The 114215-nt window shown below is 60.5% G+C and carries 109 protein-coding genes and 1 pseudogene (2 of these 110 running past the window's edge); 22 read left to right on the forward strand and 88 right to left on the reverse strand.

Features of this window, described 5'->3' with window-relative positions; all coding sequences use genetic code 11:
• The 17 genes from ACKJSM_RS08150 to mtnA form a co-directional block, all read right to left on the reverse strand.
• On the reverse strand, positions 1-555 hold the 5' portion of the coding sequence (locus ACKJSM_RS08150; RefSeq protein WP_410237190.1) for a glycosyltransferase family 2 protein. It extends 453 nt beyond the left edge of the window; the window shows 555 of its 1008 coding nt (coding positions 1-555); it begins with the start codon at positions 553-555; the stop codon falls past the left edge of the window.
• 366 nt (positions 556-921) lie between these two features.
• Positions 922-1884 (reverse strand): UDP-glucose 4-epimerase family protein, encoded by a 963-nt coding sequence (locus tag ACKJSM_RS08155; protein ID WP_236178018.1) that lies wholly within the window; start codon positions 1882-1884, stop codon positions 922-924.
• Complete coding sequence (locus ACKJSM_RS08160; RefSeq protein ID WP_236178017.1) at positions 1881-2804, reverse strand: glycosyltransferase; 924 nt, start codon at positions 2802-2804, stop codon at positions 1881-1883. Before ACKJSM_RS08160 ends, ACKJSM_RS08155 begins: the two co-directional genes overlap by 4 nt.
• 58 nt (positions 2805-2862) lie before the next feature.
• Complete coding sequence (rfbA, locus tag ACKJSM_RS08165; RefSeq protein ID WP_410237191.1) at positions 2863-3753, reverse strand: glucose-1-phosphate thymidylyltransferase RfbA; 891 nt, start codon at positions 3751-3753, stop codon at positions 2863-2865.
• Positions 3750-4643, reverse strand: coding sequence for a dTDP-4-dehydrorhamnose reductase (gene rfbD, locus ACKJSM_RS08170; RefSeq protein ID WP_410237192.1), 894 nt, complete (start codon positions 4641-4643; stop codon positions 3750-3752). Before rfbD ends, rfbA begins: the two co-directional genes overlap by 4 nt.
• Positions 4640-5716, reverse strand: coding sequence for a dTDP-glucose 4,6-dehydratase (gene rfbB / locus ACKJSM_RS08175; protein ID WP_236178014.1), 1077 nt, complete (start codon positions 5714-5716; stop codon positions 4640-4642). The genes rfbD and rfbB overlap by 4 nt, the downstream gene beginning before the upstream one ends.
• Positions 5717-5945: 229 nt before the next feature.
• A complete protein-coding gene (locus tag ACKJSM_RS08180) occupies positions 5946-6185 on the reverse strand; it encodes a LapA family protein (protein ID WP_236178013.1) in 240 nt (79 codons plus the stop codon).
• Positions 6186-6212: 27 nt separating this feature from the next.
• Positions 6213-6509 carry an integration host factor subunit beta gene (gene ihfB, locus ACKJSM_RS08185; RefSeq protein WP_236178012.1) on the reverse strand — a complete coding sequence of 99 codons (297 nt, stop codon included), beginning with the start codon at positions 6507-6509 and terminating at the stop codon, positions 6213-6215.
• A gap of 151 nt (positions 6510-6660) precedes the next feature.
• Complete coding sequence (locus tag ACKJSM_RS08190; RefSeq protein WP_410237193.1) at positions 6661-6939, reverse strand: hypothetical protein; 279 nt, start codon at positions 6937-6939, stop codon at positions 6661-6663.
• A gap of 203 nt (positions 6940-7142) precedes the next feature.
• Positions 7143-8828, reverse strand: coding sequence for a 30S ribosomal protein S1 (gene rpsA / locus ACKJSM_RS08195; protein WP_236178011.1), 1686 nt, complete (start codon positions 8826-8828; stop codon positions 7143-7145).
• A gap of 120 nt (positions 8829-8948) precedes the next feature.
• Positions 8949-9638, reverse strand: a complete 690-nt coding sequence (gene cmk / locus ACKJSM_RS08200; protein ID WP_236178010.1) for a (d)CMP kinase — start codon at positions 9636-9638, stop codon at positions 8949-8951.
• Complete coding sequence (locus tag ACKJSM_RS08205; protein WP_410237239.1) at positions 9635-11842, reverse strand: bifunctional prephenate dehydrogenase/3-phosphoshikimate 1-carboxyvinyltransferase; 2208 nt, start codon at positions 11840-11842, stop codon at positions 9635-9637. Before ACKJSM_RS08205 ends, cmk begins: the two co-directional genes overlap by 4 nt.
• 28 nt (positions 11843-11870) lie before the next feature.
• On the reverse strand, positions 11871-12983 hold the full coding sequence (gene hisC, locus ACKJSM_RS08210; RefSeq protein ID WP_410237194.1) for a histidinol-phosphate transaminase: 1113 nt from the start codon (positions 12981-12983) through the stop codon (positions 11871-11873).
• 13 nt (positions 12984-12996) lie between these two features.
• Positions 12997-14091: a prephenate dehydratase gene (gene pheA / locus ACKJSM_RS08215; protein WP_007950913.1), complete on the reverse strand. Its 1095-nt coding sequence runs from the start codon at positions 14089-14091 to the stop codon at positions 12997-12999.
• Positions 14091-15176 carry a 3-phosphoserine/phosphohydroxythreonine transaminase gene (serC, locus tag ACKJSM_RS08220; protein WP_236178008.1) on the reverse strand — a complete coding sequence of 362 codons (1086 nt, stop codon included), beginning with the start codon at positions 15174-15176 and terminating at the stop codon, positions 14091-14093. The genes pheA and serC overlap by 1 nt, the downstream gene beginning before the upstream one ends.
• Positions 15177-15240: 64 nt before the next feature.
• Positions 15241-17904, reverse strand: a complete 2664-nt coding sequence (gyrA, locus tag ACKJSM_RS08225) for a DNA gyrase subunit A (protein ID WP_074688032.1) — start codon at positions 17902-17904, stop codon at positions 15241-15243.
• 423 nt (positions 17905-18327) lie between these two features.
• Positions 18328-19404: an S-methyl-5-thioribose-1-phosphate isomerase gene (mtnA, locus tag ACKJSM_RS08230; protein ID WP_011335374.1), complete on the reverse strand. Its 1077-nt coding sequence runs from the start codon at positions 19402-19404 to the stop codon at positions 18328-18330.
• 108 nt (positions 19405-19512) lie between these two features.
• Between mtnA and ACKJSM_RS08235 the strand changes: the two genes are divergently transcribed.
• From ACKJSM_RS08235 to ACKJSM_RS08255, 5 genes are all read left to right on the forward strand, one after another.
• Positions 19513-20847: a TRZ/ATZ family hydrolase gene (locus tag ACKJSM_RS08235; RefSeq protein WP_410237195.1), complete on the forward strand. Its 1335-nt coding sequence runs from the start codon at positions 19513-19515 to the stop codon at positions 20845-20847.
• A 57-nt stretch (positions 20848-20904) separates the two neighbouring features.
• On the forward strand, positions 20905-21603 hold the full coding sequence (gene ubiG / locus ACKJSM_RS08240) for a bifunctional 2-polyprenyl-6-hydroxyphenol methylase/3-demethylubiquinol 3-O-methyltransferase UbiG (protein WP_007950906.1): 699 nt from the start codon (positions 20905-20907) through the stop codon (positions 21601-21603).
• 4 nt (positions 21604-21607) lie between these two features.
• A complete protein-coding gene (gene mupP, locus ACKJSM_RS08245; protein ID WP_236178006.1) occupies positions 21608-22279 on the forward strand; it encodes an N-acetylmuramic acid 6-phosphate phosphatase MupP in 672 nt (223 codons plus the stop codon).
• A 90-nt stretch (positions 22280-22369) separates the two neighbouring features.
• Positions 22370-23110, forward strand: a complete 741-nt coding sequence (locus tag ACKJSM_RS08250; RefSeq protein ID WP_025113079.1) for a YciK family oxidoreductase — start codon at positions 22370-22372, stop codon at positions 23108-23110.
• Between the two features lie 362 nt (positions 23111-23472).
• Positions 23473-24399: a GGDEF domain-containing protein gene (locus ACKJSM_RS08255; protein WP_410237196.1), complete on the forward strand. Its 927-nt coding sequence runs from the start codon at positions 23473-23475 to the stop codon at positions 24397-24399.
• Between the two features lie 61 nt (positions 24400-24460).
• Here ACKJSM_RS08255 and ACKJSM_RS08260 read toward each other — a convergent pair whose 3' ends face one another.
• Together ACKJSM_RS08260 and ACKJSM_RS08265 are read right to left on the reverse strand one after the other, a co-directional pair.
• A complete protein-coding gene (locus ACKJSM_RS08260) occupies positions 24461-25225 on the reverse strand; it encodes a TenA family transcriptional regulator (protein ID WP_373874282.1) in 765 nt (254 codons plus the stop codon).
• A 79-nt stretch (positions 25226-25304) separates the two neighbouring features.
• Entirely contained in the window at positions 25305-27767 is a 2463-nt protein-coding gene (locus tag ACKJSM_RS08265; protein WP_410237197.1) for an EAL domain-containing protein, read from the reverse strand.
• Between the two features lie 218 nt (positions 27768-27985).
• Between ACKJSM_RS08265 and ACKJSM_RS08270 the strand changes: the two genes are divergently transcribed.
• A complete protein-coding gene (locus ACKJSM_RS08270; RefSeq protein ID WP_410237198.1) occupies positions 27986-32458 on the forward strand; it encodes a hypothetical protein in 4473 nt (1490 codons plus the stop codon).
• A gap of 1 nt (position 32459) precedes the next feature.
• On the opposite strand, the gene ACKJSM_RS08275 is transcribed toward ACKJSM_RS08270, so the two are convergent.
• The 5 genes from ACKJSM_RS08275 to ACKJSM_RS08295 all read right to left on the reverse strand — a co-directional run bounded on the left by ACKJSM_RS08275 (position 32460) and on the right by ACKJSM_RS08295 (position 36797).
• Positions 32460-34277, reverse strand: coding sequence for an ABC transporter ATP-binding protein (locus ACKJSM_RS08275; protein WP_410237199.1), 1818 nt, complete (start codon positions 34275-34277; stop codon positions 32460-32462).
• Positions 34270-34872: a DsbA family protein gene (locus ACKJSM_RS08280; protein WP_410237240.1), complete on the reverse strand. Its 603-nt coding sequence runs from the start codon at positions 34870-34872 to the stop codon at positions 34270-34272. The genes ACKJSM_RS08275 and ACKJSM_RS08280 overlap by 8 nt, the downstream gene beginning before the upstream one ends.
• 35 nt (positions 34873-34907) lie before the next feature.
• Positions 34908-35849, reverse strand: a complete 942-nt coding sequence (locus ACKJSM_RS08285) for a rhodanese-related sulfurtransferase (RefSeq protein WP_410237200.1) — start codon at positions 35847-35849, stop codon at positions 34908-34910.
• A 117-nt stretch (positions 35850-35966) separates the two neighbouring features.
• Positions 35967-36266: a BolA family protein gene (locus ACKJSM_RS08290; protein WP_007950896.1), complete on the reverse strand. Its 300-nt coding sequence runs from the start codon at positions 36264-36266 to the stop codon at positions 35967-35969.
• A gap of 12 nt (positions 36267-36278) precedes the next feature.
• Entirely contained in the window at positions 36279-36797 is a 519-nt protein-coding gene (locus tag ACKJSM_RS08295) for a DUF2059 domain-containing protein (RefSeq protein ID WP_236177999.1), read from the reverse strand.
• Positions 36798-36990: 193 nt separating this feature from the next.
• Here ACKJSM_RS08295 and ACKJSM_RS08300 point away from each other — a divergent pair, with 193 nt between their 5' ends.
• Positions 36991-38385, forward strand: a complete 1395-nt coding sequence (locus ACKJSM_RS08300) for a class II fumarate hydratase (protein WP_410237201.1) — start codon at positions 36991-36993, stop codon at positions 38383-38385.
• 37 nt (positions 38386-38422) lie between these two features.
• On the opposite strand, the gene ACKJSM_RS08305 is transcribed toward ACKJSM_RS08300, so the two are convergent.
• Positions 38423-39382 (reverse strand): DMT family transporter, encoded by a 960-nt coding sequence (locus ACKJSM_RS08305; RefSeq protein WP_339487324.1) that lies wholly within the window; start codon positions 39380-39382, stop codon positions 38423-38425.
• Positions 39383-39596: 214 nt separating this feature from the next.
• Between ACKJSM_RS08305 and ACKJSM_RS08310 the strand changes: the two genes are divergently transcribed.
• The gene (locus ACKJSM_RS08310) at positions 39597-39797 is read left to right on the forward strand and encodes a DUF6316 family protein (protein WP_236177998.1); all 201 of its coding nucleotides are present in this window, start codon (positions 39597-39599) and stop codon (positions 39795-39797) included.
• Here the strand turns inward: ACKJSM_RS08310 and ACKJSM_RS08315 are convergent.
• On the reverse strand, positions 39794-40978 hold the full coding sequence (locus ACKJSM_RS08315) for a thiolase family protein (protein ID WP_064598470.1): 1185 nt from the start codon (positions 40976-40978) through the stop codon (positions 39794-39796). The genes ACKJSM_RS08310 and ACKJSM_RS08315 overlap by 4 nt on opposite strands.
• 102 nt (positions 40979-41080) lie before the next feature.
• Complete coding sequence (pap, locus tag ACKJSM_RS08320; protein ID WP_410237202.1) at positions 41081-42595, reverse strand: polyphosphate:AMP phosphotransferase; 1515 nt, start codon at positions 42593-42595, stop codon at positions 41081-41083.
• Between the two features lie 172 nt (positions 42596-42767).
• Between pap and mnmC the strand changes: the two genes are divergently transcribed.
• The 5 genes from mnmC (at position 42768) to ACKJSM_RS08345 (ending at position 50053) form a co-directional block, all read left to right on the forward strand.
• Complete coding sequence (gene mnmC / locus ACKJSM_RS08325) at positions 42768-44747, forward strand: bifunctional tRNA (5-methylaminomethyl-2-thiouridine)(34)-methyltransferase MnmD/FAD-dependent 5-carboxymethylaminomethyl-2-thiouridine(34) oxidoreductase MnmC (protein WP_410237203.1); 1980 nt, start codon at positions 42768-42770, stop codon at positions 44745-44747.
• A 245-nt stretch (positions 44748-44992) separates the two neighbouring features.
• The gene (locus ACKJSM_RS08330) at positions 44993-46765 is read left to right on the forward strand and encodes an N-acetylglutaminylglutamine amidotransferase (protein WP_410237204.1); all 1773 of its coding nucleotides are present in this window, start codon (positions 44993-44995) and stop codon (positions 46763-46765) included.
• 3 nt (positions 46766-46768) lie between these two features.
• Entirely contained in the window at positions 46769-48514 is a 1746-nt protein-coding gene (gene ngg / locus ACKJSM_RS08335; RefSeq protein WP_410237205.1) for an N-acetylglutaminylglutamine synthetase, read from the forward strand.
• Positions 48515-48575: 61 nt separating this feature from the next.
• Entirely contained in the window at positions 48576-49766 is a 1191-nt protein-coding gene (locus ACKJSM_RS08340) for an osmoprotectant NAGGN system M42 family peptidase (protein WP_236177992.1), read from the forward strand.
• 59 nt (positions 49767-49825) lie between these two features.
• Complete coding sequence (locus tag ACKJSM_RS08345) at positions 49826-50053, forward strand: YheU family protein (RefSeq protein WP_003192759.1); 228 nt, start codon at positions 49826-49828, stop codon at positions 50051-50053.
• Positions 50054-50059: 6 nt separating this feature from the next.
• Here the strand turns inward: ACKJSM_RS08345 and csrA are convergent, their stop codons facing one another.
• From csrA to ACKJSM_RS08360, 3 genes are all read right to left on the reverse strand, one after another.
• Positions 50060-50245: a carbon storage regulator CsrA gene (csrA, locus tag ACKJSM_RS08350; RefSeq protein ID WP_039770603.1), complete on the reverse strand. Its 186-nt coding sequence runs from the start codon at positions 50243-50245 to the stop codon at positions 50060-50062.
• A 138-nt stretch (positions 50246-50383) separates the two neighbouring features.
• Entirely contained in the window at positions 50384-50716 is a 333-nt protein-coding gene (locus ACKJSM_RS08355) for a YnfA family protein (RefSeq protein ID WP_230732721.1), read from the reverse strand.
• 64 nt (positions 50717-50780) lie between these two features.
• Positions 50781-51596: an SDR family oxidoreductase gene (locus tag ACKJSM_RS08360; protein WP_236177991.1), complete on the reverse strand. Its 816-nt coding sequence runs from the start codon at positions 51594-51596 to the stop codon at positions 50781-50783.
• Positions 51597-51858: 262 nt separating this feature from the next.
• On the opposite strand from ACKJSM_RS08360, the gene ACKJSM_RS08365 reads away from it, so the two are divergent.
• The gene (locus ACKJSM_RS08365) at positions 51859-52011 is read left to right on the forward strand and encodes a DUF3309 family protein (RefSeq protein WP_003226960.1); all 153 of its coding nucleotides are present in this window, start codon (positions 51859-51861) and stop codon (positions 52009-52011) included.
• 61 nt (positions 52012-52072) lie between these two features.
• Here ACKJSM_RS08365 and ACKJSM_RS08370 read toward each other — a convergent pair whose 3' ends face one another.
• The 10 genes from ACKJSM_RS08370 to ACKJSM_RS08415 form a co-directional block, all read right to left on the reverse strand.
• Complete coding sequence (locus tag ACKJSM_RS08370) at positions 52073-54166, reverse strand: LTA synthase family protein (protein WP_410237206.1); 2094 nt, start codon at positions 54164-54166, stop codon at positions 52073-52075.
• Between the two features lie 313 nt (positions 54167-54479).
• Positions 54480-55085: an START domain-containing protein gene (locus ACKJSM_RS08375; RefSeq protein WP_236177989.1), complete on the reverse strand. Its 606-nt coding sequence runs from the start codon at positions 55083-55085 to the stop codon at positions 54480-54482.
• 41 nt (positions 55086-55126) lie between these two features.
• Positions 55127-55381: a YkgJ family cysteine cluster protein gene (locus tag ACKJSM_RS08380; protein WP_236177988.1), complete on the reverse strand. Its 255-nt coding sequence runs from the start codon at positions 55379-55381 to the stop codon at positions 55127-55129.
• Positions 55382-55547: 166 nt separating this feature from the next.
• Positions 55548-56027, reverse strand: a complete 480-nt coding sequence (locus tag ACKJSM_RS08385; RefSeq protein WP_236178107.1) for a translation initiation factor 2 — start codon at positions 56025-56027, stop codon at positions 55548-55550.
• Between the two features lie 74 nt (positions 56028-56101).
• Positions 56102-57541 carry a PLP-dependent aminotransferase family protein gene (locus tag ACKJSM_RS08390; protein WP_236177987.1) on the reverse strand — a complete coding sequence of 480 codons (1440 nt, stop codon included), beginning with the start codon at positions 57539-57541 and terminating at the stop codon, positions 56102-56104.
• Between the two features lie 200 nt (positions 57542-57741).
• The gene (locus tag ACKJSM_RS08395; RefSeq protein ID WP_236177986.1) at positions 57742-58554 is read right to left on the reverse strand and encodes an OmpA family protein; all 813 of its coding nucleotides are present in this window, start codon (positions 58552-58554) and stop codon (positions 57742-57744) included.
• Positions 58551-58907 carry a DUF4398 domain-containing protein gene (locus ACKJSM_RS08400; protein ID WP_410237207.1) on the reverse strand — a complete coding sequence of 119 codons (357 nt, stop codon included), beginning with the start codon at positions 58905-58907 and terminating at the stop codon, positions 58551-58553. Before ACKJSM_RS08400 ends, ACKJSM_RS08395 begins: the two co-directional genes overlap by 4 nt.
• A 9-nt stretch (positions 58908-58916) precedes the next feature.
• Positions 58917-59753: a substrate-binding periplasmic protein gene (locus ACKJSM_RS08405; protein WP_410237208.1), complete on the reverse strand. Its 837-nt coding sequence runs from the start codon at positions 59751-59753 to the stop codon at positions 58917-58919.
• An 80-nt stretch (positions 59754-59833) separates the two neighbouring features.
• Complete coding sequence (locus tag ACKJSM_RS08410) at positions 59834-60763, reverse strand: electron transfer flavoprotein subunit alpha/FixB family protein (protein WP_410237209.1); 930 nt, start codon at positions 60761-60763, stop codon at positions 59834-59836.
• Positions 60764-61513, reverse strand: coding sequence for an electron transfer flavoprotein subunit beta/FixA family protein (locus tag ACKJSM_RS08415; RefSeq protein ID WP_007950859.1), 750 nt, complete (start codon positions 61511-61513; stop codon positions 60764-60766).
• Positions 61514-62038: 525 nt separating this feature from the next.
• Between ACKJSM_RS08415 and ACKJSM_RS08420 the strand changes: the two genes are divergently transcribed.
• Positions 62039-63703 (forward strand): electron transfer flavoprotein-ubiquinone oxidoreductase, encoded by a 1665-nt coding sequence (locus ACKJSM_RS08420; RefSeq protein WP_007950858.1) that lies wholly within the window; start codon positions 62039-62041, stop codon positions 63701-63703.
• A 66-nt stretch (positions 63704-63769) separates the two neighbouring features.
• On the opposite strand, the gene ACKJSM_RS08425 is transcribed toward ACKJSM_RS08420, so the two are convergent.
• Positions 63770-64660, reverse strand: a complete 891-nt coding sequence (locus ACKJSM_RS08425; protein ID WP_074688074.1) for an AraC family transcriptional regulator — start codon at positions 64658-64660, stop codon at positions 63770-63772.
• Between the two features lie 191 nt (positions 64661-64851).
• Between ACKJSM_RS08425 and ACKJSM_RS08430 the strand changes: the two genes are divergently transcribed.
• Positions 64852-65904, forward strand: a complete 1053-nt coding sequence (locus tag ACKJSM_RS08430) for an NAD(P)-dependent alcohol dehydrogenase (RefSeq protein WP_410237210.1) — start codon at positions 64852-64854, stop codon at positions 65902-65904.
• Between the two features lie 11 nt (positions 65905-65915).
• On the opposite strand, the gene ACKJSM_RS08435 is transcribed toward ACKJSM_RS08430, so the two are convergent.
• From ACKJSM_RS08435 to ACKJSM_RS08460, 6 genes are all read right to left on the reverse strand, one after another.
• Positions 65916-66719 (reverse strand): IclR family transcriptional regulator, encoded by an 804-nt coding sequence (locus ACKJSM_RS08435; protein WP_007950852.1) that lies wholly within the window; start codon positions 66717-66719, stop codon positions 65916-65918.
• 60 nt (positions 66720-66779) lie between these two features.
• Positions 66780-68090, reverse strand: coding sequence for an MFS transporter (locus ACKJSM_RS08440; RefSeq protein ID WP_410237211.1), 1311 nt, complete (start codon positions 68088-68090; stop codon positions 66780-66782).
• Between the two features lie 105 nt (positions 68091-68195).
• Positions 68196-69344 carry a galactonate dehydratase gene (gene dgoD / locus ACKJSM_RS08445; RefSeq protein ID WP_007950849.1) on the reverse strand — a complete coding sequence of 383 codons (1149 nt, stop codon included), beginning with the start codon at positions 69342-69344 and terminating at the stop codon, positions 68196-68198.
• Positions 69345-69392: 48 nt separating this feature from the next.
• Positions 69393-70013, reverse strand: coding sequence for a 2-dehydro-3-deoxy-6-phosphogalactonate aldolase (locus ACKJSM_RS08450; protein WP_410237212.1), 621 nt, complete (start codon positions 70011-70013; stop codon positions 69393-69395).
• 19 nt (positions 70014-70032) lie between these two features.
• Entirely contained in the window at positions 70033-71022 is a 990-nt protein-coding gene (locus ACKJSM_RS08455; protein ID WP_410237213.1) for a 2-dehydro-3-deoxygalactonokinase, read from the reverse strand.
• Between the two features lie 192 nt (positions 71023-71214).
• The gene (locus ACKJSM_RS08460) at positions 71215-71697 is read right to left on the reverse strand and encodes a GNAT family N-acetyltransferase (protein WP_236177978.1); all 483 of its coding nucleotides are present in this window, start codon (positions 71695-71697) and stop codon (positions 71215-71217) included.
• Between the two features lie 110 nt (positions 71698-71807).
• On the opposite strand from ACKJSM_RS08460, the gene ACKJSM_RS08465 reads away from it, so the two are divergent.
• The 4 genes and pseudogenes from ACKJSM_RS08465 to ACKJSM_RS08480 form a co-directional block, all read left to right on the forward strand.
• Positions 71808-72476 (forward strand): HD domain-containing protein, encoded by a 669-nt coding sequence (locus ACKJSM_RS08465; protein WP_410237214.1) that lies wholly within the window; start codon positions 71808-71810, stop codon positions 72474-72476.
• Between the two features lie 82 nt (positions 72477-72558).
• The gene (locus ACKJSM_RS08470; protein ID WP_064598512.1) at positions 72559-72903 is read left to right on the forward strand and encodes a hypothetical protein; all 345 of its coding nucleotides are present in this window, start codon (positions 72559-72561) and stop codon (positions 72901-72903) included.
• A 52-nt stretch (positions 72904-72955) separates the two neighbouring features.
• Positions 72956-73210: a hypothetical protein gene (locus ACKJSM_RS08475; protein WP_011335416.1), complete on the forward strand. Its 255-nt coding sequence runs from the start codon at positions 72956-72958 to the stop codon at positions 73208-73210.
• A gap of 41 nt (positions 73211-73251) precedes the next feature.
• Positions 73252-73341: pseudogene (locus ACKJSM_RS08480) on the forward strand (Rho termination factor N-terminal domain-containing protein); the annotation flags it as partial.
• A gap of 41 nt (positions 73342-73382) precedes the next feature.
• Here ACKJSM_RS08480 and ACKJSM_RS08485 read toward each other — a convergent pair.
• The 27 genes from ACKJSM_RS08485 to ACKJSM_RS08615 form a co-directional block, all read right to left on the reverse strand.
• Positions 73383-74312, reverse strand: a complete 930-nt coding sequence (locus ACKJSM_RS08485) for a PfkB family carbohydrate kinase (RefSeq protein ID WP_410237215.1) — start codon at positions 74310-74312, stop codon at positions 73383-73385.
• Positions 74305-75771: a purine-cytosine permease family protein gene (locus tag ACKJSM_RS08490; protein WP_410237216.1), complete on the reverse strand. Its 1467-nt coding sequence runs from the start codon at positions 75769-75771 to the stop codon at positions 74305-74307. The genes ACKJSM_RS08485 and ACKJSM_RS08490 overlap by 8 nt, the downstream gene beginning before the upstream one ends.
• A gap of 235 nt (positions 75772-76006) precedes the next feature.
• The gene (locus ACKJSM_RS08495) at positions 76007-77005 is read right to left on the reverse strand and encodes an ADP-ribosylglycohydrolase family protein (protein ID WP_410237217.1); all 999 of its coding nucleotides are present in this window, start codon (positions 77003-77005) and stop codon (positions 76007-76009) included.
• A complete protein-coding gene (locus ACKJSM_RS08500; RefSeq protein ID WP_236177972.1) occupies positions 77002-77715 on the reverse strand; it encodes a GntR family transcriptional regulator in 714 nt (237 codons plus the stop codon). The genes ACKJSM_RS08495 and ACKJSM_RS08500 overlap by 4 nt, the downstream gene beginning before the upstream one ends.
• Before the next feature lie 118 nt (positions 77716-77833).
• Entirely contained in the window at positions 77834-78802 is a 969-nt protein-coding gene (gene araH / locus ACKJSM_RS08505) for an L-arabinose ABC transporter permease AraH (protein WP_410237218.1), read from the reverse strand.
• Positions 78803-78814: 12 nt separating this feature from the next.
• Entirely contained in the window at positions 78815-80359 is a 1545-nt protein-coding gene (gene araG, locus ACKJSM_RS08510) for an L-arabinose ABC transporter ATP-binding protein AraG (protein WP_236177970.1), read from the reverse strand.
• 56 nt (positions 80360-80415) lie between these two features.
• Positions 80416-81420: a substrate-binding domain-containing protein gene (locus tag ACKJSM_RS08515; protein WP_236177969.1), complete on the reverse strand. Its 1005-nt coding sequence runs from the start codon at positions 81418-81420 to the stop codon at positions 80416-80418.
• A gap of 143 nt (positions 81421-81563) precedes the next feature.
• A complete protein-coding gene (locus ACKJSM_RS08520) occupies positions 81564-82382 on the reverse strand; it encodes an SDR family oxidoreductase (RefSeq protein ID WP_236177968.1) in 819 nt (272 codons plus the stop codon).
• 270 nt (positions 82383-82652) lie between these two features.
• Positions 82653-83528 carry an SMP-30/gluconolactonase/LRE family protein gene (locus ACKJSM_RS08525; RefSeq protein ID WP_410237219.1) on the reverse strand — a complete coding sequence of 292 codons (876 nt, stop codon included), beginning with the start codon at positions 83526-83528 and terminating at the stop codon, positions 82653-82655.
• A 25-nt stretch (positions 83529-83553) separates the two neighbouring features.
• A complete protein-coding gene (locus ACKJSM_RS08530) occupies positions 83554-84270 on the reverse strand; it encodes a FadR/GntR family transcriptional regulator (protein ID WP_236177966.1) in 717 nt (238 codons plus the stop codon).
• A 101-nt stretch (positions 84271-84371) separates the two neighbouring features.
• Complete coding sequence (locus tag ACKJSM_RS08535) at positions 84372-84932, reverse strand: DUF1285 domain-containing protein (protein WP_410237220.1); 561 nt, start codon at positions 84930-84932, stop codon at positions 84372-84374.
• Positions 84933-84947: 15 nt separating this feature from the next.
• Positions 84948-85553, reverse strand: a complete 606-nt coding sequence (locus tag ACKJSM_RS08540) for a DUF4823 domain-containing protein (RefSeq protein WP_007950810.1) — start codon at positions 85551-85553, stop codon at positions 84948-84950.
• Positions 85554-85675: 122 nt separating this feature from the next.
• Positions 85676-86644, reverse strand: a complete 969-nt coding sequence (locus tag ACKJSM_RS08545; RefSeq protein ID WP_236177964.1) for a GTP 3',8-cyclase MoaA — start codon at positions 86642-86644, stop codon at positions 85676-85678.
• A 138-nt stretch (positions 86645-86782) separates the two neighbouring features.
• Positions 86783-87421, reverse strand: coding sequence for a TetR/AcrR family transcriptional regulator (locus tag ACKJSM_RS08550; RefSeq protein WP_007950805.1), 639 nt, complete (start codon positions 87419-87421; stop codon positions 86783-86785).
• A 341-nt stretch (positions 87422-87762) separates the two neighbouring features.
• A complete protein-coding gene (locus ACKJSM_RS08555) occupies positions 87763-88548 on the reverse strand; it encodes a TatD family hydrolase (protein ID WP_236177963.1) in 786 nt (261 codons plus the stop codon).
• 14 nt (positions 88549-88562) lie between these two features.
• Positions 88563-88919, reverse strand: a complete 357-nt coding sequence (locus tag ACKJSM_RS08560) for a PilZ domain-containing protein (RefSeq protein WP_007908272.1) — start codon at positions 88917-88919, stop codon at positions 88563-88565.
• 42 nt (positions 88920-88961) lie between these two features.
• Entirely contained in the window at positions 88962-89945 is a 984-nt protein-coding gene (locus ACKJSM_RS08565; RefSeq protein WP_410237221.1) for a DNA polymerase III subunit delta', read from the reverse strand.
• On the reverse strand, positions 89938-90570 hold the full coding sequence (tmk, locus tag ACKJSM_RS08570) for a dTMP kinase (protein WP_064383482.1): 633 nt from the start codon (positions 90568-90570) through the stop codon (positions 89938-89940). Before tmk ends, ACKJSM_RS08565 begins: the two co-directional genes overlap by 8 nt.
• A gap of 19 nt (positions 90571-90589) precedes the next feature.
• Positions 90590-91765, reverse strand: coding sequence for an endolytic transglycosylase MltG (gene mltG / locus ACKJSM_RS08575; RefSeq protein ID WP_410237222.1), 1176 nt, complete (start codon positions 91763-91765; stop codon positions 90590-90592).
• 3 nt (positions 91766-91768) lie between these two features.
• On the reverse strand, positions 91769-92584 hold the full coding sequence (gene pabC / locus ACKJSM_RS08580; RefSeq protein ID WP_410237223.1) for an aminodeoxychorismate lyase: 816 nt from the start codon (positions 92582-92584) through the stop codon (positions 91769-91771).
• A complete protein-coding gene (gene fabF, locus ACKJSM_RS08585; protein WP_007908259.1) occupies positions 92584-93828 on the reverse strand; it encodes a beta-ketoacyl-ACP synthase II in 1245 nt (414 codons plus the stop codon). The genes pabC and fabF overlap by 1 nt, the downstream gene beginning before the upstream one ends.
• Positions 93829-93936: 108 nt before the next feature.
• Positions 93937-94173: an acyl carrier protein gene (acpP, locus tag ACKJSM_RS08590; protein WP_236177958.1), complete on the reverse strand. Its 237-nt coding sequence runs from the start codon at positions 94171-94173 to the stop codon at positions 93937-93939.
• A gap of 196 nt (positions 94174-94369) precedes the next feature.
• Positions 94370-95113, reverse strand: coding sequence for a 3-oxoacyl-ACP reductase FabG (fabG, locus tag ACKJSM_RS08595; protein WP_007950790.1), 744 nt, complete (start codon positions 95111-95113; stop codon positions 94370-94372).
• A 16-nt stretch (positions 95114-95129) separates the two neighbouring features.
• On the reverse strand, positions 95130-96068 hold the full coding sequence (fabD, locus tag ACKJSM_RS08600; RefSeq protein WP_236177957.1) for an ACP S-malonyltransferase: 939 nt from the start codon (positions 96066-96068) through the stop codon (positions 95130-95132).
• A 125-nt stretch (positions 96069-96193) separates the two neighbouring features.
• Positions 96194-97204, reverse strand: coding sequence for a phosphate acyltransferase PlsX (gene plsX / locus ACKJSM_RS08605; RefSeq protein ID WP_080511024.1), 1011 nt, complete (start codon positions 97202-97204; stop codon positions 96194-96196).
• Between the two features lie 4 nt (positions 97205-97208).
• Positions 97209-97391 carry a 50S ribosomal protein L32 gene (gene rpmF, locus ACKJSM_RS08610; RefSeq protein ID WP_003179396.1) on the reverse strand — a complete coding sequence of 61 codons (183 nt, stop codon included), beginning with the start codon at positions 97389-97391 and terminating at the stop codon, positions 97209-97211.
• Positions 97392-97404: 13 nt separating this feature from the next.
• Entirely contained in the window at positions 97405-97932 is a 528-nt protein-coding gene (locus ACKJSM_RS08615) for a YceD family protein (RefSeq protein WP_003204262.1), read from the reverse strand.
• 106 nt (positions 97933-98038) lie between these two features.
• Here ACKJSM_RS08615 and ACKJSM_RS08620 point away from each other — a divergent pair, with 106 nt between their 5' ends.
• Positions 98039-98617 carry a Maf family protein gene (locus ACKJSM_RS08620; RefSeq protein ID WP_236177956.1) on the forward strand — a complete coding sequence of 193 codons (579 nt, stop codon included), beginning with the start codon at positions 98039-98041 and terminating at the stop codon, positions 98615-98617.
• A 48-nt stretch (positions 98618-98665) separates the two neighbouring features.
• On the opposite strand, the gene sppA is transcribed toward ACKJSM_RS08620, so the two are convergent.
• From sppA to rluC, 3 genes are read right to left on the reverse strand one after another with little or no spacing between them, the layout of a single operon-like run.
• Positions 98666-99655 (reverse strand): signal peptide peptidase SppA, encoded by a 990-nt coding sequence (gene sppA / locus ACKJSM_RS08625; RefSeq protein ID WP_410237224.1) that lies wholly within the window; start codon positions 99653-99655, stop codon positions 98666-98668.
• A gap of 24 nt (positions 99656-99679) precedes the next feature.
• The gene (locus tag ACKJSM_RS08630; protein WP_236177954.1) at positions 99680-100342 is read right to left on the reverse strand and encodes an HAD-IA family hydrolase; all 663 of its coding nucleotides are present in this window, start codon (positions 100340-100342) and stop codon (positions 99680-99682) included.
• A complete protein-coding gene (gene rluC / locus ACKJSM_RS08635; protein WP_085696997.1) occupies positions 100329-101291 on the reverse strand; it encodes a 23S rRNA pseudouridine(955/2504/2580) synthase RluC in 963 nt (320 codons plus the stop codon). The genes ACKJSM_RS08630 and rluC overlap by 14 nt, the downstream gene beginning before the upstream one ends.
• Positions 101292-101989: 698 nt before the next feature.
• On the opposite strand from rluC, the gene rne reads away from it, so the two are divergent.
• Positions 101990-105220: a ribonuclease E gene (rne, locus tag ACKJSM_RS08640; RefSeq protein ID WP_410237225.1), complete on the forward strand. Its 3231-nt coding sequence runs from the start codon at positions 101990-101992 to the stop codon at positions 105218-105220.
• A 66-nt stretch (positions 105221-105286) separates the two neighbouring features.
• Here the strand turns inward: rne and ACKJSM_RS08645 are convergent, their stop codons facing one another.
• The 11 genes from ACKJSM_RS08645 to ACKJSM_RS08695 all read right to left on the reverse strand — a co-directional run.
• On the reverse strand, positions 105287-105883 hold the full coding sequence (locus ACKJSM_RS08645; protein WP_410237226.1) for a nucleotidyltransferase family protein: 597 nt from the start codon (positions 105881-105883) through the stop codon (positions 105287-105289).
• A complete protein-coding gene (locus ACKJSM_RS08650) occupies positions 105880-106860 on the reverse strand; it encodes an XdhC family protein (protein WP_236177951.1) in 981 nt (326 codons plus the stop codon). Before ACKJSM_RS08650 ends, ACKJSM_RS08645 begins: the two co-directional genes overlap by 4 nt.
• Positions 106860-109181, reverse strand: a complete 2322-nt coding sequence (locus ACKJSM_RS08655) for a molybdopterin cofactor-binding domain-containing protein (protein ID WP_410237227.1) — start codon at positions 109179-109181, stop codon at positions 106860-106862. Before ACKJSM_RS08655 ends, ACKJSM_RS08650 begins: the two co-directional genes overlap by 1 nt.
• Positions 109178-109648 carry a (2Fe-2S)-binding protein gene (locus ACKJSM_RS08660; RefSeq protein ID WP_039770687.1) on the reverse strand — a complete coding sequence of 157 codons (471 nt, stop codon included), beginning with the start codon at positions 109646-109648 and terminating at the stop codon, positions 109178-109180. Before ACKJSM_RS08660 ends, ACKJSM_RS08655 begins: the two co-directional genes overlap by 4 nt.
• A gap of 246 nt (positions 109649-109894) precedes the next feature.
• Entirely contained in the window at positions 109895-110914 is a 1020-nt protein-coding gene (gene murB / locus ACKJSM_RS08665) for a UDP-N-acetylmuramate dehydrogenase (RefSeq protein ID WP_410237228.1), read from the reverse strand.
• The gene (locus tag ACKJSM_RS08670; RefSeq protein ID WP_410237229.1) at positions 110911-111375 is read right to left on the reverse strand and encodes a low molecular weight protein-tyrosine-phosphatase; all 465 of its coding nucleotides are present in this window, start codon (positions 111373-111375) and stop codon (positions 110911-110913) included. The genes murB and ACKJSM_RS08670 overlap by 4 nt, the downstream gene beginning before the upstream one ends.
• A complete protein-coding gene (gene kdsB / locus ACKJSM_RS08675; RefSeq protein ID WP_410237230.1) occupies positions 111375-112139 on the reverse strand; it encodes a 3-deoxy-manno-octulosonate cytidylyltransferase in 765 nt (254 codons plus the stop codon). The genes ACKJSM_RS08670 and kdsB overlap by 1 nt, the downstream gene beginning before the upstream one ends.
• A complete protein-coding gene (locus tag ACKJSM_RS08680; protein ID WP_003179363.1) occupies positions 112136-112321 on the reverse strand; it encodes a Trm112 family protein in 186 nt (61 codons plus the stop codon). The genes kdsB and ACKJSM_RS08680 overlap by 4 nt, the downstream gene beginning before the upstream one ends.
• Positions 112322-112345: 24 nt before the next feature.
• Positions 112346-113356, reverse strand: a complete 1011-nt coding sequence (gene lpxK, locus ACKJSM_RS08685) for a tetraacyldisaccharide 4'-kinase (protein ID WP_410237231.1) — start codon at positions 113354-113356, stop codon at positions 112346-112348.
• Positions 113356-113784 carry an ExbD/TolR family protein gene (locus ACKJSM_RS08690; RefSeq protein ID WP_236177944.1) on the reverse strand — a complete coding sequence of 143 codons (429 nt, stop codon included), beginning with the start codon at positions 113782-113784 and terminating at the stop codon, positions 113356-113358. Before ACKJSM_RS08690 ends, lpxK begins: the two co-directional genes overlap by 1 nt.
• Positions 113781-114215: the 3' portion of a MotA/TolQ/ExbB proton channel family protein gene (locus tag ACKJSM_RS08695; RefSeq protein WP_170928977.1), read on the reverse strand. Its footprint extends 201 nt past the window's final position; only the last 435 of its 636 coding nucleotides appear in the window; its start codon lies beyond the right edge, outside the window; the stop codon is at positions 113781-113783. Before ACKJSM_RS08695 ends, ACKJSM_RS08690 begins: the two co-directional genes overlap by 4 nt.

Here is a 114215-nt window from a genome sequence, read left to right on the forward strand (position 1 = left end):
TCCCACGCTTTGCACTAGCGCATTGGCAAATCCGACGGGACGCTCAAACAGAGGAGAAAAACCTATGGGTGCCCCCTCCTCATCGATCAATTCGGTCCTGCCACAGTAAAGAGCCGGCTCCTGTGGGGAGGTGCCCTGAAGTTCGCACAGGGCACGCTCCAGCTTGTTTTCTTGCCAGATATCATCCTGATCGGCCCAGGCATAGAAATCGGACTCGATGGAATGGTCACAGGTCAGCGAAAGGAAGTTGGCGGCGTATCCACGTCCTGGTCCTTGGCGAATCGACAGTTTGCCCTCTCCCCAGCGCTCGGCGTATTCGCGTAATAATTCCAGGGTAGAGTCGTCAGAACTATCATCCGACACCACGACAAACCAGTGGGGATAGCTTTGTCGCGCAATGGACTCCAACTGCTGTGCCAAAAAACGCTCGCCATTGAAGGTGCACAACAGAACGGCAACACGTCCGCAAGGACCACCTGGTTCCTGCTGAAGCCGGTCGACAATGCGGGGATCCGGACTGCGGTTTTGAACATCCGGGAAAAGAGGGGCTATCACCGAGCACTCCGTTGCTTAAAGGAGAAAATTTCACCTGTGCCGATTCGTTCAACACGAGCGAGCATTCGACGTACAAGGAGAGCGCCATCGGAACGGCTCATGCGCCACTTCCAGCTGCGCAAAATGTGCAATTATAACGACGAAACATTGCCATTTGATAGCCCAGTGACATTATCGCTTTGCAAACGCTGGAAGCAGGACCGTCAGCCCCGACAAGACATGGATAACGTGAATATTGCAGAGCAGAGCAGATGAGCGCCGCGGTGGCGGCGCGTAGGGTATCAAGCCGCCATCGTTAGAAAAAGGGTGGCAGTTTGCCAATGTCGAAGTAGCAGGCAAAGGTCATCAACGGTCAGCCGTCTCCACTCAAGTACGCTGCCGCGAGTGATACTGGCACGCCGTCCGCTTCAACGCATCATCGACGCCAATGACAGGCGACCACCCCAGCCTATCGATAGTTTTACTGATATCGACCTGCAATGACCCACACAATCGCTGCGCGAGATCAGCACGACCGATCAGCGATGCGCCCGTCTTCAACACCCAGGAAGGAATCGACAGTAAGCGAGGCTTTACACCCAGGGCACTCGCCATACGCGTGAGCAATTGAGTAGTGGACAAGTCTTCTCCATCACTGACCAGAAAGGTGTTTCCCGCCGCCTCTGGATGACTGATGCAGACATTGAGCAAATCCACCAGATTCTCAAGCGCAACAAGGCTGCGATGGTTATGTATCGCCCCAAGCGGTAACGGAGTACCTCGTTCAAGCCAGCGCATCATGCTCAGGAAATTGGCCCCGACACCGGGGCCGTAGACCAATGGCGGCCGGATGACGACGACCTCCATACCCGTTTCGACGCTGATTGCTCGCAAGGCGTCCTCTGCTTCGCGTTTTGACAGGCCGTAAGGATCGAGCGGCGCCGGTACATCGTCCGCCTTGAAGACAAGTCCCGGCAGGGTCATTTCACCATTGACCTTGATCGAACTGACGAAAATGAATCTTTTAACGCCAGCTTCAGCTGCACTGCGTGCCAGACGAACAGTCCCTTCGACATTGATTTTGCGAAACCGCTCAAGAGCCCCCTCTGCCGACTCATTCATCACATGCACTCTCGCGGCACAATGAACAACCACGTCAATGCCAGCCAGAGGAGGGAGCAGGACCTTGTCCCCCATGTCAAATGTCACAATCTGGCATAGACCACTCAACCTCGTTTCGCCGCGCACAGCAGCGACAGGGCTGAATACCTTGTCCCGCAGCAGTCGAAACACAAGCGCCTCTCCGACAAACCCGGTCGCGCCCGTCACCAAAACTTGAGAACCGATCATTTAGCCTTGCTTCCAACCAGCGCCGTAGCCCAGCAGATACAAAAGAAAAACAGCTTGTCCCGTACCCTTCGCCGACAGTCTCTGGCGCTGAACGAAAGTTTTATCAGTTGCCGGCGCCCCAAAGGCAGCCAAGGCTCGACAAATGAATTTCGATCAAGCCCCACCAGCCGAACGATCTGCCTGACCTGAGAAAACCACCACCCGTCATGAATGGTCTTGTAACGCATGAGCAGAGAACCGATGCCGGCGTTCGCGCCAACCTGGTTACTTTCATGCTGGCGATAATCCATGGAGGGACGCGCGTCGATGAACCAGCGGAATCCGCGGCTGCGTGCGAAAGCGTAAAAATACCAATCGTGGAGAGTGACCTTCTGCAAGTCACCCCAGCTCCCCAGCATGGCGGCCCTGAGTGGATGCGCCAGCTCACGAGTGAAGACGTATGTACATCCCGGCCCAGCGGCCTCGAACAGGAAATCCCAGGAGGTCTGGGGCTGAGCCTTGTCCAGCAGTTGTGTGCGGCCATCCGGCCAGAACGCAACAACATTGCTGGAGTAGGCATCCACGCTTCGCGCCTGAATTTCGCCGATCGCCCTCTCGAGCTTGTCCTGATACCAGACATCATCCTGATCGGAGAACGCGATGTAGTCGTATTCTTCGAGGGATACATCACGGATCAATCTGAAAAAGTTGCGCGCGGCACCACCGAACGCACCGACGCCAGGGAGCACATGAACACCCTGGCACCTGGCCGCATAGGCGAGGCACCAGGCCTCGGTACCATCAGTCGAGGGATCAACACTGATATAGACGCTCAGGTCTACACCGGACTGTCGAAGAATCGAATCGAGTTGCTCTTCGATCCACTGCATTCCATTGAAGGCCGCCAGCAAAACCGCAACCTTGGGATGTTTTACTGGCATGCCCTTCCCGCCTGAACCGATTTTAACTTTCTCACCCGAAAACGCTTTGTTATTCGAATCAGTGAGAAGGCGAGTCCAGCAACTTCTGCAAGTATTGACCGTAGCCCGTCTTCTTCAAGGCATCAGCTTGCTCAGCCAGCTGATCGGCGGTGATCCAGCCATTGTGGTACGCAATTTCTTCCAGGCAGGCCACTTTCAAACCCTGGCGTTGCTCAATGGTATGAACGAAGTGACTGGCTTCAAGCAAAGAGTCGTGAGTACCCGTATCCAGCCAGGCAAAACCGCGACCGAGCATCTCGACATTCAGCGATTTCTGCTCTAGATAGGCGCGATTCACATCAGTGATCTCCAGCTCTCCCCGCTCGGAAGGCTTGATGTTCTTGGCGATTTCCACGACTTGATTGTCATAGAAATAAAGACCTGTAACCGCATAGCTGGATTTTGGCTTCAGTGGTTTCTCTTCAATACTCAAAGCGCGACCGGACGCATCGAACTCCACGACACCGAAACGCTCAGGGTCGGAAACGTGATAACCGAATACAGTCGCGCCGTGCTGTTGAGAGCTGGCCGAACGCAAGTTGTCAGAGAAGTGCTGACCATAAAAGATGTTATCGCCCAGGATCAGACAGCAAGGATCCTTTCCGATGAACTCCTCACCAATGATGAAGGCCTGCGCCAGACCGTCCGGGCTCGGCTGCTCGGCGTAAGTCAGCTTGACTCCGTAAAGGCTGCCATCGCCCAGCAACTTACGGAAACAAGGCAAATCTTCCGGGGTGGAAATGATCAGGATTTCGCGCATTCCGGCCAGCATCAAAACCGACAGCGGATAAAAGATCATCGGCTTGTCGTAGATCGGCAGCATCTGCTTGGAAACACCAAGGGTCAACGGGTGCAGGCGCGTACCTGAGCCGCCGGCGAGAATGATGCCTTTACGATTTGTCGTGGTCATTTATTAAGAACTTCCCTAAGCATTCGGGTTACACCACTTTGCCAATCCGGCAAGTGTAGAGAAAAATTGTCGCGCAACTTCCGAGTATTCAAACGCGAGTTTAGAGGCCGACGAGCGGGTGTTGGATACGCCGTTGTATCGATCGGATTGATCTCAGTAACAACAAGCTGCTCACCATTATCCCGGGCAAACGCGATGACATGACTTGCATAGCCATGCCACGATACTTCGCCACTCGCTGCGAGGTGATACAAACCCGCCAGTTCCGGCTGCTTTAGCACATTGCGAATCGCGATTGCCGTGACATCGGCGATCAGGTCAGCACCCGTAGGCGCTCCGACCTGATCGGCAATCACACTTAGCGTTTCGCGATCTTTTGCCAGCCGTAGCATGGTCTTGGCGAAGTTATTGCCGCGAGCACCGTAGACCCAGCTGGTTCGGAAAATCAGATGCTTGCAGCCTGATGAAATGATTGCCTGCTCACCCGCGAGCTTGCTCGCACCGTAATGGTTGACCGGTGCAACGGCATCGGTCTCCAGCCATGGCATGGAGCCCTCACCACTGAACACGTAATCGGTTGAGTAATGGATCAGCCAGGCACCCAGCACAGCCGCCTCTTCAGCCATGAGCTTACATGCATGGCCATTGATACGATCGGCCATCTCCACTTCAGATTCGGCCTTATCAACTGCGGTGTATGCGGCGGCATTGACAATGACATCTGGCTTAAGCGTGCGGATCGTCGCACGCAAGGCTTCGAGATCCGACAAATCACCACACAAGCCATCGACAGCATGACGATCCAGCGCAACCAACTCACCAAGCGGCGCAAGGGAGCGTTGCAGCTCCCACCCTACCTGACCATTTTTACCCAGTAGGAGGATTTTCATGCCTTGGTCGAGCGATCTGCGTAGTTCTGGTCGATCCACTGCTGGTAGCTTCCGCTTTTGACGTGAGCGACCCATTCAGTGTTGTTCAGGTACCACTCGACGGTCTTGCGAATGCCGGTTTCAAAGGTTTCTTCCGGCGTCCAGCCCAGTTCACGCTGAATCTTGCTGGCATCAATGGCATAGCGCTGATCGTGACCCGGACGATCCTGAACGTAAGTGATCAGGCTCGCATGCGGGCGATGCGCAGAGTCGGGACGCAATTCGTCGAGAAGAGCACATAGAGTGTTCACGACTTCAATATTCTGCTTTTCGTTGTGACCGCCAATGTTATACGTCTCGCCAACGACGCCTTCGGTCACGACCTTGTAAAGCGCACGGGCGTGATCTTCCACATAAAGCCAGTCACGTACCTGGTTTCCTTTGCCGTAGACCGGCAACGGCTTGCCTTCCAGCGCATTGAGAATGATCAACGGGATCAACTTTTCGGGGAAGTGGCAAGGACCGTAGTTGTTCGAGCAGTTAGTCACAAGCGTCGGCAAGCCGTAGGTACGAGCCCAGGCGCGGACCAGATGATCGGAGCTGGCCTTGCTTGCCGAATACGGCGAACTTGGCTGATAGGGAGTGGTTTCGGTGAAGAGATCTTCCGGACCTTCGAGGTCGCCGTAAACTTCGTCCGTAGAGATGTGGTGAAAGCGGAAAGCTGCCTTGCGCGCATCATCCAGCGCAGCCCAATAATGGCGTGCAGCTTCCAGCAGTGTGTAAGTACCAATGATATTGGTTTGAATGAACTCGGAAGGCCCCGAGATGGAGCGATCCACGTGAGACTCTGCGGCCAGATGCATGATCGCATCCGGTTGGTGCTCACGCAGGACACGGTCGATCTGCTCACGGTCGCAGATGTCGACGCGCTCGAACGTGTAACGCGAGTTTCCGCTGACTTCGGCCAACGACTCAAGGTTACCGGCATACGTCAGCTTGTCGACGTTTACCACTGCGTCGGTAGTGTTGGAGATGATATGACGGATAACAGCTGAGCCGATGAACCCGGCTCCGCCGGTTACTAGAATTTTCACGCGAAACCATACCCTTGAGTTGCTGACAGGGCTGCCAACCGAGCACTGTCTAATCCATACAATGCAAAAGCCATCAGTCCAGCCGGCTTCTGACAGAATCAGTCCGTACCGACGTGGGAATAGGCCACTATCGGACAAGCGCAGCATTTTACAGCTTAATGAACGTTTTACTAATGGATATAGACAAGCAGTGGCTAAAGTTTAGTTCGCCTTCCTTTCCATGTCGTAATCAGACAAGACGCTTACGTGAGCCTCTGGACGTACGTCCCAGAAACCAGCCAAAAACCGGCCCGATCAGCATGCCCACCAGCAAAGCACCAACTGTAATCACTGACACCGGAAGTTGCGGCCCTGCCCAGCCAAGAAACAACAGGGAGACCGATTGCTGATTTTCGAGAACGAACGCAAGGATCACCAATACCAGCAATAGAATTAAAACGGAAAGAAAAATGCGCTTGAGATTACTCATTAGCGGCTCCTTGCGTAACGGCGACCATCAAGCCCCCTCATCCTCTTCTTCATTCACGCGATCACGCAGCTCTTTGCCTGGCTTGAAATGCGGAACAAATTTTCCGTCAAGGCTGACGGACTGACCGGTCTTTGGGTTACGACCGACGCGCGGCGCACGATAGTGCAAGGAAAAACTGCCAAAACCACGGATCTCGATACGATCCCCCGTGGCCAGACACTGGGACATTTGCTCAAGCATGGTCTTGATGGCCAGCTCCACATCTTTGGATGAGAGCAGCCCTTGATGGGTGACAATTCGTTCGATCAACTCCGACTTCGTCATATTTTTCCCTTCTTTTTCAAGCAGCTAGGTCAGCGCTTGAAAGGTTTTAGCACGCCCTGAAGATTTTGAACAGCCCAGGGCTTGACATATCTTTCCGCTCGCCGAAACGCCCATTTTCAGGGCATCGGATCACAAGCCCACCAACGCTCACTCACCGACAAATCACCAACATGGTTCGAGTGACGTAGCCTGCCGGATTGAAGCCAAAGGGAAACTCATCTTCATCCCGCGCATCATCAGACCGCGTGATCACCTTGTAACCGGCTCCCTTGCATTCCTTGGCGGCGCGCCTCTGACACCGCTCCCAGCCCGAACCCAAGCCTGAGCAGTCAACCTCGATGCCACTCACTCCGCGTACCGCATGGGTCTTGGCGCTGGTAGTACAGCCCGCCAACACCAACATGCCCACCAGAACTATAAACTTGTTCATTCACTTCCTTATGCCAGGCGCCTGCCCGACTACTGCGATCTTCAGCCTAAGCCTAGACGCGAATAGACGATTGATCCGATTAAAGAAACAGACCGCCCGGCGAAGGAAATGGTTTCACCGATGGACCACGAAGAAGCACCCACTAAATCGCAGGCACAAAAAAGGGCGACCGAAGTCGCCCTTTTTTAATGATCAGACAGAACTCAGTTCTGTTTGGCCATTGCTTGACGCAGCAGTGCCGCCATGGTGGTGTCAGCTGCTTCGCCTTCCGGAGCTGCTTTCAGGCTCTGGATGGCTTCTTTCTCTTCAGCATCGTCTTTCGATTTGATCGACAGCTGAATTACACGGCTCTTACGATCAACGCTGATGATCTTGGCTTCTACTTGCTGGCCTTCTTTCAGAACGTTGCGCGCGTCTTCAACGCGGTCACGGCTGATTTCGGAGGCTTTCAGAGTCGCTTCGATATCGTCGGCCAGAACGATGATGGCGCCTTTGGCGTCAACTTCTTTCACGGTGCCAGTAACGATTGCGCCTTTGTCGTTAACCGAGACGTACTCGGAGAACGGATCGCTTTCCAGTTGCTTGATACCCAGGGAGATACGCTCACGCTCCGGGTCAACCGACAGGATAACGGTGTCCAGCTCGTCGCCCTTCTTGAAACGACGTACGGCTTCTTCGCCCACTTCGTTCCAGGAGATGTCGGACAGGTGAACCAGACCGTCGATGCCGCCGTCCAGACCAATGAAGATACCGAAATCGGTGATCGACTTGATGGTGCCGGAGATCTTGTCGCCCTTGTTGAACTGGCCAGAGAAGTCTTCCCATGGGTTCGACTTGCACTGCTTGATGCCCAGAGAGATACGACGACGCTCTTCGTCGATGTCCAGAACCATGACTTCCACTTCGTCGCCGACTTGTACGACTTTCGAAGGGTGGATGTTCTTGTTGGTCCAGTCCATTTCCGAAACGTGTACCAGACCTTCAACGCCTTCTTCCAGCTCAGCGAAGCAGCCGTAGTCGGTCAGGTTGGTTACACGAGCGGTAACGCGAGTGCTTTCTGGGTAACGGGCTTTGATAGCAACCCATGGATCTTCGCCCAGTTGCTTCAGGCCCAGGGAAACACGGTTGCGTTCGCGATCGTATTTCAGAACCTTGACGTCGATTTCGTCACCAACGTTGACGATCTCGGAAGGATGCTTGATGCGCTTCCAAGCCATGTCGGTGATGTGCAGCAGGCCGTCCACGCCACCCAGATCGACGAATGCGCCGTAATCGGTGAGGTTTTTGACGATACCTTTGACTTGCTGGCCTTCCTGCAGGGATTCCAGCAGAGCTTCACGCTCGGCGGAGTTCTCGGCTTCCAGGACGCTGCGACGGGAAACGACAACGTTGTTGCGCTTCTGGTCCAGCTTGATGACCTTGAATTCCAGCTCTTTGCCTTCCAGGTGCGTGGTGTCGCGCACTGGACGGACGTCAACCAGGGAACCTGGCAGGAACGCACGGATGCCGTTAACGTCGACAGTGAAGCCGCCTTTAACCTTACCGTTGATAACGCCCTTGACCACTTCCTCAGCTGCGAAGGCTGCTTCCAGAACGATCCAGCATTCAGCGCGCTTGGCTTTTTCACGGGACAGCTTGGTTTCACCGAAACCGTCTTCAACCGCGTCCAGCGCAACATGAACTTCGTCACCGACATTGATAGTCAGTTCGCCAGCGTCGTTGTAGAACTGCTCCAGCGGGATCAGCCCTTCGGACTTCAGACCAGCATGAACGGTTACCCAGCCAGCTTGGTAATCGATATCAACGATAATAGCGGTGATGATGGAGCCTGCCTGAAGGTTCAGGGTCTTTAGGCTTTCTTCAAAGAGTTCCGCAAAGCTTTCGCTCATTTTAATTCCTGTTGATTAGGGCGAAAAATACGCCCATCTCCACATCCCAGACGATGCGGGTCAGTTTCATTTAAAGGAAGCCACCGCAGGACTATGACTGGTCCCCTGCGGCCTTCCTGGTCACCCGGTGATATCGCGAATGGCAATCTCACTCATGATGCGTTCAAGCACCTGATCGATGGACAACTCCGTGGAATCCAGCTGTATGGCGTCAGCCGCCGGCTTGAGCGGGGCCACCGCTCGCTGGGTATCACGCTCGTCGCGCGCACGGATCTCATCTAGCAGACTCGACAGACTAACACCCTCGACTTTGCCCTTCAACTGCAAATATCGGCGGCGCGCCCGCTCCTCGGCGCTGGCGGTCAGGAAAATCTTCAGGGGCGCATTGGGAAATACCACCGTGCCCATGTCGCGACCATCAGCCACCAGACCCGGCGCTTCTTGAAAAGCACGCTGACGCTGCAGCAGCGCCTCGCGCACGGCGGGCAATGCAGCCACTTGCGAAGCACCGGAACCGACGCTTTCCGTGCGGATGACATCGCTGACTTCGTCACCCTCCAGAATGATGCGTTGCAACTGACCGTCGGTCGCCGCGATGAACTGCACATCCAGATGAGCGGCCAGTTTCTTCAGCAGCTCTTCATTGGTCAGATCGACACCATGGTTGTGCGCAGCAAACGCCAACAGGCGATACAGCGCACCGGAGTCCAGCAGGTTCCAGCCCAGACGCTTGGCCAGAATTCCGGCTACGGTGCCTTTGCCCGAGCCGCTTGGCCCATCGATGGTGATGACCGGTGCAATGCTGTTCACGACTGAGCCTCTTGCGCCACACGAATGCCGACCTGCGCGCACAGCGCCAGGAAGTTCGGGAACGATGTCGCGACGTTGGCGCAGTCATGGATGCGGATCGGTGCCGTGGCGCCCAGGGAGGCCACGCTGAATGCCATCGCGATGCGGTGATCGCCATGACCATGCACTTCGCCGCCGCCGATCTGGCCGCCGTCGATGATGATGCCGTCCGGGGTCGGTTCGCACTTGACGCCCAGCGCCAGCAAACCGTCCGCCATGACCTGGATACGGTCCGATTCCTTGACCCGCAGCTCCTCGGCGCCGGTCAGCACGGTGCGCCCTTCCGCACAGGCCGCCGCCACGAACAGCACCGGGAATTCATCGATGGCCAGTGGAACCAGCGCTTCCGGAATCTCGATACCTTTGAGTTTAGCCGCTCGCACACGCAGATCGGCAACCGGCTCGCCACCCACTTCACGCTGGTTTTCCAGGGTGATGTCAGCGCCCATCAGACGCAGGATGTCGATCACGCCGGTACGGGTCGGGTTGATGCCGACGTGCTCGAGCACCAGCTCCGAACCTTCGGCGATCGACGCGGCCACCAGGAAGAATGCCGAAGACGAGATGTCGCCCGGCACTTCGATGTGGGTCGCAGCCAGCTTGCCGCCGGACTCGACGGACGCCGTCGCGCCGTCAACGCTCACCGGATAGCCGAAGCCGCGCAGCATGCGCTCAGTGTGATCGCGAGTCGGGGCTGGCTCGGTCACGGTGGTCTTGCCTTCGGCGTACAGACCCGCCAGCAGCAGGCAGGACTTAACCTGAGCACTGGCCATCGGCATGGTGTAGGTCAGGCCTTTGAGCTTGTGACCGCCACGAATGGTCATCGGTGGACGACCCTCGGCAGCGGTTTCGATCACGGCGCCCATTTCCCGCAGCGGGTTGGCGACGCGATTCATCGGACGCTTGGACAGCGAAGCATCACCGGTCAGGGTGCTGTCGAAGTCCTGCGCGGCCAGCAGGCCGGACAGCAGGCGCATCGAAGTGCCGGAGTTGCCCAGATAGATCGGGCCCGGCGCAGGCTTCAGGCCATGCAGGCCGACACCGTGGATGGTCACGCGGCCGTGATGCGGGCCTTCGATGACCACGCCCATGTCGCGGAACGCCTGCAGGGTCGCCAGGGCGTCTTCGCCCTCGAGGAAGCCTTCGACTTCGGTGACGCCTTCAGCCAGGGAACCGAGCATGATCGAACGGTGGGAAATCGATTTGTCACCCGGTACGCGAATCCGACCGGACAGGCGGCCACCAGGTTGAGCCAGGAAAATCAGATCGTTGGAATTCATAGCGTCCACATAGGCCCTGCGGGCCAGGATTTTACTGAAATGCTCGCGGGCAACCCGGGCGCGCGTGAAGACGCCCAACAATTGGTGCCCATCCCCTGCATCGACCGCGTCGCGCAAGGCGTCGAGGTCGCTGCGAAATGTATCGAGTGTGCGCAGGACAGCCTCGCGATTGGCGAGAAAGATGTCATGCCACATGACCGGGTCGCTTCCGGCGATTCTTGTGAAATCGCGGAAACCGCCCGCAGCGTAACGGAAGATCTCAAGATTTTCATTGCGCTTGGCCAGCGAATCGACCAGACCGAAGGCCAGCAGGTGCGGCAGATGACTGGTCGCGGCCAGCACTTCATCGTGACGCTCGACCTGCATGTGCTCGACGTCGGCGCCCAGCTCGCGCCACAAGCGATCAACCACCGCCAGCGCAGCCGGATCGGTCTGCTCCAGCGGGGTCAGAATCACTTTATGACGACGAAACAACTCTGAGTTGGAGGCTTCCACCCCACTCTGCTCGGAGCCGGCAATCGGATGGCCCGGTACGAAACGCGCCGGCATGCCGCCGAACGCTTCGGTCGCCGCGCGCACCACGTTGCCCTTGGCGCTGCCGACATCCGTGAGGATCGCCTGACCCAGATCCATGCCGGCCAGACGAGCCAGCACTTTTTCCATGGCCAGGATCGGCACCGCTAACTGGATCACGTCCGCGCCCTGGCAAGCCGCCACCAGATCGTCTTCGCAGCGATCCACAACGCCCAACTCGACCGCCAGCTTGCGTGATTGCGGATCGAGATCGACCCCGACCACTTCGCGGCACACGCCGCTTTCACGCAAGCCTTTGGCAAACGAACCACCGATCAACCCCAGACCGACCACCACCAGGCGCCCGATCATAGGTGCAGCAGATTGCAGCGCAGTGACATCAACCACGAGCCAGAACCTTGCGCAGCGCTTCGAGGAAGCGGCTGTTTTCTGCCGGCAGACCGATGGTAACCCGCAGATGGTTCGGCATGCCGTAGTTGGCCACCGGACGCACGATCACGCCTTCGCGCAGCAGGCCCTGGAACACCGGAGCCGCCACCTGACCGAGGTCGACGCAGATGAAGTTACCCTTCGACGGAATCCAGCTCAGACCCAACTCGCGCAAGCCCGCTTCCAGCTGTTGCATGCCGGACTCGTTGAGCTGACGGCTCTGCGCCAGATATTCCTCGTCCTTCAGCGCCGCACAGGCCGCGGCCAAGGCCAGACTGTTGACGTTGAACGGCTGGCGTACGCGGTTCAGCACATCCGCCACCACCGGGGTGGACAAGCCGTAACCAACGCGCAGTGCTGCCAGGCCATAGGCTTTGGAGAAGGTGCGCGAAACCAGCAGGTTCGGGTAAGCGGCGAGAAAATCCAGACCATCCGGCAGATCGCTGCCTTCGGCGTATTCGATGTAGGCCTCGTCCAGCACCACCAACACATGCTCCGGCACGTCCTGCAGGAACTCGTCCAGCGCTTCGGCGCCGAACCAGGTGCCGGTCGGGTTGTTCGGGTTGGCAATGAACACAACGCGGGTGTTGGCGTCGATGGCCGCCAGCATCGCTGGCAGGTCATGCCCCCAATCCTTGGCTGGAACAACCTTGGCCTGCGCGCCGACTGCCTGGGTCGCAATCGGGTAGACCGCGAACGCGTGCTCGCTGAACACCGCGTTCAGGCCCGGCGCCAGATAGGCGCGCGCCACCAGCTCGAGAATGTCGTTGGAACCATTGCCCAGGGTCACCTGGTTCAGCTCGACACGGCACTGCTCGGCCAGCAGGGATTTCAGGGCAAAACCGTTGCCGTCCGGATAACGGGTCAGCTCGTCCAGCGCTTCGCGTATCGCGGCCAGCGCTTTCGGGCTCGCGCCCAACGGATTTTCGTTGCTTGCCAGTTTGACGATGCTTGCCGGATCCAGGTCCAGTTCGCGAGCCAGTTCGTCCACGGGTTTGCCCGGCACGTATGGCGAAAGTTGTTGCACGCCCGGCTGTGCCAGAGCGAGGAAGTTGCCACTCATTTGCTACTGCCCCTTAGAGAACCGCTTTCGGGTAGGAACCCAGCACCTTGAGTGCTACTGCTTCCTGACTGATCTTTTCCAGTACACCTTTGATCAGCGGATCACGGTGATGACCGACGAAGTCGATGAAGAACACGTAGGTCCATTTGCCGCTGCGCGACGGACGGGTTTCGATCCGGGTCAGGTCGATCCCGTTGTCATGGAACGGCACCAGCAACTCGTGGAGCGCGCCGGGCTTGTTACTCATGGACACGATGATCGAAGTCTTGTCGTCGCCGGTCGGCGGCACTTCCTGGTTACCGATCATCAGGAAGCGCGTGGAGTTGTCCGGACGATCCTCGATCTTCTCGGCCAGACGAGTCAGGCCATACAGCCCGGCCGCCATGTCACCGGCGATCGCCGCCGAGTTCCATTCCCCCTTGACCCGCTTGGCCGCTTCGGCGTTGCTGGACACCGCCACACGCTCGACATTCGGGTAATGGGCGTCCAGCCACTTGCGGCACTGGGCCAGCGACTGGGCGTGGGAATAAATGCGGCTGATGCTGTCCGTCTTGGTGTTTTCACCGACCAACAGGTGGTGGTGAATCCTCAGCTCGACTTCGCCGCAGATGACCATGTCGTGCTCAAGGAAGCTGTCGAGGGTGTGGTTGACCGCGCCTTCGGTGGAGTTCTCCACCGGTACCACACCGAAATTCACCGCACCGGCCGCCACTTCACGGAACACTTCGTCGATCGCCGCCATCGGCTTGCTGATCACCGCGTGACCGAAGTGCTTCATGGCCGCCGCCTGGGTGAAGGTGCCTTCCGGACCGAGATAAGCCACTTTCAGCGGGTTCTCGAGGGCCAGGCACGACGACATGATTTCGCGGAACAAGCGCGCCATCTCTTCATTGCCCAGCGGCCCCTTGTTGCGTTCCATCACGCGCTTGAGGACCTGCGCCTCGCGCTCGGGACGATAGAACACCGGTTGCTCGCCTTCGGCCAGACTGGCCATCTTGACCCGGGCGACTTCCTCGGCGCAGCGGGCGCGATCACTGATCAGCTGGAGGATCTTCTCATCCAGGTTATCGATGCGAACGCGCAGCGCCTTGAGCTCCTGCTCGGACATCAGGAATGCTCCTTCTCGAATTCAGCCATGTAGCCGACCAGCGCTTCGACAGCGTCCAGCCCCAGGGCGTTGTAGATCGAGGCACGCATGCCGCCAACCGAACGATGGCCCTTGAGGTTGAGCAGGCCGCGGGCGTCGGCGCCGGCCAGGAACGCCTTGTCCAGACGCTCGTCAGCCAGACGGAACGGCACGTTCATCCACGAGCGGGCGTTGGTGCTGATCGGGTTGGTATAGAAGTCGCTGTTGTCGATGAAGCCGTAAAGGCGCTCTTTCTTCGCCTTGTTGCGTTGCTCCATCGCGGCGACACCGCCCTGCTCCTTCAGCCACTCGAAGACCAGGCCCGAGAGGTACCAGGAATAGGTGGCCGGCGTGTTGTACATCGAACCGTTGTCGGCCGAGACCTTGTAGTCGAGCATCGTCGGGCACGAACTGCGGGCGCGGCCCAGCAGGTCTTCACGAACGATCACGACGACCAGACCGCTCGGGCCGATGTTCTTCTGGGCACCGGCGTAGATCAGGCCGTACTGCGACACATCGATCGGGCGCGAGAGGATATCGGAGGACATGTCGACCACCAGCGGAACGTCACCGGCTTCGGGAACCCAGTCGAACTGCAGGCCGCCAATGGTTTCGTTGGACGCATAGTGCAGATAGGCCGCACCCGGGGTCAGCTTCCACTCGTTCTGGCCAGGGATGGCCAGGTAGTCATAAGGCTTGGCACTGGCGGCAACGTTGATGTTGCCGAAGCGACGCGCTTCCTCGATGGCCTTCTTCGACCAGATGCCGGTTTCGACATAGTCGGCAGTGCCGTTCTCGGGCAGCAGGTTCAGCGGAATCTCGGCGAACTGCTGGCTCGCACCGCCCTGCAGGAACAGCACTTTGTAATTGGAGGGGATGGACAGCAGGTCGCGCAGGTCTTGTTCGGCCTTCTCGGCGATGGCCACGTAGTCATCGCTGCGATGGCTCATTTCCATGACCGACAGACCCTTGCCATGCCAGTCGAGCATCTCGGACTGGGCACGCAACAGGACAGCTTCAGGCAGCGCAGCGGGACCTGCGCAGAAGTTAAAGGCTCGTTTGCTCACATCCACTCTCGCTATGCAATCACGGTAGCGGACAGAGCAAACACTCTGCCCTGCTACGATTTGGTTAGTCTTGCGACTCTTCTTCGTCTGCGGCGTCGGCCTGCAGGTTGTCGACCGCATCGTCCGGTTCGGCGCCGATCACGCCTTCTTCCAGCTCGACACCTTCTTCGCCTTCCAGCTCGTCACCTTCCACTTCCGAAGGCTCCTGAACCCGCTCCAGACCGACCAGGGTTTCGTCCTTGGCCAGCTTGATCAGGGTCACGCCCTGGGTGTTACGACCCAGACTGGAGACTTCGTCGACGCGGGTACGCACCAGCGTGCCCTGGTCGGAAATCAGCATGATCTCCTCGCCGTCGAGCACCTGAACCGCACCGACCAGACGGCCGTTACGCTCGTTGCTGACCATGGCGATCACGCCCTGACCGCCACGCTTGTACTCAGGGAACTCGGTGATCGCGGTGCGCTTGCCGTAGCCACGCTCGGAAGCGGTGAGGATCTGGCTGCCTTCTTCCGGGATCAACATCGAAATCAGCTTCTGCCCTTCCGGCAGACGCATGCCGCGCACACCGCGGGCGGTACGACCCATGGCACGAACGTCGGATTCCTTGAAGCGGGTCACCTTGCCGCCGTCGGAGAACAGCATCACTTCACGCTCGCCATCGGTGATGGCGGCGGAGATCAACACGTCGCCTTCGTCCAGCTCCAGCGCGATCAGACCGACGCTGCGCTGACGGCTGAAGGATTCCAGCGGGGTCTTCTTCACGGTGCCGTTGGCGGTCGCCATGAAGATGTAGTGACCTTCGGTGTATTCCTCGACCGGCAGCATGGTGGTGATGTACTCACCGTCATCCAGCGGCAGCAGGTTGACCAGCGGACGACCACGGGCGGCACGGGACGCTTCCGGAATTTCGTAGGTTTTCAGCCAATACACCTTGCCCTTGCTGGAGAACAGCAACAGCGTGGTGTGGCTGTTGGCAACCAGCAGGTGAGCGATGTAGTCCTCATCCTTCACGCCGGTAGCCGATTTGCCTTTACCGCCACGACGCTGGGCCTGGTACGCAGCCAGCGGCTGGGTCTTGGCATAGCCGCCGTGGGAGATAGTCACGACACGCTCTTCTTCCGGGATCATGTCACCCAGGGTCAGGTCGAGACGGGCATCGAGGATTTCAGTGCGGCGCACGTCGCCGTATTCGGCGCGGATCACTTCCAGCTCTTCGCGGATCACTTCCATCAGGCGCACGGCGCTGTTGAGGATGCGGATCAGCTCGCCGATCTGGTTGAGGATCTCTTGATACTCGGCCAGCAGCTTTTCGTGTTCCAGACCGGTCAGGCGGTGCAGACGCAGTTCCAGAATGGCTTGCGCCTGCTCTGGCGACAGGAAGTACTTGCCGTCGCGCAGACCGTATTGCGGATCGAGGTTTTCCGGACGGCACGAATCGGCACCGGCACGTTCCACCATCGCCACCACAGCCGAGGATTCCCACGGCGTGCTGACCAGCGCTTCCTTGGCTTCCGACGGAGTCGGCGAAGCCTTGATCAGGGCAATGACCGGGTCGATGTTCGACAGGGCAACGGCCTGACCTTCGAGGATGTGACCACGCTCGCGCGCCTTGCGCAGTTCGAACACGGTACGGCGGGTAACCACTTCGCGACGGTGACGGACGAAGGCTTCCAGCAGGTCCTTGAGGTTGAGGATCCGCGGACGGCCGTCGATCAGCGCAACGATGTTGATGCCGAATACCGATTGCAGCTGGGTCTGGGCGTAGAGGTTGTTGAGGATCACCTCGGGCACTTCGCCGCGACGCAGTTCGATCACGACGCGCATACCATCCTTGTCGGACTCGTCGCGCAGCTCGGTGATGCCTTCGAGTTTCTTCTCTTTTACCAGCTCGGCGATCTTCTCGATCAGACGCGCCTTGTTCAGCTGGTAAGGGAGTTCGGTGATGACGATCTGCTGACGACCACCGACCTTGTCGATGTCCTCGATGATCGAGCGGGCGCGCATGTAAATGCGACCACGGCCGGTGCGGTAGGCTTCGATGATGCCGGCGCGACCGTTGATGATCGCGGCAGTCGGGAAGTCCGGGCCGGGGATGTATTGCATCAGTTCATCGACGGTCAGCTCGGGGTTGTCGATGAGGGCCAGGCAACCGTCGATGACTTCACCGAGGTTGTGCGGCGGAATGTTGGTCGCCATGCCCACGGCGATACCGCTGGAACCGTTGACCAGCAGGTTCGGCACGCGGGTCGGCATGACCGCCGGGATCAGTTCGGTGCCGTCGTAGTTCGGCACCCAGTCCACGGTTTCCTTGTGCAGGTCGGCCAGCAGCTCGTGCGCCAGCTTGGTCATGCGCACTTCGGTGTATCGCATGGCTGCAGCGTTGTCGCCGTCCACCGAACCGAAGTTGCCCTGACCGTCCACCAGCAGATAACGCAGCGAGAATGGCTGCGCCATGCGCACGATGGTGTCGTACACCGCAGTATCACCGTGCGGGTGATACTTACCGATCACGTCACCGACGACACGGGCAGATTTCTTGTACGGCTTGTTGAAGTCGTTGCCCAGCTCGCTCATCGCGAACAGCACGCGACGGTGCACGGGCTTCAAGCCATCGCGCGCATCCGGCAGTGCACGGCCGACGATCACGCTCATCGCGTAGTCGAGGTAGGACTGTTTCAGCTCGTCTTCGATATTGACCGGGAGGATTTCTTTGGCCAGTTCGCCCATGAGAAGCCTGATTCCTTTTTCTGGTGAAACTTCGCCATATCCATAGGGGACGCACGAAGCTCGTCGATGCAGGCCGAGTGCCATGCGCCGACTTACGACAAATCGACAAGTTGACCCTGGATTTGCGCAGTGAAGACAACCCCGTGGGACTGCCTCGGAAAACGCCGGATGTTATCACAAGAGCCGCCACGCACCTATCCCCCAGATGCGCATGGAGCATAGTTAGTTGACCGATGACAGGCTTAACGGAGACGAGAGAGGCTCAGAGCTTACCTGAATGCAAATTTCGGGATGAAATTGCGGATGTTTATTGACTTTCAAGGCCCCATCGCTGGCAAGCCAGCTCCCACAGGATCAGTGGCGAGCACAAAACCTGTGGAAGTCCGCCTGCTGGCGATGGCAATTCAGCGGGAGCCGAACCCCTTAATGCAGGCGCTTGCGGCACATCAACTGCGCCATCTTCGCGGTATCCGGGCGCTCGACGATGCCTTTTTCGGTGACGATCGCATCGATCAGGTCTGCCGGGGTCACGTCAAACACCGGGTTGAACGCCTCAACGTCAGCCCCGACACGTTTGCCGCCAACCTCCAGCAACTCGGCACCATCGCGTTCCTCGATCGGGATGTCATCACCGCTGGCCAGATTCATGTCGATGGTCGAGCTCGGCGCCACCACCATGAAGCGCACGCCGTGGTGCATGGCGTTGACCGCCAGTTGATAGGTGCCGATCTTGTTCGCCACATCGCCGTTGGCGGTAATCCGGTCGGCGCCGACGATCACCCAGGTCACGCCCTTGGTTTTCATGATATGCGCAGCGGCAGAGTCAGCGTTCAGGGTCACCGGAATGCCTTCGTTGGCCAACTCCCACGCGGTCAGGCGCGAACCTTGCAGCCACGGCCGGGTTTCGTCGGCGTAGACGCGCTCGACCATACCCTCGATGAACGCCGCGCGAATCACCCCGAGCGCCGTGCCGAAACCGCCAGTGGCCAGGGCGCCGGTGTTGCAGTGAGTCAGAATCGCCTGGGCATTGCCCTGGTGCTTGCGAATCAGGTCGACACCGAGCTGGGCCATGGTCAGGTTGGCTTCGCGATCACTTTCATGAATGGCGATGGCTTCGGCTTCCAGCGCCGCCAGTGGATCGGCGTTCTCCTTCAAACGGTCCAGCCGGTCGTGCATGCGGTTCAACGCCCAGAACAGGTTGACCGCCGTCGGCCGGGAATCGGCCAGCAGCATGAAATCCTCTTCCAGCGCCGCGTACCAGTCGCCGCCCTCGGCAATCCGGGCACGGGCCGCCAGCACGATGCCGTAGGCGGCACTGATGCCGATGGCCGGCGCACCGCGCACCACCATCGAACGAATCGCCTCGGCCACGCCGGCAGCGCTGGTGTAGGCGATCCAGTTTTCCTCGAACGGCAAAACGCGCTGATCCAGCAGGTGGAGCGCGCCATCACGCCAATCGATGGCCTTTACTTTCTCCGCAGCCAACAGTCGATCGCGCATCCCTCACCCCGCACTCATGAACAAAAGCCGCCGATTATAGCGATCCCCCCGCGAAGACGCTCGGGTATACTTCGCCATCCTTTACAAAAGCACTGGAACCGACCCTCGATGCCGAAACCTGCCGTTGCGCTCGACTTATTATTGCTGCCGACCTGGCTGGTACCCGTCGAACCCGCAGGCGTTGTGCTCAAGGAGCATGGCCTGGGCATCCGCGACGGGCGCATCGTGTTTATCGGCCCGCGTGCCGAAGCGCTGAAGTGCAACGCCGCCGAAGTCCGTGAACTGCCGGACGTACTGCTCAGTCCGGGCCTGATCAACGCCCACGGCCACGCCGCGATGACGCTGTTCCGTGGTCTGGCCGACGATCTGCCACTGATGACCTGGCTGGAAAACCACATCTGGCCGGCCGAGGGCAAATGGGTCGATGAAGACTTCGTGCGTGACGGCACCGACCTGGCCATCGCCGAGCAGATAAAAGGCGGCATCACCTGTTTCTCGGACATGTACTTCTTCCCCAAGGTTGCCAGCGAACGCGTGCACAACAGCGGAATCCGCGCGCAGATCGCGATTCCGATCCTCGACTTCCCGATTCCGGGCGCCGCCAGTGCCGATGAAGCCATTCGTCAGGGCGTCGAACTGTTCGGCGACCTGAAGCATCACGAGCGCATCAAGATCACGTTCGGCCCTCATGCACCCTACACCGTGGGCGACGAGAACCTGGAAAAAATCCGCGTGATCGCCGAAGAGCTGGACGCGTCGATCCACATGCACGTCCACGAAACCGCTTTCGAAGTGCAGCAAGCGGTCGAACAGCGCGGCGAACGCCCGCTGGCCCGCCTCGGCCGGCTCGGCCTGCTCGGCCCGCGCTTCCAGGCCGTGCACATGACCCAGATCAGCGATGACGACCTGGCGTTGCTGGTAGAAAGCAACACCAGCGTGATCCATTGTCCGGAGTCGAACCTGAAACTGGCCAGCGGTTTCTGCCCAGTGGAGCGCCTGTGGCAGGCCGGGGTCAACGTGGCGGTCGGCACCGATGGCGCGGCCAGCAACAATGACCTGGACCTGCTGGGTGAAACCCGCACCGCCGCCCTGCTGGCCAAAGCCGTCGCCGGCTCGGCCACCGCGCTGGACGCCCACCGGGCTTTGCGCATGGCCACGTTGAACGGCGCAAGAGCCTTGGGGATCGAAGCCGAGACCGGCTCTCTGGAACTCGGCAAGGCCGCGGACATCGTCGCCTTCGATTTGTCCGGTCTGGCACAACAACCGGTCTATGACCCGGTCTCGCAACTGATATATGCCACCGGCCGAGACTGCGTGAAACACCTGTGGGTCGCCGGCAAGCAGTTGCTCGACGACCGCCGCCTGACTCGACTGGACGAACAACAGCTCGGCGAAACCGCCCGGGCCTGGGGCCGACGCATCAACGGCCACACCGAATCGTAAACACCCCGGGGCAAACTCCGGGGCTACAGCCTTTTTCAAGTTTTAGAGGATTGAATCATGAGCAACGTCGACCACGCCGAAATCGCCAAATTCGAAGCCCTGGCCCATCGCTGGTGGGACCGCGAAAGCGAGTTCAAACCGCTGCACGACATCAACCCGCTGCGGGTCAACTGGATTGACGAGCGCGTCAACCTGGCCGGCAAGAAGGTCCTCGACGTCGGCTGCGGCGGCGGCATTCTCAGCGAAGCCATGGCCCAGCGCGGCGCGACCGTGACCGGCATCGACATGGGCGAAGCGCCGCTGGCGGTCGCGCAACTGCATCAGCTGGAATCCGGCGTGAACGTCGAATACCGCCAGATCACCGCCGAAGCCCTGGCCGAAGAAATGCCCGAGCAGTTCGACGTCGTCACCTGCCTGGAAATGCTCGAGCACGTACCGGATCCGTCCTCGGTGATCCGCGCCTGCTTCCGCATGGTCAAGCCCGGCGGCCAGGTGTTCTTCTCCACCATCAACCGCAACCCGAAGGCGTACCTGTTCGCCATCGTCGGCGCCGAATACATCATGAAGCTGCTGCCGCGCGGCACTCACGATTTCAAGAAATTCATCCGCCCGTCCGAGCTCGGCGCCTGGAGCCGCATGGCCGGCCTGACCGTCAAGGACATCATCGGTCTGACCTACAACCCGCTGACCAAGCACTACAAGCTGGCGGCGGACGTTGACGTCAACTACATGATCCAGACCCTGCGCGAGGAATAAGCCGATGGCCATCAGAGCAGTCCTTTTCGACATGGACGGCACTCTGCTCGACACCGCGCCGGACTTCATCGCCATCTGCCAGGCGATGCGCGCGGATCGCGGTTTGCCACCGATGAACGACAAACACATTCGCGACGAAATCTCCGGCGGCGCCAAGGCCATGGTCGCGGTGACGTTCTCGATGGATCCGGAGTCGCCGGGCTTCGAGGAGTTGCGCCTGGAGTTCCTCGAGCGCTATCTCGTGGGCTGCGCCGTGCACAGCAAGCTGTTCGACGGCATGGGCGAATTACTGGCCGACATCGAGAAAGCCAATCTGATCTGGGGCGTGGTCACCAACAAGCCGCTGCGCTTCGCCGAACCGATCATGCAGCAACTGGGGCTGGCCGAGCGCTCGGCCCTGCTGATCTGCCCGGATCATGTGAAGAACAGCAAGCCGGATCCCGAAATGCTGATCCTTGCCTGCAAGATGCTTGATCTGGATCCGTCGACAGTCCTGTTCATCGGCGATGATCTGCGCGATATCGAATCCGGTCGTGACGCCGGCACCAAGACCGCCGCCGTGACCTACGGCTACATTCATCCCGACGATAACCCTCGGCACTGGGGGGCGGACGTGGTGGTGGATCATCCGCTGGAATTGCGCAAGGTACTGGATAACGCACTCTGCAGTTGCTGAGACCTGGCGCGGCGCGTCATTGGCTGCATTCCCGCGCGGACGGTTCGACGCCTGGACGCGGGAACGATCTGACTCTTGATGAGGTTTTTTATGTTTGATTACTCCGCTCGCCCCGAATTGCTCAAGGATCGGGTCATTCTGGTCACCGGTGCCGGTCGCGGCATCGGCGCGGCCGCCGCCAAGACCTACGCCGCCCACGGTGCGACCGTATTGTTGCTAGGCAAGACCGAAGCCAACCTGACCCAGGTCTATGACGAGATCGAAGCGGCCGGGCATCCGCAGCCGGCTGTAATCCCGTTCAACCTCGAAACCGCCCTGCCCCATCAGTACGATGAGCTGGCGGCGATGATCGAGACCGAGTTCGGCCACCTCGACGGCCTGCTGCACAACGCCTCGATCATCGGTCCGCGCACGCCGATCGAGCAGTTGTCCGGTGAAAACTTCATGCGCGTCATGCAGGTCAACGTCAACGCGATGTTCATGCTCACCAGCACCCTGCTGCCGCTGCTCAAGCTGTCGCAGGACGCTTCGGTGGTGTTCACCTCCAGCAGCGTCGGGCGCAAGGGACGGGCCTACTGGGGCGCTTATGGCGTATCGAAGTTCGCCACCGAAGGCCTGATGCAGACCCTGGCCGATGAAGTCGACGGCGTGGCGCCGGTACGCTCCAACAGCATCAACCCGGGGGGAACCCGCACCAGCATGCGTGCGCAGGCGTATCCGGGTGAAAACCCGCTGAACAACCCGACGCCGGAAGAGATCATGCCGGTCTATCTGTACCTGATGGGCCCGGACAGCACAGGTATCAATGGCCAGGCTTTCAACGCCCAGTAATGCCATACGTCGCATTTGTTGCCGTGGCGGAATCCCGTCGCGGCATGCAATTGCCGCTTCCAGCGCGGCCATCTCAGTCAAATAACCACCGTCATTTCTGCCGCGAAAATCTCAAACCATTGATTCGCAACGGCTTTCAAAAAATATGAACCGTATGGCATGACTTTCGCTCTACATTTGCTCAAAGCACGCCGTGTGAAGGCAGTCGGGCAGGGCCTGATTCGATAGCTGACTAATCGTCATCGGGCAGACTAAACTTACGCCAAATGTCCTACGGGACTGATGGATCAGTATGACGCGCAGCCCATAGCCGCTCTCACCCAGCCTGTAAGACAGACTTACTGCTTAGGGGCTCACGCCATATGAAATCACCCTCCCAGACCACTGCAATTGACTTCGACAGTGCCAAATTGCAACGCCTGGGCTTTGGTCAGCTGCCTCCCCTGCTGGCGCGACCTGTCAGCCTGGCGCAATTGCGCCAACAAATGAGCCTGCAACTGCAAACCAGCCTCGAGCCTCAACGTATTCTCGGTCTGTTTTTCCGCGAAGTTCAGCGCCTGGTACCGCTGGACGCCCTGATCTACGTGCACAACGGTAGCGACCTGCGCCTGGAGTTCGGTGCCCGTGGGCACCACTCGGCCAGCTACAGTCTGAGCCACGAAGGCGAGCATATGGGCGAGTTGGTGTTCCGCCGCAATCAACGGTTCAGCGAGCAGGAGCTGGGCAATTTCGAGTCATTGCTGTCGACCCTGCTGTATCCGATGCGTAATGCCCTGCTGTATCGCGTCGCCACGCAAACGGCACTGCGTGACCCGCTGACCGGTGCCGGCAACCGCATCGCCATGGAACAGATCCTGCATCGGGAAATCGAAATGTCCCGTCGACACCTGCAGCCATTGTCACTGCTGATGCTGGACATCGACCACTTCAAACAGGTCAATGACCTTCATGGTCACGGTGCCGGCGATCAGGTGCTCAAAGCCGTGGCCGCATCGATCAAGGATCAGTTACGCAACGTTGATATGGTGTTTCGCTATGGCGGGGAAGAGTTCCTGATTCTGCTTTCCAACACCAGCCGTGAAGCCGCTGCAATGGTCGGCGAACGCCTGCGCCATGCGGTACAGGCCCAGGACTATTACGCCGATGGCCAACTGATCGAACTGACCGTGAGCCTTGGCTGCTCGACCCTGTTGCCGGGTGAATCCGCCGACAGCCTGTTGCGCCGGGCCGACAGCGCGCTGTACGTCGCCAAGCGCGAAGGGCGAAATCGCCTGACCATGGCAGGTTAGATTTTTGCAGCCAATGAAAAACGGGAGCCGAGGCTCCCGTTTTTCATTGATGTCGCCGAAACTAGCTCTCGACCAGCGCCCGACGCTCGCGCCCGACCATTACCACCCGCTCCGACAGCTCAAGCTGCAGGCAGCGCTCAAGGAACAGGTACATGTAGTCGTAGCTCTTGCAGATGGCCTGTCGCAGTTCCGCCTGCAAGGCTTTGCTCGGGTTCATCCCGGCCAGGGTGCAGATGATCTCCAGCGCCTCCCACGGGTGGGCATCATCGTATTGGGCGTGCATCTTCAGCCACTTCATGGCCCGCTTGCGATCCTCTTCAGGGAAAGCGGCGGCATAGACCCCCGTTGAACACACCAGCGCCGACCACTCCCCTGTCGCGCCCTCGATCGCGTAGTTGGTGGCCGCGATGGCCACGATCAGCGAGTCCGCCGAACTGGTGTGCCAGCACCAGTGGCTCAGGGCATGCAATTCCGGTGGTACTTGCTGCGCCTGCAGATCTTCCAGGCTCACCCCATGGGCCCGGCTCCAGTGCAGCCAGTAATCGGCATGGTTGAGTTCGACGCGGATATTGCGCATCAACCAGCGCCGCGCCATGTCTTCACCCGGGTGGCGGGCGAATTTGGTTTTGGTGAGATTCTGCGCCATGTACAACGCGAATTGCTCAACGACGGGCCAGCCCCCGATCAGGTACTGGCGCATGGTTTTGGCGCTGAGCTTGTTATCACGCATACGCAGATAAAGTTCATGTTCGACAACCCGGCGTTTGCTCTCGCTGCAATCCTGGATCAACTGTTGCGCCCAGGCGGGATAACTTGCAGCTTCCATGAGTGGTCCGGTTCGGTTGAATGTGTCGATCACTGTTCGGCTCCTTTTGATTTGTGATTGTAAGGATCGGCAAGAGACTTCAACGGAACGTGCCAGGCGCCTTGAATAACAACGGCTGCGGTCTGGCCGGCCGACTTTGCAAACTGTCACAGGTAAACAACTGCGGACGCTCCACAACATAACCCTGAGCGTAATCCACACCGATTTCAAGCAATGCCTGCTCGATCTGCGCTGTTTCGACAAACTCGGCAATTGTCTGCTTACCCATGACATGTCCGATGTGATTGATCACTTCGACCATTGCACGGTTAATCGGGTCGTCCAGCATATCCTTTACGAAACTCCCGTCGATCTTCAGGAAGTCTACAGGCAAATGTTTCAGATAAGCGAATGAAGACATTCCGGCGCAAAAGTCGTCAAGTGAGAAATAACAACCCAAGCCCTTGAGTTCATTAATAAATTTGATTGCACTCCCAAGATTCGCAATGGCGCTGGTTTCTGTAATTTCAAAACAAATCATTTCAGGCGGTACACCGTAGTTATCAAACTGCTCGCGTAGAAAGTGCAAGAACGCGTCATCTCCGATAGTAATGCCTGAAAGATTAATCGCACACATTGCCAGAGGACTCTGACACTTATCGTTAATACACTGGGCAATAACCTTGAATACATTCTGCACAACCCAGCGATCCAGCGACGTCATCAATCCGTAACGTTCCGCCGCCGGTATAAAACTGTCCGGCAGGATCATCCGGCCCGCCTCATCGTGCAGTCGCAGCAGAATCTCGATATGCCCGCCTGAGCCACCGGCAGCCGAACTCAATGGCGCAATTTCCTGGGCGTACAGACAAAAGCGGTTTTCTTCCAGTGCCATGTGCAGGCGCTGCACCCAGGCCATCTCGCCAAAACGCAGGGACAGCTCTGAATCGTCGGCATGGTAGACCTGCACCCGGTTGCGGCCCTTTTCCTTGGCCATGTAGCAGGCCATGTCGGCGGCCCGCAACGAGGCCTCCAGGGTGGTCGGGGTTTGCGCGACGTGCACCAGACCAATGCTGACAGTGGTCAGGAACGGTCGCCCCTTCCAGACGAAGTGCAGGTTCTGCACGGTCTGGCGCAAGCTCTCGGCAATCTTCTCCGCCGCCTCCGGGGCGCAGTTCTCCAGCAAGATGCCGAACTCGTCGCCGCCCAGGCGCGCAAGGGTGTCGCCTTCGCGCAGGCCCGATTGCAGCAACGCACAGATATGCCGCAGCAACTCGTCGCCCGCCGCATGCCCACAGGTGTCGTTGACCAGTTTGAACTGGTCGAGGTCGAGAAACATCAGCGCATGGCGGCCGGGTTGCCGGGTCAGATTGTGCAGGGCCTGTTCGAGGCGGTATTCGAACTCGCGACGGTTGGCCAGCCCGGTCAGCGCGTCGTGGGTGGCCTGCCACGACAGATTGGCGATGTATTGCCGCTCCTGCGTCATGTCATGCAGCACCAGTACAGTGCCGCTGACCTTGTCGGAGTTGCGGATCGGTGCCCCGACCAGGGTTACCGACACGGTACTGCCGTCGAGGCGCTGGATCAGCCTGGAGTGTTCGCTGCCACCGCTGAGCTGACCGCTGAGAATATGCTCGATCAAGGTCAGCCCTTCGGTCTGGGCGTTGTCGTCCAGCAGATTGAACAGGGCCGCCAGCGGCAGCCCGGCCGCCTGTTCGGCTTTCCAGTGGGTCAAGGCTTCGGCGGCCGGGTTCATGTATTCAATTGCCCCGCTCACGTCGGTGGTGATCACCCCGTCGCCAATCGACTGCAGAGTAATGTGGGCCCGGTCCTTTTCCAGCTGCAAGGCCTCGGCGAAGGCATGACGTTGCTTGAGCAGTTTGCGGGTACGCAGCAATGCCAGAACGATCAGGCCCAGCGCCGTGGCAAGGTTGGTGAACAACAACAGACGCAGGATCACCCGCGACCCTTCTCCCAGTGCATCGCTGAAGGCCTTGGCGGCGGGTGTCACGCCATCGTTGATCGCATAGATCCGGGCCTTCCAGCGCCGGATATCCGCATCGGTGGCGGCATTGGCGGTGATGGACCGATGCATCTCTCGCGCAACATCATCAAGTTCCACCAGATAGGCATCACCCAGCGTCCAGCGGTCGATGGCGATTTCCAGATAACTGAAATGACGGAAATTCAGATACAGCCAGATCAGGCTGGAGACATCATCCGGATGATTGCCGCCCTTGAGAATGCCCTCGCGCGCCGATTGGAGGTCCGGCGGTTGCCTGTCCAGTGCCACACGCAACTGATGACCACCCTGAGGCACAGCGATTGCTTTCTGATATTTGAGGTAAATCGCCTCGTCACGGCTGTCGGCATAAAGATTGAGGTAATAGATGGCGTCTTTCTGGCCCTTGGACCAAAGACTCTCGCCCGCCACATAACCGCGAACGGCCGAAAGGACATAGAGGCTCACGCCCCCCAGCAAGGCTTGAAACAGCACGACGGCGATAAATGGCCAGACAATGCCCAGCAACCGAGGCGTTCCGAGAGTCCGCTTTTGCTTCATGGGATTCCTTGCGTGAGCACAGTCCGTTCGTCGTCCGGACGAAATCGCTATCACGAGACTAGGTTGGCTTGTGAATCTAGGCAAGCGACGGGCGCTTCAACTCCTTTCCGACAAGACATATGTACCGCCCTTCTGCCTTTTGGAAGCGATCTACTGCAAACCGCCCCCTTGAGGGCTAAAGCCTTACGGATCCCTCCACACCAAAAGGACAATCAAACATGCTGCCCCCTTCGACTTCCAGCGCCCCGCTCGACGCAGGCTCCTCTTATCCCGCGCGGCATCAGGCCTTACTGGAAGAGTACAGCAGGTTGCTGGAAAAACTGCGAAACACGCCCTCCACCGCCAGCGCCTTGACCAATACCTACCTCAAGCCACATCCCGGCTCGCCTCTGGACCTGGATGCAAAAAACCCGTCCATCGCCCGAAAACTGAAACTGACTCTACGCCCGGACGGGCAGTTCAGCCTCGCCCGGATGGCACTTTATTACGGTATCTCCCCCTGGAATCCTGCCGATAAAGAGGAACACCAAGCCGCATTGCGCGCCCTGGAAGAAAAGCGCGCCCGTCATGGGCTGCAATTGGAACGCGGCATTGACGTCGACTCGCTGGCCTGCACTCCGAACCTCGAGGAACACCAGGCTTTGCGGAAAAGCCGGAGCTTACCACCCAAAGAACGCTTGCCCCTCTCGACCCTGCTGGGCCGTCTGACCGAGAGCAAAATCCGTGAAGCCATCAGACAGTTCTTGCCGGCGTCAGTCAAATCGCTGATCGGCCATCTCGCGAAAAATCTCGCCTCCGATATCACCGCAGCGCGCGTTCGCCAGACCCCCACCGTGTACCTGGAGCAAATCCTTCAATCGGCCGACGCCAGCCAGCTGGCGAAGTCGCTGCTGACAAAACTGGGATGGTACGGCAGCGACACTGAACAAGACGATTCACCGCTCGTTCGCAACAAACTGCTGAGCAGGGCAATCCGCTTGTGGGAGCAACGTGACACTGATGCAGAGAGAGATATCGCCGGGTATCCCTGGCATCAGCGCTCCAACTACGGGAAAAGCTACCAGGCCATATGGAGCGAGTTCGAAGACCACCTTCTGAGCAGCAATCGGGTCACTTCGGAAATCGAGGCGGTCCTGCTGGCCTGCCTGTACCGCTGCGAATTTCCAATCGACTTCCATCGCTCCGACACTCCCGTCGACCTGCCTTATAGAAGCTCTCTGGTCTGGGTGAACTTTGTCCATGGACTTCATCTGGCTGACGCCATCGAACCGGACCGTGTGCCCCACATGACATTCCAGCAACTGGTTGACTTTCCTCTGGAGGAATCCACAGAAGCCACTGAACAGGAACTGGATATCGTCGCCTGGAGCAGGATTGCTCCCGCGATGGACTGGGCTGTCGCCAACGGCATCGTGCAAGAAGACAGAAACGCCGAATACAGCGAGTCCACCAAGAAGCGCGTAATGGAGGCCCTCGACCAGCATACAGAGGTGATGAAAACCACTTTGAAACAACTGGATATCGATCCGCCAAAACGCTGGGAGATCGCAGACCGGGAAATCAAGAAAGTATTCGGTCAACAGGTGTTCACCAGCGATGGTCGAAAACTGGTCAGATACCTGGGGCCCGACACGGGTTCAAGGTTCGTGCCGGATCTACGACAGAAAAGCGTGTCCTTTCGCGATGTCTATATGTGGAAGGGACATAAAGACAAAACCTGGCTCATTACCGGATACGATGGCGAAAGTGTCAGCACCGCCCGTTTCAGCATTCGATCGGACGGAAGCATTGAAACGACCGCCAAATGGATCCCGGAAGCCATCCGGCTCAGGACACTGCCAGATGTCAATGTGTTGTTCGAGAGTCAATACAACACCTATCTCAACATGATAAAAAGTGCCTACCGGCAATTACTGATCAGCCTGTTCAGCCATCTGCCCCATGATGATCGTCTGGCCATCGAATACGGTGAGACAAAAATCTACACCGTGAGATCGTCGACCAAAGACCTGGAAGCTTCCCAGGAGAAGCCCTCACTCACAATGCCGTTGAGGCTGCGAATGGGCTTTATCCTTTCCATGACCTACAACGACCGGACCTGCTGGTATGAATGCCTGCCGCGCGCCGGAATCATTCGCCAGCGCACCGACTTCAACGCGGACATGCTCAACGGTCGCCTTACAACCGAAGAATGGCGAATTCGCGGCAAGGTGCGGGTGACCGTGCGGCGTGGCAAACCCGTACCACTGGACTGGGATGCCTACGAAATCGGCCGCGCACCAAAGAAAGAGGCCACATGCATCGCCATCATCGAACAACTGGGCGTGACCTTTCCCCCTGAAGCGCCGACGGGTCATCCCCCTGCCATCACCTCCAAGCGCGCCTCGGAGATCGCGTTATTCATCGCACGCGACCACCTCTATGTAGCGGAAGACAAGCTTTACGCCAACGCACGGCAGCAGACAGAACTGGAGAAGGCGGAAGAGAGGCGTCATACCCTGCTTATCAAGATCGGGAAGTGGGTACCCTTCTTTGGCAACCTCGACGATCTTCATTCCGATGATCCGCGAAAAAGCATTAACGCAGTCTTCGGCATGTTCACCGACACACTGTCCTTTGCCCTTCCTCTTGGAAAATTCGTTTCCGGCTCTGCAAGACTCGCCTCCACCGCTGTTCGCCTGGGTTACAAACAGGTACTGCCACAGTTTTCCCGCCTGACCCAAAAACTACTGATCACGTCCTTACGCAACTTCAACCCGCTGGATGGCGCGCCTACTCTGGGGAAAGTACTGGTACATGGACTTTATGCCGTGAACCGGCTGGCACTGCGGGCCGCCATCAGGCAAATCAACAGGCTGACCGGGAGAGCTGGCTCATATGACTTCGTAAAAGGACTACCGCAAGTCACGGACCCGGGCAGCTACAAGCTGCTTGCCGCTTCTGACAACCTGGTCTCGACCAGAGGGTTCGATGACCTTCCGGCTCGCAGAGTCGACAGCGCGACGCTGCTTGATTATCGAATGCTTGATCCGATGACCGACAAACCCTTTGGACCGCCCCTGGCCGACAAGCTTTACCGGTTGTCGCTGGGCCGCTCTGCCTATCGCCCAATTCAAAAAACCGATCAGCACGTCTTCGTCGAAGTGGCAGAACACGCCAAAATCCGCGAGTTGCCGGAAATCGATGGCCAAATGACCGTTTATATCGACAACGTACCCTATCGACTGGATGGCGACTGGTTGCGCCGTATCGAACTGATTGATGAAAGTTCGAAGTTCAAACGCACTTCCTGCCGTATCAAACGCGCACCAGGGAGTGACATTTGCGTTAATGAGTTCATTACTGGCGATCCCCATCCCGATACCCCGCCGCTTCGCTCATTTGACCCGAACAAAGGTTATGCCCCCTGGTTTGGTGAACGGTTGTGCACACCACAAGCGCGGCATTCAGTAGAGGGGGAGTATTTCCTGCGCGATGGTTGCCTCTATCATTTGTTGAATGGCGAACCGAAGAGGTGGAAGGGCGATTTCACACAATTGGGTTTCGCCCAAAAAAAGCCGGTACCCAAAGACGTAATCCTGGCCGACGTGCAATTTCAAAAGGGCATTTATGTACGCATAGAAATCCAGGGAAGCTATCAAGACAGCAATGAACTGCACCGCATAGGCGCGATTGTCGTACCGTCTCTCGTTACCTCCGACAATCTCCTCTTTACTCGTGTAAATACCGATAAATATTACCTGGCGACGTTTCCTGCAGATAAAGACCTGAGCGAGCTGCAGACGCTCACTATGAAACAACTATCTCAAGACGATCTCATGGAAGGCACACGGGGTGCCGAGCTGTTGCGAACGTATGAAGGCTCACTGACCGCCAACAACCTCGCGGCGATCTACGGTACAGATGCAGTCGAGCGTGCAATGAAAACCATGGAGCGAATCGCTATCCCCTTGGGCACCCCCCCAAACCCACCCGCCAATATGCAATGGATCAAACTCGATACCAGCCCCGGCGAAGCCCTGATGTTCGATCAAAGGACGAGAATGATCGTCACACAATCGTCCGAAGGCGCAACAACATGGTCACGCAGCCATGAAGCTTCGGAAACGTTGCGCCAACGAACAGCCGAAATTTTCGACACATTGTTCATGGAGCAGACGATCCCTCAGAACACAGAAAGTCTGTTCAGGATCGATCGCACGATGAAAAAGCTCAATGACCTGTTGCCTAAATCACAACGACGTTCCAACCCCAGAAACATCGCGTATGCAGAAGTCATCAAGACCGATGGAGTCAGGGAGGTCTATGTCAGTGTTTCCGGGGCACAGGGCACAACAGGAAAACTGCCTCTGTTCAAAACCTATCTGGGAGCCGAGCACGTCCAGAGAGGCGACGCGACTTACTTCAATGTCGACTTGAGCGGTCCACCCACCCCAAGTGGCCTTCTGATGGATAGCCATGAGAATCTTCTGGCCATTCCGAAAACCTATCCCGAACTGCCAGCGGTACCCACTTCACTGGACAGTGAAAGCAAGTTGATCAGTTTCATCCACCGGAAATATCCCGATAAACAGGCCATCCGCTCAGTCAACATCGCAACCACCATGCCGCCCTGCGAAGCTTGTGCGGTGATCGTAAAGGCGTTCGGTCATACAGGCGCTAATGATTGGCTTAACGTCATCTGGAGATAACCTACAACCGCTGCAAATGCCCATAAAGCTTGGCGTACAAACCACCCTCGGCAATCAGTTGCTGATGGTCGCCATCTTCGGCCACTTGCCCACCGTCGAACACCAACACCCGGTCCGCCTGCTTCACTGCTGACAGGCGGTGGGCAATGATCAGCGTGGTGCGGCCATTCAGGAACCGCGCCATGGCCTGGTGCAGGTTGTATTCGGTGGCGGCGTCGAGGGCCGATGTCGCTTCGTCGAGGATCACCACTTTGGGTTCCGCGAGGATCATCCGCGCGATGGCCAGCCGTTGGCGCTGACCGCCGGACAGACGCACGCCGGAGCGGCCGACAATGCTGTCCAGCCCATCCGGCAAGGCGCGGATAGTGGGCTCGAGCTGGGCGATTTCCAGCGCCTGCCAGCAGGCTTCGTCGCTGCGGGTACGGCCCATGGTCAGGTTGGCGCGCACAGTGTCATTGAACAGCGCCGGATGCTGCAGCACCACCGCGACATTTTCCCGAACCGTTTCCAGGCCGATTTCCTGTTGGGTCGAGCCACCGAAACGGATCGTCCCGGCCAGTGGCGTGTACAGGCCCAGCAGCAATTGCACGAGGGTACTTTTGCCGCCGCCACTGGCGCCGACAATCGCCACTTTCTCGCCGGGGGCGATGGACAGGTTCAACTGATCCAGCACCAGTTCGTCGCCGTAACCGAAGCTCAAACCCTGCACCTGAATCCCGACGGTATCGCGGCCCTTGAACGGGTCAACGCCGCCGGTGTATTGCGGCTCGTCGGCGCGGGCCAGCAGTTCGTTGATCCGCGCCAGCGCGCCACCTGCCGCGTAATAGGCGTATTGCAGGTTCAGCAGTTGTTCGACCGGACCGATCATGAACCACAGGTAGCTGAACACCGCGAGCATCTGCCCGATCGACAGGTCGGAAAACAGCACCGTGAGCATCGCCGCCGCGCGGAAGATGTCGATACCGAACTGGAACAGCAGCCCACTGGCGCGGTTCGAGGCGTCGGTCTTCCACTGCGAGTTGACCGCGTAATTGCGCACTTCCTGAGCCCGCAGGCCGAGACGTCCGAGGAAGAAGCCCTGCCGGTTGCCGGCACGCACTTCCTGAATTGCATCAAGGGTTTCGCTCAGCGCCTGGGTGAAGCGCGAGGTGCTGTCGTTCTCCAGTTTTTTCAGGTGTTTGACCCGTTTGCCCAACTGCACCGTGGCGTAGATCACCAGCGGGTTGAACAGCAGGATCAGCAATGCCAGTTTCCAGTGCATCCACATCAGGATGCTGGCGGTGCCGACCAAGGTCAGCATCGCCACCAGAAAACGGCTGAGGGTTTCGCCGACAAACTTGTCGAGGGTGTCGAGGTCAGTGACCAGGTGCGTGGTAACGGTGCCGCTGCCCAGGCTTTCGTATTCGCCGAGGGAAATGCGCTTCAGACGCTCGATCAACCGCACGCGAATGCGATAAACGATGTCCTTGGCCAGCCGCGCAAACAATCGCGCCTGCAACACACCAAAACACAGCGCGCTGCAACGCAGGGTCAGCGTCACCACCAGCATCAGGCCGATGTAGCCCGCCGCCTGCTGCCACATCGAGGGCAGCACATGGTTCATCACTTTCAGCGCGGCATCGCCGTGGCCGAGCAGGACTTCGTCCACCAGCAACGGCAGCAGCAACGGAATCGGCACGCTGCACAGCGTCGCCAGAACGGCCACGCCGTTGGCGATCCACAGGGATTTTTTGTGATGAAGCGCCAGTCGCCGGACCTCAGCCCAGCTCAGCCGGTCGACACGCTTGACGGCTGGCGTGTCATCGGCCGGGTCAGACACAGGCGGCGCGCTCCAGCCATCGACCGAGCAACGGAGACAGTTCACTGAGCGGCTGGTAACCGTTGGTCAGCAACGCCAGTTGGCCGTTGCGTTCGGCGAGCAGGGTCGGAAATCCGGCAATGCCCAGATCCTGAACCCAACTGAAATCGGCCTGGGTCGCCTTGTGTTGATCGGCATGATCGAACAGGGCAGCAAATTCGATGCGCGGCACGCCAGCCTTCTCTGCCAGATCCACCAGAACGCTGGCCTGGGTGACATCGCGACCTTCCGCGTAAAACGCCTGCTGGATCAACCCGACCAGTTTCCACGCGCAATCCGGCGCCAGGCTGCGGGCGGTGACGATGGCCCGGCAGGCAGGCTCGGTGTCGTAGACAAAACCGTCCGGCAACGCGCCTTCAAATTTGAACGGCTGGCCGGTGGCCTCGTTGACCGCCTGCCAGTGTTCGAGAATGTAGCGCCGGGTGGTCGGCTCCAGCGCCGCACCACTGCCGGTACGCAACCCGCCGACCACCAGGTGCAGTTCCACCCCGGCTGCCTGCGCCTGCTCCACCAAGGCCTTGGCCACCGGGGCAAATCCCCAGCACCACGAACACATCGGATCCATCACATAGAGCAGGCGTGCAGACATGATTAAGCCTCGGTGGATGCTTGCTTATAGTTGTAGCCGATCGGGTGCGGCATGTTGCGCGCCTTGGCCAGTTCGATCTGTTTCTGCCGGTCGATGGCACTGCGGCGGGTCTTCTCGCTCAGGGAATTCCAGCAGTGCGGGCAACTGATGCCGGCCACGTAATGCTCGGAAGCACGATCCTCGACACTGACCGGGGTGCGGCAGGCATGGCACTGATCGTAGTCGCCTTCGCTCAGGTCATGACGCACGGTCACGCGGTTGTCGAACACAAAGCAGTCGCCCTGCCATTTGGTTTCTTCCTGCGGCACTTCTTCGAGGTACTTCAGGATCCCGCCCTTGAGGTGGTAAACCTCTTCGAAGCCTTCGCCGAGCATGTAGCTCGAGGCCTTCTCGCAGCGGATGCCGCCGGTGCAGAACATCGCGACCTTCTTGTGCACGGCCGGATCGAAGTGTTCTTTGATGTAGTCGGGGAATTCGCGAAAACTGGTGGTTTTCGGATCGATGGCGCCTTCGAAGGTGCCGATCGAGACTTCGTAATCGTTGCGGGTGTCGATCAGCAGCACTTCCGGGTCGCTGATCAGCGCATTCCAGTCCTTTGGCTCGATGTAGGTGCCGACCTGCTTGTTCGGGTCGACGCCTTCGACGCCCAGGGTCACGATCTCTTTCTTGAGCTTGACCTTGGTGCGATAGAACGGCTGCTCGTCGCAGTACGATTCCTTGTGATCGATATCGACCATGCGCGGATCGTTGCGCAGCCAGGCCAGCAGGCCGTCGATGCCTTCGCGGCTGCCGGACACCGTGCCGTTGATGCCTTCTTCGGCGATCAGCAAGGTGCCTTTGATGCCGTTGTCGACCATCGCTTGCAGCAGCGGCTCGCGCAGGTTGACGTAATCTTCGAGGGTGACGAACTTATACAGTGCCGCCACGACAATCGGTTGTGTCATGGGTATTTCTCCAGGTGGCTACCCTCGTAAAGGGTGAACCGGATGCGAAAAAAAACGCGCCGGGTCAGCGGCGCGTTGCGGATTCTAGCAAAAAACCTCAGTTCATTGCTGCAAGGCTCAATGCTTGCTGCCGCCGGCACAGGTCGGCGACGCCGGAGCGACGCCTGTCTCCGCCCATTCCTGCGGGGTGTAGGTGTGCAGCGCCAACGCATGAAACTCGCCCATCAGCTCGCCGAGCGTGCCGTAGACTTTCTGGTGGCGCTTGACCCGGTTCAGGCCTTCGAACTGCGCGCTGACCACCACTGCCTTGAAGTGGGTCTGCAACCCGCGACTGTGCATGTGGCTTTCGTCCAGCACTTGCAAATGCTCAGGCTGAAGCAGTGCGAGCGTCGATTCGATGCGTTGTTGCATGGTCATCACGAACTCCGCTTACTTCTTCTTGGCCGCAGGCGCGCCTTTCGGCGCCAGCTCGTTGGTCATGTCGTCCAGCAGCTTGTTGACCACCGGCACGGCGCTTTCCAGCTTGGCCTGAGTCATCTGGGCCGATTGCTGGGTCAGCTGCGGCATTTTTTCCAGGACTTTCTTGCCCAGTGGCGACTGGTAGAACGCGACCAGGTCTTTCAACTCGGACTCGCTGAAGTTGCTGGTGTAGAGCTTGACCATGTCCGGCTTCAGTTTCTTCCAGCCGATGGCCTGGTCCAGAGCGGCGTTGGCCTTGGCCTGGTAGGTATCCAGTACGGCTTTCTTGGATTCCGGCGCCTTGGTCTGTTCAAAACGCTGGGCGAACATCTGCTGAACCTGCATATACACCGGAGTGCCCAGCTTGTCAGCGTGTGCCAGGGTCAGGAAAGCTTCGGCACTGGCGTTGTGGCTGGCGGTATCGGCAAGCACCTGGCCGCTGGCGCAAACCAGGGCAACCGCGGTACAGATGGCACGAAGACGAGTCATCGAGTTTCCTTTTCAGCTAGGCGAGGTAAAACCCCAAGGGCGACCATTCTGCGCCTGAATAACGCTGCGGCTCAAGCCCCGGCCCTTGCCGCGCTTGATTGGCGGGGGCCGGCGGGTCAACAATCGACCGGATGGAACCACCCGGAGCGAACCGGGCCTAAACTGCGCAAACAGACCAACAGGAGTGTGCACGATGAGCCGTATCGAAACCGACAGCCTGGGCCAGATCGAGGTCCCGGACGACGCTTACTGGGGCGCTCAGACGCAACGCTCGCTGATCAACTTCGCCATCGGCCAGGAACGCATGCCATTGCCGGTACTGCACGCCCTGGCCCTGATCAAGAAAGCCTCGGCCCGGGTCAACGACCGCAACGGCGACCTGCCTGCCGATATCGCCCGCCTGATCGAACAGGCCGCCGACGAAGTGCTCGACGGCCAGCACGACGACCAGTTCCCGCTGGTGGTCTGGCAGACCGGCAGCGGCACGCAAAGCAACATGAACGCCAACGAAGTGATTGCCGGCCGTGCCAACGAACTGGCCGGCAACCCGCGCGGCGGCAAGACGCCGGTGCATCCCAACGATCACGTCAATCGCTCGCAGAGCTCCAACGACTGCTTCCCCACCGCCATGAGCATCGCCACCGCACAAGCGGTGCAGACCCAACTGCTGCCGGCCATCGCCGAGCTGTCGGGCGGCCTGGCCGAACTGTCGGCGCGGCACATGAAACTGGTGAAGACCGGTCGCACCCACATGATGGACGCCACGCCGATCACCTTCGGTCAGGAGATCTCCGGTTTCATAGCGCAGCTGGATTACGCCGAACGGGCGATTCGCGCGGCGTTACCGGCGGTCTGCGAACTGGCGCAGGGCGGCACGGCCGTCGGCACCGGGCTCAACTCGCCCCACGGTTTCGGCGAAGCGATTGCTGCCGAGCTGGCGGCGCTGTCCGGCTTGCCGTTCGTCACCGCGCCGAACAAGTTTGCCGCCCTCGCCGGCCACGAGCCGCTGACCACCCTGTCCGGCGCCCTGAAAACCCTCGCCGTGGCGCTGATGAAAATTGCCAATGACCTGCGTCTGCTGGGCTCCGGCCCCCGTGCAGGGTTTGCCGAAGTGCGCCTGCCAGCCAACGAGCCGGGCAGCTCGATCATGCCCGGCAAGGTCAACCCGACCCAGTGCGAGGCGCTGTCGATGCTCGCCTGCCAGGTGCTGGGCAACGACGTGGCGATCGGTTTCGCCGCCAGTCAGGGTCACCTGCAACTGAACGTGTTCAAACCGGTGATCATCCACAACCTGCTGCAATCGATCCGCCTGCTGGCCGATGGCTGCAGCAACTTCCAGCAGCACTGCATCGCCGGGCTTGAGCCGGACGCCGAAGTCATGGCGAAACATCTGGAGCGCGGACTGATGCTGGTGACGGCGCTGAACCCGCACATCGGCTACGACAAATCGGCGGAAATCGCCAAGAAGGCTTACAGCGAAGGCAAAACCTTGCGTGAAGCGGCGCTGGAGCTGGGCTATCTGACCGATGAGGAGTTCGATGCCTGGGTGCGGCCGGAAAACATGATCGAGGCCGGTGCCAAGGGCTGAGTCATGCCGATCCTTCCCGTGCCCGGCGCGGGAAGGGTCATCCGACCAACAGTTTCGCCCGCCGCGCCTTGAGCCCGGCAATCAGCGAAGGCCCCAGCGCCACCAGCGCCGACCCCAGCACCACCAGCACCGCCCCGCCATACCCCAGCAGATTGATTTGCTCGGCATGCACATACTCAGGCCACACCCTCGCCGCCACTGCAACCGCACCGAACGTCACCAACGGTGTGATCGCGAGTGTCGCGCTGACCCGCGAAGCCTCCCAGTGCGCCAGCGCTTCGGCAAACGCGCCGTAGGCGATCAGGGTGTTCATGCAGCACGCCAGCAGCAGCCAGCCCTGCAACGGGCTCAGTGACAGCGCTTCAAGCGGATGCACCCAAGGCGTCAGCAACAAGGCGCAGAACAGGTAGATCACCATCATCACCTGCAGCGAATTCCACACCGTCAGCAATTGCTTCTGCCCCAGCGCATAGAAGGTCCAGACGGTCGACGCCAGCAGCACCAGCAACACGCCGGCGGTGTAGTCAGACAACGACGTGAGCAATTCCGCCAGACGCTGATTGAAGAACAACGCAAAACCGATCAGCAGCACCGCCAGGCCAATGCCCTGACCGATACTGAAGCGCTCCTTGAACACGAACAGACTGGCGATCAGCAACATGATCGGCCCCATCTGCACCACCAGTTGCGCGGTGCCGGGGCTGAGCAGGTTCAGGCCCATCAGGTACAGCACATAGTTGCCCACCAGCCCGAGCACCGCCATCAGCACCAGCCAGCCACCCTTCGGCCCAAGCACCTTGCGACTCGGCAAACGCTTGGTGGCCGCCAGATAGATGAACAGGCAGCCGCCGGACACCAGCAGGCGAAACCAGGTCACCGTGACCGGGTCCATCACCACCAGCACCTGCTTGAGCTTGATCGGCAGGATTCCCCACAGAAATGCCGTCAACAGCGCCAGGAACATGCCGTACACCCAACGACCCGATGAAACGTGCATGAGCACCCCAAGCGCCAGAAACAGGAGCGTTCATTCTAGGCGCACAGACCCTGTGTGACACAGGATCAGTTGCGCTCCAGCCGTAAATGAAACGTTGCAGGTCGCAGCGAAAAATTGACGATGGGCCGTTGATCGGCTGCCCGGGCAAGCCAAGTGGTTCAGGCATAAGCTGATTGGATCCGGCCCGGGACATCATTCACCAAGGAGCCCCGTCATGTTAGGCATGCGCGCCCAGGACACCGCCCCCGCCACGCACTTTCGCAGCGACCGCGTATGCCGGGTCAACGGGGAACTGTATTTCAGCACCCGGGAGAACACCCTCGAAGGCCCGTTCGACAGCCTCGAGAAAGCCGAGGAGGAAATCCGCGCGTACATCGCGCGGATGCAATTGATGGATTCCGGCAGACCGGCCTAGCGCACCGCCTCAAACAGGCCCGTCGCGCCCATCCCGCCGCCCACGCACATGGTCACGATCCCGTAGCGCAGATTGCGCCGCTGCAACTCGCGCACCAGATGCCCGACCTGCCGTGACCCGGTCATGCCGAACGGGTGACCAATGGAAATCGAGCCGCCGTTGACGTTGTACTTCTCGTTGTCGATTTCCAGCCGGTCACGGGCGTACAGGCATTGCGAGGCGAACGCTTCGTTCAATTCCCACAGATCGATATCCGCCACCTGCAGGCCTTTGGCCTTGAGCAGTTTCGGCACCGAGAACACCGGGCCGATGCCCATTTCGTCAGGCTCGCAACCGGCCACGGTGAACCCACGGAAAAACGCTTTCGGTTTGAGCCCCAGTTGCAGGGCTTTTTCCAGGCTCATCACCAAGGTCATCGAAGCGCCATCGGACAACTGCGAGGAGTTGCCGGCGGTCACCGAACCGTCCTCGGCGAACACCGGTTTCAAGCCGGCAAGGCTTTCATAGGTGGTGTCCGGACGGTTGCAATCGTCGCGATCAACGATGCCGTCAAGGATCTGCACTTCGCCGCTGTTCTTGTCTTCAACCCGGTACTTCACCGTCATCGGCACGATTTCATCGTTGAACAGGCCGGCTGCCTGCGCTTGAGCGGTGCGGATCTGACTCTGCAGCGAGTAGCGATCCTGCGCCTCGCGGCTGACGCCATAACGGCGCGCCACCACTTCGGCGGTCTGGCCCATGGTGTAGTAGATGCCCGGCGTCTGTTGCTTGAGCAGCGGGTTGATCAGGTGATCGGTATTGACGCTCTTCAGCGTCAGGCTGATCGACTCGACGCCACCGGCGACGATGATGTCGCTGCAACCCGACGCGATCTGGTTGGCGGCAATCGCGATCGCCTGCAACCCCGAAGAACAGAAACGGTTGAGGGTCATGCCGGCGGTGCCGGTGCCCAATTGCGAGAGCACCGCCACGTTACGGCCGATGTTGTAGCCCTGGGCGCCTTCATTGGAACCGGCGCCCACGATGCAATCCTCGACGCTGGCCGGGTCGATGTCGTTGCGCGAGAGCAACGCATTGACGCAATGGGCCGCCATGTCATCGGGACGGGTCTGGTTGAACTTGCCGCGAAAGGACTTGGCCAGGCCGGTCCGTACGCTGTCGACGATCACCACTTCACGCATGGCATACCTCATTGTTGCAGTCGGTTGGGAGTGGACCGAGCATAAGTCCACCCAATCGCCGACCGCGACAATCATTCACCTCGCGTATGCGGGCCCATCGGTTCAGTCCTTGTGTTTCCTGGCTCGCTTGTCGGACTTCTCGAACGCTTCTTCCAGCGCCCGGTTGATCGTGCGCAACACCTTGACCCGGGCCCAGCGCTTGTCGTTGGCCTCGACCAGGGTCCACGGGGCGATTTCGGTGCTGGTGCGGTCGACCATGTCGCCCACAGCGGCGCGATAGGTGTCCCACTTGTCGCGGTTGCGCCAGTCGTCTTCGGTGATCTTGAAGCGCTTGAACGGGATTTCTTCGCGCGCCTGGAAGCGCTCCATCTGCGTGTCCTTGTCGATCGCCAGCCAGAACTTGACCACGATCACCCCGGCGTCGGCCAGTTGCTCCTCGAAGTCATTGATCTCGCCATAGGCACGCATCCAGTCGGCGGTGCTGCAAAAACCCTCGACCCGCTCCACCAGCACCCGGCCGTACCATGAGCGGTCGAACACGGTGAATTTCCCCCGCGCCGGAATATGCCGCCAGAACCGCCACAGATACGGCTGCGCCCGCTCCTCTTCGGTCGGCGCGGCAATCGGCACGATGTTGTACTGACGTGGATCGAGCGCCGCCGCCACCCGGCGAATCGAACCGCCCTTGCCCGCCGCATCGTTACCTTCGAACACTGCCACCAGCGCATGCCGGCGCATGCGTTTGTCACGCATCAGGCCGGACAGCCGCGCCTGCTCGGTAATCAATTGTTCTTCGTAGTCTTTCTTCTCCAGACGCTGGGTCAGGTCGAGGCTGTCGAGCAGGTTCAACTGGTCGACGGAAGTCCCCAGCGGGGCAGCGTTGACTTCATGGGGATGCACATCGGGACGCTTCAAGGCGTTTTGCAGACCTTCGAGCAGAATCTTGCCGACCGTCAGGCTGCGGTAGTACGGGTCGCCCCCCTCGATGACATGCCACGACGCGTAATCACGACTGGTGCGGCGCAACACGCGCTCGCCGTATTTGACGAACTTGTCGTAGGTCTGCGACTGCTGCCAGTCCAGCGGGCTGATGCGCCAGCTGTGCAGCGGGTCATCGGCCAGGGCCTTGAGTCGCGCCTTCATCTGTTTCTTGGACAGGTGGAACCAGAACTTGAAGATCAGCGCACCTTCATCGCAGAACATCTTTTCCATGCGCTCGGCGCCGGCAATCGCCTGATCCAGTCGCGGGTCCTTGAACAGACCGTGCACCCGGCCCTGCAGCATCTGGCTGTACCAGTTGCCGAAGAAAATCCCCATCCGCCCCTTGGCCGGCAGCATCCGCCAGTAACGCCAGGCCGGTGGTCGCGCCAGCTCTTCGTCGGTCTGCTGATCGAAGGTGCGCACTTCGATCAGGCGCGGGTCCATCCATTCGTTGAGCAGCTTCACCGTCTCGCCCTTGCCGGCGCCTTCGATGCCGTTGATCAAAATGATCACCGGAAAACGCTTTTGCTGCTGCAACTCGAACTGGGCTTCAAGCAAGGCTTCACGCAGGGCGGGCACGGCGGCTTCGTAGGTGTCTTTGTCGACGGCGTGACCGATTTCAGCGGATTCGAACATGGGACGGCTCCTTCCAGGATTCAGCAAGACTAGCGGATTGGGCACAGGCGCAGCACAGAAATTCCCGCGGGTGGCGGATTGTCCTTGAGTGATCGGCGGCAAGGCTTGCCATGGATCAAGCGCCGCCTGCGTGATCGGCTAGAATGGCCGCCTTGCCGCTGCCGAGCCTGCCATGAAACCTGTAATGCCCCACGCCCAACTCGACTGGGATGACCAGGGACGCCCGCGTTCGCGAGTGTTCGACGATGTGTATTTTTCCGACCAGTCGGGGCTGGATGAAACCCGCTACGTGTTCCTCGAACAGAACCGTCTGGCCGAGCGTTTTGCCGCACTGCCGGCGAATGGGCGCCTGGTGATCGGTGAAACCGGCTTCGGCACCGGGCTGAATTTTCTCTGCGCCTGGCAGTTGTTCGAACAACACGCGGTGGCCGGTGCGCGGCTGCACTTTGTCAGTGTCGAAAAATTTCCGTTGAGCCCCGTCGATCTGCAACGGGCGCTGGCGTTGTGGCCCGACCTGCAGCCGTTCTCCAATCAGCTTCTCAAGCACTACGTCGCCATCCATCAAGGCTTTCAGCGCATTGTGCTGGATAACGGTCGGGTGACCCTGACGCTGTTGATCGGTGACGCGCTGGAGCAGTTGCCGCAACTGGACGGGCAGATCGACGCGTGGTTTCTCGACGGTTTTGCGCCAGCGAAAAACCCCGAGATGTGGACCGCCGAACTGTTCGCCGAACTGGCGCGGCTGGCGGCACCCGGCTCGACCATCAGCACCTTTACCAGCACCGGTTGGGTGCGCCGCCTGCTCAACGCCGCCGGCTTCAAGATGAAACGCACGCCGGGCATCGGCCACAAATGGGAAATCCTGCGCGGTGAGTTTCTCGGCTGGCCCGAGGGCGTTGCGCCTCCCGCAGCGGAAAAACCCTGGTTCGCCCGCCCTGCTCCGGTCGCGGGAGAACGTCATGCCCTGGTGATCGGTGCCGGCCTGGCGGGTTGCGCCACGGCGGCCAGCCTCGCGGCAAGGGGTTGGCAGGTCAGCCTGCTGGAACGACATGACGCGGTGGCGCAGGAAGCCTCAGGCAACCCCCAAGGCGTGCTGTATCTGAAACTGTCCGCCCATGGCACGGCACTGTCGCAGTTGATCGTCAGCGGTTTCGGCTACACCCGGCGCCTGCTGGAAAACCTGCAACGCGGTACCGACTGGGACGGCTGCGGCGTGCTGCAACTGGCGTTCAATGAAAAGGAACGCGAGCGTCAGGCGCAACTGGCGGCCGCGTTTCCCGAAGACCTGCTGCAATGGCTCGATCAGCCCCAAGCGCAGGCCCGCGCCGGGATCGGTCTGGCCCACGGCGGTTTGTATTATCCCGAGGGCGGCTGGGTGCATCCGCCGGCGTTGTGTCAGGCGCAAGCCGCAAGGCCGGGCATCACGCTGCTGTTCCATCGGGAAGCCGTGGAACTGCGCAAGTTCGACGGCCAGTGGCAAGCCTTCGACGGTGAAAAACGGCTCGCAACAGCCCCCGTCGTGGTGCTGGCCGGCGCCGCCGACATCAAGCGTTTCCCCCAGAGCGCCGACCTGCCTCTCAAGCGCATTCGCGGGCAGATCACTCGCCTGGCGCAGACCGCGCCTAGCCAGGCGCTGGCCACCGTGGTGTGCGCCGAAGGCTATGTCGCACCGGCACGCCTGGGCGAACACACGCTCGGTGCCAGTTTCGATTTCAACAACCACGACCTGACCCCGAGCACCGCCGAACACCTGGGCAATCTGGCGATGCTCGAAGAGATCTCCACGGATCTGGTCACGCGCCTGCACATCAGCGAACTCGACGCCGACAGCCTTCAGGGCCGGGCAGCCTTCCGTTGCACCAGCCCCGATTACCTGCCGATCGTCGGCCCGCTCGCCGATCGCGAAGCCTTCGACCAGGCCTACGCGGCACTGGGCAAGGACGCCCGGCAGGTCCCGGATGTCGCCTGCCCGTGGCTGGAGGGTTTGTACGTCAACAGCGGCCATGGCTCACGCGGATTGATCACCGCCCCCCTATCGGGTGAACTGCTGGCCGCCTGGCTGGACAACGAACCCTTGCCGCTGCCCGGCAGCGTGGCGCAAGCCTGTCATCCAAATCGCTTTGCCCTGCGCCGTCTGATTCGGGGCAAATGACGATCGGTCAGCCACCCTGCGTCAGGCAACACGCTGGCTCCTCTCTCGATCAGTTTTCAGCCGATGCTTGGTCGAGTGGTGGGGCAAGCGCTTTGCCGGACGTTGAGGGACCATCTATCCAGCCAATCCACTTATAACTGATCGTTCTAAAACTCCCACATCCCAGCCGGGTCAGTTTCTGGGTACCGGCCATTTCGGCACGGTGCAGCGACACCCTCCCCAACGGAAAAACCGGTAAGGACTTTATGTGCGGATTAGCTGGCGAGTTACGTTTTGATCAACAACCTGCAGACCTTGCAGCCATCGAGCGAATCACCCATCACCTGGCGCCTCGCGGCCCCGACGCGTGGGGCTTCCATGCCCAGGGGCCGATAGCCCTGGGTCATCGACGCCTGAAAATCATGGACCTGTCGGACGGTTCGGCGCAGCCGATGATCGACAGCCAACTGGGTCTGTCCCTGGCCTTCAACGGGGCGATTTACAACTTCCCGGAACTGCGCGCCGAACTTGAAGCGCTGGGTTACGCGTTTTATTCCGGCGGCGACACCGAAGTGCTGCTCAAGGGTTATCACGCCTGGGGCGAAGCGCTGCTGCCGAAACTCAACGGCATGTTTGCCTTTGCCATCTGGGAGCGTGATGCCCAGCGCCTGTTCATCGCCCGTGACCGTCTCGGCGTCAAGCCGCTGTACCTGTCGCGCACCGGCCAGCGTTTGCGTTTTGCCTCGGCCTTGCCGGCGCTGCTCAAGGGCGGTGACATCAACCCGATCCTCGATCCGGTGGCGCTCAACCATTACCTGAACTTCCACGCCGTGGTGCCCGCGCCGCGCACCCTGCTGGCGGGCATCGAAAAACTGCCGCCAGCGAGCTGGATGCGCATTGAAGCGGACGGCACCACCGAGCAGAAAACCTGGTGGACGCTGCCCTACGGCCCTCACGACGACGAGAAAAACCTGACCCTGGAAGACTGGCGCGACCGCGTGCTCGACAGCACTCGCGAAGCCGTGGCGATCCGTCAACGGGCGGCGGTGGATGTCGGCGTGCTGCTGTCCGGCGGTGTCGATTCGAGCATGCTGGTGGGCCTGCTGCGCGAAGTCGGCGTGGAGAACCTGTCGACCTTTTCCATCGGCTTCCAGGATGCCGGCGGCGAGCGCGGCGACGAATTCCAGTATTCCGACCTGATCGCCAGGCACTACGGCACTCAGCACCATCAACTGCGCATTGATGAAAAAGAGATCATCGAGCAACTGCCCGCCGCCTTCCGCGCCATGAGCGAACCGATGGTCAGCCACGACTGCATCGCTTTCTATCTGTTGTCCCGCGAAGTGGCCAAGCACTGCAAAGTGGTGCAGAGCGGCCAGGGTGCCGACGAGTTGTTCGCCGGTTATCACTGGTATCCGCAAGTCGATGGCGCGGCCGATCCGTATGCGGCCTATCGCCAAGCGTTTTTCGACCGCAGCTACGACGATTACGCCGCCACGGTGCAGCCGAAATGGCTGACTGCCAATGACGCTGCCGGCGACTTCGTGAAGGAACATTTCGCACAGCCCGGCGCCGATGCCGCGGTCGACAAGGCCCTGCGTCTGGACAGCACGGTGATGCTGGTGGACGACCCGGTCAAACGCGTCGACAACATGACCATGGCCTGGGGCCTGGAGGCGCGCACACCGTTTCTCGACTATCGACTGGTGGAATTGTCGGCCCGCATTCCGGGCCGGTTCAAACTGCCGGACGGCGGCAAGCAGGTGTTGAAAGAAGCCGCGCGACAGGTCATCCCAAGCGAAGTGATCGACCGCAAGAAAGGTTACTTCCCGGTGCCGGGCCTCAAGCATCTGCAGGGCGATACGCTGAGCTGGGTCCGCGAACTGCTGCTCGATCCGAGTCAGGATCGCGGCCTGTTCAACCCGGCGATGCTCGACAAGCTACTCACTGATCCACAAGGTCAACTGACGCCTCTGCGCGGTTCCAAACTGTGGCAACTGGCAGCCCTGAACCTGTGGCTCAGCGAACAAGGAATCTGATCGATGAAACCTCACGCCACGGCTTACAGCCAACGCCTGCTGCGCGGTCAGACGCCGTCCTATGAGCGCTTGCAGGCGCGTCTGGCCGAAGACGGCAGCGAGCCTGCCGCCAAGCCGATTGCGGTGCATTGCGGTTGGGGCCGGTTGCTGATCGGCCACACGTTTCCCGATCCGGCGAGTCTCGCCCGGGAGTTGCTCAATGAACAACCGGGCGAGCGCGACATCGCCTTGTACGTCGCCGCGCCGCAGCAGATTCTCGGCCTGGAACCGACCCAACTGTTTCTCGACCCGTCCGACACCCTGCGCCTGTGGTTCAGCGATTACCGTCAGGCCACCCGCGTGTTTCGTGGCTTTCGCATTCGTCGTGCGCAAAGTGACGCAGACTGGCAGGCGATCAATCAGCTGTATCAGGCGCGCGGCATGTTGCCGATCGACGCCACCCTGCTCACCCCGCACCATCAGGGCGGTCCGGTGTACTGGCTGGCGGAAGACGACGACAGCGGCGCGGTGATCGGCAGCGTCATGGGCCTCAATCACCAGAAGGCCTACAACGACCCGGAAAACGGCAGCAGTTTGTGGTGCCTGGCGGTCGATCCGCAGTGTTCGCGTCCCGGTGTCGGCGAAGTGCTGGTACGGCATCTGATTGAACACTTCATGAGTCGCGGCCTGAGCTACCTCGATCTGTCGGTGCTGCATGACAATCGGCAGGCAAAAAACCTCTACGCCAAACTCGGTTTTCGCAACCTGCCGACGTTCGCCATCAAGCGCAAGAACGGCATCAACCAGCCATTGTTTCTCGGGCCCGGGCCGGAGGCGCAGTTCAACCCTTATGCGCGGATCATCGTCGAGGAGGCCCATCGACGCGGCATCGACGTGCAAGTGGATGACGCCGATGCCGGGCTGTTCACCCTCAGTCACGGCGGGCGCCGGGTCCGTTGCCGCGAATCCCTGAGCGACCTGACCAGCGCCATCAGCATGAACCTGTGCCAGGACAAAAGCCTGACCCACAAAGTGTTGAAAGCCGCCGGGTTGAATGTGCCGTCGCAGCAGTTGGCAGGGAATGCGGACGACAATCTGGCGTTCCTCGATGAACACCACAGAGTGGTGGTCAAACCGCTGGATGGCGAACAGGGTCAGGGCGTAGCGGTAGACCTGCAGAGCATCGAGGAGGTGCAGCAGGCCATCGAAGCGGCCAGGCAATTCGACACTCGCGTGCTGCTCGAAAGCTTCCACCAAGGCTTCGACCTGCGGATTCTGGTGATCGGTTTCGAGGTAGTGGCGGCGGCGATCCGTCGACCGGCGGAGGTGGTCGGCGACGGCCATCATTCTATTGGCGCACTGATCGAAGCCCAGAGCCGGCGCCGGCAAGCGGCCACCAGCGGGGAAAGCAAGATTCCGCTGGATAACGAAACCCAACGCACCCTGCACGCGGCCGGTTACGACTACAGCAGCATACTGCCGGCCGGTGAGCATCTGTTCGTGCGGCGCACGGCCAACCTGCACACCGGCGGCACGCTGGAAGACGTCACGGCGATTCTGCATCCGACCTTGGCCGAGGCCGCCGTGCGTGCGGCCAGGGCGCTGGAGATCCCGATGGTCGGCCTCGACCTGATGGTGCCGGCGGCGGATCAACCCGCATACGTGTTCATCGAAGCCAACGAGCGAGCGGGTCTGGCCAATCATGAGCCGCAACCGACGGCCGAGCGGTTCGTCGATCTGCTGTTTCCGCACAGTCAGCCGGCCGTTTGATCTCTCTTCGGCGTCATTCCCGCGTTGAACGCGCGAATGACGCCCCGCAACAGGAGTTTCCATGACCACCCAAATTCCCCAACCGGATCTGAATTACCTGCAGAAAGTCCTGCTGGAAATGCTCGCCATTCCAAGCCCCACCGGGTTCACCGACACCATCGTGCGTTACGTCGCCGAGCGTCTGGAAGAACTCGGCATCCCCTTCGAAATGACCCGTCGCGGCACGATCCGCGCCACCCTCAAGGGCAAGAAAAACAGCCCCGATCGCGCAGTGTCGGCGCATCTGGACACGATCGGCGCCGCTGTGCGCGCGGTGAAAGACAACGGCCGACTGACCCTCGCCCCGGTCGGCTGCTGGTCGAGCCGATTCGCCGAGGGCAGCCGCGTCAGCCTGTTCACCGACAATGGCGTGATTCGCGGCAGCGTGTTGCCGTTGATGGCGTCCGGGCATGCCTTCAACACCGCCGTGGACGAGATGCCGATCAGCTGGGATCACGTCGAACTGCGTCTGGACGCCTACTGCGCAACCCGCGCCGACTGCGATTCGCTGGGCATCAGCGTCGGCGATGTGGTGGCCTTCGACCCGCTGCCGGAGTTCACCGAAAGCGGCCACATCAGCGCCCGGCATCTGGACGACAAGGCCGGCGTCGCCGCGTTGCTGGCAGCGCTGAAAGCCATCGTCGACAGCGGTCAGGAGCTGATGATCGACTGCCATCCGCTGTTCACCATCACCGAAGAAACCGGCAGCGGCGCGGCGGCGGCCCTGCCGTGGGATGTCAGCGAATTCGTCGGCATCGACATCGCTCCGGTCGCACCCGGCCAGCACTCCAGCGAACATGCCGTGAGCGTGGCGATGCAGGATTCCGGCGGGCCGTACGACTATCACCTGTCGCGGCACCTGTTGCGTCTGGCGGGTGAGCACGAACTGCCGGTGCGCCGCGACCTGTTTCGCTATTACTTCAGCGATGCCCACTCGGCGGTCACCGCCGGTCACGACATCCGCACCGCCCTGCTCGCCTTCGGCTGCGACGCCACCCACGGTTACGAGCGCACGCACATCGACAGCCTGGCCGCACTCAGTCGCTTGCTGGGGGCGTACATTCTGAGTCCGCCGGTGTTCGCCAGTGACGCACAACCGGCCACCGGGTCACTGGACCGCTTCAGTCATCAGATCGAACACGAGACGCAGATGGAGAGCGACACCCGTGTACCGTCGGTGGACAGCCTGGTGGGGCAACGCTCGGACAGTTGAGTCTGGCCCTCGGCGGTCATTCGCCGTAGCATCCCGACATTGATTTAGCCGAGGTGCCCATGCTGATTCCCTACGATGCGCTCGAAGTCGACACGCTCACCCGCCTGATCGAGGATTTCGTCACCCGCGACGGTACCGACAACGGTGACGACACCCCGCTGGAAACCCGCGTGCTGCGGGTTCGCCAGGCATTGACCAAGGGTCAGGCGCTGATTGTCTTCGATCCGGAAAGCGAGCAATGCCAGTTGATGCTCAAGCACGACGTACCCAAGCACCTGTTCGACTGAAAACGGTCAGCGGCCCTTGCCGCTGGCCTGTTTGCGCTGGATCCGTTCGTAGACCTCGGCGCGATGCACGCCGATCTGCTCCGGCGCTTCGACGCCGAACCGCACGCTGGATCCGTTGACCGCCAGAACGCGCAGAGTGATGTTGTCGCCGATGGAAATCAGTTCCCCGACAACACGGCTGAGTACAAGCATGGGAGGTGTCCTTCAAGGTTTGCGAGCCTTGAAGATGCGCGGCTTTCGACCGCCCTACAATGCATGCCGGGCAATTCAGTCATTCCCTACGCGCCAAGTCGCGCCAGCCTTCAGACATTTCCTTCACGCCTGCGAGATTCAGCTCGCGGAAAACCGTGGCCCGAACAGAATCACGCTTGCCCCGATCACGCACAGCGCCACACCGATCCAGTCCGAACCCAGCGGACGGATGCGCTCGACCACTGCCAGCCAGCCAATCGAAGCAATGATGTAGATGCCACCGTAAGCGGCGTAGGCGCGACCGGCGTAGGTCGCTTCGATGCGCGTCAACAGCAGCGCAAACAGGGTCAGGCTGATCAGCGCCGGGATCACCCACAACGCGCTCTTGCCCTGGCGCAACCACATCCAGAACGCGAAACAGCCGGCGATTTCGAACAACGCGGCCAGGAAAAACCACAGGTAGTTGAGCATGCAAGGCATCTCGTCAGGGTGACTGTTGCGGCCACCCTAACGATGCGGCGAACCCCGGGCAAGTTCAGCCGTTGTTCTGTCTGGCCTTGGCGCGCATCTTTTCGGCCATCGCGGTCATTTCGTTGTACAGCAGCTGCGGATTCTTCTGTTTGAGCGCCCAGGCCATGCGTCCTTGTTCGTGGGGCAGGATCATGAACTCGCCGGCCGCGACCTGCCTGTAGATGTAGTCGGCAATATCGCTGGCAGTGATCGGCGAACTTTCCAGCAACTTGCCGACCTGGGCTTTCATCGCCGGCGTAGGCCCACGGAAAGAATCCAGCAGATTGGTCTGGAAGAACGACGGGCAGACCACATGCACCCCGACTTCCTGCTGGGCCAGTTCGATCAACAGGCTTTCCGACAGTGCCACCACCCCGGCCTTGGCTACGTTGTAGTTGCTCATCGCGGGGCCCTGCATCAGCGCGGCCATCGAGGCGATGTTGATGATCTTGCCCTTGCTCTGTTCCAGCAGCGGCAGAAACGCCTTGCAACCCTTGACCACGCCCATCAGGTTGATCGCGATCTGCCAGTCCCAGTCCTCCAGCGACAACTCGCTGAAGAACCCGCCCGACGCCACACCGGCGTTGTTGACGATGATGTCGATGCCGCCAAGTTTCACTTCGCAGGCCTGGGCGAACGCCGTTAGCTGGCTGTAATCGCGCACGTCGCAGCGCTGGATGAAGCCGTCGCCGCCGGCCTCGCGAACGAGTTTCAGGGTCTCTTGCAAACCGGGCTCGCTGACGTCGGACAAGGCCAGTTGCCAGCCTTCACGCGCCCAGCGCAGCGCGATTTCGCGACCCAGGCCAGAGCCCGCGCCAGTGATCATCATGCGATTTTGCATAGCAGACAGCCTTGTTGTTCCGGGGAAGATGCGCGGAGTGTAGCGAAGGATCCCCAGCGACCCACGCTCCATCAGATTGCTGAATGGCGAGGGCAAACCGCGACAACAAACGAAATAAGCACGCGAGCCAAATACCTTAAAAAAACATTGAATTTTCTTTCTTGCGCACCAGTCGGAATTTGTAAGCCGGCTGGATTTAATTCAACTTCCAGTTGCCCTTGAACACCAAGACATCTCAGACACTATCAACAAGGAATTCGACATGGGCACAATTCTTATCATTATCCTGATCCTGTTGCTGATCGGTGGTCTGCCGGTCTTCCCGCACTCCAGAAGTTGGGGTTATGGCCCGTCGGGCATTATCGGTGTCGTGCTGGTAGTCCTGTTGGTGTTGTTGTTACTGGGTCGGATATGACGGTTTGACCGACAAAAAAAAGAGGCCTTTCAAAAGGCCTCTTTTTTATTGTGCCGACTGATCAGTCCGGCTTGCCGTTAACCACACCGGCGGTATTGTCGATCAGGCTCTTGGTCGCCGTTTGCAGGAACGCTTCGAGCTTGAGTTTCAGCTCGGCTGTGCGCGGTGCATCCGGTACCACTTCGGCGTGCGGGTTGGCGCCCAGTTCGTACTGATAGATCTTCGGTGCCATTTCCTTCTCTTTCGGCAGCACCAGGATCTGGTCGGCGGTGACGATGGCAGTGGTCTGCTCGCTGCCCGACGGCTTGATCACACCGAAACCGGTGTCACCCTGCGGCAGGTTCAGCAGATCGCGGCCCCAGCACTGATGGCGCACTTCGCCACCGAGGCGACCCATGATGGTTGGCACGATGTCGATTTGCGTGCCCACGGTGTGGTCACGGGTACCGAATTTTTCCTGGATGCCCGGTGCGATCATCAGCATCGGCACGTTGAAGCGGCCCAGGTCCATTTCAGTGATCTGACGTTCGTTGCCGAAACCGTGGTCGCCGACGATGACGAACAGGGTTTCCTTGAAGTACGGCTCCTTGCGGGCCTTCTCGAAGAACTGGCCCAACGCCCAGTCCGAATAACGCATGGCGGTCAGGTGCTCGTTGAGCGGGCCACGATCCGTGACGCGCTCGACCGGCAACGGCGTCGGCAAGGCGTAAGGCGTATGGTTGGACAGGGTCTGCAGCAGCGCGTAGAACGGCTTGCCGTTTTCCCGCGCCTTGAGCTCCACCAGGCCACGGTCGAACATGTCCTGGTCGGACACGCCCCAGGTCGGATCGGAGAACACCGGGTTGACGAAATCGTTGCGGCCAACGAAGTTGGTCATGCCCTGGTTGCTGAAGAACCCGGACTGGTTGTCCCAGGCGAAGTCACCGTTATAGACGTACACGTCGTCATAGTTGCGGGCGCTGAGCAACTGCGGCAGACCGGACAGTTTGTGGCTGCCTTCCGGGGTCTGCATCAGGTATTCGAAACCCGGCAGGTTCGGGAAGCAGGCCATGGTGGCGAACATGCCCTGGTGGGTATGGGTGCCGTTGGAGAAGAAGCGGTCGAACAGCAGGCCTTCCTTCGACAGCTTGTCGAGGTACGGCGTGATGTTGCCCGGCGCGCCCAGAGCACCGACCGAGTGACCGGCCATGCTTTCCATCAGGATCACGACGACGTTCTTGATCGGCAGGGTCTTGTCGGCAGGTGGTGTGTATTCACGACGCACGGCGGCAATATCGGCATCGACCAGTTTGTCGTCCGGCATCACCAGCATCTCGCGCACCACTTTCTGCGCCTGATCCTGCGGCAGCGTGGCTTTCCAGATGTTGTCGCGATCCTCGCCCATGCGATCCTTGGCCGCCGCGATCAGCGACAGCGTGCCGTTGAGGCCGAGCTGGTTGGCGAAGTTCGATTCGGTGGTGTACACGTCACCCCAACGCAGCGGCGGGCCTTGGCGCAGGGTGCCGCGAGCGGCCACCACACAGACCAGCAGGCACACCACGAACACCGTCAGACGCGCATACCATGGCGCCACTTGACGGGTGCCGACATTGCCACCGCTGAACGGGCCACGCGGACGGGTCAGACGGTCGGCGCCCTTGAACGCCAGAGTCAGGATCAGCGTGCCCACGGCCCACGCCAGCAGGTAACGCACCACCGGGAAACCGTACCAGAGCATGCTCATCACGGTTTTCGGGTCTTCCTTCACATACTGGAACACCAGGCCGTTGAGGCGCTGGTGGAACTCGCGATAGAAGTCCATCTCCATCAGGCCGAGGAACAGCGCGACGCTCGAAGCGACGGTCAGCCACAGACGGAAGAACCCGCGCGCCGCCATGGCCCGGGCACTGAACAGCGCCAGCACCAGCGGAGTGCAGACATACACCACCAGACGCACATCGAAGCGCAGGCCGTTGGCGAAGGCTTCGAGGAAGGTCGAGGCCGGGGTGTCGAGGATCATCTCGCGGTTGTAGACCAGCAGCGCGAGGCGCAGCACGGAAAACATCACCATCATGACCAGCGCGCACAGGAGCGTGTAGGCCAGATGCGATTTGACGGTCGGTTGCAGCAGGCGACTGGAAGATCGCTGCTGACTCAGGGCGTCCGGGTTTGCCATGTCGTTTTAGGACCCATTGGAAGTTGAAGTTGCAAAAATTCAGCTGCGCCCTGCCCTCTGTTGGCCATTCCAGGCCCCGGGGCTTGCGCGGAGCGCAAATGTTGCACGATCACCGGCGGCATTGCCATTGATTCGTACCCGCTGCCGCAGGCTTTCATTAAAGGCACAGCGCAGCGGGACAGGTGCAAACAGCGCGGGCGAATTGTCTTGGAGACTTTGTGAAAATTTCGTTCAACGCATATCCGGAAACACAATAAACCTGCAAAACAAAACGCCCCGAATTCTTCGGGGCGTTTGCAAATGAACGCGATGTTTACTGCTCGGCGCGTTCCTTCAAGGCTTTCAGGGTGTTGAACGGTGCGTCGACCACAAACTTGTTGGCGATCATCGACGGCACGCTGCCACCCGGCTCGGTGTGAACCTGATAGGTCACTTCAACCTGATCGCCTTTCGGCACGAACTTCCAGAAACCTTTGACCTGAGCGACCCGCACAAAGCCCTTTTCTTCAGGCAGGTACTTCGGCACACCTTCCAGATTACGGGTCAGGCTGCCATCGGCGCCTTCAACGGTGGTGACATGCAGGATCGAATCGCGCGGAGTCACCGGCCATGGTGTGTTGAACTGGGTGTAGGTCCAGCTCTGGTCGCCTTCGTGCTTGAGCAGTTTCTGGGTCTTGCACTCGTGAATCCAGGCGCAGGCACCGGAAACGTCTTCCTGCAAGGCGCGCAATTTGGCGATGGTAGTCTTCATCACGGTCACGCCCTGATAAGACTTGTAGTCCGAACCCGGCACTTCGCTCAGGGAGACCTTGATGCCGTCCTCGTTCCTGGCGACTTTCCAGTCTTCAGCCTGGGCGGCCGACGTGGCCAGCACGGCAGTCAAACCACACAACACAGCGATACGATGCAGCGAACCCATAGTCTTGTTCCTTATTGTTGAAGTTCCGTTCGTTTGACACATCACGCGGCCGTCATCTGCTCCCACCAGCCGAGCAGCCTGATCGCGTCTGCCTGGCTGCTGCCGCAGACTTCCGGATCGGCCTTGAATCCTGAGCACACCGCCGGACGCTCCGGTCGGCCGAAAATGTTGCACAGGTTATCGACCGACAACTGAACGCAGCGTTCACCGGCAGGTTTGCCATCGGGCATGCCTGGAATCGGCGAACTGATGGAAGGGGCAATACAGCAGGCGCCACAGCCTTCACGGCATTTCATGACGACGCGTTCCTCGCAGCGGGTAATGTATTAAAGGGACGCGGAACAGGGTAACCGCTTAAACGGCTGTTTTAAATTGCCTGAACCGGGGTTTTTACGCAGAAACGAAAGTGACTGACCAGTCTCCGACAAAGCGTCTGGTCTGCGGGTCACCGACGGAAGCGATTTACTGCTTGAACTCGAAATCCAGCGCCGCACCTTCGACTTCCCGGCGCTCCTCATTGCGCAGTTGCAACTGCATTTCGTTGCTGAGCAGACGGCCGTTGAGCTGGAACCCGCTGTTTTTGTCGCCGAACATTTGCGGCAGGATCGGCTCACGCTTGGGCATTGTCACGGAGCCGGGAGGTTTCAATTCCTGCACCATGTCTTTTGGCAGACTCAAATCGAGCTTCGCCGGCGGCAGCGGCATCTTGGCCACTTCTTTCGCCGACTTGGACTTGGAGGCGACCGGGGCGCGCCTCGTGGTGGGAACAGCCTTTTTCTGCGGTGATTGCTTCGCGGGAACGTTTTTCCTGGCCGTGACCGGTTTTTTCGCGGTGGCACTGGCCGGCGCCTTTTCCTGAACCGCAGCCGCCAAAACGCCAGGCACATGACCCATCATCAACAGGCAGAGCACAACCCAGGCAGCAGAAAATGTCGCTTTCATGAACCCAACGAAGCTAACGGCAGAGGACCATATGCTCGCCTGTTGGGCGCCACCTGACAAGCTCCGCCATTGTTTCAAAATCCGCCGGCCATCTCCTGGCAGAGCTGGGTCGCCAACATGCCCAAGGTCATCAGTGCGCGTTCCGCCTCACGATTCCACGGAGTGCCGCAGTTCAACCGGATGCAGTGATTGAACTGTTCGGTGTTGCTGAAGATCAGGCCCGGCGCAATGCTGATGCCCTGTTGCAGCGCCCGCACATGCAGCTCCTGGGTGTTGACCCGTCCCGGCAGACTGACCCACAGAATGAATCCGCCGGTGGGCCGGGTCATCTGCGTGCCTTCGGGAAAGTACTGCTGAACCGCCAGCTGGAAAGCACTGAGGTTTTTTCGGTATTCCTGACGGATGTACCGTAAATGCCGGTCATAGCCGCCGTTTTCCAGATACGCCGCGATGGCCATTTGCGTGACGCTGCACGCCGAATGGGTGCTGAAGGTCTGCAGACGCTGGATTTCCTGCTGGTACTTGCCGGCGATCATCCAGCCGATGCGTACACCGGGCGATAACGTCTTGGAAAAACTCGAGCAATAAATCACCCGGTCGAGCCGGTCGTAAGCCTTGAGCGACTTGGTGCGGCCCTGCTCGAACATCAACTCGCCATAGATGTCGTCTTCGACGATCTGGATGTCGAAGTCCGAGGCCAGCCGCAACAGCTGTTTCTGGCGCTCTTCGGGCATGGTGCCGCCCAGTGGATTGCTCAGGCGAGTGGTCAGCACCAGGGCCTTGATCGACCATTGGTTGGCCGCCAGTTGCAGAGCTTCGAGGCTCATGCCGGTGGCGGGGTCGCTGGGGATCTCGATGACTTTCAGCCCCAGTAGATCGGCCAGTTGCAGCAGTCCGTAATAGGTCGGCGACTCGGCGGCGATCAGATCGCCAGGCCGGGTCAGCACCCGCAACGACATCTGCAAGGCGTCGACGCAACCGTGGGTGATCACCACTTCCGAAGGGTCGACCACCACGCCTGCATCACGCATGCGAATCGCCACCTGCCGGCGCAGCGGTTCGAAACCGGGGCTGAACATGTAGCTGAACGCCCGAGGGCTGTGAAAGCGGGTGACCTTGGCCAGTTGCTGATGCAGGGCACGCACCGGCAGATAATCGACACTCGGCACCGCCGCCCCCAGCGGGAACACGCCTTCACGACGGGATTCGACCAATACTTGCTGAATGATGCTGCTGCGGGTGACCAGGCCTGGCCGTTCGACCCGGGCGATGTCCGGCGTGGGCGCCGTCAGTGCCGGGGTCTGGTGCACGTAGTAGCCGGATTGCGGCCGCGCACGGATCAGGCCCTGATCCTCAAGGTTGGCGTAAGCCTGCAACACCGTCGCATGACTGACGTTGAGCTGCGAACTCATCTTGCGCACCGAAGGCACGCGCTCGCCCGGTTGATAGACGCCGCGGCGGATATCTTCGGCCAGTTGTTGAGCAATACGTTGGTAGAGCAAGAGATTGGTCATGACGCAGCACTCGATTTCACGGGCGTTTTATTCTTGTGTGAAACAATACCGGAACAGTTTGGAAGTGTACTGGGACAGTTGCCATATTAGTCAACCATACAGTGCTGTGTCGGTTAAATCTGTACCGCTTTGTGAGGGAATCGACAGACGAAAAAAAGCCCGGTGCTGCCTGACAGCCCGGGCTTTCCAGTAACGCCCCCTCAGCGGGCGGCGCCGAGCTGGCCTTTTTCGTCGGAGAACACGATTTCCACCCGACGGTTCTGCGCACGACCACGCTCGGAAGCGTTGGCGTCCACCGGGTATTCGTCGCCGTAGCCTTCGACCTGAATGCGCTTTTCGTCGATGCCCAGGTCCGTCAACACATCGGCCACCGACTGCGCGCGGTCGCGGGACAGCTTGAGGTTTTCCTGCTTGCCGCCGGTGCTGTCGGTGTAACCCTCGATCCGCACGATACGTTTCGGGTTCAGTTGCAGGAATTGCACAATCTTCAACACCACGCGGTTGGCCGAGTTTTTCAGTTCGGCTTCGCCGGTGTCGAACAACACATCACCCAGGGTCATCACCAGGCCACGGTCGGTCTGGGTGGTGGCCAGTGCGACGATCTGCTCCTCCAGCCATTTGCCCTGCTGCTGCACGCTCAGCAGTTTGGACTCGCGCAGGGCCAGTTGCAGGCGCTGGCGCTCAAGTTCCAGCTTCGCCACACGTTCTTGGTTGAGCACCTGATTGGTGTGCTCGCGGGCGATTTCGCTGTAGCGCTGACTCAGGTAGGCATAATGCACTACATCCGAGCCGCTGCCCCAGTACGTCGACAGGCGATCGGCGCGGGCCAGGGACTCACCGGCGCGGATCACGTCCTTCGGCGCGATACGCAGCACATTGGAATCTTCCTTGACCTTCTGGAAGTCACTGCTGGCCTGCTGCAATGCGGATTCGCTGTGCTGACCGGCGCAGCCGTAGAGGCTGGCGCAACCGGCAAGGATCAGAGCGCCGAGGGCTTTGGACGTCAGGCTCATTGGGCATCTCCCAGTTGCTTGCGCAGTCGGACGATGCGGGTGTTGAGCACATTCACTTGCTCTTCGCTCTTCTGGGTCAGCACTTTGGCTTCCGCCAGGCGTGCGTCGAGTTCGGCCTGTTCGAAGCGCATCCGCGCATTTTTGTAAGACTCACCCGCCATGCTGCTTTTGGCCCGGTTGAACTTGTCTTCTGCCAGTTTCATTTCCGGCACGTCTTCGGCGGTGGCACCCACGGCTTTGGCTTGCTCAAGGGCCTGCTCGGTCAGACGCATTTGTTCGTTGGGGGCCGGATCGCTGGCGCAACCGGCCAGGGCCAGGACGGCCATGGCCGCGAAAAGAAGTCGAATACTCACTAAGAATCCCTACTGTTTTGGGGCGCTGACAGGTGGTTGCGGTGGCTGTTGCTGCTGCGCCTTCCAGCGCTCGATGTTGCGTTGCAGCGCGGCTTCCGTCAGGCCGGACGCGGGCAATTCTGTCATCTTTTTGGCCAGCTGTCCGCGCAACCACGGATCGTTGCAGGCCGAGTTGTGCGAAACCGCGAGGAACAGACCGGGCCGATCGATGGGTTGTTCGAAGGCCTGCAGATCATTGGCCATGCCCAATGCCTGAGCGGCCGCCATGCCCGAATAGCGACCGGCAAGTACATATTCCACCTCGCCCAGCAGAAGCTTCTGAAACGCCTGGGTCAGGTTTGCCGTACGGATCAGGGCCAATTGCTGATCGGCGAAAGTGGCAAATGCCGGGGTCATTCGAGACTTTTCCGACAGGCCGCCGGTGTGCCCGTGCAGGTCTTTAGCTTCGCTGTAAACCAGGGTTGAGCCCTTGCGCGTCCACACCAGGTAGTCGTTTTCCAGCAACGGCGGGTGAATGTAGTCGAGGTTTTCCAGTTCATTGAAGGTCAGCGGCGCGTCGGCCAGTATGTCCATGCGCCCGCTGCGCACCTCGTCGAGGGCCTGGGAACGCTTGCCGGCATACAACAGATCGACTTTGATCCCCAGCTCTTTGGCCACCTGTTGCAACAGGTCGGCACTGGCACCGATCAGTTGCTTGGGGTTCTGCGGATCCTGCCAGAGGTACGGCGGAGCATCCGGGCTGCCGGTGACAACAAGCCGCTCGCACTTGCCCGCCGCGACCGACAGGCCCGGCAACAATGCCAGGACCAGCAACCACGAGCAGCCCAACCGACGATACAGATCCATGGCGAAACGCTCCCACTCAAATCCCGGACAAAAAAAAGCCCGACCAAAAGGTCGGGCTCTTTATAAGTGAAGCGGCCGGATTAGACCAGCTTCTCCAGCTCAGGTACGGCTTCGAACAGATCCGCCACCAGGCCGTAATCGGCCACCTGGAAGATCGGCGCTTCTTCGTCCTTGTTGATCGCTACGATCACTTTGGAGTCTTTCATGCCGGCCAGGTGCTGGATCGCGCCGGAAATACCGACGGCGATGTACAGCTGTGGCGCAACGATCTTGCCGGTCTGACCGACCTGCATGTCGTTCGGTACGAAACCTGCGTCGACCGCGGCGCGGGAAGCACCTACAGCGGCGCCCAGCTTGTCGGCCAGGGCGTACAGGTGTTTGAAGTTGTCACCGTTCTGCATGCCGCGGCCGCCGGAAACGACGATCTTGGCAGCGGTCAGCTCAGGACGATCGGACTTGGCCAGTTCTTCACTGACGAAGCTGGAAGTGCCAGCATTGTGAGCAGCAGCAACCGCTTCAACAGCAGCCGAACCACCTTCGGCGGCAACCGGGTCGAAACCGGTGGCACGCACGGTGATCACTTTGATCGCAGCGGTCGATTGCACGGTAGCGATGGCGTTACCGGCGTAGATCGGACGCTTGAAGGTGTCAGCACTTTCTACCGAGATGATCTCGGAGATCTGGTCAACGTCCAGCTGGGCGGCAACGCGCGGCAGGATGTTTTTACCGTTGGAAGTGGCGGCAGCCAGGATGTGGCTGTAGCCAGCGCCCAGCTCGGCGACCAGCGGAGCGATGTTTTCCGGGAGCTGATGCGTGTAGGCAGCGTTGTCAGCGTTCAGGACTTTGCTCACGCCAGCGATTTTTGCAGCGGCTTCAGCCACGGCGCCAGCGCCTTGACCGGCAACCAGAACGTGGATGTCACCGCCGATTTTGGCAGCGGCAGCCACGGTGTTCAGAGTGGCCGGGGCCAGCACTTTGTTGTCGTGTTCAGCAATAACCAAGATAGTCATTTAGATTACCTTCGCTTCGTTTTTCAGTTTCTCGACCAGTTCAGCCACCGACTTGACCTTGATGCCCGCACTGCGTGCAGCCGGCGCTTCGACTTTCAGGGTCTTGTTGGTGGAGGCGGTGGAAACGCCCAAAGCGTCCGGAGTCAGCGTCTCGAGAGGCTTCTTCTTGGCTTTCATGATGTTTGGCAGGGACGCGTAGCGCGGCTCGTTCAAACGCAGGTCGGTGGTGACGATCGCTGGCAGTTTCAGGGAAACGGTCTGCGCGCCGCCATCGATTTCGCGGGTCACGGCAACGCTGTCGCCGGAGACTTCGACTTTCGAAGCGAAAGTGCCCTGACCGTAGCCGCTCAGTGCAGCAAGCATCTGGCCGGTCTGGTTGTTGTCGCTGTCGATGGCCTGTTTGCCCAGGATCACCAGCTGAGGCTGTTCCTTGTCGACCACGGCCTTGAGCAGCTTGGCCACAGCCAGAGAGGTCAGGTCTTCAGCGGATTCGACGAGGATGGCGCGGTCGGCACCCAGAGCCAGTGCGGTACGCAGCTGTTCCTGAGCGGTGGACGGGCCGATGGAGACGACGACGATTTCAGTCGCAACGCCTTTTTCTTTCAGGCGTACGGCTTCTTCCACTGCGATTTCGCAGAACGGGTTCATCGACATCTTGACGTTGGCGAGGTCTACGCCGGAATTGTCCGCCTTGACGCGGACCTTGACGTTGTAATCCACAACGCGTTTGACAGCTACAAGAACCTTCATGGATTCCTCGTTACTCTCCGGTGAAAAGAAAGTCGCCTAGGCGAACCTGGCGGTTGATGCTCATCGGGCACAAGGGCACCTCTAAAAACGCCGGCTGAGCGGGATGACCGTTCGTCAGTCGTGACCGACGAGTCATGTCGCCTCGCGGTGTGTAAACTGCGCGCCGAACCTGCGCTGCGCATCACCGTTTACCGCCTGCGCCCTGTCTTTAGAGGTGCTCTTGAAACCACCATTCAGCCTACGGCGAGCGCAAAACCGCCCGTATCTTGACCGGAACGCCCATTCTGGTCAATACGCCAAAATGCCCCGTCATAAGCCGCGCTTCTTTGATTTCTCTGGGCTGGAGCCGATTCAAACAAACGTTTGTATTGGACGCTAAGAGTGGTGTAGATATAATGCGCCGCCTAGAGAGAAAGGTGGTTTGCCCATTATTACCCTTGACGTTAACGTAAAGGCAATAACGGATGCGACACCGAACCTCCAAATTAGAAAAAAAACTGTTGAGCCTTGAGTAGGAGATAGCCTGTGGAACGCGAATACATGGAATTCGACGTGGTCATCGTCGGTGCCGGCCCCGCTGGCCTGTCCGCCGCCTGCCGTCTGAAGCAGAAGGCCGCCGAAGCCGGTAAGGAAATCAGCGTCTGCGTGGTCGAAAAAGGCTCCGAAGTCGGCGCACACATCCTGTCCGGTGCCGTATTCGAACCACGGGCCCTGAACGAACTGTTCCCGGACTGGAAAGAACTCGGCGCCCCGCTGAACACGCCCGTCACCCGCGATGACATCTTCGTGCTGAAAAACGCCGAAAGCGCGCAGAAAATCCCTGACTTCTTTGTGCCCAAGACCATGCACAACGAAGGCAACTACATTATTTCCCTCGGCAATCTGTGCCGCTGGCTCGCTCAGCAGGCCGAAAACCTGGGCGTGGAAATCTACCCGGGCTTCGCCGCTCAGGAAGCGCTGATCGATGAAAACGGTGTAGTGCGCGGAATCATCACCGGTGACCTCGGTGTCGACCGCGAAGGTCACCCGAAAGAAGGCCTGTACACTCCGGGCATGGAACTGCGTGGCAAATACACGCTGTTCGCCGAAGGCTGCCGTGGCCACATCGGCAAACAACTGATCAAGCGCTACAACCTCGACAGCGATGCCGACGCCCAGCACTACGGCATCGGTTTGAAGGAAATCTGGGAAATCGACCCGGCCAAACACCAGCCAGGCCTGGTGGTGCACACCGCCGGTTGGCCAATGGACATCATGGGCACCGAGAACACCGGTGGCTCCTTCCTTTATCACCTGGAAAACAACCAGGTGGTGGTCGGTCTGATCGTCGATCTTTCCTATAGCAACACCTACCTGTCGCCGTTCGACGAATTCCAGCGCCTCAAGCATCACCCGGTGCTCAAGCAATATCTGGAAGGCGGCAAGCGCATCAGCTACGGCGCGCGTGCGATCTGCAAGGGTGGCCTGAACTCGCTGCCGAAAATGGTCTTCAAGGGCGGCGCGCTGATCGGTTGCGATCTCGGCACTCTGAACTTCGCCAAGATCAAGGGCAGCCACACTGCGATGAAGTCCGGCATGCTCGCCGCTGAATCCGTGGCCGATGCGCTGTTCGCTGAAAAGGATGGCACTGAAGAGCTGACCACCTACGTCGACGCCTTCAAGAAGAGCTGGCTCTACGAAGAACTGTTCGCCAGCCGCAACTTCGGCCCGGCGATCCACAAGTTCGGCGCCATTGTCGGCGGCGGTTTCAACTGGCTGGACCAGAACATCTTCGGCGGTAAACTGCCGTTCACCCTGCACGACACCAAGCCGGACTACGCCTGCCTCAAGCTCGCGGCCGACTGCAAGAAGATCGACTACCCGAAACCCGACGGCAAGATCAGCTTCGACAAGCTGAGCTCGGTGTTCATCTCCGGTACCAACCACGAAGAAGAACAGCCGTGCCACCTGAAACTGACCGACCCGACCATCCCGCTGAGCAAGAACCTGCCGCTGTACGACGAACCGGCGCAGCGTTACTGCCCGGCCGGCGTGTATGAAGTGATCACCAAGGAAGACGGCGAGAAGCGCTTCCAGATCAACGCCCAGAACTGCGTGCACTGCAAGACCTGCGACATCAAGGACCCTTCGCAGAACATCACCTGGGTGACGCCGGAAGGCGCCGGTGGCCCGACCTATCCGAACATGTAAGTCGATCCGCTGAACATCAAGGCTCCCGAAACGGGGGCCTTTTTGTTGCCTGCAATTTGTGCAGGATCAGGCCGCGCGCTCATCTCCCGGGCTGCGTTCGAAATAGCGCTTGTACTCGCGACTGAACTGCGACGTGCTCTGATACCCCACCCGATGCGCCACCTGCGCCACACCCAGCCCTTCAGCGATCAACAACGTCTGCGCCTTCAACAAACGTAAACGCTTCAAGTACTGCACCGGCGACAGTAACGTGCTGCGTTTGAAGTGTTCGTGAAAGGTCGAAACACTCATGTTCGCGCAGCCAGCCAAGGTCTCGACATTCAACGGCTCGGTGTAATGCGCATGCAGATGACTGATCGACGCCGCGACCCGGGCGAACTGCCCCTGCTGCTCGACCAACGCCCGCAACACATCAGCCTGAGGGCCGCGCAACGCGACGAACAACAATTCACGCACCCGCGCCGGTCCGAGAATCTGGCATTCCAGCGGATCGTGCAGACAGCGCAGCAAGCGCTCGACGCAACCGCGCATGTCATCGTCGAGCACCACCGAGGTCATCGACTCCGGGGTCTGCGCCGGAATATGCCGCCCCGGCGCCAGCCCCATGGCCAGCACCAGTTCACCGAGCAATACCCGGTCGATCGCCACCGACACGCCGAGCAACGGCGCATCCGGCAACGCGTAGGTTTCGCACTCGAACGGCACCGGCAACGCCTGGATCAGGTAATGCCCGGCGCCGTACTCCATGGTGCGCGGCCCCAGATACGCCAGTTTGCTGCCCTGGGCGATGATCATCAGGCTCGGCTCATAAATGTGCGGGCCACGGGCGACGTCGCAACTGGCGCGCAACACCTGCACGCCCGGCAGCCCGGTCTGGCTGTAACCATCGCGCAGCGCCAGCGGTTCGATCAGCGAAACCAGGGTGGCGTTGGCATCAAGATGACGGGTCAATTGCATCGGGCGGCTCTTCAGAAAAAATCACGGAAAACGGGATGAAAGCATCATCGCAGATCCTTTTGCCAATGCGACCGATCAACCCCGCATGCCGGAGGATTAGGCATGACACCCGGAGGAATCGCCATGGCCGGACGACCGGACGGCGCCCAGAATGCGCCGCCTCACTTGTCACTGCTTTTGCGAGGTTTCATATGTACACCGCCATCGGCTATGCCGCTCAAACGGCCACCACGCCCCTCGCCCCGATGAAGTTCGAACGCCGCAGCCCTCGGGCCGACGACGTTGCCATCAAGATTCTGTACTGCGGCGTCTGCCACTCCGACATCCACCAGGCGCGCAACGAATGGGGCATCGCCGTTTACCCGTTGATGCCCGGCCACGAGATCGTCGGAAAAGTCACTGCCGTCGGTGCGAACGTCACCCAACACAAGGTAGGCGATCTGGTCGGCGTCGGTTGCATGGTCGACTCCTGCCGCACCTGCGAAGCCTGCCAGGCGAACCTCGAGCAATACTGCCTCGAAGGCCCGACCATGACCTATGCCACCCCGGACCGGGTCGATGGCAGCAACACCATGGGCGGTTATTCGGACAGCATCGTGGTCAGCGAACACTTCGTGGTGCGCATTCCCGAGAAGCTGGATCTGGCCGCCGCCGCGCCGATTCTCTGCGCCGGCATCACCACCTACTCACCGCTCAAGCACTACGGCGTGAAGGCCGGCGACAAGGTCGGGATTCTCGGCATGGGCGGCCTCGGTCACATGGGCATCAAGTTCGCCAAGGCCATGGGCGCTGAGGTGACGTTGTTCACCCGTTCGGCGAGCAAGGCCGAGGAAGGTCGTCGTCAGGGCGCCGACCATGTGATCGTCTCCACCGACGAAGAACAGATGAAAGCGGCGGCCGGTCGCTTCGACTTCCTGCTGGACACCATTCCGGTGCAGCACGACCTCAACCCGTACCTCGACACCCTGCGCTTCGACGGCGTGCACATTCTGGTGGGCCTGATCGAACCGATCGATCCGCCGGTCCACGCCGCGAAACTGGTGCTGGGTCGTCGTGTCTTGGCCGGCTCGCTGATCGGTGGCGTCGCCGAAACCCAGGAAGTGCTGGATTTCTGCGCCGAGCACAACATCAGCTGCGACATCGAAATGCTCGACATCCGCCAGATCAACGAAGCCTACGCCCGCATGATCGCCGGCGATGTGAAGTACCGCTTCGTGATCGACATGGCGACGTTGAAGCTTTAAATCTTCAGGGCTTACACCTTCAAGCCAAGTTCTGCCGAGAGCCGGGCGGTGACCCCTTTGATCAGGGGAATCAGCTCGGCCATTTTTTCCAGCGGCATGTACGGCACGGTGCTGGCAATGCTGATGGCCGCGACGATGCGCTTGCTCGCGTCGCGGATCGGCGCCGCCACGCAGCGGATCGACGGCTCGTTGTCTTCCAGATCGAACGCGTAGCCACCGGCCACGTACTCGGTCATCCGTTGCTCCAACTGCTCCCACGACTGTTGGGGGTGCTGCGGCCAGAACTGACTTTTCCCACCCGCCGGCAGACTGATGTCGTACAGACGCTGCCAATCCTGCGGCGCGTCATCGAGCATCAAGGCCTTGCCGATCCCGGTCCGCGCCAGCGGCATGCGATGGCCGACCCGCGAGCGCATTTCCGGGCCGTTGCGCCCCGGATTCTTCAACAGGTACAGCACTTCGTCACCTTCACGAATGCCCAGGTGAACGGTGTCACCGGTCAGCGCCGACAACTCGTCCAGATACGGCCCGGCCAGGGTCACCAACGGCAATTCTTCACGCGCCTGAAAACCCAGTTCGATCAGCTTCGGCCCCAGCAGATAACCGACTTGCGGCACGACGCGCAGGTAGCGCTCGTCCACCAGACAACTGGCCAGCCGATGGGTGGTGCTGCGCGTGGTGCCGATCAGGCGGGCAATCTCTTTGAGATCGCGGGCACCGCTGGCGACGGCCTGCACCACACCCAACCCGCGAAGCAGGGTCTGGGTGCCGGTCGGCGCGGCGTCCTTGGCGGTTTTTGGGGCGTCTTCCTGCATATCCAGCCTTTAGCGTTGAGCGAGGGAACGGGCGGCATTATGGTCGCCCGACCGGGACGACTACAACTCGATGCGCTCGACCTTGCCCACCAGCAGCACGTAGGACAAAGCACCGATCAATGCCAGAACCGCGATGTAGGTGATCGCCGGCGCGAACGAGTCACCGCTGGCCAGGAAGCCGATGACAATCGGCGTGGCAATCGCCGACAGATTGCCAATGAAGTTGAACACCCCACCGGTCAAGCCCAGCAACCGCGCCGGCGCCAATGTCGAGACCAGCGACCAGGTGATCGACGCCAGCCCGTTGCCGAAAAACGCCAGCGCCAGGAAGGCAATCACCAGCGGTGTCGATTCAACGAAGTTGGCCCCGATGATCGAAGTGGAAATCAACAGCCCGCCAATGATCGGCAACTTGCGCGCGAAGCCGACGGTGCAACCACGGCGAATCAGGAAGTCGGAAAAGAACCCGGAGCACAGCACGCCGATGAACGCGGCAAGAAACGGCAGCGACGCCAGCAGGCCGGACTTGATGAAGTCCATGCCGCGATATTTCACCAGATAGGTCGGAAACCACGTCAGGAAAAACCACAGCGTCGAGTTCAGGCAGAACTGGCCGAGGTAGATCCCCCACAACTTGCGTTTGCTCAGGACGATGCCGAGATCGGTCCAACTGAATTTCGCTTTCACTTTGGCGGTGTCGGCCGCAATGTCCACCAGCCCGCCGCCCTCGCGGATCAGGTCGATTTCGCCTTGGTTGGCGCCTTTGAAATCACGCGGCTCGCGATACACCGCGTACCAGATCGCCGCCCAGATGATGCCCACCGCGCCGGTCGCGACAAACACCATGTGCCAGCCAAATTCATGTTGCAGCCACGCCAGCACCGGGGTCAGAAACGCCAGCCCGACAAACTGTCCGGAGGTGTAGAAACCAATGGCCGTGGCCCGCTCACGCTCGGGGAACCAGGTCGTCACCACACGGCTGTTGATCGGATACGCCGGTGCTTCCAGCGCCCCGACCGCCATGCGCAGGACGAACAGCGCGATGAAACTGGCGGCAAAACCGAGCATCACCGTAGCCAGCGACCACAGCAGCAGCGCGACGCTATAAAGGATACGCGGCGGCACGCGGTCTACCAGCCAGCCGCCGGGGATCTGCATGGCGGCGTAGGTCCAGCCGAACGCCGAGAAGATCAGCCCGACGTGCACCGGATCGATGCCCAGATCCGTCGTCAGTGCCGGAGCGGCAATCGACAGGTTGCTGCGGTCGAGGTAGTTGATGACCACGGTGATGAACAGCAACACCATGATGAAAAATCGCTTGCGGCTGGGCGTGACTAACGTCGCTTGCCCGGTGAGGGTTTGCGGTTGCATGGGGAGCGCCTCTTTTTATGTTTATTGAGGTCGGCCTGAGGCCTTGCATCTGATCGTTCCCACGCTCCGCGTGGGAACGATCTCATTGGGTGAATCAGAAGGGAATCACCACTCGGCAAAACTGCCATCGGCATGCCGCCAGATCGGGTTGCGCCAACGGTGGCCGACCGCTGCGCGTTCGATCACGTACTCCTCGTTGATCTCGATCCCCAGCCCCGGGCCGTTGGGGATTTTCACGAAGCCTTTGTCGTAGTCGAACACCCGTGGATCCTTCACATAATCGAGCAGGTCATTGCTCTCGTTGTAATGGATGCCCAGGCTCTGCTCCTGGATAAACGCGTTGTAACAAGCGGCGTCCAGCTGCAGACACGCCGCCAGCGCAATCGGCCCCAGCGGGCAGTGCAGTGCCAACGCCACGTCGTAGGCTTCGGCCATGTTGGCGATCTTGCGAGTCTCGGTGATGCCACCGGCGTGGGACGCATCAGGCTGGATGATGTCGACGTAACCTTCGCTCAACACCCGTTTAAAGTCCCACCGCGAAAACAGTCGCTCACCGAGGGCAATCGGCGTGCTGGTCAGCGGCGCCAGCTCCTTCAGCGCTTCATAGTTTTCGCTGAGCACCGGCTCTTCGATGAACATCAGTTTGTACGGGTCGAGTTCCTTCATCAGCACCTTGGCCATGGGTTTATGCACCCGGCCATGAAAGTCGACGCCGATGCCGACGTTCGGCCCCACCGCATCGCGTACAGCGGCAACGTTGGCCAGCGCCAGATCGACTTTTTCGAAGGTATCGAGAAATTGCAACTCCTCGGTGCCGTTCATTTTCACCGCGGTGAAACCACGGCCCACCGCTTCTTTCGCCGCCCGCGCGGTGTCCGCCGGACGGTCGCCGCCGATCCACGAATACACGCGGATCTTGTCCCGCACCTGGCCGCCGAGCAGATCGCTGACCGACACGCCGAGGGCCTTGCCCTTGATGTCCCACAGCGCCTGATCGATGCCGGCCAGCGCGCTCATGTGGATCGCGCCCCCCCGGTAAAAGCCACCGCGATACAGCACGGTCCAGATGTCTTCGATATTGCGTGGGTCTTTGCCGATCAGGTAGTCGGACAATTCCTCAACCGCTGCAGCAACCGTGTGGGCGCGGCCCTCGACCACGGGCTCGCCCCAACCGGTCACACCCTCGTCGGTTTCGACTTTCAGAAAACACCAGCGCGGCGGGACGATGAAGGTGGTGAGTTTGGTGATTTTCATCTGTTTGTCTCTCTTGTTAGATGCAGCGCACGCAGCGCCGGAAAAGTCTTAGCGAAGGGCTTTCCAGGCCGCCACATAGGCCTTGGCATTGGCCGCCACTTGTTCAGTCGTCATGCCCGGTTTGAACAGCCCGGAACCTAGGCCGAAGCCTTTGACGCCGGCATCGATGAACGCCTGCATGTTGTCCGGCGTGATGCCGCCGACCGGCGCCAGAATCGTCCCGACCGGCAACACCGCCAGCCAGGCTTTCACCACTGCCGAGCCCATCTGCTCGGCCGGGAACAGCTTGAGAATGTCCGCCCCCTCCTCCAGCGCCGCAAAGGCTTCGGTCGGCGTGGCGACGCCCGGCGACAGGTACAGCCCGGCTGCCTTTGCCGCCCGCAACACCTTGGCATCGCTGTGGGGCATGACGATCACCTGACCACCGGCCTCCTTCACCGATTCGACCTGTTGCGGGGTCAGCACCGTGCCGGCACCGATCAGGCAATCAGCGGGCAGGGTCTTACGCAGGATGCGAATACTTTCGTACGGCGCGGGGGAATTGAGCGGTACTTCGATGACGCGAAATCCGGCCGCATACAGGACTTCTCCGACAGCGGCGGCTTCCTGCGGATGCAGGCCGCGCAGGATTGCGATCAGACCGTTTTGCGCCAGTGCTTGCTTGAGCATGTCAGGCCTCCAGTCAGGGTTAACGGGATGAGGAATCAATCAGTCCGGCGGCGAGCGCCAATTGCCACAGACCACGCTCGGTGGCCTGTTCGGCCAACGTCACCCGGGCGAAACCGCAGGCATCGAGGGCCCGGCTGTAGCGGGCGCACAACTGTGCGTTGCCGATAAGGATGATCGAAGGAAGTTGTGCGCTGTTGCGCCGGCGCCGTTGCACGTTGGCCAACGCCGTCAACTCGTGGCCGATCAGCAGGCCGGACAGATAGTCCGGTTGCGCGGTGGCGCTGAGTTCGCCGGTCAGGCCCAGGCTGCGGGCGCTGAACAGGGTCGACAGCACGCCGATCTCGCCTTCTGCCGACAACGCCACCTGCACGCCGCGATCGAAAGCTTCGGCGTCGAACGTCGCGCTGTGCTGTTGGGTACGGCCGAGGATGCTGTGTTCGCTGAGCACGGCGAACACTTCGCCGGTCATGAAGGTGTCGAAACGGGTGATGCAGCCGTCGGCCACTTCCACCCATTTCGAATGACTGCCGGGCAGGCCGATCAGCAGATCATTGCCCGCCTCGACCGGCAGGTTCTGCAGCACGCCGAGGACTTGGGTTTCCTCGCCCCGCATTACGTTTGGCAGCGTCGAACGCTGAATCACACCCGGCACGATGTGCACATTTACACCGCGAAGGCTGCGAACGGTTTGCAGGGATTTTCCGAGATCGGCCACGTTGGCCGGCGTATCGCGGTAGGACGCTTCGCGCCAGCCCTGGGCGCTGCCGACCATGCCACAGGCAATCACCGGCAAATCGGGCTGCGCGTCGAGCCAGTCCCCACACGCCTCGTCGAACGCCAGTTCAAAACCGTCGGAGCATTCACGACCGTTGATGACCCGCGGCGTCTTCGGCAACTGCATGATCCCGAACGACAGCGAGCGCTGCGCCAGTACCTGCCCGCCCGCCGCGAGTTTGTAAGCACGTAATGAGGTCGTCCCCCAATCGAGCGCGATCAATTGCGCCAGCATCGCTTCACCTGTTTTGTTATTGGCAGTGAGTGAGCTGGACTATAAACCTGAGCGCGGATAAATCTCAATATATAAATATCACTCCCATATTGTGGGACGAAGACAAAAAAAGATCGCAGCCTTCGACAGCTCCTGCAGGGGTATCGACTTTCTCTGCAGTAGCTGCCGAAGACTGCGATCTTTTACGTCGGCTCAGTTGCCCTCGGCGAACTCGCGCAACACCTTGCCATCCATGCGGTAACGCACCCACTCTTCCTGCGGCTGGGCGCCGAGGGATTTGTAGAAGTCGATAGCCGGGGTGTTCCAGTCCAGCACGCTCCATTCGAAGCGGCCGCAGTCGTTGGCGCAGGCGATTTTCGCGAGGTGGCGCAGCAGGGTTTTGCCGGCGCCGCCGCCCCGTTGTTCGGGGGTGATGTAGAGGTCTTCGAGGTACAGGCAGTTGCTGCCCAGCCAGGTCGAATAGCTGAAGAAGAACACCGCAAAACCGATCGGCACGCCATCGCGCAGGCAGATCAGGCCGTGGGCCGTGGCGCCTTCGCTGAACAGGCTGCGTTCGATGTCGGCGACGCTGGCGATGACTTCGTGACGGGCCTTTTCGAAGTCTGCAAGTTCAGTGATGAACGCGAGGATTTGCGGTGCATCGCTGGGGGTCGCCGGGCGTATTTCGATCGTCATGGACGGGCCTTGTCGGAAAAAGGAAAACGCCATACTAAGGCGGCACGCGGCGCTCGTCACATGGCAATCCACGGATTAGGCTAGTGCGCCAATCACTCAGAAGGATGCCCATGAATCCACTCGCCTTTGCGCCACTCGCCCGACTCGCCGCCGAACTGCTGCCCCACGCGCTGGAACCGTCGGAGGACGGCGCTCACGATCTGTCGCACCTGCAACGGGTCTGGCACACCGCGCGCACCTTGCAGGCCGAGGAAGGTGGCGACCTTGAGGTGCTGCTTGCGGCGGTGTTGCTGCACGATTGCGTGGCGGTGGAAAAGAACTCGCCACTGCGCTCACAGGCATCGCGTCTGGCAGCAGAAAAAGCGTCAAAGGTGCTGGCAAACCTGAACTGGCCCGAAGCCAGAATCGACGCCGTCACCCACGCCATCGAAGCCCACAGCTTTTCCGCCAACATTACCCCGCTAACCCTTGAGGCCCGACTGATGCAGGACGCCGACCGTCTCGATTCCCTCGGTATGCTCGGCGTCGCCCGCACCTTCTATACAGCCGGACGGATGGGCAGCGCGCTGTATGACCCGCACGATCCCGAGGCCCGGGAAAGGGACTACGACGACAAGCGATTTTGCCTCGACCATTTCCAGACCAAGCTGCTGCACCTTGCCGACGGTTTTCAGACCGCTGCCGGTCAACGTCTGGCACAGCTCCGTCATCAGCGCCTGAAAGGTTTTATGGAGCAATTCAAGGAAGAGATCGGCCTCGAAAGCATTCAGCCGGTTTGAACCGTTCGTCGCTCATCAGGCACCAATCTTTCACGAGGGCAGACCAAAAGGAGGTAAGGATTTCAATCACTGGAGACACCCTATGATCTCGTCAAGGTTGACTGCGCTCGTATTCGCTACCCTCCTCAGCCCGGCGGTATTCGCCGCCTCGACCACCGCCGCCGGTACCGGGCCCACCGATCCGGTCACCCAGCCCAGGGCCCCCGCCATCAACAGTGCCCCCGGTATGAATACCGACGGTTCGGGTGTACCGCTGATCAATCAGCCACCCGCCACGGGAACCGATCCTCGCACCCAGGGCAGCGACCCCGGGCGCCAAGGCGGCATGAACACCCCCGACTCTCCAGCCGCCCCCGACAATGCCGGTCCCGGCGTCGGTTCGAAAACCACCACGGGGGGTTCGGGCTCCGAAGGCGCAGGACAGTGATCCGCGCTTCATCCACGCAACGTGTCTCATCCACTTCTCTGAAGAGGTAACCATGAACGTCGATAAAAACCTGGAAAAAGAAGTCCTCACCCGCCTGTTGCATGCCCACCCGAGCGGCCTCGGCAAAGAGGTACTGGACAACTATCGCGGCGAGAAAGTCGTGGCCAGTGCCCTCGCCGCCCTGCAGGAGCGTGGACTGATTCACCACGGACACATCACTTGCAATGAAGCGGGGGAGCATTCGCTGAATCTGCCGATCAAGCTCAGCGCTGCGGGCGTGGAAGCGGCGCGTAAACTCGATACCTGACGCCTCCGGCCGCTGGCGCAAGCAGGGGTTGAATGCGCTGCCTGCGCAAGGAGGCCCGGGAGCGGAAGATTCCCGGGCGTTCGTCGATGCGCAAGGATGAGTTGATTGCGGCATTGCGCAAGGCCAGTTGAATCAAGCTTTGTGCTGTGTCTTCTGGCCTCTTCGCAACCGATCAGTGATCGCAAGTCTCACGCATCAATGCATCGACTTCACAAGGGCCCGGCGCTGTTGCCGGCCCCCAGCGGGTGACAGCCAATGCGGCCGCAGCGTTCGCCCGCCGGGCGGCCTCATGTGCCAACAGCCCTTGCGCCAATCCAGCCACGAACACGCCGGCATGCGCATCACCCGCGCCGTTGCTGTCCACCGCCTGCACCTTGAAACCCGGCACATGCTGACGCTCGCCGCGCTGATGAATCCAGCAACCCTGCGGGCCGTCGCGCACTACCATCAGCACCTCCTGCGGCAGGTGCACGGCCAGGCGGTCCAACGCGGTTTCGATGTCCGCCGCGCCAGTGAAACGCAACGCCTCGACGCGGTTGCTGGTCCACACATCGATGCGCGGCAGCAACGCCTGCATCATCGGTGAGTCCGGCGATTCCACCAACGGGCCCGGGTCGAACACCACGTTGATCGTTTTCGGCAGCGCCAGCGTCCAGTCCAGTAATGCCTGGGCCTTGCCGCTGTGCAGCAGGCTGTAGCCGCTGACGTAGACGTAGTCCCCGGCCTCGGCGGCGACGCTGTTCAGCTCCGCCGCCGTGACCTCGCCTTCGGCGCCAATGCAGGAAATAAAACTGCGCTCGGCCGACGCATCGGTCAGCGCCACGCAGATGCCGGTGTCACGTTCTGCAGGCTGTTCTATGCCGATGCGGATGCCTTCGGCGTTCATCGCCTGGCGCGCCAGATCACCGAAACGGCCGTTGCCGTGGCGACCGAGGTAAACCACCGGCAAGCCGTTGCGCGCAGCAGCGGCCATTACATTGAAGCCGCCGCCGGCTTCGAAACTGGCGGACTGCGCCAGCACGTCACCGCCGATCTGCGGTAGCGCGTCCACGGCCATGACCAGGTCGATGATGACCTGGCCGGTGTGCAACATCTTAGGCATGAGCATTCTCGGTTTGCGCGGCGCGACGATCTCTCGCCCCGCCGAGTACGAAGTAAATGCCGCCGGCGACCACGAACGTCACGATCCAGCCAAGGCCGTTGTGGCCCAGCCAGGAGTCGGACAGGAAGCCCTTGAACCAGACGTTTTCAGCGGTGGTGCCGATGGTGGTGAAGCTGAAGCCCAGCACAATGGCAATCGCCCACGCGCCGAATGCGCGCCACTCGATGCCGCCGCTGTACCAGTAGGCGCTGCTCGGGCTGACGTCGAGCAGGTCTTTGGGGCTGTAGTAGTGACGGTGAATCAGGTCGACGACGAAGATCCCGACCCACGCCGTGATCGGCACCGCCAGCAGCGAAATGAAGGTAATGAACGGGCCGTAGAAACTGTCGGCGATCAGCATGAAGTAGATCGAACCGGCGAAGATCGCCACGATGTCGACCACCACCGCGTACACGCGTTTGACCTTCAGGCCGAGGGTCAGTGTGGTCAAACCGGCGGAGTACACCGACAGGTTGTTCGACAGCAGCAGGCCGCCGAATGCGGTGATCAGGTACGGCACGGCCATCCAGGTCGGCAGCATGTCGCGGATCGCCACGATCGGGTCAGTTGCCGACGCCAGATCGTTGTTGCCCACCGACAGCAGACCGCCGAGGGTGATCAACAGCACCAGCGGGATCCCCGCGCCGAACGCCGCCGAAGCCACCAGGCGTACGGCTTTGACGCTGCGATGCTGATAGCGCGACATGTCGGCGCCCGCGTTGGCCCAACCTATCCCGGTGCCGGCCGCCATGGTGCCGATACCGATAATCATCGCGCTGATCGGCGCCGGCGTGGCGTTGAATACCGCGCTCCAGTCGATGGTGGCGCAGAGAAAGCCGCCCACCAGAATGTTCAACGCGCCGAACACGTAGGTCGCCCACTTCTGGATCACCAGCAACGTGGCGTGGCCGAGGCCGGACACCGACAGGGTCAGCAGCACGAAGATCGCGATGAAGACCAGGGTCAACACCGGGGCACTTTTGGCCTCTACCGGCGAGCCGAACAGGATCGAGCACAGCGACAGCAGCACGAACGCGGCGGTGGTGGTGTTGACGGTTTCCCAGCCCAGGCGTGACATCAGCGACACCAGCGTCGGGCCGATATTGCCGCGTACACCGAAGATCGCCCGGGACAACGTCAGGCTCGGCGCGCGACCGCGACGGCCGGCAATCGAGATGATCCCCACCACCGCGAACGAACCGGCAGCGCCGAGAATGGCGACGATGATCGCCTGCCAGATCGCCAGCCCGCGAAACGCCACCAGCGTGGCGCCCAGCGGCAGGCCGAGGATGGAAATGTTGGCCGCGAACCAGACCCAGAACAGTTGCAGCGGATGGCCATTGCACTCGCCTTCCGGCACCGGTTCGATGCCCCGGGTTTCCAGTTGCCCGGCGCTTTGCCCGGCGTTCGATGAACTCATGAAAAATGCTCCTGTTTGCCTTTATTGTGGTTGTGGCAATGACGCAGAACGACAAGACATCCCGCCCTTCCTGGGCCTGTCTGCGCGATCCATTGCGGGTGAATATTCAGGATTTGCGGCGCGGCCTTTGTCGGATCGCCGCCCGGAGCAAGCTCGCTCCCAGGGGTTCAAAGTGAACCTTGATGTTGGCACTCTCCCTATGGAAGCTGGCTTGCCAGCGAAGGCGTCAGCTCAATCAGCGCAAGGCCAAAAGACCCTGCACCAACGGTTCCAGCTTCAGACCATTGACGGTTTTCACCATATCAATCATCGGCGCCGGCCAGCTCTGCAGGCCCAGGCAGGCCCCAAGCATGGCGCCGAGAATCGCGGCGATGGTGTCAGTGTCGCCACCGAGGCTCGCGGCCATGCACAGCGCATCGAACGGCGACATTTCACCGACCGCGACGTGCTGCGCGAGGGCGAATGACACCACCACCGATTCCTGCGAAGCCACAGAGGTGCCGATCACGTCGTACAGCAGATCCGCGAGCAACACCGGGTCGCTTTCGACACTGATGCTGCGCGCCCAACTGATCCGCGAAGCGATGCGCCCGCCGGCCACCCAGTGCCCGTGGGATTCCGCTTGCTGGGCGATCTGCTGACCGAGGTTCAGCGCCTCGCCCAGGTCCAGGCCGTTGATGCCGGCCGAGACCACCGCCGCCACCGCCGCCGCGCTGGAAATCCCCAGCGTAGTGTTGTGAGTGACCTGACAGGCCTGCACCACCGCCGCGATAAAGCGCTCGGGGTCGGCGACATCCGCCGCGATCCCCACCGGGGTGATGCGCATCGCGGCGCCATTGGTGGTGCCGTAGCGGCCGGCCTCTTCCGGCGAGTGGCCAGCGAGGATCATTTCGATTGCGCGTTTGGTCGACGGGCCGAGCAGGTCCTGCGAACCTTTGGCCTGCATCCGGGCTTCCCATTCGATCAGCCGTTGCGCGAGCACCGCCGGTTCGATCCGGCCACGCCCCTCGACCAATAACTCGCCGACCAGAATCGCCTGTTCGGTGTCATCGGTGATCGAGCCCTTGGGCATGTTCGCGGCAATCGGCTGCAAGGGACCGGCGTCTTGCAGATCGGTGATCTGGCCGAAGCGCTGCTTGATGGTTTCGCGATTCAGGGATTGGGTCGGCATGCCCAGCGCGTCGCCCAGGGCCAGGCCGTAAAACGCGCCCAGGGCACGGTCGAGGGCGGTCATTTCGATTCTCCAAATTGCAGGTGCAGACGAAAATGCACCGGGTCGAGCAGGCTTTCGACCTGTTCCATGAAACGGTCATGCCGGTCGTAAGTGGTGCGCAATGCCTTGAGGAACACCGTGCCTTGCGGGCGGCCGAGCAGTTCGGCATCCACGGCGTTGAGCGGTTCGGCACCGATCCACTGATCGCCGCGCTCGCCGATGTAACCGTAGGCGGCCAGGGTGATGGTCAGGGAGTTGTCGATCAGGCCAACCCGCGGCAGGCTTTCCAGGCCTCCCGTGGCGGGCATCAGAGAGCGTTCAAGGGACACCGCCGTGCCGTCATTGGAACGGCGGCGACGTTCCAGAAGAATGAATTGATCGGAGCCGAAACGCGGCAGCAGATCCTCGCGGGTCACGGCTTCCAGGCGCAACACGTCGGTGTTGATCAGCGCGCCGCTGTCGGCCAGGGCCTGGGCCCAGCCGCTGCGCTGGTCGAGCGCCACGCCGTCGAAAGTGACGATGGACCCCACCCCGCTTTGCGTGGCGATGTAATTGCGTCGCTTCAGTTCGGCCAGCGCTTCGCGCAACGTGCCACGGCTGACGTTGAATTCCTGAGCCAACTGATGCTCGCCGGGCAACAGAAAGCCGTCCTCCATGAGGCCGCTTTCGATGCGTCGGACGAGTTCGTCGACCACCCGTTGTTTCTTGTCAAATCGTACCTGTCTAATCATGTACAAAGTGATAACCGAAACGGGTTGGAACGGGCAAGGGATATTTTGGGGAAGGAGACAGAAGGCGTTTCGCTCAGAACACCCTCTCCCAAAGGAGAGGGTCACAAGAGCTTTGATCTCAGCGCTGTTTCAGACGGTCAATGACAACAGCCAACAGCAAAATCGACCCTCGAATCACGTACTGATAAAACGTGTCGATATTCTTCAGATTCATCGCATTCTCGATAATCGCCAGAATCAAAACCCCGGCAATCACATGCCGGATCATCCCGATCCCGCCGCTCAACGACACCCCGCCCAACACGCAGGCCGAAATCACCGTCAGCTCAAAACCCTGGCCAATCATCGGCTGACCCGAAGTCATCCGCGACGCCAGAATCACCCCGGCCAACGCACCAATCACGCCATGCACCGCGAAGATGATGATCTTGGTTCGATCAACATTCACCCCCGCCAGCAACGCCGCCTCCTGGTTGCCGCCGATGGCCATGGTGTTGCGCCCGTAGGTCGTGTAGTTCAGCAGCCAACCGAAAAACAGGAAGCAGACGATGGTGATCAGGATCGGCACCGGCACGCCGAACAACTGGCCATTGCCAAAGACGAAGAACGACTCCTGGGAAACGCCCACCGCTTTGCCATTGGCAAAGATGTAAGCCAGGCCGCGGACGATCTGCATGGTCGCCAGCGTCGTGATCAGCGCATTGACCCGCAACTTGGCGATCACGATGCCGTTGATCAATCCGACGATCAGCCCCATCACCAGCGCGACGCTGATGCCGAGAAACACGCTGTTGGTGTCGCGCATCACCACCGCCGCCACCACCCCGGCGCAAGCGATCACCGAGCCTACCGACAAGTCGAAATGCCCGGACGCCAGGCAATACAACATGGTGCACGCGGCAATCCCGGTGGTGGAAATCGCCAGGCCCAGACCACGCATGTTCAGCGGCGAGAGGAAGTTATCGATCAGCAAGGTGCAGGCGACAAAAATGCCCACCGCCGCCAGCAGCATCACCCAGTCATCGAGGAAGCGTCGCATGTCCAAAGGTTTGCGCTCGGTCGGCAGGGTTTCGTTTTGGGTTGTCATCATAGTCACCTCTCAGTTCGCCACGCCGTCAGCGCGTTGGCGCGGCAAAGCCAGTTGCAGCAGGTTGGATTCGTTGGCCTGGTCGCGGCTGACTTCGCCACGCAGGGCGCCCTCGCACAGCACCAGAATGCGGTCGGAAATACCCATCACTTCCATCAGGTCGCTGGACACCACGATCACCGAAATACCGTCGGCGGCCAGGTTGTGGATGATCTGGTAGATCTCGGCCTTGGCACCGATGTCGATGCCCCGGGTCGGCTCGTCGAGCAGCAGGACTTTCATCGGCATCGACAGCCAGCGGCCGAGAATCGCCTTCTGCTGATTGCCGCCGGACAGGAATTTGATCGGTTGCCCAGCGTGAGGCGTTTTCACTTTCAGGGCCTTGATCTGTTTCTCGGCGTTGCCCTTTTCCCAGATCCCGCGCAGCAGGCAACCGAGCCCGGAATGCGCACCGCGCGCACTGATGTTGATGTTCTCGGCAACACTGGCCAGCGGGATGATGCCTTCCTTCTTGCGGTCCTCCGGGCACAGCAAAATGCCGGCAGCAATCGCATCGCGGGGCGAACGCAGCTTCAGTTCGTGACCGCGCAATTCGAGACGTCCGGCGGTGTTGCGCTCCAGACCGCTGAGCAGCCGGAACAGCTCGGTGCGCCCTGCCCCGACCAGTCCGAACAGGCCCAGAATCTCGCCTTTGTGCGCATCGAAACTGATCGGCTCGCGCAGGCCCGGGCCAAGCAGTCCATCGACTCTCAGCGCCACGGCACCGCGCGGGCGACCGCGATAATCGTAGATGTCCTGAATGTCGCGCCCGACCATGCAGGTCACCAGTTGATCGTGGGTCAACTGGCTCATGTCATCGAAGGTGCGCACGTAGCGACCGTCCTTGAACACCGTCACCGCGTCGCAGATGCGGAACACTTCTTCCATGCGATGGGAAACGTAGAGCACGACTTTGCCCTCGTCGCGCAGCCGGCCGATGATCGCCATCAAGCGGTCGATTTCCCGCGCCGAGAGGCTGCTGGTCGGTTCGTCAAACGCGATCACATGGGCGCCACGGGACAACGCCTTGGCGATTTCCACCAGTTGCCGCTGACCGAGAGACAAGCGGCCGACCTTGGTCTGCGGGTCGATTTCATCGGCCAGGCCTTTGAGGCAAGCCAACGCCTGCTGACGCAGCGCGCCGCGATTGATCAGGCCGAAGCTGGCCGGCAGGTGACCGAGGAACAGGTTCTCGGCCACGGTCATTTCCGGCACCAGATGCAGCTCCTGGTGAATCACCGCGACGCCGCTGCCGATGCTGTCGGCAGTGCACTTGAAGGCCATGCTCCGCTCGCCGATCTGCAGCTCGCCGCTGCTCGGAATGTAGGCGCCGCCGAGGATTTTCAGCAGCGTCGATTTGCCGGCGCCGTTCTCGCCCATCAGGGCGTGAACCTGCCCGGGGTGGGCGACGAAACTGATGCCGTCCAGTGCTTTCACGCCCGGAAAGGTCTTGCCGATCCCGTTGAAACGCAGGCTGCCGCTGGCGCTGTGTTCTTGTGTCTGTACTTGCGCGTGCATTTAAACCACCTCATCACACCGTTCAAGCGGCCCGGCTGCCCGGGCCGCCGCTGCCGTCAGTTCCACAGGCCGATCTTCTCCAGCTCCTGCTTGAAGTTGTCGCGGGTGATCAGGGTGACGTCGTCCATCGCGGTGTACTTCGGCGGTTCTTTGCCGGTGGTGACCCACTCGTACATCATCTCGGCGGTCTTGTAGCCTTCGATGTGCGGGCTCGGCAGCATCGAACCGTAGAAGCCGCTGTTAGGCTTTTTCAATTCGCCGATAGCGTCGGTGCCGTTGATGCCGATGCCGATCACATTGGCTGCGGCAAACCCGGCGGCTTCGGTGGCGCGCACGCCGCCCAGCACAGTGTTGTCGTTCATGCCGCCGATGATCAGGTTCTTCGCCGTGCCCGGCAGCTTGACCAGTGCCGAATTGATGGCGTCCATGCTGCCAGGCACGTCGAGGGTTTTCAGGGCAGCGGTCAGGATGTGTTCTTTCGGCATGCCGGCGTCTTCGAGCGCCTTCATCGAGCCGTCGGTGCGCTTCTTGCCGGTGTCGAGTTCGTTGTAGGTGCTGACCACCGCGTAGGTGTCTTTCCAGTCCCAGTTACGCTTTTTCGCTTCGGCGGCCATGGCGGCGCCCTGTTTCTGGCCAACTTCGAACGCAGCCATGCCGAGGTACGGCACGTCTTCCATGAACTTGCCATTGGCATCGACGAAGCGGTCATCGACGGCGATGACTTTCAGGTCATTGAGCTTGGCCTTGGCCATGATCGCAGGGCCGAGGGACACATCCGGCGGGCAGATGACGAAGCCCTTGGCGCCGTTGGCCGCGAGGCTGTCGATGGCGGAAAGGGTTTTCTCGCCGTCCGGCACGGCGATCTTGATCAGCTCGAAGCCTTTGTCCTTGGCAGCTTTCTCGGCGAAGGCCCATTCAGTCTGGAACCACGGCTCTTCGGCCTGCTTGACCAGGAAACCGATTTTCACAGGGTCAGCGGCCAGCAGCGCACTGCTCAGGCTGAACGCAGTGACCGCCAGCGCGGTACTGCACAGGGTACGAATCCCGAAACGACGTTTCATAAGCAGACTCCTTGTTATTTTTCTTGAGCGTTATTTGAAAAGCGTTACAGCGGTCGAAGCATTTACCGCGAATCATGACGACAATAGTCATATCGTATGATGATTGAATTTCAGGCGGACTTTTCCACCTGAAATCCGAGTTTTCAGTCGTGGTACATCACCGAGCGACCACCATCGATGGTGATGCACGAGGCATTGATGAACGGCGCTTCATCACTGGCCAGGAACACGGCAGTCATCGCCACTTCAATCGGCTGACCGATGCGTTTCGGCGGATGCAGATCGAAAGCGCGCTGGCGTTCGGCGTGCGGGTCGGCGAAGCCGTTCCAGTAGTCGACGTTGAGCTGGGTTTCGATATAGCCCGGCGCAATCGCGTTGACGCGAATGCCCTTCGGCGCGTATTCGATGCCCAGTGCACGGGTCAGCCCGAGCAGGCCGTGCTTGGCCACCGGGTACGGGAAGCAGCCGGGAATGATATGGGTGGAGTGAGTCGAGGCAATGTTGATGATGCTGCCGATGCCCTGCTCGATCATCTGCGGCAACACGGCCTTGCAGCCATACCAGGCGCCGTCGAGGTCGATGGCGAAACAGCGGTGCCAATCTTCCTCGGTCATTTCCAGCGGATCGCGGAACACATTGACCCCGGCGCAGTTGACCAGCACATCGATACGACCGTGCAGTTCGATGGCCAGTTTGGCCATGGCGTGCAAGTCCTGCTGGCGCGATACGTCAGCCTTGATCGCTTGCACATCGGCGCCCTGCTCGCGCCAGTGAGCGGCGACTTTCTCGACCTTTTCGGCCTGGATATCGCTGATCACCAGCTTGGCCTGCTGGGAGGCGAAGGTCGCGACGATTGCTTCGCCGATGCCTTGAGCGGCGCCGGTCAGCAGCACGACCTTGTTTTTCAGACGCTCGCCTTTCGGCGGCTCGGGCACCGGTGGCAGGGACAGAGGTTCAGCCATGAATCAGGACTCCTGTTCGAGAGCATAAAAAAACCGGGCATCTGACGATGTCCGGTCTGGATGGCTTCTGGAACAAGACAGGCGAGCGCACGCCGCGGTACCGGAACGGCCCGAAGCGCTGACTCCGCTGTGGAGTGCGATGGAAATTCGCTGCATCACTTCACCTGTTTTGTTCTTTTTAAGTGTGAGTGCGTGTTACTGCTGAGGCCGACTATAAACCCGACCACCAAATAATCTCAATATATAATTTTGCATCCCATATTTTGGGATTTAACCGGCAAAACGTGTACACAGCTTTCCGGCGACACCCACCCGCAGCGATAGCACGGCGCCGTCCAGCGGGTGGTTCAGCGGACTTCTGGCGCTGGTGATGTAAAGGGTTTTCAAGTCTTCGCCGCCGAACACGCAACTGGTGGGGCGACTGACTGGCAGGTCGATCTTGCGGTCGATCTGGCCATCCGGCGTCAGGCGCAGCAGGCAGCTGCCGTCCCAGCGGGCGTTCCACACGTAGCCTTCGGCGTCCATCGCCGAACCGTCCGGGCCACCGTGCTGATCGGCGCTGTACCAGGGCTGGGCGGGGTCGAGGTTGCCGTCGGTGTGAATGAAATAGCGATACAAGGTGCTGTCGAGGCTGTCGCCGAACAACAAAGTGGTGCCGTCGTCGCTCCAGAGCAGCGTGTTGGGAATCCCGAGGCCGCGCAGCAATGGCGTGACGCGTTTATCCGGATCAACCCGGAACAGGCCGCCGGAACGACGGGTGATCGGCAGGTCTTCGCCCTGCTCGCCGATGTTGTTTTGCATGGTGCCGAGCCACAAACGGCCCAGGCCATCGCAACGTGCTTCGTTGGCGCGATTGCCCGGTTGCGGGTCGGCGATGCAGAACAGCGTCAGTCGCGGCTCGAGTCCGGGGGAATCGAGATCGAGCCGGTAGACGCCGCTGCTCAGGGTCACCAGCGCGTCACCGCTGGCGCAGGGAATGAACGCCGAGACATGTTCCGGCATCTGCCAGATCTGCACGTTCTGCCCGATCAACCGCAGCGCCTGCCTGCCAGCAATGTCGACCCAGTACAGCGCCTGAGTCGGTGCGTCCCAGAACGGGCCTTCGCCCAGTTGCGCCCGATGCTCTGTCACCGCAGTCCACGTCATGCAACCTCCTGTCTTGTTGTTTTTGTCAGCTGGCTTTCTTGTCGGCCATCACCTGCGGGTAAAACCGCTTGATGGCCAGGTCGGCATTGTCGATCAGGGTCATGCAGGCCCACACCCCGCGCGCGGCATCCCGGGCGGCGATGGCGTCAGCCATGTCTTTGTGAATGGGCAATGTGCGGCGCAATTCGTCGGGGTCGGCCGCCGAGACTTCGAAAGACACCGCGAGCAGCGCACCGAGGGCAGGCACCATTTGCTCGATGAACTGGTTATGGCTGGCGGCCAGAATGCATTCGTGGAAGAACTGGTCGGCGCGGTTGTAGTCGATGCCGCTTTCCACGGCTCGTTCCAGCGCGTGGTAGGCCTGCTGCACGGCTTGTACCTGTTCAACGGTCGCCCGCTCGCAGGCCCAGCGCACCGCCATCGGTTCGATGGTGCGGCGCAGATCAAGCAAGTCATCGACGAAGTTTTCCGGCAGGCCACTGCGCGACAGCCAGCCCACCACTTGCGGGTCGAACAGGTTCCAGCGCTTGATCGGCAGCACCCGCGTGCCGACCTTCGGCCCGACTTCGAGCATGCCTTTGGCGACGAGGGTCTTGATGGCTTCGCGGATCACGGTACGGCTGACCCCGAGCTGCTCGCCCAGATCGGCCTCGACCTTGATCGCCTGCCCCGGTTTTACCTGGCCGGCGGCAATCCAGGCGCCCAGCCAGTCAACCGTTGATGCGTGAAAACTGCTCGACATGGACACCCCGAAGCTGTTCGTTGTGGGTGCCTACGCTAATCATCATACGATTGAGAGTCAACGACAAAAAACCGCAGCCTGCTTTCACAGACTGCGGTTTTTTAAGGTTCGAGGCCGATGGGGAAGAACTCGCCACCGCTCCAGACGCCAAGCCAGCGCTGGTCATCGATCTCACGACTGACAGCCAGCTCGACCAATTGGTAAAACACGTTGCGATGGATCAGCGCTTCAAGATTGGTGCGCACATGCACATAGGGGGCGGGTTCTTGCGTCGTCGGATCGATCTCCACGCGGATCGGATGTTCCGCGCCAGCCTCGGTGGTTTCATCGACGTTAGTCGTGAAACGTAGCAACTGCGCCTCACCCTCGCCTTCCACCTCGACGGCAATCGCCACGAATGGCGCGTCATCGACCTTGATCCCGACTTTCTCAACCGGAGTGATCAGAAAATAGTCATCGCCATCGCGGCGGATGATGGTGGAGAACAGCTTGACCATCGGCTTGCGCCCGATCGGCGTACCCAGGTAATACCAGGTACCGTCGCGGGCGATGCGCATGTCGATGTCGCCGCAGAAATCCGGGTTCCACAAGTGCACCGGCGGCAAGCCTTTGGTTTTGGGGATTTGCCCCAGCAGGTCATTGGCTTTTTGCGGGCCACTCATGGCGTTCTCCTTGAATTACTGGTCCCCGACGCCCAGCAGGCTGCGCGCGTACTGCGCAAGCGGTGGGCCAATCAGGTCTTCGGGTTTGTTGTCGTGGAACGTCAGTAATCCGCCACGACTCTTGATCCGTGCAGTATCAATCAAATACTGGGTACTGGTCTCGATCAACATGATCTGAATCACGCCGCCGTCGATACCGAGGCGATCCACGGCTTCCTGATCGAGCCATTCATCGGAGTTGCCGATGCGGTCGTCGGCCTTGGCGAAACGGGTATACAGCAGGTAGTGAGCGCCCGCGTCGCGGGCTTCGCCCATCGCCTGGTCGAGACCTTCCGGCGCACGGGCGCGGCGGACCATCGGGAAATATTCGACGAAGCCTTTGAAGGCCTCCTCAGCGACTACGTTGGGACGCGGGTAGGAACCACCCGGCGGCGCGAACGAACCTTGCGCGATGTAGATGAACGAATCCGGCTGAATGCGGAAATTGTTTACGCGGCGGCTGTCGCTGTGGTCCAGCAGACCCGCGTCGCTCATCTGGTAGCGAGTCCCTTCGGCCATGTCACTGACAGTCATACAGCCGCCCAGCGCCAAAACGGCCAGCAGCAAAACCAGGCTACGCATCCTAATCCTCCAGAAGCCGGTGACGGAAAACCGGCGAATGGCCGTAGGATGCAGCTTTTGCGCCAGTCCTTGGAAATGTGCAGGTATCCGGTTTGAAATAAGACTTTGGGGCTAGACCGGGTTCAGCCGCCGATGATCTTCATGACGGTGGCGCCGCCGGAGAATGCGACTTCCTGCTTGTCACCCAACGCCTTGACCAGCAATCGTTGCAACGCCGGCAGCGCCTCGTGACGCGGCTTGTCGAGCAAGTCACCGACATAGTGGCGGTTGCTCGAGGACAGGCAGCCATGCAGCCATCCCGTCGACGACAGGCGCAAACGCGAACAGGTTCGGCAGAACGGCACACTTTCGTTGGCGATCACGCCGAAGTTACCCAGACCGGGAATCGCATAACGAACAGCCGTGGCGTCTACCGGCGCGTCGGTTTGCGCGTACTCGTAATGTTCGCCAATCAGACTGAGCAACTGCTGCAGGCTGACGAACTGTTGCAGAAACGCGTTGGAATCAGTGGCCAGGTGGCCCATGCGCATCAGCTCGATGAAACGCAGTTCGAAGCCACGCTCGAGGCAGTAGTCGAGCAGTGGCATCACCTGGTCGAGGTTCTGTCCGCGCAACGGCACCATGTTGACCTTGATCTTCATTCCCGCTGCTGCCGCCTGATCCATGCCATCCAGCACGGTGGCCAGATCGCCGCCACGGGCAATGCTGCGGAACGCGCCGGCGTCCAGGGTATCGAGGGAAACGTTGATGCGTCGCAGGCCGGCATCGACCAGCAACGGGAGTTTTTTCGCCAGGAGTTGGCCGTTGGTGGTCAGGCTGATGTCTTCCAGGCCCATCCTGCCGACGGCGCTCATGAAAGATTCGAGTTTGGGACTGACCAGCGGCTCGCCGCCGGTGATGCGCAGGCGTTCGATGCCGGCGGCTTCGATCAGGTAGGCAACGCCACGTGCCATGGCCTCGGCCGACAGTTCATCCTGCGCAGCCACCAGCCGCTTGCCGTTGGGCACGCAGTAGGTACAGGCGTAATTGCAGGCTGAAGTCAGACTGATCCGCAAATTGCGAAAACGCCTGCCTTGACGGTCAACGATCATGAAGCACTCCGGCGATGGAAAATCGAGCGGCTAAAACTTGACTCACAATTCAAGTTTTAGCAAGCCCTATGCCTGAGTATATTCCTGCGGTACTGCGCCATGTAGCGAAAAACACGGCGCATAAGGCAACTGAATGATTCAGCTGCTTGGCGTTTCAGGATCGCGCTTGCGCTTGTTGCCCATGCGCACGCCGATGTCCATCAGGAACTGGAAGAAACCTTCCTGATCCTCCAGCACGTTGCTCCAGAACGGCGAGTGATACAGCGCCACCGCGCCATGCACCAGCGCCCAGGATGCGCAGTAGTGGAAGTATGGCGGCACGTCTTCGAGCTTGCCTTCGCTGATGCGGCCCTTGATGAGCAGGGTCAGGCGTTCGAAGTTCGAGGCACGGATCTTGTGCAGCTCCTCGACCATTTCCGGGACCTGATTGCCCTTGACCACCTTCTCTTCCAGGCGATCGAACAGACGATAGCGCTGCGGGTCGCGCATGCGGAATTCAAAGTAGGCACGGGACAGCGCTTCCTTGTCCTTGTCGACATCGGCCGAATGCAACAGCTCGTTCAAGTCGCGCTCGTAATCGAGCATCAGGCGCAGGTAGATCTCGGCCTTGGACTTGAAATGCTTGTAGATCGTGCCTTTGCCGATACCCACGGCATCAGCAATCATCTCGACGGTGACACTGTCTTCACCTTGTTCGAGGAACAGCTTGAGCGCGGTATCGAGAATTTCTTGCTCGCGGCGACGAAACTCACGGACCTTACGAGGTTCTTTGTGCATAAGAAAAGGTCTGTAGGGGTCAAAATTCGAAGCCGCGTATTATGCCTAACTTGCGCAAAAATGCACGGATCATCCGACCATATCTGTGTTTCTTGTTCATTTCACGAACGTTTACGGGGCAATGAGAACATAACCGAAGCGAACGTATTCCAAATTTGTTTAAAAACCCCGGCCCGCCAACTGGACTCGGCGCCAGACTGATCAATACTTGAACTGTCGGGCGACATCTCCCCCAAGTGTCGCGCCGGTAAAGGTACCAAGGGACCGCGTGCCTTTGTTTTACTCCTAATGGTCTTAACCCGGATTCACCCCCCAGAACCCGGGTTTTTTTTGCCTGCGATTCAGGCCTTTACACTGGCTAGCGGGAACAGTCGCTTGAAGTTCTCGGTGGTCTGTTCGGCAAAACGCTCGTAGCTCTCGCCCCGCAGCATCGCCAGAAACTCTGCCACTTCCCGCACGTATTGCGGCAGGTTCGGTTTGCCGCGGTAAGGGATCGGCGCCAGATACGGCGAATCGGTTTCCACCAGCAGGCGATCGGCCGGAACCTTGCTCGCCACATCACGCAGTGCATCGGCATTGCGGAAGGTGACAATGCCCGACAGGGAAATGTAATAGCCCATGTCCAGCGCGGCCTTGGCCATGTCCCAGTCTTCAGTGAAGCAATGCAGCACGCCGGCCTGGGGCAACGCAGCCTCGCGCAACAGCTCAAGCGTGTCGGCGCGGGCGCCACGGGTGTGGATGATCACCGGTTTGCCGGTCTGCTGCGCGGCTTGCAGGTGCAGACGGAACGATTCCTGCTGCAGCTCCGCCGCTTCCGGCTCGTAGTGATAGTCCAGACCGGTTTCGCCGATCGCCACCACTTTCGGGTGATTGATCTCGTGCAACAGCCAGTCCAGCGCTGGCGCTGCGCCCGGTTGCACATCCAGCGGATGCACGCCGACCGAACAATCGACATCGTCGTAACGCTCGGCGAGGGCTTTGACGTCGGCCGCGTTGTCGGCGCTGACGCCGATGCACAGGAAGTGCCCGACACCGCGCTGGCGGGCTGCATCCAGCGCAGCATCCAGGGAACCGTCATGAGCGGCGAGGTCGAGGCGATCAAGGTGACAATGGGAATCTACGAGCATAAAAGGACTGCAACTTACATCGTATGAGTGGGACGGTCGGATTTCAGGGCTCCGGCCAGATGAGTTTCGATGCGACTGCGCGCGGTGTTGTCGCCATCGTTGAATTGCACGCCGACACCCGCTGCGCGGTTGCCCTGGGCGCCTTTGGGGGTGATCCAGGCCACTTTGCCGGCCACCGGAATCTTCTCCGCCTCGTCCATCAGATTCAGCAGCATGAACACCTCGTCGCCCAACCTGTAGCTCTTGTTGGTCGGGATGAACAGGCCACCGTTCTTGATAAACGGCATGTAGGCGGCGTAAAGGACCGATTTGTCCTTGATGGTCAGGGACAAGATGCCATTGCGCGGCCCAGGGCTGACAGGTTCATTCATGTTGACCTCCACTGCTGATGCTCAGAGTCTAGGTACACATTCTTATCTTTGACCAGGCAGGCTCGCCCATTGCACCAACAAGGCTTCCAGCAGCAAGGCGGCATTGAGGTTGGCCTTGCTCAGGACTTTCTGGCGCTGGGCGAGAATCCAGTCCTGAATATCCAGCACTTTAGCCTGGGCACTTTTCTGCGCCAGATACTGCACGACCTTGCGCATGTCGGTCAGCCCGAGGCCCGCTTCATCCTGGGTCAATTGATAGCGCAGGATCAGGCTCGACCAGTCGCAGAACCAGTCGAACAGACGCAGCATCGGAATGTTTTTCCACTCCTCGGCCAGTTGCGTCGGCGATTGCTGCTGCTTGAGCAGCTTCTTCACGCCTTCCACCACCTGCGCGCGCTGTTCACGCACGCCCTGCCCCTGCAACGTAACGGCGGCCAACGGCGAGCCGGCAGCCAGGGTCAACAGTTCGACCCGTTCGTCCTCGGAACATTCCGGCAGTGCCTGAGCCAGCCATTGCAGGCTCATGGTTTCGCTCGGCAGCGGGCAGGCCTGCTGCACGCAGCGGCTCTTGATGGTCGGCAGCAACCGGCTCGGCTGGTGACTGACCAGCAACAGCACGGTATCGCCGGACGGCTCTTCAAGGCTCTTGAGCAAGGCGTTGGCGGCGTTGATATTCATCGACTCCACCGGCTCGATCAGCACCACCTTGCGCCCGCCCAGTTGCGCGGTCTGCACGACGAAGCTGACCAGATCGCGCACCTGGTCGACCTTGATCGCCTTGTCCGCTTCCTCCGGTTCGAGGATGTAATTGTCCGGGTGGCTGCCGGCCTTGAGCAGCAGGCAGGATTTGCACTCACCGCAGGCGTCAGGCGTCGGACGCTGGCACAGCAGGCTGGCCATCAGCCGCTCGGCCAGCGCACGCTTGCCGATCCCGGCCGGCCCGTGCAGCAGATACGCATGGGCGTGCTGAGCACGACCGGCCAACTGCTGCCAGAGGCTGTCCTGCCACGGGTAGGCCTCAGCCACGGCTCAACTCCAGCAAGTTCGGAATCAGGGTATCCAGCGATTGTTGAACCTTGGCCAGCGGCTGACCGGCGTCGATACGCACGTAACGCGCCGGATCGGCCTCGGCACGCTTGAGAAACGCACTGCGCACCGCCTCGAAAAACGCCCGGCCTTCCAGCTCGAAACGATCCAGGCGCCCCCGGGCGCTGGCCCGGGCCAGGCCGATTTCCACCGGCAGATCGAATATCAGCGTCAGGTCGGGACGCAGGTCGCCCTGCACGAAAGTCTCCAGCGCCGCGATGCGCTCCAGCGACAAGCCGCGGCCGCCACCCTGGTAGGCGTAAGTCGAATCGGTGAAACGATCACACAGCACCACCGCGCCACGGGCCAATGCCGGGCGAATGACTTCAGCCAGATGCTGAGCACGGGCGGCGAACACCAGCAGCAGCTCGGTGTCCGGGTTCATCACTTCGTCGACCGGTGCCAACAACACCTCACGAATGCGCTCGGCCAGCGGCGTACCGCCGGGCTCGCGGGTCAGCACCACTTCGATACCGGCGGCGCGCAGGCGCTCGGCGAGGTATTCGCGGTTGGTGCTCTTGCCGGCGCCTTCCGGGCCTTCCAGGGTAATAAACAAGCCAGTCACAGGCAGTCCTTAATCAAAGTCATTGCGTGTTTTGGGGAGCGGAGGCTTCCGGTTCCGGCGTCGGCGCTTGAGCAGGCGGCTGCGGCAACGATTGCGGTGCGGTATCGGGTGAGGCGGCAGGTATTGCCTCTTCGGCCGCCGGAGCAGCCTCGGGCGCTGTTGCCGGCGCCGGGCTCGAGCGGTAATCCGCGCGTCGCTTGAGCTGGTATTCGCGCACCGCGTTGTTGTGCGCGTCCAGATCGTCGGAGAACACGTGGCTGCCATCGCCCCGGGCAACAAAGTAGAGGCTGGTGCCATCCACCGGGTTGAGTGCCGCGTGAATGGCTTCACGTCCGACCATGGCGATCGGCGTCGGCGGCAGGCCGGGAATCACGTAGGTGTTGTACGGCGTGGCTTCCTTGAGGTGGGCGCGGGTCAGTTTGCCGTTGTAGCGGTCGCCCAGACCGTAGATCACCGTCGGATCGGTCTGCAGTTGCATGCCCAGCGCCATGCGACGCACGAAGACGCCGGCAATCTGGCCACGTTCCTGAGGCACGCCGGTTTCCTTCTCCACCAGCGACGCCATGATCAGCGCCTGATAGGGCTCGGTGTAAGGCACGTCGGCGGAGCGCTTTTCCCACTCCTTGGCCAACACTTCGTCGAGGCGATCAAAGGCCTTTTTCAGCAGTTCGGTATCGGACACACCGCGCACGAATCGGTAGGTATCGGGGAAGAAACGGCCCTCGGGAAACAGGCCCTTGTGGCCGATTCTGGCCATGACCTCGCTGTCACTCAAACCATTGAGGGTTTGTTCGATCTTTTCATCCTTGGCCAGCGCGGCGCGCACTTGATGGAAATTCCAGCCTTCGACCAGCGTCAGGCTGTACTGAACCACATCGCCGCGTTTCCACAGATCGATCAGACCGTTGACGGTCATGCCCGGCTGCATACGGTACTCGCCCGTATGAATCGGCGTGCCGGCGAGGTTGAAACGCCAATAGACCCGCAGCCAGAAGGCGTCCTTGATGACGCCATCGGCTTCGAGTCCGAGAAAAGTACGGGTCGGGGTGGATCCCTTGGGCACATCCAGCAGTTCTTCCTGCGTGATGTTAAGGGGCTGTTCCAGTGCCGAATGAATCTTCCAGGCGCTGGCGCCCAACAGCAGCCCTGCCAGAACCAGTCCGGTTTCCAGCAGCAGCAAAAGTTTACGTCTCACGAATCAGGCATCCAGTAGCGCGCGGGCAATGGTTTGCAGTTTACGGGTGAGCGGGCCAACCGGCCAGCTCAGAGCAGCACAGGCGCGTACCGGCCAGACGCCATACACGCTGTTGCAGACAAAGACTTCATCGGCCCATTGCAGCTGTTCAAGGGGGATGTCGGTGATTTGCACGGGTATGCCCAGGGACTCGGCCTGAAACAATATTTCTGCGCGCATCACTCCGGCCACACCGCAGCGTTTCAGATCCGCCGTGATCAGCGCACCGTCACGCACCAGAAACAGATTGCTGAACACACCTTCGATCACCCGACCAGCCTGGTCGAGCATCAAACCTTCGGCGTGTTCACTGTCCTGCCATTCGGCGCGGGCAATGACCTGTTCCAGTCGATTGAGGTGTTTGAGCCCGGCGAGCAAAGGCTGTATGGACAAACGCGTGCTGCACGGAAACAGGCGAACGCCCTGCTCGGCGTGGGCCGCTGGATAAGCGGCGGGAGGATTGCCTAGCAGAATGCGTCGGGCCTGCGCCGAAGGATCCGGCGCATATCCGCGCAATCCGTCGCCACGGGTGAGGATGAGCTTGAGCACGCCCTCGCCCATCGCGGCAGCATAGGATTGCAGCTCATGGCGAATCAGCTCGACGTCCGTCGCAATGGCCAGACGCGTACAGCCGTCGGCCAGACGCGTCAGATGCCGATCCAGCAGCAACGGCTGGCCACCTCGCACGGCGATGGTCTCGAACAGACCGTCACCGTAAGCCAGGCCGCGATCCTTCAGCGACAGAGCGTCAGCCGGCAGACCGTCGACCCAGCAGTCCATCAGCCGGCGAACCGACGGAACGCCAACGTGCCGTTGGTGCCGCCAAATCCGAACGAGTTGGACAGCACGACATCGATGTCCATGTTGCGCGCGGTGTGCGGCACGAAATCGAGATCGCAGCCTTCGTCCGGCTCATCGAGGTTGATGGTCGGCGGCGCCACCTGGCTGTTGATCGCCAGCACGCTGAAGATCGCCTCGACTGCACCCGCCGCACCGAGCAGGTGACCGGTCATGGACTTGGTGGAGCTGACCGCCAGCTTGTAGGCGTGATCACCGAACACCGACTTGATCGCGTTGGCTTCAGCGAGGTCGCCGGCAGGCGTCGAAGTGCCGTGAGCGTTGATGTATTGCACCTGATCAACGTTGATCTTCGCATCGCGTAGCGCGTTGGTGATGCAGCGTGCAGCACCGGCGCCATCAGCGGGTGGCGAAGTCATGTGGAAGGCGTCGCCACTGGTACCGAAGCCGATCAGCTCGGCATAGATGGTTGCACCACGGGCCTTGGCGTGCTCGAGTTCTTCGAGCACCAGCGCACCGGCACCGTCGGACAGCACGAAGCCGTCACGGCCCTTGTCCCACGGACGGCTGGCGCGGGTCGGCTCGTCGTTGCGGGTCGACAGCGCACGGGAAGCACCAAAGCCGCCCATGCCCAGACCGCACGCGGCCATCTCCGCACCGCCGGCAATCATCACGTCGGCTTCGTCGTACATGATGTTGCGCGCCGCCATGCCGATGCAGTGCGTACCGGTGGTACACGCGGTGGCGATGGCGTAGTTAGGCCCCTGTGCACCCAGGTGGATGGACAGGAAACCGGAAATCATATTGATGATCGAGCCAGGCACAAAGAACGGAGAAATCCGGCGCGGACCGGTCTCGTGCAGAGTGCGGCTGGTTTCTTCGATGTTGGTCAGACCGCCGATACCCGAACCCATGGCCACGCCAATGCGTTCACGGTTGGCATCGGTGACTTCCAGACCGGCATTGCGTACGGCTTGAAAGCCGGCCGCCAGACCGTACTGAATGAACAGGTCGAGCTTGCGCGCTTCCTTGACCGACAGGTATTCCTCGACATTGAAGCCCTTTACCGAGCCGCCAAAGCGGGTGGAATAGGCAGAAAGGTCGGTGTGTTCGATCAGACCAATGCCACTGCGGCCAGCCAGAATGCCCTGCCAACTGCTCGGCACATCCGTGCCCAGTGGCGACAACATACCCATACCGGTGACTACGACGCGTCTACGCGACACAGCACTCTCCTTTTTCAAATGACGACTTTGCATCAGGCCTAAAGAAAAAACCGCACGCCATGATGGCAGTGCGGTTTTTCCATGACAGCAAGCAACGATTACAAACTATTACGCCTGGCGGCTGTTAACGTAGTCGATTGCAGCTTGTACAGTAGTGATCTTCTCAGCTTCTTCGTCAGGGATTTCGGTCTCGAATTCCTCTTCCAGAGCCATCACCAGCTCAACGGTGTCAAGGGAGTCGGCACCCAGGTCTTCTACGAAGGAAGCGGAGTTGACCACTTCTTCTTCTTTAACACCCAGTTGCTCGGCAACGATTTTCTTGACGCGCTCTTCGATGGTGCTCATACCTTGTTTTCACTCCTAATGGACAAATTCAGGCAGCTGGCCAGTGGGTAAGTGTATAGAAAGACTTTTCAGCTTTTCAACTGAAAGCTTCACTCCTCAAACCCTGCGGCCCTCTGCCTATAAATAGATTGCAGCTTTATAACGGATTTTAGACAGCTCGTATGACATTTTTTTGAAGCAATCCGTCACATTTTACTTACATGTACATCCCGCCGTTAACCGGGATTGTAGCCCCGGTCACGTATGCCGCACCGTCGGATGCAAGAAAAGCGACCACGGACGCGATCTCTTGAGCTTGTCCCAGACGGCCCAGCGGAATCTGCGTCTGCAAGGCTTCACGCTGTGCTTCAGGCAGCTCGCGGGTCATATCGGTGTCGATAAACCCTGGGGTTACCGAGTTGACCGTAATCGAACGCGAACCGACTTCACGCGCCATGGCACGGCTGAAACCTTCCAGACCGGCCTTGGCGGCTGCATAGTTTACTTGGCCAGCGTTGCCCATGGCACCCACCACCGAGCCAATACTGATAATTCGGCCCCAACGCGCCTTGGTCATGCCGCGCAGAACGCCCTTGGACAGGCGATACAGACTGTTCAGGTTGGTATCGATCACGTCGTACCACTCGTCGTCTTTCATGCGCATCATCAGGTTATCGCGGGTGATGCCGGCATTGTTGACGAGAATCGCCACCGGAGCACCGAACTGCTCCTGGATGCTCGCCAGCACCTTGGTGACCGATTCGTCACTGGTAACGTTCAGCTCGAAACCTGCGCCCTGAATGCCGTTTTCCTTCAGGGTCGCCGCAATGCGCTCGGCGCCCGAAGCAGAGGTCGCGGTGCCAACTACGATGGCGCCCTGCCGACCCAGTTCCAGTGCGATAGCCTGGCCGATGCCACGGCTTGCGCCGGTGACCAGTGCAACTTTACCTTGCAGACTCATGCAAGCTTCTCCTGATTCAGACAGCCGCTGCGCGAGCAGCAGCGAAAGCGTCTGGGGTATTGAGGTTGGAAGTCGAAACGCCTTCGGCGCAACGTTTGTTCAGACCGGCCAGCACTTTGCCAGGACCACACTCGACCAGGTTGGTCGCACCTTTGGCGGCCAGGGTCTGTACGGACTCGACCCAGCGCACCGGCTTGTAGAGCTGTTCAAGCAGATCACGCTTGAGGGTTTCCAGATCCGCCGGCACCTGGGCGCTGACGTTCTGTACCACAGGGATCTGCGGCGCCTGCCAGTCGATGGCAGCGATGGACTCGGCGAAGCGCTCGGCAGCCGGGCGCATCAGCTCGCAGTGCGACGGCACGCTGACCGGCAGCGGCATGGCACGCTTGGCGCCACGGGCCTTGCAGCCTTCGATGGCGCGCTCGACTGCAGCCTTGGCACCGGCAATCACGACCTGGCCCGGGGAGTTGAAGTTCACCGCGCTGACCACTTCGCCTTGCGCCGCTTCGGCACAGGCAGCGAGAACGTCGGCATCTTCCAGACCGAGGATGGCAGCCATACCGCCCTGCCCGGCCGGAACGGCTTCCTGCATCAGCTGACCACGGCGCTCGACGAGCTTCACCGCAGCGGCCAGGCTCAGGCTGCCGGCAGCGACCAGCGCGCTGTATTCACCCAGGCTGTGACCGGCAACGAAGGCCGGACGCGCACCACCTTCCGCCAGCCACAGACGCCACAGGGCGATCGAAGCGGTCAGAATGGCTGGTTGGGTTTTATCGGTTTGATTGAGCAGCTCTTCCGGGCCCTGCTGGGTCAGCGCCCACAGGTCATAGCCCAGAGCATCGGATGCTTCTTTGAAAGTTTCGAGGATCAGTGGATGTTGCGCGCCCAGCTCGGCCAGCATGCCGAGGGACTGCGAACCCTGTCCTGGAAAGACGAATGCGAGGGAAGCAGACATGTAACAAGCCCCTAATGATCTTGTCGTCGGAAAAATGGCATCCCGCTAGAGGGACGCAAGAAACTGACAGTTGGATGGCCCTTTGAACCGGGCGGTCACATTTAAGCATTGTCCGACGAAAACGCCTAAGACAACAAATCCTCCAGACGGCCGTGCAGGCGCTCGGGAAGGTTCTCCTGAATCTCGATCAGCGCTCGCTGAATGGCACTCTGAAACCCCTGAACCCCGGCCGAACCGTGACTTTTCACGACAATCCCCTGCAAACCGAGGAAGCTTGCGCCATTGTGCCGCGCCGGCGCCAGATCAGCCTGCAGACGCCTCATCAAAGGCAGCGCCAGTGCACCGACAGCACGGGAAGCGAGATTCTTTTTGAACAGCGCCTCGATGCGCGCAGCGATCATCGTCGCCAGGCCTTCGCTGGACTTGAGCAGGATATTGCCGACAAAACCGTCGCAAACCACCACATCCGCCTCGCCGCGATACAAACCATCGCCTTCGATGAACCCGATGTAATTGATGCCCCGGGCAGCCTGCAGCAACGTCGCAGCCAGCTTGACCTGCTGATTGCCCTTGATGTCTTCGGTGCCGATATTCAGCAGCGCAACACGCGGACGGGCGATGCCCAGGGTTTGCGCCGCCACGGAACCCATCACGGCGAACTGCAACAGATGCTCGGCACTGCAATCGACGTTGGCGCCCAGATCGAGCAACTGGCAGTAGCCTTTCTGGGTGGGGATCGCTGCCACCATAGCCGGACGATCAATCCCCGGCAGGGTCTTGAGCACAAATCGCGACAGGGCCATCAGCGCACCGGTATTGCCGGCACTGACACAGGCCTGAACCTTGCCATCACGCAGCAATTCGAGGGCGACACGCATCGACGAATCCGGCTTGCCACGCAGAGCCTGGGCCGGTTTTTCGTCCATGGTGATGACTTCGGACGCCGGAACAATCGTCAGGCGCGCGCGATCGGCAGCCGATTGGCCGGTGATCAGTTCTTCAAGAAGGGAGGGTTGACCGACGAGGGTCAGGTGCAGCGAGGGTGTAGCAGAAAGGCAAGCAAGGCTGGCCTGAACAATGCTGCGGGGACCGAAGTCCCCGCCCATTGCGTCAATCGCGATGACTTGAGCGGACAAGTGATTACTCGTCAGCGCCCTTGTCGATCACTTTACGGCCACGGTATACGCCTTCTGGCGATACGTGGTGACGCAGGTGAACTTCACCAGTGGTTTTTTCTACAGACAGGGTGCTAGCCTCGAGAGCGTCGTGCGAACGGCGCATGTCACGGGCAGAGCGGGATTTTTTGTTCTGCTGAACAGCCATAATTGATTAACTCCTAAACGTTTGGGTCACGCTTTAACTGCGCCAATACACTGAACGGGTTGGACCGCGTTACCTCGTCCTCGCTCGGTTCGGGCTCATCTGCTCCCGCCGGCTGCTGGCATTCTTCCGGATGATGAGCAGGCACAATGGGCAAGGCGAGCAGAAGCTCCTCCTCGATCAGTGACTGCAGATCCAATGGATCTTCGCCCAGTTCCAGCACGTCATAACCTTTCGGTAACGACTGGGTATTCGCACCCTCCTTCACCACGGCGTAACTGCATTCGCTATGGATCGGCAGGGTGACCAGCTCAAGACAACGCTGGCAAACCATTTTGACTTCGGTGTCGATAAAGCTGTGGATTACCACAGATTTACGTTCATCTCGTTCAAAAACGAATTTGGCCTGCACCGTACCGACATCGTCGGAAAGCGGGTCGCAGAGTCTCTTCAAATCGGCCAGCAGCAGTTCACCTTGGAGGGTGGTGCCACGGTCAGCCAATTTGCGCGGGTCAACGTGAGGTGGAATCGGGTCATTCAACATAGGCGCAGCATTATAGGGATGCACCCACCCATGTCAAAGGAAATTGTGCCCTGTCCGTCACTTGCGCGGCTCCGCTAGAATCTGTCGCCTGTCCCTGGAGATGCGAATGCTGCCTTTATTACTCGCTTCAAGCTCGACCTATCGTCGGGAATTGCTCAGCCGCCTGCGCCTGCCGTTCGTCTGCAGCTCGCCGGATATCGATGAAAGCCATCGTCCGAACGAGTCGGCAATTGAGCTGGTCAAACGCCTCGCCGAACAGAAAGCCCGAGCCCTGACGGACAACCACCCCGATCACCTGATCATCGGTTCCGACCAGGTTGCGGTACTCGGCGAGCGCATCATCGGCAAGCCGCACACCTTCGAAAACGCCCGCGAACAACTGATGGCCGCCAGCGGCGCCAGCGTGACCTTCCTCACCGGCCTGGCGCTGCTCAACAGCCAGACCGGCCACTGCCAGGTCGACTGCGTGCCTTTCACAGTGCACATGCGCGTACTGGATCAAGCCCGCGTCGAGCGCTACCTGCGCACCGAGCAGCCTTACGACTGCGCCGGCAGCTTCAAGGCCGAAGGGCTGGGCGTCAGCCTGTTTCAGTGCACCGAAGGCCCGGACGCCACCAGCCTGATCGGCCTGCCACTGATTCGCCTCATCGATATGCTACTGGCGGAAGGCGTACAAATTCCCTGAACCACAAAAAACCGGCCGCGAAGGCCGGTTTGTTTATTCATCGAGCGATCAACGCAACGACGGCCCGCCAAACCCCATCCACATTGCCAGTTTCTCGGCAACGCTGGCACCGAGCTTCTTCGAGAAGCGATCGAACGGCGACTCCTGCACGGTGAAGTCCACCAGCTCCTTTTCGCCAATCACGTCGCGCGCTACCGAACTGGCGTTACCCAGACCATCGATCAACCCCAGTGGCAGCGCCTGCTCACCCGACCAGACCAGCCCGGAGAACAACTCCGGATGCTCCTTGTCTTTCAGGCGATCGCCGCGACCCTGCTTGACACTGTTGATGAACTGCTTGTGCGTGGTATCCAGCACACTCTGCCAGAACGCCGTCTCTTCCGGCTTCTGTGGCTGGAACGGATCGAGGAACGCCTTGTGCTCGCCGGAGGTATAAGTACGACGCTCGACACCGAGCTTCTCCATGGTTCCAACAAACCCGTAACCGGCCGCCGTCACCCCAATGGAACCCACCAGACTGGCCTTGTCGGCGTAGATCTGATCCGCCGCGCTGGCAATGTAATAGGCACCGGAAGCTCCCAGATCGGAAATCACCGCGTACAGCTTGGTATCGGGGTGCAGACCACGCAGACGCTTGATCTCGTCATACACATAACCAGACTGCACCGGACTGCCGCCGGGACTGTTGATGCGCAGGATTACGCCCTTGACCTTTTTGTCCTCGAACGCCGCGCGCAGGCTGCCGACGATATTGTCGGCGCTGGCTGGCTCCTTGTCGGCAATCATGCCGGTGACGTCGATCAATGCGGTGTAGTTGCCACTGCGGGTGGCGCTCTTTTCCATGTCCATCAACGGCGTGAACAGGATCAGCGCAACGAACAGATAAACAAAGGTCAGCAGCTTGAAGAAGATACCCCAGCGCCGCGAACGACGCTGCTCCTGCACGCTGGCCAGCAGGGTCTTTTCCAGCAGCTTCCAGCTTTTCGCATCACCGTCGTCGGCAGTTGCCTTGGCCGGTGCTTTCCATTCGTCGGTCATGCCATCCACCCCAGCAAAAACGTATTAAGCCTGCTGCCCCAGCCAGGCGTGCAATTCGGAAAAATGGTCGATCGACAGTCGCGGCGCGAACTGCTGCAGGGATTCGATCGATTGCGCGCCATAACTGACCGCCACCGAATCCATCCCCGCATTGCGCGCCATCAACAGATCAAAGGACGAATCGCCGACCATCAGCGCTTGTTCGGCACGCACACCGCAATGCGCAAGGATCTGCTCCAGCATCAGAGGGTGCGGCTTGCTTGCAGTTTCATCGGCTGCGCGAGTGATATCGAAATATTCCTCCCAGCCATTTGCCTTGAGCACCCGATCCAGCCCGCGACGATTCTTGCCCGTCGCGACAGCCAGGTGATAACCCTGCTCGCGAAAAGATGCCATCGACTCGACCACGCCTTCGAACAACGGCGAAGGCACGGCTTCTGCAGCGATGTAGTGTTCCGCGTAAAACTCGCGAAACGCGACCATCTCGCCGTCACTGATCTCGGGATACAGCGTACGAATCGCCTCGGGTAGCCCCAGACCGATAATGCCTTTGACGGCGAAGTCATCACGCAGCTCAAAACCGCAGCGCCCGGATGCCGAATGCATCGCCTCGACAATCCGATGAATGGAATCGGCCAGGGTGCCGTCCCAATCGAAAATCAGCAGTTTGTAATCAGATGGGCGCACTCAATCGCTCCACAGTCTTGGCCCACATTTCATCGACCGGTGCCTGCAACTTGAGCTCACCACCATCAGGCAGTGGCACGGTCAGCATGTAGGCGTGCAGGAACAGGCGCTTGCCGCCCAGATCACGGATTTCCTTACTGAAACTGTCATCGCCGTATTTGGTGTCACCGGCAATGCAGTGCCCGGCGTGCAACGTGTGGACGCGGATCTGGTGCGTGCGACCGGTGATCGGTTTGGCTTCGATCAAAGTGGCAAAATCGCCAAAGCGACGCAGGACCTTGAACACAGTCACAGACTCCTTGCCCTCCTCCTCGTCGACCTCGACCATGCGCTCACCGGAGCGCAGATTGCTCTTGCCGAGCGCCGCACGAACTTGCTTGATCGAGGTCGCCCAGTTGCCGCGAACCAGTGCCATGTAGCGCTTATCGACACCGTCACCGCGTAACGCAGCATGCAAGTGACGCAACATGCTGCGTTTCTTGGCAATCATCAGCAGGCCGGAGGTGTCGCGATCGAGACGGTGAACCAGCTCGAGCTCCTTGGCATCGGGGCGCAACTGACGAAAGGCTTCGATAACGCCGTAATTCAGGCCGCTGCCACCGTGAACAGCAATGCCGGCGGGCTTGTTGATCACGATCAGGGCCTTGTCTTCGTAGACAATCGAGGCCTCCAGGCGCTGCAACAGGCCTTGGGCCAAAGGCACCGGCTCGTCGCGCTCAGGCACACGCACCGGCGGCACGCGCACGATATCACCGGCCTGCAGCTTGTATTCGGGCTTGATCCGACCTTTGTTCACGCGCACTTCGCCTTTGCGCAAAATGCGGTAAATCAAGGTCTTGGGCACGCCTTTGAGCCGGGCGAGGAGAAAATTGTCGATTCGTTGGCCGGCATATTCCGGCGAGACCTCAAGCAATTGAACGCCTGGAGTCGTAGGGGCAGTAGTCGTCATGGCGCGGATAATAACAATTTTTTATGGAATTGAAGCACTTAATCATTGCTGCTATAGTCGCGAACGCCGCCAAAAGCGGCCTGGACAGCGGAACCACGGTCAAAAACCGGCCCTGACCAACGCAATTCACCAGGACGCGAGGCCGTCCTACGGGGCTTTTGCTACGTAACGGTGGAGTTTGCAGCTGTAACAAGCGCAGGTGACATGAGGCCTGAATCACGCCGCAAAGCAGAGTTTGACTCGCCACGCGAGCCATATTCACGGCCAGTTCACAAAGTGCAGTCAGCCGCGGATGACCCCGAGCGAAGACTCCGGAAACACCGCCTGAATTAGCCATGATGCGTGACCTCCCCTTTCGGAGCTCACGGTAAATGCCAACCCGCTGCGGATTCTGCGCGCGGCAGCACCCGAATTATCAGGGATACGTGTAGGGTGGAGATGCACAACCGCTGGACTGTGTAGCAACAGGTTTTATCAAGACGCTTCATCTCGTCCACAGCCACCGGTTGATTCCTCCTCCTGACTGAGTGCTTAAGTAGCCACAGCAAGCAGGACGCGTACGTCGCGATAACGGCCCAATTGGCTGGACATCGCTGGACACGGGAATGGCCAACCACTCCCGACGCACCTGACACCGACCGTGAGAAGTCGTGTGTGCCGAACGCCGTTTCCGGCAGCCCGGAAACCGACGGTACTACATGAAAAGAATGCTGATTAACGCAACTCAACCCGAAGAGTTGCGTGTTGCACTGGTAGATGGCCAACGCCTCTACGACCTGGACATCGAATCCGGTGCACGCGAGCAGAAGAAGGCCAACATCTATAAAGGCCGCATCACTCGCATCGAACCAAGCCTTGAGGCTGCCTTTGTCGATTTCGGCTCCGAGCGCCACGGCTTCCTGCCCCTCAAAGAAATTTCCCGCGAATACTTCAAGAAAGCCCCTGAAGGCCGCGTCAACATCAAGGACGTCCTGAGCGAAGGCCAGGAAGTCATCGTTCAGGTCGAAAAAGAAGAACGTGGCAACAAGGGCGCCGCCCTGACCACCTTCATCAGCCTGGCCGGTCGTTACCTTGTTCTGATGCCGAACAACCCGCGTGCCGGCGGCATCTCCCGTCGCATCGAAGGCGAAGAGCGCAACGAACTGCGTGAAGCGCTGAACGGCCTGGTGGCTCCGGCCGACATGGGCCTGATCGTGCGCACTGCCGGCCTGGGCCGCAGCAGCGAAGAAATGCAGTGGGACCTCGATTACCTGCTGCAACTCTGGACCGCCATCAAGGAAGCCTCGCTGGATCGTTCCGCGCCGTTCCTGATCTATCAGGAAAGCAACGTGATCATCCGCGCCATCCGCGATTACCTGCGCCAGGACATCGGCGAAGTGCTGATCGACAGCGTTGAAGCCCAGGACGAAGCCCTGACCTTCATCCGCCAGGTAATGCCGCAGTACGCCAGCAAGATCAAGCTGTACGAAGACAGCGTTCCGCTGTTCAACCGTTTCCAGATCGAGAGCCAGATCGAGACCGCTTTCCAGCGCGTCGTCGAACTGCCGTCCGGCGGCTCCATCGTCATCGATCCGACCGAAGCCCTGGTGTCCATCGACATCAACTCGGCGCGCGCCACCAAAGGCAGCGACATCGAAGAAACCGCCCTGCAGACCAACCTTGAAGCGGCCGAAGAGATCGCCCGTCAGTTGCGCCTGCGCGACATCGGCGGCCTGATCGTCATCGACTTCATCGACATGACCCCTGCCAAGAACCAGCGCGCCGTGGAAGAAAAAGTCCGCGAATGCCTGGAAGCCGACCGCGCTCGCGTGCAGATCGGCCGCATCTCGCGCTTCGGCCTGCTGGAAATGTCCCGCCAGCGCCTGCGCCCTTCGCTCGGCGAAAGCAGCGGCATCGTCTGCCCGCGCTGCAGCGGCACCGGCATCATCCGTGATGTCGAATCGCTGTCCCTGGCGATCCTGCGCCTGATCGAAGAAGAAGCCCTGAAAGACCGGACCGCCGAAGTGCGCGCTCAAGTGCCGATCCCGGTGGCCGCGTTCCTGCTCAACGAAAAACGCAACTCGATCACCAAGATCGAACTGCGCACCCGCGCCCGCATCGTCATCCTGCCGAACGATCACCTCGAAACCCCGCATTTCGAAGTTCAGCGCCTGCGCGACGACAGCCCGGAAGCCGCGACCAACCAGTCCAGCTACGAAATCGCTGCCGCTGCCGCCGAAGTCGAAGACGTCCAGCCAGCCGCCGCGACCCGCACCCTGGTTCGCCAGGAAGCCGCCGTCAAGACTGCTCCGGCCCGCGCCAACGCTCCGGTTCCGACCGAAGTCGCCGCTCCGGCCCCGGCACCTGCTCCGGTTGCCGCGCCAGAGCCAAGCCTGTTCAAAGGCCTGGTGAAGTCGCTGGTCAGCCTGTTCGCCACCAAGGAAGAGCCTGTTGCTCCGGTCGTGGTTGAGAAACCTGCCACCGAGCGTCCGGCCCGCAACGAAGAGCGTCGCAATGGTCGTCAGCAGAGCCGCAACCGTAACGGTCGCCGCGATGAAGAACGCAAGCCGCGTGAAGAACGTGCACCGCGTGAAGAGCGCGCCCCACGTGAGCCGCGTGAAGAGCGTCAACCGCGCGAACCCCGTGAAGTCCGCGAGCCACGCGAATCCCGTGACGAAGCACCGGTAGCCCGCGAAGAGCGCGCACCACGCGCCCCTCGCGAAGAACGTGCACCACGTGCTCCGCGTGAAGATCGCAAGCCACGTGGCGAGCGTGAAGAACGCGTACGTGAACTGCGCGAGCCTCTGGATGCCGCTCCGGCCGTTTCTGCTGCCGCCACCGCTGAAGAGCGTCCGGCCCGTCAGCCACGTGAAGAACGTGCGCCACGTCCTCCGCGTGAAGAGCGTCAACCGCGCGCCGAACAGGCCCCTGCTGCCGTCGCCGAAGAAGAAATCACCACCAACGAAGAGCAACTGCCGGAAGACGGTTCGGAGAACGCCGAAGGCGATCGTCCACGCCGCCGCTCCCGTGGTCAGCGTCGTCGCAGCAACCGTCGCGAACGTCAGCGTGATGCCAATGGCAACGTGATCGAGGGTTCGGAAGAATCCGAGTCCGGCGAAAACGCTCAAGCGCCAAGCACGGCCGATCTGGCTGCTGGTCTGGCTGTTACCGCTGCTGTTGCCAGCACCGTGATCAGCGCTCCAGCCGAAGCTCAGGCCCACGAGCAAGCTGAACGCGCCACCGCTGCCACGCTGGAAACGGCTCCAGTTGAAGCACCGGCTGTTGAAGCCACCACACCGGTCGAAGCAGCTGCCGCTCCGGAAGTCGAAGTAGCTCCGGTTCGCGAAGCTCAGCCTCAGGCTGAAGTCGCTGCCGAACCTGCCGTGACCTTCGAAGCCCCCGTCGTTGCTGAAGAGTCGGCTGTCGAAACCGTAACCGAAACCGTGCGTGAAGTTCGCGAAGAGCAGACCGCATTCAACTGGGTAGCCGAGCCGGCTGTCGCTGAAACACCAGCGCCAGTGGTTGAAGCGCCTGTCGTCGAAGAAGCCAAGGCTGCCGAGCCAGTAGTTGTTGCTGAACCGGCACCGGTCGTTGAAGCCCCTGCGGTTGAAGCGCCGGTCGTCGCCGAAGCACCTGCCCCGGTGGTTGAAGCGGCTCCAGTCGTCGCACCCGTCAGCGCGCTGACCCCAAGCGGCCGTGCGCCGAACGACCCGCGTGAAGTGCGTCGTCGCAAGCGTGAAGAAGAGCGTCTGCAGAAGGAAGCCGAGCTGGCTGCCGCTGCCGCCGCTGCTGCTCCAGCTGCCGAAGTGGTCGAGGCAGCTCCTGCCCCGGTCGCTGAGGAAGTGGCCGTTGAAGCCGTGATTGCCGAAGCACCACGCTCCGTTCAGGAAGCGGTCGAGCAACACGAAGAGGCCCAGGAAAAAGAACACGAGCCTAAACCCCTCGTCTGATTCCAAACGCCACTAAAAAGCCCCGCCTGGTGATCCAGGCGGGGCTTTTTATTGCCTCAGGTTTTATCAGGATGGCGGAAAAAACAGAGCATCCGAGACGTCGATGTCCCACAACACGCCGGGATCATCCACCGCGACTTCCATCACTCGACCCTGGGCAAACAACGGTCGCGCGCCCCGATCACCGGACAAGGCCATCAACCCTGCGGCGAACGAGCGACCAAACCCGACCGGATGCCCATAGTCACCGTTCAACGTCGGTACGCTGACCGCATCCTCGGCAATTGCCGCCACAACCCGCTCAATGCTCGACGCCAGGATGAATGGCATGTCGCCCAGCACAATCAGCCAGCCATCGGCCTCCGGGCAAGCCGCCACCCCCGCCGCAATGCTGTCGCCCATTCCCGTGGACTCGATCGAGACAACGTCACACCCATAAGCCTGCGCCATGCGCATCACCTGCGGCCGCGCCTCGGTCGTCACCAGCACTCGCTTGTCGAGGCTCGCCGGCAGGCTCACCAGCACCTGCTCGATCACCGAACGCACCGCACCATCGCGCCCGGTGCAATCGGCCAGCAGCTTGTCCTTGTCAGCGCCTGCCACTTCGCGAAAGCGGCTGCCCTCGCCCGCCGCCAGCACAATCACTCCGATCGATCGGCTCATACGCTCTCCACTGTCTTCTTCTGCTTGAGCTCGACACCATTCTTGATCGCGACGATTTCCGCCAACAGCGACAGGGCGATTTCCGCCGGGGAATGGCTGCCGATATGCAAACCGATCGGCCCGTGCAAACGGGCGATGGCCGCTTCCGACAGGCCTAGCTCAGCCAGATTTTCCCGACGTTTGCGGCTGTTGACCCGCGAGCCGAGTGCGCCGACGTAGAACGCCTTGGAGTCGAGCGCCGTGAGCAGCGCCATGTCATCCAGCCGTGGGTCGTGAGTCAGCGCGACAATCGCCGTGCGTTCATCGGTCTGGATATTCAGCACTGCTTCGTCCGGCATGCCGGGGACAAACCGTCCATGCTGCTCTTCCCAGCCATAGACGAATTCGGTACGTGGATCACAGATCAGCACTTCGAAATCCAGCAACCGCGCCATCTCGGCCACATACCGCGACAACTGCCCGGCGCCGATCAACAGCAGGCGCCAGCGCGGACCGTAAATGGCACGCAGGGTCAGGCCGTCGAAGTTCAAGGTGTCAGTCTTGCCGGCCGGTCGCAACACCACCTCGCCAGTGTCGATGTTCAGCTCGCGAGCGACGATTTCGTGAGCCTCGCAGCGATCCAGCAACTCGGCGACCCACGCCGGATCACCGACCCGTTCCTCGGTCAGGCGCAGGGTGCCGCCGCAAGGCAGGCCGAAGCGCGCGGCTTCTTCCTGCGTCACGCCGTAGGTGATCAACTGCACCGGCGGCCCGTTGGCGGGAATCCGCCCATCGTGCAGCCGGGCGATCAGATCGTCCTCGACGCAACCGCCGGACACCGAGCCGATCACCACGCCATCTTCGCGCAGCGCCAGCATCGCGCCGGGCGCCCGGGGCGCGGTACCCCAGGTCTGCACCACGCTGAACAACACCACCCGCTGCCCGGCGCGACGCCATTCGAGCACACTGCGCAGGACATTAAGATCGGCGCTGTCCATCACGCTTGCGCCTTCTGCCAGCCCTGCAACTGGTAACGCACCGGCAGGTTGCGGATACGCTGACCGGTCGCGGCAAAGATCGCATTGCACAGCGCCGGCGCAATCGGCGGCACGCCCGGTTCGCCGACACCGCCCAGCGGCACCTCGCCCGGCGGCGTTACCAGATGCACCGCGACTTCCTTCGGCGCCAACGACATGCGCGCCACTTCATACATATGGAAGTTGTCCTGCTGCACCTTGCCGTCCTTGAAGCTGATTTCGCCCCACACGGCATTGCCCAGGCCCATCACACACGCGCCTTCGAACTGCGAACGGATCCGCTCCGGGTTGATCTGCGGGCCGCAATCCACGGCGATATCGGCCTTGTGCACGAGCAGCGTGCCGTCGTCCTTGACCTCAACCTCGATCACCGCCGCCACATAAGTGACGAAGCTGTAATGCACGGCCAATCCGAGACCACGGCCTTTGGGCAACTGACGCCCCCAACCCGCCGCCTTGGCCGCCGTTTCGAGCACGGTGCGCATGCGCCCGGTGTCGATCGGATAACGCTCGGGGGATTCGCCGTAGTTCCACTCCTCACTCAAAGTGCGTGGATCGATCTGCCGATCCGGACCAAGCAATTTGATCTGGTACTTGAGCGGATCTTCCTTGGCTTTGTGCGCCAGTTCGTCGACAAAACTCTGGATCGCGAAACCATGGGGAATGTTCGACACCGAGCGATACCAGCCGACCCGCGTGTGCACCGTGGCTTCGGGGTTTTCCAGGCGCACGTTGGGAATCGCGTAGGCCATGTTGGTGAAACCCATGCCCAGTTCGAAGGCAGCTTCGTGATTCATGCCCGGTGCGAACAGCGCAGTGATGCTCGGCGCCACCGTGCGGTGCAACCAGGCGGACGGCAAGCCGTCCTTGCCCACACCGGCCTTGAGGTACTCGGCGGACACCGTGTGGAAATACGAATTGTGGATGTCGTCTTCCCGGGTCCACTGCACGCGCACTGCCTTGCCGGGAAACTCCTTGGCGAGAACGGCCGCTTCAACGACGAAGTCCGGTTTCGACTTGCGCCCGAAACCACCGCCCAACAGCGTGACATTGAAGGTGACGTTATCGAACGGCAGGCCCAGACGTTCGGCGATCCGCTCGCGGGTGACCTGGGGCGCCTGGCTTGGCGCCCAGGCCTCGCAGGTGCCATCCTTGTAACGGGCGATGGCGACCATCGGCTCCATCGGTGCCTGGGCCAGATGCGGCAAGTAATAAGACGCTTCCAGGGTGCTGGCGGCACTGCCGATGGCTTTGTCGATGTCGCCGGTATTGCGCACCACTTTGCCCGGTTTCAGCGAAGCGGCTTCAATCTCCTTGCGATAGGCGACCGAATCATAAGTGGCGTTCGGGCCATCGTCCCACTCGATTTTCAGCGCCTCGCGACCCTTCAATGCCGCCCAGGTATTGCTCGCCACCACGGCCACGCCACCCAACGGCTGGAACTCCGAAGGCAATGGCCGCGGTTCGATCTGGATGACTTTGAGTACGCCCGGCACTTTCAGCGCGGCGCTGTCATCCACTGACTTGACCTTGCCGCCGTACACCGCCGGGCGTGCGATGACCGCGAACAGCATGCCGTCGAAATGCACGTCGGCGCCGTACACCGCGCGGCCATTGACGATGTCGGCACCGTCGATGGCCTTGGTGCCTTCCTTGCCGATATAGCGGAATTCCGCCGGTTGCTTGAGCCGCAGGCTGTCACGGGCCGGCACCGCCAGCGCACTGGCTGCCGCGGCCAGCTCGCCGTAACCCAGCTCGCGCCCGGACGGCGTGTGAATGACTTTATGCAGCTGCGCGCGGCATTCGCCGACCGGCACCTTCCACCGGGCGGCGGCCGCTTGCTCAAGCATGGTGCGGGCGGCGGCGCCGCAACGGCGCATCGGTTCGTACCAGTGACGCATGCTGCGCGAGCCGTCGGTGTCCTGGTTGCCGAAGCGCACCTCATCTCCCGGCGCCTGCTGAACCTTGACGTGCGCCCAGTCGGCTTCCAGTTCATCGGCGACCACCATGGTCAGGCTGGTGCGCACGCCCTGGCCCATTTCCGAACGGTTGCAGACCACGGTCACCGTGCCGTCGGCGGCAATGCTGACGTAGACTTTCGGATCATCGATCCAGCCATTGGGCATGCCATCGGCGCCGAACTGCTTCGGCTTGTCTTCGGCCAGCGCATCCTGCCAGCCCCAGCTCGCCGCCAGCACCAGCGCACCGGTGGCGCCGACGCCTTTGAGGAAGCCCCGGCGACTCAGGTTGCTCAGGGCGAAATCGTTCGGTAAACGGCTCATGCCTTGGCCTCCTTCAGGTGAGTGGATGCCTGGCGGATCGCAGTCTTGATCCGGTTGTAGGTGCCGCAACGGCAGATGTTGCCGACCATCGCCTCTTCAATCTGCTCGTCGCTCGGGTTCGGGTTGGTCTTGAGCAACGCGGTGGCGGACATGATCTGCCCGCCCTGGCAGTAACCGCATTGGGCAACGGCCGTGTCGAGCCAGGCTTGCTGGACGATCTGACCGACCGGGTCGGCATGCAGGTTGTCGATGGTGGTCACGTTCTGCCCGACCACCGAACCGATCGGGGTGATGCAACTGCGCGCCGGCGCGCCGTCGATATGAATGGTGCACGCACCGCACAGGCCCATGCCGCAGCCGAACTTGGTGCCGTTGTAACCGGCGACGTCACGGATCGCCCACAACAGTGGCATGTCCTCGGTGACATCGAGTGGATGATCTTGACCATTGAGTTTCAGGGTAATCATGGGCACGCCCGCATATTCTTGGAGGTTATGGGGTCGAGCCATCTGCCACCGCAGGGACGGTAGTGGTTCGCGCAGATCGGCTCAGGCTAATCAGGCTCTCTTGTGCCGACGGGAACGTCTGCACCGGGCCTTTGGTGGAGCAAATGGCTGTATCGTTAGCTGGCTACGTTAACCCGCGATTAACAAAAAAGCCCTGCACTTTTTAAATAAGTGCAGGGCTTTGGGTTCAGCCTTGAAAGCGTAGCCTCAATAGCGGTTGGGCTCCATTTCCAGCTCAACATTGAAACGTTCTGAAATGTCTTTCTGGATGCGCTGCGCCAGATCGAGCAATTGCAGCCCGGTCGCCGCGCCGTAGTTGACCAGCACCAGCGCCTGCAATTTATGCACGCCGGCATCGGCCTCGCGAAAGCCCTTCCAACCGGCGCGCTCGATCAGCCAACCAGCCGCCAGTTTCATCTGCCCGTCCGGTTGCGCGTAGGCCACCAGATCCGGGTGCTGTGCCTTGATCTGTGCGACCACCGCCGCCGACACCAGCGGGTTCTTGAAAAAACTGCCGGCATTGCCGAGCACTGCCGGGTCCGGCAGTTTTTCGCTGCGGATGCTGCAAATCGCGCGGCTGACATCCGTCGGCGTCGGCTGCTCGATGCCCTGCTCGGTCAGACGCTGACGCACAGGGCCGTATTCCAGATGCAGATGCGCGACTCGGTTCAGTGCGAAGCGCACTCGCAGGATCAACCAACGACCCGGCTGCTGCTTGAACACGCTGTCGCGGTAGGCGAAGTTGCACTCCTCCAGACTGAAGTCGCGCAGCTCGCCGGTCTGGCGATCCAGCGCCGTCAGGCCGGCGAACACATCCTTGATCTCGACGCCGTAGGCACCGATGTTCTGCATGGGCGCGGCGCCGACAGTGCCGGGGATCAGGCTGAGATTTTCCAGTCCCGAAAAACCCTGCGCCAGCGTGTGCTGCACGAACGGGTGCCACGGCTCGCCGGCCTCGGCTTCAATCACCACACGATTGCCGTCGTCGCTGATGACACGAATGCCACGGCTGGCCATGCGCAGCACCAGCGCCGGGATGTCCGCCGTGAGCAACAGGTTGCTGCCGCCGCCGATCACCAGCAACGGCACGTTGTGGGAAGTCGCGTAAGCCAGGGCTTCGCGCACATCGGCGTCACTGTGAGCTTCGGCAAACAGCTGCGCGCGAACATCAACGCCGAAGGTATTGAAGGGCTTCAGGGAAACCTGCGGCTGCACCTGCAAACTCATAACCGCCCCTTCACTTCGATCAACAGCTGATCGCAGGCACGCTCGATCAGATCCAGCACCTGCTCGAAGCCTTGATCGCCGTCGTAATACGGATCCGGCACTTCATCGACTTCCCCTTCATACCGACGCAGGAACAAGTCCAGCTCGGCCTTGCCGGTGGACGGCTGCAAAGCCTTGAGGTTGCGCAGGTTGCTGTTGTCCATGGCGAGGATCAGGTCGTAGCTGGCGAAATCGGCGCGGCTGACCTGCTGAGCGCGTTGCGCCGACAGGTCATAACCGCGCTGCCTGGCCACAGCCTGGCTGCGCTTGTCCGGCGGGTTGCCGACGTGCCAGTCACCGGTGCCGGCGGAGGCCACTTCGACCTGATCCGCCAGCCCCGCTTCGCGCAATTTATGGCGCAACACGCCTTCGGCGGTAGGCGAACGGCAGATGTTGCCCAGGCACACGAACAGAACGCGCATCAGGCCTCCAGCAGGCGACGGACGCGCTCGAGGTCTTCGGCGGTGTCGACCCCGGTTGGCGGTGCGATCAACGCGTCAGCCACGTGAATCCGCACGCCGTGCCACAGGGCACGCAATTGCTCGAGGGATTCGGTGTTTTCCAGCCAGCACGGCCCCCAGCTCACGAAGTCCTGAAGGAAACCGGCGCGGTAGGCATAAATGCCGATGTGACGACGGTACGGTACGCCTTCCGGCAGCACATCGCGGCTCTTGGCGAAGGCATCGCGGGCCCAGGGCAGGGTCGCGCGACTGAAGGTCAGCGCCAGACCGTCGAGGTCGCTGACGACCTTGACCACGTTCGGATTGAACAGGGTTTCGACGTCTTCGATCGGCTCGGCCAGGGTGGCCATCCGCGCCTCGGTGTGGGCTGCGAGGTTGGCGGCGACCTGATCGATCACGCTCGGCGGGATCAGCGGCTCGTCACCCTGCACATTGACCACGATGGCATCCGGTTCCAGCCCCAGCTTCGCCGCCACTTCGGCCAGACGATCGGTGCCGGAATTGTGATCTTCACGGGTCAGCACCACTTCGGCGCCGAAAGTCTTGCAGGCCTCGACAATGCGCGCATCGTCGGTGGCCACGACCACGCGGCTGGCGCTGCTTTTGCTGGCCTGTTCCCAGACGTGCTGGATCATCGGCTTGCCGGCGATGTCCAGCAGCGGTTTGCCCGGCAGACGGGTCGAAGCGTAGCGCGACGGGATGACAACGGTGAAGGCGGTGGTCATTTATCCAGACGCTCATCGGTGGTCAGGGTGCGGGCTTCGCTTTCCAGCATGACCGGGATGCCGTCGCGGATCGGGTACGCCAGGCCGGCGCCCTTGCTGATCAGTTCGGTCTTGTCGGCGCTGAGTTTGAGCGGGCCTTTGCAGACCGGGCAGGCGAGGATGTCGAGCAATTTGGTGTCCATGAACATTCCCTGGATAAAAACGGATTAAGGCAAAAGACGATCCGGCAACAGGCGCATCAACTGCGTGTCGAACCAGGCCACGAAGGCCGGCGACGGCACGGCATCGACCGCCAGGTACCACCAGTCGGCGGCGGCGAAGGCACGGCACTTCACCGCGTCCTTTTCAGTCATCACCACTGGCAATGACGGCGTAAAACTCAAGGCCTGCACGCTGTATTCGGCGTGGTCGGCGAAGGCGTGGGGCACTGGCCGCCAGTCTAGCGCTTCGAGGGTATTGAAGAAACGTTGCGGGTTGCCGATCCCGGCCACTGCGTGCACGGCCTGACCGGGCGGAAAATGATCGAGCGGCCGGCGTTCGCCGCTGCGCAGATTGACCAGCGCCGAGGGCTGCAGACGGAAGGCGAAACCGCCGTCGCGATCCTCAGGGGCACCGTTGAACAGCACCCCGTCAACGCTTTGCAGGCGTTCGACCGGTTCACGCAGGGGGCCGGCGGGCAGGCAACGCCGGTTGCCAAGCCCACGGGCAGCGTCGATCAGCACCAGTTCCAGATCCCGCGCGAGGCGGTAATGCTGCATGCCGTCATCGGACAGGATCAGGTCCAGCGGCTCGCTGTCCAGCAGCGCTCTGACGGCGGCGCTGCGGTCAGGGTCGATCATCAGCGGTACCCCCGTGCGCTGCACGATCAGCAACGGCTCGTCGCCGGCAATGTCGGCAGTCTGATCAGACTCGACCCGCCATGGCAAGTGCGCCGGTTTGGCGCCATAGCCACGGCTGACCACGCCGACCCGCAGCCCGTGGCGTCGGCAGTGCTCGATCAGCCACAGGATCATCGGTGTCTTGCCGGTGCCGCCGACGGTGATATTGCCGACCACGATCACTGGCACCGGGGATTGATAGATCTCGCCCTCACCGTCGAGAAAACGCTGACGCTTGCCGGCCACAACGCGGCGATACAGCCACTCCAGCGGCCGCAACAGCGTCAGGGCCGGGTGCCCCTGATACCACGCGGCGAGCAGACGATCGGACATGGCCATCAGGATTTGGGCGCCGCCTCGACCGTGGTCATGCGCAGATGGCTGAAACCGAGCTTGCCGGCCGCATCCATGGCGGTGATCACGGATTGATGCTGAGCCTTGCCGTCAGCACTGATCGACAACGGCATGCTGGTGTCGCCGTTGGCTTCTTTCTGCATGGCTTCCATCAGGGTGGCCAGATCGTTCTTCGGCAGAATCTTGTTGTTCACCGAGAACACGCCTTCGGCGCTGATGGCCACGTCCAGTTGCTTGACCTGCTGATCCTCGGCCGGCGAGCCGCTGACCGCTTCCGGCAGATCGACGCGCAACTGGGTTTCGCGGGTGAAGGTGGTGGTCACGACGAAAAACAGCAACAGAATGAACACCACGTCGATCAGCGACGCGAGGTTGATGTCGATCGTTTCCCGGGGCTTGCGACGGAATTTCACGCTTTGCCCCCGGCCAGATCGACGTCACGGTCGCCCTGCACCACTTCCACCAGTTTGATTGCTTCCTGCTCCATGCCCACCACCAGTTCATCGATGCGGCGTTGCAGGAAACGGTGGAAGAACACCGCCGGAATACCGACCATCAGGCCCGCAGCAGTGGTGATCAGCGCCTTGGAAATACCGCCGGCCAGCACCGCTGCATTGGTGCTCATGCCGGAACCGGTGAAGGCGCTGAAAATGTCGATCATGCCCAGCACCGTACCCAGCAGACCCAACAGCGGCGACATGGCGGCAATGGTGCCCAGCGCGCTGACGTAGCGTTCGAGCTCGTGAATGACCCGGGCGGCGGCCTCTTCGATGCACTCTTTCATGATCTCGCGACCATGCTTGGAGTTGGCCAGACCCGCGGCGAGGATTTCCCCCAGCGGCGA

Origin of the sequence: Pseudomonas sp. PHC1 (assembly GCF_046487845.1) — a bacterium.
Taxonomy (GTDB): Bacteria; Pseudomonadota; Gammaproteobacteria; order Pseudomonadales; family Pseudomonadaceae; genus Aquipseudomonas; species Aquipseudomonas sputi.

Bases quoted from the DNA above. Each gene is read 5' to 3' on its own strand.
- ACKJSM_RS08255 (WP_410237196.1), top strand. From the start codon at position 23,473: ATGAAATCACCCTCCCAGACCACTGCAATTGACTTCGACAGTGCCAAA.
- ACKJSM_RS08405 (WP_410237208.1), bottom strand. From the start codon at position 59,753: ATGGATCTGTATCGTCGGTTGGGCTGCTCGTGGTTGCTGGTCCTGGCA.
- ACKJSM_RS08435 (WP_007950852.1), bottom strand. From the start codon at position 66,719: ATGCAGGAAGACGCCCCAAAAACCGCCAAGGACGCCGCGCCGACCGGC.
- ACKJSM_RS08315 (WP_064598470.1), bottom strand. From the start codon at position 40,978: ATGCGTGAAGTGGTGATCGTCGACAGCGTACGGACCGGCCTGGCCAAG.
- ACKJSM_RS08425 (WP_074688074.1), bottom strand. From the start codon at position 64,660: ATGCAATTGACCCGTCATCTTGATGCCAACGCCACCCTGGTTTCGCTG.
- csrA (WP_039770603.1), bottom strand. From the start codon at position 50,245: ATGCTTGTACTCAGCCGTGTTGTCGGGGAACTGATTTCCATCGGCGAC.
- pheA (WP_007950913.1), bottom strand. From the start codon at position 14,091: ATGTCCGAGCAGGAGCTCAAGGCGCTGCGCGTTCGCATCGATAACCTG.
- dgoD (WP_007950849.1), bottom strand. From the start codon at position 69,344: ATGAAAATCACCAAACTCACCACCTTCATCGTCCCGCCGCGCTGGTGT.
- ACKJSM_RS08475 (WP_011335416.1), top strand. From the start codon at position 72,956: ATGAACGTCGATAAAAACCTGGAAAAAGAAGTCCTCACCCGCCTGTTG.
- ACKJSM_RS08340 (WP_236177992.1), top strand. From the start codon at position 48,576: ATGACCACCCAAATTCCCCAACCGGATCTGAATTACCTGCAGAAAGTC.
- ACKJSM_RS08415 (WP_007950859.1), bottom strand. From the start codon at position 61,513: ATGAAGGTTCTTGTAGCTGTCAAACGCGTTGTGGATTACAACGTCAAG.
- ACKJSM_RS08500 (WP_236177972.1), bottom strand. From the start codon at position 77,715: ATGATTAGACAGGTACGATTTGACAAGAAACAACGGGTGGTCGACGAA.
- ACKJSM_RS08390 (WP_236177987.1), bottom strand. From the start codon at position 57,541: ATGACCAATCTCTTGCTCTACCAACGTATTGCTCAACAACTGGCCGAA.
- kdsB (WP_410237230.1), bottom strand. From the start codon at position 112,139: ATGACCACCGCCTTCACCGTTGTCATCCCGTCGCGCTACGCTTCGACC.
- ACKJSM_RS08160 (WP_236178017.1), bottom strand. From the start codon at position 2,804: ATGCCAGTAAAACATCCCAAGGTTGCGGTTTTGCTGGCGGCCTTCAAT.
- rluC (WP_085696997.1), bottom strand. From the start codon at position 101,291: ATGACGACTACTGCCCCTACGACTCCAGGCGTTCAATTGCTTGAGGTC.
- ACKJSM_RS08270 (WP_410237198.1), top strand. From the start codon at position 27,986: ATGCTGCCCCCTTCGACTTCCAGCGCCCCGCTCGACGCAGGCTCCTCT.
- rne (WP_410237225.1), top strand. From the start codon at position 101,990: ATGAAAAGAATGCTGATTAACGCAACTCAACCCGAAGAGTTGCGTGTT.
- ACKJSM_RS08305 (WP_339487324.1), bottom strand. From the start codon at position 39,382: ATGCACGTTTCATCGGGTCGTTGGGTGTACGGCATGTTCCTGGCGCTG.
- araG (WP_236177970.1), bottom strand. From the start codon at position 80,359: ATGCACGCGCAAGTACAGACACAAGAACACAGCGCCAGCGGCAGCCTG.
- ACKJSM_RS08540 (WP_007950810.1), bottom strand. From the start codon at position 85,553: ATGCGTAGCCTGGTTTTGCTGCTGGCCGTTTTGGCGCTGGGCGGCTGT.
- ACKJSM_RS08530 (WP_236177966.1), bottom strand. From the start codon at position 84,270: ATGTCGAGCAGTTTTCACGCATCAACGGTTGACTGGCTGGGCGCCTGG.
- fabD (WP_236177957.1), bottom strand. From the start codon at position 96,068: ATGTCTGCTTCCCTCGCATTCGTCTTTCCAGGACAGGGTTCGCAGTCC.
- ACKJSM_RS08290 (WP_007950896.1), bottom strand. From the start codon at position 36,266: ATGACCATGCAACAACGCATCGAATCGACGCTCGCACTGCTTCAGCCT.
- lpxK (WP_410237231.1), bottom strand. From the start codon at position 113,356: ATGGCCATGTCCGATCGTCTGCTCGCCGCGTGGTATCAGGGGCACCCG.
- ACKJSM_RS08375 (WP_236177989.1), bottom strand. From the start codon at position 55,085: ATGGGTTCGCTGCATCGTATCGCTGTGTTGTGTGGTTTGACTGCCGTG.
- ACKJSM_RS08370 (WP_410237206.1), bottom strand. From the start codon at position 54,166: ATGGCAAACCCGGACGCCCTGAGTCAGCAGCGATCTTCCAGTCGCCTG.
- ACKJSM_RS08545 (WP_236177964.1), bottom strand. From the start codon at position 86,644: ATGATCGTTGACCGTCAAGGCAGGCGTTTTCGCAATTTGCGGATCAGT.
- rpmF (WP_003179396.1), bottom strand. From the start codon at position 97,391: ATGGCTGTTCAGCAGAACAAAAAATCCCGCTCTGCCCGTGACATGCGC.
- fabG (WP_007950790.1), bottom strand. From the start codon at position 95,113: ATGAGTCTGCAAGGTAAAGTTGCACTGGTCACCGGCGCAAGCCGTGGC.
- ACKJSM_RS08205 (WP_410237239.1), bottom strand. From the start codon at position 11,842: ATGATCGGGCGCCTGGTGGTGGTCGGTCTGGGGTTGATCGGTGGTTCG.
- mupP (WP_236178006.1), top strand. From the start codon at position 21,608: ATGGCCATCAGAGCAGTCCTTTTCGACATGGACGGCACTCTGCTCGAC.
- ACKJSM_RS08155 (WP_236178018.1), bottom strand. From the start codon at position 1,884: ATGATCGGTTCTCAAGTTTTGGTGACGGGCGCGACCGGGTTTGTCGGA.
- ACKJSM_RS08655 (WP_410237227.1), bottom strand. From the start codon at position 109,181: ATGAGCCGTTTACCGAACGATTTCGCCCTGAGCAACCTGAGTCGCCGG.
- ACKJSM_RS08550 (WP_007950805.1), bottom strand. From the start codon at position 87,421: ATGCACAAAGAACCTCGTAAGGTCCGTGAGTTTCGTCGCCGCGAGCAA.
- ACKJSM_RS08285 (WP_410237200.1), bottom strand. From the start codon at position 35,849: ATGACACAACCGATTGTCGTGGCGGCACTGTATAAGTTCGTCACCCTC.
- rfbA (WP_410237191.1), bottom strand. From the start codon at position 3,753: ATGACCACGACAAATCGTAAAGGCATCATTCTCGCCGGCGGCTCAGGT.
- ACKJSM_RS08310 (WP_236177998.1), top strand. From the start codon at position 39,597: ATGTTAGGCATGCGCGCCCAGGACACCGCCCCCGCCACGCACTTTCGC.
- ACKJSM_RS08465 (WP_410237214.1), top strand. From the start codon at position 71,808: ATGAATCCACTCGCCTTTGCGCCACTCGCCCGACTCGCCGCCGAACTG.
- ACKJSM_RS08485 (WP_410237215.1), bottom strand. From the start codon at position 74,312: ATGCCTAAGATGTTGCACACCGGCCAGGTCATCATCGACCTGGTCATG.
- mnmC (WP_410237203.1), top strand. From the start codon at position 42,768: ATGAAACCTGTAATGCCCCACGCCCAACTCGACTGGGATGACCAGGGA.
- ACKJSM_RS08460 (WP_236177978.1), bottom strand. From the start codon at position 71,697: ATGACGATCGAAATACGCCCGGCGACCCCCAGCGATGCACCGCAAATC.
- murB (WP_410237228.1), bottom strand. From the start codon at position 110,914: ATGAGTTTGCAGGTGCAGCCGCAGGTTTCCCTGAAGCCCTTCAATACC.
- ACKJSM_RS08520 (WP_236177968.1), bottom strand. From the start codon at position 82,382: ATGGCTGAACCTCTGTCCCTGCCACCGGTGCCCGAGCCGCCGAAAGGC.
- gyrA (WP_074688032.1), bottom strand. From the start codon at position 17,904: ATGGGCGAACTGGCCAAAGAAATCCTCCCGGTCAATATCGAAGACGAG.
- ACKJSM_RS08180 (WP_236178013.1), bottom strand. From the start codon at position 6,185: ATGAGTAATCTCAAGCGCATTTTTCTTTCCGTTTTAATTCTATTGCTG.
- ACKJSM_RS08295 (WP_236177999.1), bottom strand. From the start codon at position 36,797: ATGACTCGTCTTCGTGCCATCTGTACCGCGGTTGCCCTGGTTTGCGCC.
- acpP (WP_236177958.1), bottom strand. From the start codon at position 94,173: ATGAGCACCATCGAAGAGCGCGTCAAGAAAATCGTTGCCGAGCAACTG.
- pap (WP_410237202.1), bottom strand. From the start codon at position 42,595: ATGTTCGAATCCGCTGAAATCGGTCACGCCGTCGACAAAGACACCTAC.
- ACKJSM_RS08645 (WP_410237226.1), bottom strand. From the start codon at position 105,883: ATGAGCCGATCGATCGGAGTGATTGTGCTGGCGGCGGGCGAGGGCAGC.
- rfbD (WP_410237192.1), bottom strand. From the start codon at position 4,643: ATGAAAATCCTCCTACTGGGTAAAAATGGTCAGGTAGGGTGGGAGCTG.
- ACKJSM_RS08300 (WP_410237201.1), top strand. From the start codon at position 36,991: ATGAGCCGTATCGAAACCGACAGCCTGGGCCAGATCGAGGTCCCGGAC.
- ACKJSM_RS08360 (WP_236177991.1), bottom strand. From the start codon at position 51,596: ATGCAAAATCGCATGATGATCACTGGCGCGGGCTCTGGCCTGGGTCGC.
- ACKJSM_RS08650 (WP_236177951.1), bottom strand. From the start codon at position 106,860: ATGGACAGCGCCGATCTTAATGTCCTGCGCAGTGTGCTCGAATGGCGT.
- ACKJSM_RS08450 (WP_410237212.1), bottom strand. From the start codon at position 70,013: ATGCTCAAGCAAGCACTGGCGCAAAACGGTCTGATCGCAATCCTGCGC.
- ACKJSM_RS08470 (WP_064598512.1), top strand. From the start codon at position 72,559: ATGATCTCGTCAAGGTTGACTGCGCTCGTATTCGCTACCCTCCTCAGC.
- ACKJSM_RS08440 (WP_410237211.1), bottom strand. From the start codon at position 68,090: ATGCAACCGCAAACCCTCACCGGGCAAGCGACGTTAGTCACGCCCAGC.
- ACKJSM_RS08250 (WP_025113079.1), top strand. From the start codon at position 22,370: ATGTTTGATTACTCCGCTCGCCCCGAATTGCTCAAGGATCGGGTCATT.
- ACKJSM_RS08280 (WP_410237240.1), bottom strand. From the start codon at position 34,872: ATGTGTTCGTGGTGCTGGGGATTTGCCCCGGTGGCCAAGGCCTTGGTG.
- ACKJSM_RS08620 (WP_236177956.1), top strand. From the start codon at position 98,039: ATGCTGCCTTTATTACTCGCTTCAAGCTCGACCTATCGTCGGGAATTG.
- ACKJSM_RS08235 (WP_410237195.1), top strand. From the start codon at position 19,513: ATGCCGAAACCTGCCGTTGCGCTCGACTTATTATTGCTGCCGACCTGG.
- sppA (WP_410237224.1), bottom strand. From the start codon at position 99,655: ATGACCGACGAATGGAAAGCACCGGCCAAGGCAACTGCCGACGACGGT.
- ACKJSM_RS08410 (WP_410237209.1), bottom strand. From the start codon at position 60,763: ATGACTATCTTGGTTATTGCTGAACACGACAACAAAGTGCTGGCCCCG.
- ACKJSM_RS08355 (WP_230732721.1), bottom strand. From the start codon at position 50,716: ATGCTCAACTACCTGTGGTTTTTCCTGGCCGCGTTGTTCGAAATCGCC.
- ACKJSM_RS08535 (WP_410237220.1), bottom strand. From the start codon at position 84,932: ATGAGTGGCCCGCAAAAAGCCAATGACCTGCTGGGGCAAATCCCCAAA.
- ACKJSM_RS08515 (WP_236177969.1), bottom strand. From the start codon at position 81,420: ATGAAACGTCGTTTCGGGATTCGTACCCTGTGCAGTACCGCGCTGGCG.
- ACKJSM_RS08430 (WP_410237210.1), top strand. From the start codon at position 64,852: ATGTACACCGCCATCGGCTATGCCGCTCAAACGGCCACCACGCCCCTC.
- ubiG (WP_007950906.1), top strand. From the start codon at position 20,905: ATGAGCAACGTCGACCACGCCGAAATCGCCAAATTCGAAGCCCTGGCC.
- ACKJSM_RS08265 (WP_410237197.1), bottom strand. From the start codon at position 27,767: ATGAAGCAAAAGCGGACTCTCGGAACGCCTCGGTTGCTGGGCATTGTC.
- rpsA (WP_236178011.1), bottom strand. From the start codon at position 8,828: ATGAGCGAAAGCTTTGCGGAACTCTTTGAAGAAAGCCTAAAGACCCTG.
- ACKJSM_RS08365 (WP_003226960.1), top strand. From the start codon at position 51,859: ATGGGCACAATTCTTATCATTATCCTGATCCTGTTGCTGATCGGTGGT.
- ACKJSM_RS08555 (WP_236177963.1), bottom strand. From the start codon at position 88,548: ATGCTCGTAGATTCCCATTGTCACCTTGATCGCCTCGACCTCGCCGCT.
- mtnA (WP_011335374.1), bottom strand. From the start codon at position 19,404: ATGCGCGATCGACTGTTGGCTGCGGAGAAAGTAAAGGCCATCGATTGG.
- ACKJSM_RS08455 (WP_410237213.1), bottom strand. From the start codon at position 71,022: ATGCTGGCGCAATTGATCGCGCTCGATTGGGGGACGACCTCATTACGT.
- ngg (WP_410237205.1), top strand. From the start codon at position 46,769: ATGAAACCTCACGCCACGGCTTACAGCCAACGCCTGCTGCGCGGTCAG.
- ihfB (WP_236178012.1), bottom strand. From the start codon at position 6,509: ATGACGAAGTCGGAGTTGATCGAACGAATTGTCACCCATCAAGGGCTG.
- ACKJSM_RS08395 (WP_236177986.1), bottom strand. From the start codon at position 58,554: ATGAGCCTGACGTCCAAAGCCCTCGGCGCTCTGATCCTTGCCGGTTGC.
- ACKJSM_RS08345 (WP_003192759.1), top strand. From the start codon at position 49,826: ATGCTGATTCCCTACGATGCGCTCGAAGTCGACACGCTCACCCGCCTG.
- ACKJSM_RS08495 (WP_410237217.1), bottom strand. From the start codon at position 77,005: ATGACCGCCCTCGACCGTGCCCTGGGCGCGTTTTACGGCCTGGCCCTG.
- ACKJSM_RS08330 (WP_410237204.1), top strand. From the start codon at position 44,993: ATGTGCGGATTAGCTGGCGAGTTACGTTTTGATCAACAACCTGCAGAC.
- ACKJSM_RS08680 (WP_003179363.1), bottom strand. From the start codon at position 112,321: ATGGACACCAAATTGCTCGACATCCTCGCCTGCCCGGTCTGCAAAGGC.
- ACKJSM_RS08380 (WP_236177988.1), bottom strand. From the start codon at position 55,381: ATGAAATGCCGTGAAGGCTGTGGCGCCTGCTGTATTGCCCCTTCCATC.
- araH (WP_410237218.1), bottom strand. From the start codon at position 78,802: ATGACAACCCAAAACGAAACCCTGCCGACCGAGCGCAAACCTTTGGAC.
- hisC (WP_410237194.1), bottom strand. From the start codon at position 12,983: ATGAGTGGCAACTTCCTCGCTCTGGCACAGCCGGGCGTGCAACAACTT.
- ACKJSM_RS08490 (WP_410237216.1), bottom strand. From the start codon at position 75,771: ATGAGTTCATCGAACGCCGGGCAAAGCGCCGGGCAACTGGAAACCCGG.
- ACKJSM_RS08615 (WP_003204262.1), bottom strand. From the start codon at position 97,932: ATGTTGAATGACCCGATTCCACCTCACGTTGACCCGCGCAAATTGGCT.
- ACKJSM_RS08260 (WP_373874282.1), bottom strand. From the start codon at position 25,225: ATGGAAGCTGCAAGTTATCCCGCCTGGGCGCAACAGTTGATCCAGGAT.
- ACKJSM_RS08190 (WP_410237193.1), bottom strand. From the start codon at position 6,939: ATGAACAAGTTTATAGTTCTGGTGGGCATGTTGGTGTTGGCGGGCTGT.
- ACKJSM_RS08385 (WP_236178107.1), bottom strand. From the start codon at position 56,027: ATGAAAGCGACATTTTCTGCTGCCTGGGTTGTGCTCTGCCTGTTGATG.
- ACKJSM_RS08525 (WP_410237219.1), bottom strand. From the start codon at position 83,528: ATGACGTGGACTGCGGTGACAGAGCATCGGGCGCAACTGGGCGAAGGC.
- ACKJSM_RS08560 (WP_007908272.1), bottom strand. From the start codon at position 88,919: ATGAATGAACCTGTCAGCCCTGGGCCGCGCAATGGCATCTTGTCCCTG.
- ACKJSM_RS08670 (WP_410237229.1), bottom strand. From the start codon at position 111,375: ATGCGCGTTCTGTTCGTGTGCCTGGGCAACATCTGCCGTTCGCCTACC.
- ACKJSM_RS08660 (WP_039770687.1), bottom strand. From the start codon at position 109,648: ATGATTACCCTGAAACTCAATGGTCAAGATCATCCACTCGATGTCACC.
- pabC (WP_410237223.1), bottom strand. From the start codon at position 92,584: ATGGACTGCTGGGTCGACGGTCTGCCGGCTGACGCTCTGTCGCTGAAG.